At 51.8% G+C, this 115,343-nt stretch carries 109 protein-coding genes, 1 tRNA gene, 1 other RNA gene and 3 pseudogenes (2 of these 114 running past the window's edge); 46 read left to right on the top strand and 68 right to left on the bottom strand.

What is annotated here, in order from left to right:
• The 5 genes from WCT94_RS03370 to WCT94_RS03350 all read right to left on the bottom strand — a co-directional run.
• Positions 1 to 925 carry the 5' portion of a substrate-binding domain-containing protein gene (locus WCT94_RS03370; protein ID WP_336867960.1) on the bottom strand. It extends 95 nt beyond the left edge of the window, so the window shows 925 of its 1,020 coding nt (coding positions 1–925); the start codon lies at positions 923 to 925; its stop codon lies beyond the left edge, outside the window.
• 30 nt (positions 926 to 955) lie between these two features.
• Positions 956 to 2,365 carry a glycoside hydrolase family 32 protein gene (locus WCT94_RS03365; RefSeq protein WP_336867958.1) on the bottom strand — a complete coding sequence of 470 codons (1,410 nt, stop codon included), beginning with the start codon at positions 2,363 to 2,365 and terminating at the stop codon, positions 956 to 958.
• Positions 2,365 to 3,735, bottom strand: coding sequence for a sucrose-specific PTS transporter subunit IIBC (locus WCT94_RS03360; protein WP_336867956.1), 1,371 nt, complete (start codon positions 3,733 to 3,735; stop codon positions 2,365 to 2,367). Before WCT94_RS03360 ends, WCT94_RS03365 begins: the two co-directional genes overlap by 1 nt.
• Positions 3,736 to 3,814: 79 nt before the next feature.
• Positions 3,815 to 5,350, bottom strand: a complete 1,536-nt coding sequence (locus tag WCT94_RS03355) for a carbohydrate porin (protein WP_336867954.1) — start codon at positions 5,348 to 5,350, stop codon at positions 3,815 to 3,817.
• Between the two features lie 198 nt (positions 5,351 to 5,548).
• Positions 5,549 to 6,472: an aminoimidazole riboside kinase gene (locus tag WCT94_RS03350; RefSeq protein ID WP_336867952.1), complete on the bottom strand. Its 924-nt coding sequence runs from the start codon at positions 6,470 to 6,472 to the stop codon at positions 5,549 to 5,551.
• A 470-nt stretch (positions 6,473 to 6,942) separates the two neighbouring features.
• On the opposite strand from WCT94_RS03350, the gene WCT94_RS03345 reads away from it, so the two are divergent.
• Complete coding sequence (locus WCT94_RS03345; RefSeq protein WP_336867950.1) at positions 6,943 to 7,494, top strand: bactofilin family protein; 552 nt, start codon at positions 6,943 to 6,945, stop codon at positions 7,492 to 7,494.
• Between the two features lie 181 nt (positions 7,495 to 7,675).
• Positions 7,676 to 8,134, top strand: a complete 459-nt coding sequence (locus WCT94_RS03340; RefSeq protein ID WP_012773069.1) for a hypothetical protein — start codon at positions 7,676 to 7,678, stop codon at positions 8,132 to 8,134.
• 82 nt (positions 8,135 to 8,216) lie between these two features.
• Here the strand turns inward: WCT94_RS03340 and WCT94_RS03335 are convergent, their stop codons facing one another.
• On the bottom strand, positions 8,217 to 9,569 hold the full coding sequence (locus WCT94_RS03335; RefSeq protein ID WP_336867949.1) for a pyridoxal phosphate-dependent decarboxylase family protein: 1,353 nt from the start codon (positions 9,567 to 9,569) through the stop codon (positions 8,217 to 8,219).
• Positions 9,570 to 9,860: 291 nt separating this feature from the next.
• Here WCT94_RS03335 and WCT94_RS03330 point away from each other — a divergent pair, with 291 nt between their 5' ends.
• The 3 genes from WCT94_RS03330 (at position 9,861) to WCT94_RS03320 (ending at position 11,542) form a co-directional block, all read left to right on the top strand.
• Complete coding sequence (locus tag WCT94_RS03330; RefSeq protein ID WP_336867947.1) at positions 9,861 to 10,307, top strand: winged helix-turn-helix transcriptional regulator; 447 nt, start codon at positions 9,861 to 9,863, stop codon at positions 10,305 to 10,307.
• 9 nt (positions 10,308 to 10,316) lie between these two features.
• Positions 10,317 to 10,784, top strand: a complete 468-nt coding sequence (locus tag WCT94_RS03325; protein ID WP_336867945.1) for a YhbP family protein — start codon at positions 10,317 to 10,319, stop codon at positions 10,782 to 10,784.
• A 104-nt stretch (positions 10,785 to 10,888) separates the two neighbouring features.
• On the top strand, positions 10,889 to 11,542 hold the full coding sequence (locus tag WCT94_RS03320; protein ID WP_336868084.1) for a hypothetical protein: 654 nt from the start codon (positions 10,889 to 10,891) through the stop codon (positions 11,540 to 11,542).
• A gap of 10 nt (positions 11,543 to 11,552) precedes the next feature.
• On the opposite strand, the gene nrdG is transcribed toward WCT94_RS03320, so the two are convergent.
• The 5 genes from nrdG to pyrB form a co-directional block, all read right to left on the bottom strand.
• Positions 11,553 to 12,017, bottom strand: coding sequence for an anaerobic ribonucleoside-triphosphate reductase-activating protein (gene nrdG, locus WCT94_RS03315; RefSeq protein ID WP_336867944.1), 465 nt, complete (start codon positions 12,015 to 12,017; stop codon positions 11,553 to 11,555).
• Positions 12,018 to 12,098: 81 nt separating this feature from the next.
• A complete protein-coding gene (gene nrdD, locus WCT94_RS03310; protein WP_336867943.1) occupies positions 12,099 to 14,237 on the bottom strand; it encodes an anaerobic ribonucleoside-triphosphate reductase in 2,139 nt (712 codons plus the stop codon).
• Positions 14,238 to 14,637: 400 nt separating this feature from the next.
• Entirely contained in the window at positions 14,638 to 15,024 is a 387-nt protein-coding gene (gene ridA, locus WCT94_RS03305) for a 2-iminobutanoate/2-iminopropanoate deaminase (protein ID WP_012773081.1), read from the bottom strand.
• A gap of 98 nt (positions 15,025 to 15,122) precedes the next feature.
• Positions 15,123 to 15,587, bottom strand: coding sequence for an aspartate carbamoyltransferase regulatory subunit (pyrI, locus tag WCT94_RS03300; protein ID WP_180743160.1), 465 nt, complete (start codon positions 15,585 to 15,587; stop codon positions 15,123 to 15,125).
• Between the two features lie 15 nt (positions 15,588 to 15,602).
• A complete protein-coding gene (pyrB, locus tag WCT94_RS03295) occupies positions 15,603 to 16,538 on the bottom strand; it encodes an aspartate carbamoyltransferase (RefSeq protein WP_336868083.1) in 936 nt (311 codons plus the stop codon).
• Between the two features lie 521 nt (positions 16,539 to 17,059).
• Between pyrB and WCT94_RS03290 the strand changes: the two genes are divergently transcribed.
• From WCT94_RS03290 to WCT94_RS03280, 3 genes are all read left to right on the top strand, one after another.
• Complete coding sequence (locus tag WCT94_RS03290; protein ID WP_012773086.1) at positions 17,060 to 17,524, top strand: YhcH/YjgK/YiaL family protein; 465 nt, start codon at positions 17,060 to 17,062, stop codon at positions 17,522 to 17,524.
• A gap of 367 nt (positions 17,525 to 17,891) precedes the next feature.
• Complete coding sequence (locus tag WCT94_RS03285) at positions 17,892 to 18,575, top strand: helix-turn-helix transcriptional regulator (protein WP_336867940.1); 684 nt, start codon at positions 17,892 to 17,894, stop codon at positions 18,573 to 18,575.
• 4 nt (positions 18,576 to 18,579) lie between these two features.
• Positions 18,580 to 19,245 (top strand): helix-turn-helix transcriptional regulator, encoded by a 666-nt coding sequence (locus WCT94_RS03280; protein WP_336867938.1) that lies wholly within the window; start codon positions 18,580 to 18,582, stop codon positions 19,243 to 19,245.
• 198 nt (positions 19,246 to 19,443) lie between these two features.
• Here WCT94_RS03280 and argF read toward each other — a convergent pair whose 3' ends face one another.
• Positions 19,444 to 20,451 (bottom strand): ornithine carbamoyltransferase, encoded by a 1,008-nt coding sequence (argF, locus tag WCT94_RS03275; protein WP_336867937.1) that lies wholly within the window; start codon positions 20,449 to 20,451, stop codon positions 19,444 to 19,446.
• 161 nt (positions 20,452 to 20,612) lie between these two features.
• Here argF and rraB point away from each other — a divergent pair, with 161 nt between their 5' ends.
• Complete coding sequence (rraB, locus tag WCT94_RS03270; RefSeq protein ID WP_012773090.1) at positions 20,613 to 21,038, top strand: ribonuclease E inhibitor RraB; 426 nt, start codon at positions 20,613 to 20,615, stop codon at positions 21,036 to 21,038.
• 108 nt (positions 21,039 to 21,146) lie between these two features.
• On the opposite strand, the gene WCT94_RS03265 is transcribed toward rraB, so the two are convergent.
• Complete coding sequence (locus WCT94_RS03265; protein WP_336867935.1) at positions 21,147 to 21,650, bottom strand: GNAT family N-acetyltransferase; 504 nt, start codon at positions 21,648 to 21,650, stop codon at positions 21,147 to 21,149.
• Positions 21,651 to 22,069: 419 nt separating this feature from the next.
• Between WCT94_RS03265 and WCT94_RS03260 the strand changes: the two genes are divergently transcribed.
• From WCT94_RS03260 to WCT94_RS03245, 4 genes are all read left to right on the top strand, one after another.
• Positions 22,070 to 23,251 (top strand): YjgN family protein, encoded by a 1,182-nt coding sequence (locus tag WCT94_RS03260; protein ID WP_336867933.1) that lies wholly within the window; start codon positions 22,070 to 22,072, stop codon positions 23,249 to 23,251.
• A 244-nt stretch (positions 23,252 to 23,495) separates the two neighbouring features.
• Entirely contained in the window at positions 23,496 to 24,533 is a 1,038-nt protein-coding gene (locus WCT94_RS03255) for a M48 family metallopeptidase (protein WP_336867932.1), read from the top strand.
• A gap of 351 nt (positions 24,534 to 24,884) precedes the next feature.
• Positions 24,885 to 25,964 (top strand): alpha/beta fold hydrolase, encoded by a 1,080-nt coding sequence (locus WCT94_RS03250; protein ID WP_336867930.1) that lies wholly within the window; start codon positions 24,885 to 24,887, stop codon positions 25,962 to 25,964.
• Between the two features lie 207 nt (positions 25,965 to 26,171).
• Complete coding sequence (locus WCT94_RS03245; RefSeq protein WP_336867928.1) at positions 26,172 to 27,791, top strand: methyl-accepting chemotaxis protein; 1,620 nt, start codon at positions 26,172 to 26,174, stop codon at positions 27,789 to 27,791.
• A gap of 77 nt (positions 27,792 to 27,868) precedes the next feature.
• Here WCT94_RS03245 and WCT94_RS03240 read toward each other — a convergent pair whose 3' ends face one another.
• The 4 genes from WCT94_RS03240 to pepA form a co-directional block, all read right to left on the bottom strand.
• Positions 27,869 to 28,429 (bottom strand): RNA 2'-phosphotransferase, encoded by a 561-nt coding sequence (locus WCT94_RS03240; RefSeq protein ID WP_336867926.1) that lies wholly within the window; start codon positions 28,427 to 28,429, stop codon positions 27,869 to 27,871.
• A gap of 137 nt (positions 28,430 to 28,566) precedes the next feature.
• Complete coding sequence (locus WCT94_RS03235) at positions 28,567 to 31,422, bottom strand: valine--tRNA ligase (RefSeq protein WP_336867924.1); 2,856 nt, start codon at positions 31,420 to 31,422, stop codon at positions 28,567 to 28,569.
• A 12-nt stretch (positions 31,423 to 31,434) separates the two neighbouring features.
• Positions 31,435 to 31,884, bottom strand: coding sequence for a DNA polymerase III subunit chi (locus WCT94_RS03230; protein ID WP_336867923.1), 450 nt, complete (start codon positions 31,882 to 31,884; stop codon positions 31,435 to 31,437).
• 104 nt (positions 31,885 to 31,988) lie between these two features.
• Complete coding sequence (gene pepA / locus WCT94_RS03225) at positions 31,989 to 33,500, bottom strand: leucyl aminopeptidase (RefSeq protein ID WP_010284628.1); 1,512 nt, start codon at positions 33,498 to 33,500, stop codon at positions 31,989 to 31,991.
• Between the two features lie 284 nt (positions 33,501 to 33,784).
• On the opposite strand from pepA, the gene lptF reads away from it, so the two are divergent.
• The 4 genes and pseudogenes from lptF (at position 33,785) to WCT94_RS03205 (ending at position 37,663) form a co-directional block, all read left to right on the top strand.
• Positions 33,785 to 34,900, top strand: coding sequence for an LPS export ABC transporter permease LptF (gene lptF / locus WCT94_RS03220; protein ID WP_336867921.1), 1,116 nt, complete (start codon positions 33,785 to 33,787; stop codon positions 34,898 to 34,900).
• Positions 34,900 to 35,976, top strand: coding sequence for an LPS export ABC transporter permease LptG (gene lptG, locus WCT94_RS03215; protein WP_336867920.1), 1,077 nt, complete (start codon positions 34,900 to 34,902; stop codon positions 35,974 to 35,976). Before lptF ends, lptG begins: the two co-directional genes overlap by 1 nt.
• A gap of 231 nt (positions 35,977 to 36,207) precedes the next feature.
• Positions 36,208 to 36,292 (top strand) — tRNA-Leu (locus WCT94_RS03210).
• 122 nt (positions 36,293 to 36,414) lie between these two features.
• Positions 36,415 to 37,663 (top strand): annotated as a pseudogene (locus WCT94_RS03205) (tyrosine-type recombinase/integrase).
• A 99-nt stretch (positions 37,664 to 37,762) separates the two neighbouring features.
• Here WCT94_RS03205 and WCT94_RS03200 read toward each other — a convergent pair.
• From WCT94_RS03200 to WCT94_RS03180, 5 genes and pseudogenes are all read right to left on the bottom strand, one after another.
• Entirely contained in the window at positions 37,763 to 38,875 is a 1,113-nt protein-coding gene (locus tag WCT94_RS03200; protein WP_336867918.1) for a hypothetical protein, read from the bottom strand.
• A 2-nt stretch (positions 38,876 to 38,877) separates the two neighbouring features.
• Positions 38,878 to 40,434, bottom strand: coding sequence for a DUF3696 domain-containing protein (locus tag WCT94_RS03195; protein ID WP_336867916.1), 1,557 nt, complete (start codon positions 40,432 to 40,434; stop codon positions 38,878 to 38,880).
• 81 nt (positions 40,435 to 40,515) lie between these two features.
• Positions 40,516 to 40,749: a hypothetical protein gene (locus tag WCT94_RS03190; RefSeq protein ID WP_336867914.1), complete on the bottom strand. Its 234-nt coding sequence runs from the start codon at positions 40,747 to 40,749 to the stop codon at positions 40,516 to 40,518.
• Positions 40,750 to 40,988: 239 nt separating this feature from the next.
• Positions 40,989 to 41,114: pseudogene (locus WCT94_RS03185) on the bottom strand (ogr/Delta-like zinc finger family protein); the annotation flags it as partial.
• Complete coding sequence (locus WCT94_RS03180; protein WP_336867912.1) at positions 41,111 to 41,671, bottom strand: hypothetical protein; 561 nt, start codon at positions 41,669 to 41,671, stop codon at positions 41,111 to 41,113. The pseudogene WCT94_RS03185 and the gene WCT94_RS03180, both read right to left, overlap by 4 nt.
• A gap of 137 nt (positions 41,672 to 41,808) precedes the next feature.
• Here WCT94_RS03180 and WCT94_RS03175 point away from each other — a divergent pair, with 137 nt between their 5' ends.
• The 6 genes from WCT94_RS03175 (at position 41,809) to WCT94_RS03150 (ending at position 46,476) form a co-directional block, all read left to right on the top strand.
• Complete coding sequence (locus WCT94_RS03175; RefSeq protein WP_043877996.1) at positions 41,809 to 42,057, top strand: CopG family ribbon-helix-helix protein; 249 nt, start codon at positions 41,809 to 41,811, stop codon at positions 42,055 to 42,057.
• 3 nt (positions 42,058 to 42,060) lie between these two features.
• On the top strand, positions 42,061 to 42,336 hold the full coding sequence (locus tag WCT94_RS03170; RefSeq protein ID WP_208228710.1) for a type II toxin-antitoxin system RelE/ParE family toxin: 276 nt from the start codon (positions 42,061 to 42,063) through the stop codon (positions 42,334 to 42,336).
• Between the two features lie 47 nt (positions 42,337 to 42,383).
• Entirely contained in the window at positions 42,384 to 42,896 is a 513-nt protein-coding gene (locus WCT94_RS03165) for an AAA family ATPase (protein WP_336867909.1), read from the top strand.
• 606 nt (positions 42,897 to 43,502) lie between these two features.
• Positions 43,503 to 43,931, top strand: coding sequence for a GNAT family N-acetyltransferase (locus WCT94_RS03160; protein WP_336867907.1), 429 nt, complete (start codon positions 43,503 to 43,505; stop codon positions 43,929 to 43,931).
• 90 nt (positions 43,932 to 44,021) lie between these two features.
• Positions 44,022 to 45,143 carry a ribosomal protein uL16 3-hydroxylase gene (locus tag WCT94_RS03155; RefSeq protein ID WP_336867906.1) on the top strand — a complete coding sequence of 374 codons (1,122 nt, stop codon included), beginning with the start codon at positions 44,022 to 44,024 and terminating at the stop codon, positions 45,141 to 45,143.
• Positions 45,144 to 45,315: 172 nt separating this feature from the next.
• Positions 45,316 to 46,476 (top strand): lipase family protein, encoded by a 1,161-nt coding sequence (locus tag WCT94_RS03150; protein ID WP_336867904.1) that lies wholly within the window; start codon positions 45,316 to 45,318, stop codon positions 46,474 to 46,476.
• 77 nt (positions 46,477 to 46,553) lie between these two features.
• Here the strand turns inward: WCT94_RS03150 and WCT94_RS03145 are convergent, their stop codons facing one another.
• From WCT94_RS03145 to WCT94_RS03115, 7 genes are all read right to left on the bottom strand, one after another.
• Complete coding sequence (locus tag WCT94_RS03145; RefSeq protein WP_336867902.1) at positions 46,554 to 47,747, bottom strand: ABC transporter permease; 1,194 nt, start codon at positions 47,745 to 47,747, stop codon at positions 46,554 to 46,556.
• Entirely contained in the window at positions 47,741 to 48,856 is a 1,116-nt protein-coding gene (locus WCT94_RS03140; RefSeq protein WP_336868081.1) for an ABC transporter permease, read from the bottom strand. The genes WCT94_RS03145 and WCT94_RS03140 overlap by 7 nt, the downstream gene beginning before the upstream one ends.
• A complete protein-coding gene (locus WCT94_RS03135; RefSeq protein ID WP_336867900.1) occupies positions 48,856 to 49,857 on the bottom strand; it encodes an HlyD family secretion protein in 1,002 nt (333 codons plus the stop codon). Before WCT94_RS03135 ends, WCT94_RS03140 begins: the two co-directional genes overlap by 1 nt.
• Positions 49,854 to 51,275 (bottom strand): TolC family protein, encoded by a 1,422-nt coding sequence (locus WCT94_RS03130; RefSeq protein WP_336867899.1) that lies wholly within the window; start codon positions 51,273 to 51,275, stop codon positions 49,854 to 49,856. The genes WCT94_RS03135 and WCT94_RS03130 overlap by 4 nt, the downstream gene beginning before the upstream one ends.
• A 365-nt stretch (positions 51,276 to 51,640) precedes the next feature.
• Complete coding sequence (gene aspA / locus WCT94_RS03125; protein WP_012773111.1) at positions 51,641 to 53,080, bottom strand: aspartate ammonia-lyase; 1,440 nt, start codon at positions 53,078 to 53,080, stop codon at positions 51,641 to 51,643.
• Positions 53,081 to 53,315: 235 nt separating this feature from the next.
• Positions 53,316 to 54,311: a LysR family transcriptional regulator gene (locus WCT94_RS03120; protein ID WP_012773112.1), complete on the bottom strand. Its 996-nt coding sequence runs from the start codon at positions 54,309 to 54,311 to the stop codon at positions 53,316 to 53,318.
• Positions 54,312 to 54,964: 653 nt separating this feature from the next.
• Positions 54,965 to 55,300 (bottom strand): hypothetical protein, encoded by a 336-nt coding sequence (locus tag WCT94_RS03115; RefSeq protein ID WP_039524381.1) that lies wholly within the window; start codon positions 55,298 to 55,300, stop codon positions 54,965 to 54,967.
• Between the two features lie 419 nt (positions 55,301 to 55,719).
• Between WCT94_RS03115 and WCT94_RS03110 the strand changes: the two genes are divergently transcribed.
• Complete coding sequence (locus tag WCT94_RS03110) at positions 55,720 to 56,073, top strand: type II toxin-antitoxin system RelE/ParE family toxin (RefSeq protein ID WP_336867898.1); 354 nt, start codon at positions 55,720 to 55,722, stop codon at positions 56,071 to 56,073.
• On the opposite strand, the gene WCT94_RS03105 is transcribed toward WCT94_RS03110, so the two are convergent.
• From WCT94_RS03105 to rtcR, 4 genes are all read right to left on the bottom strand, one after another.
• Complete coding sequence (locus WCT94_RS03105) at positions 56,070 to 56,387, bottom strand: helix-turn-helix domain-containing protein (RefSeq protein ID WP_336867897.1); 318 nt, start codon at positions 56,385 to 56,387, stop codon at positions 56,070 to 56,072. The two genes, WCT94_RS03110 and WCT94_RS03105, sit on opposite strands and share 4 nt — an antisense overlap.
• A gap of 101 nt (positions 56,388 to 56,488) precedes the next feature.
• Positions 56,489 to 56,833: a type II toxin-antitoxin system RelE/ParE family toxin gene (locus WCT94_RS03100; protein ID WP_336867896.1), complete on the bottom strand. Its 345-nt coding sequence runs from the start codon at positions 56,831 to 56,833 to the stop codon at positions 56,489 to 56,491.
• A gap of 13 nt (positions 56,834 to 56,846) precedes the next feature.
• Positions 56,847 to 57,116 (bottom strand): hypothetical protein, encoded by a 270-nt coding sequence (locus tag WCT94_RS03095; RefSeq protein ID WP_181829915.1) that lies wholly within the window; start codon positions 57,114 to 57,116, stop codon positions 56,847 to 56,849.
• A 160-nt stretch (positions 57,117 to 57,276) separates the two neighbouring features.
• Positions 57,277 to 58,866, bottom strand: coding sequence for an RNA repair transcriptional activator RtcR (gene rtcR, locus WCT94_RS03090; protein ID WP_336867894.1), 1,590 nt, complete (start codon positions 58,864 to 58,866; stop codon positions 57,277 to 57,279).
• 191 nt (positions 58,867 to 59,057) lie between these two features.
• Between rtcR and WCT94_RS03085 the strand changes: the two genes are divergently transcribed.
• The 5 genes from WCT94_RS03085 (at position 59,058) to WCT94_RS03065 (ending at position 63,139) form a co-directional block, all read left to right on the top strand.
• Positions 59,058 to 60,293 (top strand): RtcB family protein, encoded by a 1,236-nt coding sequence (locus tag WCT94_RS03085; RefSeq protein ID WP_161502920.1) that lies wholly within the window; start codon positions 59,058 to 59,060, stop codon positions 60,291 to 60,293.
• Positions 60,294 to 60,297: 4 nt separating this feature from the next.
• Positions 60,298 to 61,089: a nucleotidyltransferase domain-containing protein gene (locus WCT94_RS03080; protein ID WP_012773117.1), complete on the top strand. Its 792-nt coding sequence runs from the start codon at positions 60,298 to 60,300 to the stop codon at positions 61,087 to 61,089.
• A 40-nt stretch (positions 61,090 to 61,129) separates the two neighbouring features.
• Entirely contained in the window at positions 61,130 to 62,473 is a 1,344-nt protein-coding gene (locus WCT94_RS03075; RefSeq protein WP_336867892.1) for a HEAT repeat domain-containing protein, read from the top strand.
• Between the two features lie 79 nt (positions 62,474 to 62,552).
• Positions 62,553 to 62,837, top strand: coding sequence for a damage-inducible protein J (locus WCT94_RS03070; protein WP_336867891.1), 285 nt, complete (start codon positions 62,553 to 62,555; stop codon positions 62,835 to 62,837).
• Positions 62,834 to 63,139 carry a type II toxin-antitoxin system RelE/ParE family toxin gene (locus WCT94_RS03065; protein ID WP_336867889.1) on the top strand — a complete coding sequence of 102 codons (306 nt, stop codon included), beginning with the start codon at positions 62,834 to 62,836 and terminating at the stop codon, positions 63,137 to 63,139. Before WCT94_RS03070 ends, WCT94_RS03065 begins: the two co-directional genes overlap by 4 nt.
• A 13-nt stretch (positions 63,140 to 63,152) precedes the next feature.
• Here WCT94_RS03065 and WCT94_RS03060 read toward each other — a convergent pair.
• The 3 genes and pseudogenes from WCT94_RS03060 to WCT94_RS03050 form a co-directional block, all read right to left on the bottom strand.
• A pseudogene (locus WCT94_RS03060) lies at positions 63,153 to 63,239 on the bottom strand (HNH endonuclease); the annotation flags it as partial.
• Between the two features lie 34 nt (positions 63,240 to 63,273).
• On the bottom strand, positions 63,274 to 64,311 hold the full coding sequence (locus WCT94_RS03055; protein ID WP_336867888.1) for a S66 family peptidase: 1,038 nt from the start codon (positions 64,309 to 64,311) through the stop codon (positions 63,274 to 63,276).
• A gap of 88 nt (positions 64,312 to 64,399) precedes the next feature.
• Positions 64,400 to 65,185 (bottom strand): HNH endonuclease, encoded by a 786-nt coding sequence (locus WCT94_RS03050; RefSeq protein WP_336867887.1) that lies wholly within the window; start codon positions 65,183 to 65,185, stop codon positions 64,400 to 64,402.
• Between the two features lie 153 nt (positions 65,186 to 65,338).
• On the opposite strand from WCT94_RS03050, the gene WCT94_RS03045 reads away from it, so the two are divergent.
• From WCT94_RS03045 to WCT94_RS03030, 4 genes are all read left to right on the top strand, one after another.
• Positions 65,339 to 66,436, top strand: a complete 1,098-nt coding sequence (locus tag WCT94_RS03045) for a DUF1615 domain-containing protein (protein WP_336867886.1) — start codon at positions 65,339 to 65,341, stop codon at positions 66,434 to 66,436.
• A gap of 102 nt (positions 66,437 to 66,538) precedes the next feature.
• Positions 66,539 to 66,787, top strand: a complete 249-nt coding sequence (locus WCT94_RS03040) for a helix-turn-helix domain-containing protein (RefSeq protein ID WP_336867885.1) — start codon at positions 66,539 to 66,541, stop codon at positions 66,785 to 66,787.
• Positions 66,788 to 66,790: 3 nt separating this feature from the next.
• Positions 66,791 to 68,089, top strand: a complete 1,299-nt coding sequence (locus WCT94_RS03035) for a type II toxin-antitoxin system HipA family toxin (RefSeq protein ID WP_336867883.1) — start codon at positions 66,791 to 66,793, stop codon at positions 68,087 to 68,089.
• A gap of 112 nt (positions 68,090 to 68,201) precedes the next feature.
• Positions 68,202 to 68,324, top strand: coding sequence for a hypothetical protein (locus tag WCT94_RS03030; protein WP_336867881.1), 123 nt, complete (start codon positions 68,202 to 68,204; stop codon positions 68,322 to 68,324).
• A gap of 236 nt (positions 68,325 to 68,560) precedes the next feature.
• On the opposite strand, the gene WCT94_RS03025 is transcribed toward WCT94_RS03030, so the two are convergent.
• From WCT94_RS03025 to rhaB, 8 genes are all read right to left on the bottom strand, one after another.
• On the bottom strand, positions 68,561 to 70,522 hold the full coding sequence (locus tag WCT94_RS03025) for a methyl-accepting chemotaxis protein (RefSeq protein WP_336867880.1): 1,962 nt from the start codon (positions 70,520 to 70,522) through the stop codon (positions 68,561 to 68,563).
• A 383-nt stretch (positions 70,523 to 70,905) separates the two neighbouring features.
• Positions 70,906 to 73,560, bottom strand: a complete 2,655-nt coding sequence (locus WCT94_RS03020; RefSeq protein WP_336867879.1) for a fibronectin type III domain-containing protein — start codon at positions 73,558 to 73,560, stop codon at positions 70,906 to 70,908.
• Between the two features lie 203 nt (positions 73,561 to 73,763).
• Positions 73,764 to 76,475 carry a magnesium-translocating P-type ATPase gene (gene mgtA / locus WCT94_RS03015; protein WP_336867878.1) on the bottom strand — a complete coding sequence of 904 codons (2,712 nt, stop codon included), beginning with the start codon at positions 76,473 to 76,475 and terminating at the stop codon, positions 73,764 to 73,766.
• Between the two features lie 517 nt (positions 76,476 to 76,992).
• The gene (locus tag WCT94_RS03010) at positions 76,993 to 78,570 is read right to left on the bottom strand and encodes a methyl-accepting chemotaxis protein (protein ID WP_336867877.1); all 1,578 of its coding nucleotides are present in this window, start codon (positions 78,568 to 78,570) and stop codon (positions 76,993 to 76,995) included.
• Between the two features lie 437 nt (positions 78,571 to 79,007).
• Positions 79,008 to 79,322, bottom strand: a complete 315-nt coding sequence (gene rhaM / locus WCT94_RS03005) for an L-rhamnose mutarotase (protein WP_336867876.1) — start codon at positions 79,320 to 79,322, stop codon at positions 79,008 to 79,010.
• A gap of 104 nt (positions 79,323 to 79,426) precedes the next feature.
• On the bottom strand, positions 79,427 to 80,251 hold the full coding sequence (gene rhaD / locus WCT94_RS03000; RefSeq protein ID WP_336867875.1) for a rhamnulose-1-phosphate aldolase: 825 nt from the start codon (positions 80,249 to 80,251) through the stop codon (positions 79,427 to 79,429).
• A gap of 4 nt (positions 80,252 to 80,255) precedes the next feature.
• Positions 80,256 to 81,518 (bottom strand): L-rhamnose isomerase, encoded by a 1,263-nt coding sequence (locus WCT94_RS02995; protein ID WP_181845053.1) that lies wholly within the window; start codon positions 81,516 to 81,518, stop codon positions 80,256 to 80,258.
• Positions 81,515 to 83,005 carry a rhamnulokinase gene (gene rhaB, locus WCT94_RS02990; RefSeq protein ID WP_336867874.1) on the bottom strand — a complete coding sequence of 497 codons (1,491 nt, stop codon included), beginning with the start codon at positions 83,003 to 83,005 and terminating at the stop codon, positions 81,515 to 81,517. The genes WCT94_RS02995 and rhaB overlap by 4 nt, the downstream gene beginning before the upstream one ends.
• A 335-nt stretch (positions 83,006 to 83,340) precedes the next feature.
• On the opposite strand from rhaB, the gene rhaS reads away from it, so the two are divergent.
• Together rhaS and WCT94_RS02980 are read left to right on the top strand one after the other, a co-directional pair.
• Positions 83,341 to 84,180, top strand: coding sequence for an HTH-type transcriptional activator RhaS (gene rhaS / locus WCT94_RS02985; protein WP_336867872.1), 840 nt, complete (start codon positions 83,341 to 83,343; stop codon positions 84,178 to 84,180).
• A 24-nt stretch (positions 84,181 to 84,204) separates the two neighbouring features.
• Entirely contained in the window at positions 84,205 to 85,059 is an 855-nt protein-coding gene (locus WCT94_RS02980; RefSeq protein ID WP_336867870.1) for a helix-turn-helix domain-containing protein, read from the top strand.
• A gap of 38 nt (positions 85,060 to 85,097) precedes the next feature.
• On the opposite strand, the gene WCT94_RS02975 is transcribed toward WCT94_RS02980, so the two are convergent.
• From WCT94_RS02975 to WCT94_RS02950, 6 genes are all read right to left on the bottom strand, one after another.
• A complete protein-coding gene (locus WCT94_RS02975) occupies positions 85,098 to 85,352 on the bottom strand; it encodes a Txe/YoeB family addiction module toxin (protein ID WP_039282578.1) in 255 nt (84 codons plus the stop codon).
• Positions 85,349 to 85,600: a YoeB-YefM toxin-antitoxin system antitoxin YefM gene (yefM, locus tag WCT94_RS02970; protein WP_039324900.1), complete on the bottom strand. Its 252-nt coding sequence runs from the start codon at positions 85,598 to 85,600 to the stop codon at positions 85,349 to 85,351. The genes WCT94_RS02975 and yefM overlap by 4 nt, the downstream gene beginning before the upstream one ends.
• Before the next feature lie 75 nt (positions 85,601 to 85,675).
• Entirely contained in the window at positions 85,676 to 87,385 is a 1,710-nt protein-coding gene (locus WCT94_RS02965) for a dipeptide ABC transporter ATP-binding protein (protein ID WP_336867869.1), read from the bottom strand.
• On the bottom strand, positions 87,382 to 88,248 hold the full coding sequence (locus WCT94_RS02960) for an ABC transporter permease (protein WP_010285293.1): 867 nt from the start codon (positions 88,246 to 88,248) through the stop codon (positions 87,382 to 87,384). The genes WCT94_RS02965 and WCT94_RS02960 overlap by 4 nt, the downstream gene beginning before the upstream one ends.
• Entirely contained in the window at positions 88,241 to 89,200 is a 960-nt protein-coding gene (locus tag WCT94_RS02955) for an ABC transporter permease (RefSeq protein ID WP_336867868.1), read from the bottom strand. Before WCT94_RS02955 ends, WCT94_RS02960 begins: the two co-directional genes overlap by 8 nt.
• Positions 89,178 to 90,791: an ABC transporter substrate-binding protein gene (locus WCT94_RS02950; protein WP_336867867.1), complete on the bottom strand. Its 1,614-nt coding sequence runs from the start codon at positions 90,789 to 90,791 to the stop codon at positions 89,178 to 89,180. The genes WCT94_RS02955 and WCT94_RS02950 overlap by 23 nt, the downstream gene beginning before the upstream one ends.
• A gap of 430 nt (positions 90,792 to 91,221) precedes the next feature.
• Here WCT94_RS02950 and WCT94_RS20795 point away from each other — a divergent pair, with 430 nt between their 5' ends.
• Positions 91,222 to 91,356, top strand: coding sequence for a hypothetical protein (locus tag WCT94_RS20795; RefSeq protein ID WP_432652487.1), 135 nt, complete (start codon positions 91,222 to 91,224; stop codon positions 91,354 to 91,356).
• 364 nt (positions 91,357 to 91,720) lie between these two features.
• On the top strand, positions 91,721 to 92,335 hold the full coding sequence (locus WCT94_RS02945) for a YagU family protein (protein WP_336867865.1): 615 nt from the start codon (positions 91,721 to 91,723) through the stop codon (positions 92,333 to 92,335).
• Between the two features lie 185 nt (positions 92,336 to 92,520).
• Here the strand turns inward: WCT94_RS02945 and WCT94_RS02940 are convergent, their stop codons facing one another.
• The 5 genes from WCT94_RS02940 to rhaT all read right to left on the bottom strand — a co-directional run bounded on the left by WCT94_RS02940 (position 92,521) and on the right by rhaT (position 95,965).
• Positions 92,521 to 92,868 carry an immunity protein Imm33 domain-containing protein gene (locus WCT94_RS02940; RefSeq protein WP_336867863.1) on the bottom strand — a complete coding sequence of 116 codons (348 nt, stop codon included), beginning with the start codon at positions 92,866 to 92,868 and terminating at the stop codon, positions 92,521 to 92,523.
• A gap of 66 nt (positions 92,869 to 92,934) precedes the next feature.
• Positions 92,935 to 93,396 carry a DUF4265 domain-containing protein gene (locus WCT94_RS02935; protein WP_336867862.1) on the bottom strand — a complete coding sequence of 154 codons (462 nt, stop codon included), beginning with the start codon at positions 93,394 to 93,396 and terminating at the stop codon, positions 92,935 to 92,937.
• Between the two features lie 466 nt (positions 93,397 to 93,862).
• Positions 93,863 to 94,189, bottom strand: a complete 327-nt coding sequence (locus tag WCT94_RS02930; protein WP_336867861.1) for a hypothetical protein — start codon at positions 94,187 to 94,189, stop codon at positions 93,863 to 93,865.
• 89 nt (positions 94,190 to 94,278) lie between these two features.
• Entirely contained in the window at positions 94,279 to 94,818 is a 540-nt protein-coding gene (locus WCT94_RS02925; RefSeq protein WP_336867860.1) for a hypothetical protein, read from the bottom strand.
• Between the two features lie 112 nt (positions 94,819 to 94,930).
• Positions 94,931 to 95,965: an L-rhamnose/proton symporter RhaT gene (rhaT, locus tag WCT94_RS02920; RefSeq protein WP_336867858.1), complete on the bottom strand. Its 1,035-nt coding sequence runs from the start codon at positions 95,963 to 95,965 to the stop codon at positions 94,931 to 94,933.
• 324 nt (positions 95,966 to 96,289) lie between these two features.
• Between rhaT and WCT94_RS02915 the strand changes: the two genes are divergently transcribed.
• The gene (locus tag WCT94_RS02915; RefSeq protein WP_010285299.1) at positions 96,290 to 96,796 is read left to right on the top strand and encodes a TIGR00645 family protein; all 507 of its coding nucleotides are present in this window, start codon (positions 96,290 to 96,292) and stop codon (positions 96,794 to 96,796) included.
• Positions 96,797 to 96,890: 94 nt separating this feature from the next.
• Positions 96,891 to 97,928 carry an NADP-dependent oxidoreductase gene (locus tag WCT94_RS02910; RefSeq protein WP_336867857.1) on the top strand — a complete coding sequence of 346 codons (1,038 nt, stop codon included), beginning with the start codon at positions 96,891 to 96,893 and terminating at the stop codon, positions 97,926 to 97,928.
• Positions 97,929 to 97,978: 50 nt separating this feature from the next.
• On the opposite strand, the gene WCT94_RS02905 is transcribed toward WCT94_RS02910, so the two are convergent.
• The 9 genes from WCT94_RS02905 to WCT94_RS02865 all read right to left on the bottom strand — a co-directional run bounded on the left by WCT94_RS02905 (position 97,979) and on the right by WCT94_RS02865 (position 105,048).
• Positions 97,979 to 98,281, bottom strand: a complete 303-nt coding sequence (locus WCT94_RS02905) for a DUF2645 family protein (protein WP_336865781.1) — start codon at positions 98,279 to 98,281, stop codon at positions 97,979 to 97,981.
• Between the two features lie 12 nt (positions 98,282 to 98,293).
• Entirely contained in the window at positions 98,294 to 98,602 is a 309-nt protein-coding gene (locus WCT94_RS02900) for a DUF2645 family protein (protein WP_336867856.1), read from the bottom strand.
• 86 nt (positions 98,603 to 98,688) lie between these two features.
• Positions 98,689 to 98,967, bottom strand: a complete 279-nt coding sequence (locus tag WCT94_RS02895; RefSeq protein ID WP_336868080.1) for a DUF2645 family protein — start codon at positions 98,965 to 98,967, stop codon at positions 98,689 to 98,691.
• Between the two features lie 36 nt (positions 98,968 to 99,003).
• Positions 99,004 to 99,762, bottom strand: coding sequence for a hypothetical protein (locus WCT94_RS02890; protein ID WP_336867854.1), 759 nt, complete (start codon positions 99,760 to 99,762; stop codon positions 99,004 to 99,006).
• Between the two features lie 6 nt (positions 99,763 to 99,768).
• Positions 99,769 to 100,248, bottom strand: coding sequence for an Hcp family type VI secretion system effector (locus WCT94_RS02885; RefSeq protein WP_336867852.1), 480 nt, complete (start codon positions 100,246 to 100,248; stop codon positions 99,769 to 99,771).
• Positions 100,249 to 100,583: 335 nt separating this feature from the next.
• On the bottom strand, positions 100,584 to 101,795 hold the full coding sequence (gene ubiI / locus WCT94_RS02880; RefSeq protein WP_336867851.1) for an FAD-dependent 2-octaprenylphenol hydroxylase: 1,212 nt from the start codon (positions 101,793 to 101,795) through the stop codon (positions 100,584 to 100,586).
• Positions 101,796 to 101,823: 28 nt separating this feature from the next.
• The gene (gene ubiH / locus WCT94_RS02875) at positions 101,824 to 103,002 is read right to left on the bottom strand and encodes a 2-octaprenyl-6-methoxyphenyl hydroxylase (protein ID WP_336867849.1); all 1,179 of its coding nucleotides are present in this window, start codon (positions 103,000 to 103,002) and stop codon (positions 101,824 to 101,826) included.
• A 45-nt stretch (positions 103,003 to 103,047) separates the two neighbouring features.
• Positions 103,048 to 104,373: a Xaa-Pro aminopeptidase gene (pepP, locus tag WCT94_RS02870; RefSeq protein ID WP_336867848.1), complete on the bottom strand. Its 1,326-nt coding sequence runs from the start codon at positions 104,371 to 104,373 to the stop codon at positions 103,048 to 103,050.
• Positions 104,374 to 104,460: 87 nt separating this feature from the next.
• Complete coding sequence (locus WCT94_RS02865) at positions 104,461 to 105,048, bottom strand: YecA/YgfB family protein (protein WP_012773156.1); 588 nt, start codon at positions 105,046 to 105,048, stop codon at positions 104,461 to 104,463.
• A gap of 192 nt (positions 105,049 to 105,240) precedes the next feature.
• Between WCT94_RS02865 and zapA the strand changes: the two genes are divergently transcribed.
• The 3 genes from zapA to WCT94_RS02850 all read left to right on the top strand — a co-directional run bounded on the left by zapA (position 105,241) and on the right by WCT94_RS02850 (position 106,509).
• On the top strand, positions 105,241 to 105,570 hold the full coding sequence (gene zapA / locus WCT94_RS02860) for a cell division protein ZapA (protein WP_012773157.1): 330 nt from the start codon (positions 105,241 to 105,243) through the stop codon (positions 105,568 to 105,570).
• Between the two features lie 74 nt (positions 105,571 to 105,644).
• Positions 105,645 to 105,828: non-coding RNA, 6S RNA (gene ssrS, locus WCT94_RS02855), on the top strand.
• Between the two features lie 39 nt (positions 105,829 to 105,867).
• Complete coding sequence (locus WCT94_RS02850) at positions 105,868 to 106,509, top strand: 5-formyltetrahydrofolate cyclo-ligase (RefSeq protein ID WP_336867846.1); 642 nt, start codon at positions 105,868 to 105,870, stop codon at positions 106,507 to 106,509.
• Here the strand turns inward: WCT94_RS02850 and nadR are convergent.
• From nadR to serB, 3 genes are all read right to left on the bottom strand, one after another.
• The gene (gene nadR, locus WCT94_RS02845; RefSeq protein WP_336867845.1) at positions 106,506 to 107,759 is read right to left on the bottom strand and encodes a multifunctional transcriptional regulator/nicotinamide-nucleotide adenylyltransferase/ribosylnicotinamide kinase NadR; all 1,254 of its coding nucleotides are present in this window, start codon (positions 107,757 to 107,759) and stop codon (positions 106,506 to 106,508) included. The genes WCT94_RS02850 and nadR overlap by 4 nt on opposite strands.
• A gap of 129 nt (positions 107,760 to 107,888) precedes the next feature.
• Complete coding sequence (radA, locus tag WCT94_RS02840; protein ID WP_336867844.1) at positions 107,889 to 109,271, bottom strand: DNA repair protein RadA; 1,383 nt, start codon at positions 109,269 to 109,271, stop codon at positions 107,889 to 107,891.
• A gap of 17 nt (positions 109,272 to 109,288) precedes the next feature.
• Entirely contained in the window at positions 109,289 to 110,266 is a 978-nt protein-coding gene (serB, locus tag WCT94_RS02835; protein ID WP_336867843.1) for a phosphoserine phosphatase, read from the bottom strand.
• Positions 110,267 to 110,422: 156 nt separating this feature from the next.
• Here serB and WCT94_RS02830 point away from each other — a divergent pair, with 156 nt between their 5' ends.
• The gene (locus WCT94_RS02830; RefSeq protein WP_336867841.1) at positions 110,423 to 111,121 is read left to right on the top strand and encodes a YtjB family periplasmic protein; all 699 of its coding nucleotides are present in this window, start codon (positions 110,423 to 110,425) and stop codon (positions 111,119 to 111,121) included.
• A 54-nt stretch (positions 111,122 to 111,175) separates the two neighbouring features.
• Here WCT94_RS02830 and WCT94_RS02825 read toward each other — a convergent pair whose 3' ends face one another.
• Positions 111,176 to 112,111, bottom strand: a complete 936-nt coding sequence (locus WCT94_RS02825) for a hypothetical protein (protein ID WP_336867839.1) — start codon at positions 112,109 to 112,111, stop codon at positions 111,176 to 111,178.
• 300 nt (positions 112,112 to 112,411) lie between these two features.
• Between WCT94_RS02825 and prfC the strand changes: the two genes are divergently transcribed.
• The 3 genes from prfC to WCT94_RS02810 form a co-directional block, all read left to right on the top strand.
• Positions 112,412 to 114,001 carry a peptide chain release factor 3 gene (prfC, locus tag WCT94_RS02820; RefSeq protein WP_336867837.1) on the top strand — a complete coding sequence of 530 codons (1,590 nt, stop codon included), beginning with the start codon at positions 112,412 to 112,414 and terminating at the stop codon, positions 113,999 to 114,001.
• 549 nt (positions 114,002 to 114,550) lie between these two features.
• Complete coding sequence (osmY, locus tag WCT94_RS02815) at positions 114,551 to 115,159, top strand: molecular chaperone OsmY (protein WP_336867835.1); 609 nt, start codon at positions 114,551 to 114,553, stop codon at positions 115,157 to 115,159.
• A 151-nt stretch (positions 115,160 to 115,310) separates the two neighbouring features.
• Positions 115,311 to 115,343: the 5' end (the start) of a DUF1328 domain-containing protein gene (locus tag WCT94_RS02810; protein WP_012773166.1), read on the top strand. The gene runs 129 nt beyond the window's last position; only the first 33 of its 162 coding nucleotides appear in the window; it begins with the start codon at positions 115,311 to 115,313; its stop codon lies beyond the right edge, outside the window.

Here is a 115,343-nt window from a genome sequence, read left to right as displayed (position 1 = left end):
TCTCAAAGCTGCTGCGCGCCAGGTTTTCACAATCCTGCGCCACGGTGTCGATCTTCAGCGGTAAACAATCAAACAGATAGTGATCGTCAAAGCAGCACAGTCGGATGCCGCTTTCCATCAGGTTATGCTGGTTCATATAACGCAGCACGCCTTCCATTAGGCCACAGGCGGCGACAAACAGCGCTTTTGGCGGACGACCCAGCGTTGCACACAGTTGGGCAAACATTTCATAACCCGCGCTGGGGTGATAGCTGCCATGAATAATCCATTCCGGCTTGCAGTCGATGCCTGCGCGTGTCAGCCCGAGCTGGAAGCCCTCCAGACGGTGGCGAGTCGGAGAAATGCGCGGCTGGCCGCCAAGGAAATAGAACTCATCATGATGTTGGCGGGCGATACGTTCGACCATTTCCGCCGTGGATTCTACCGCTTCGGAAATCACCATCGGTAGTGTGGAATCGCCAATCACCCGGTCAAATTGTATGACGGGCAACTGCTGATTAATTTTCTGATACTCGGTATCGCTCAACAAGCTGGAGGCGACAATCAGACCATCGACCTGACGCTGCACCAGACTATTGACTGCCATCATCTCCTGACTGGCGTTTTCGTCGGTGCAGGCAATCAGCAACTGTAGCCCTGCTTCACGACACAGCATTTCCAGCTCGCGGGAAATGACGGCAAACCCGTAGTTGGTCATTTCCGGCACCACCAACCCCAGCGTGTTGCTGCGTGAGGAACGCAGCGAACGGGCGTGAATACTGGGCTGATAACGCTGCTCATGCGCGACGGCTAAAATGCGATCGCGGGTTTCATCAGAAACGCGAAACTCTTTGCTGCGTCCGTTAAGTACCAGACTGGCGGTGGATTTTGATACACCGGCCAGCGCGGCGATGTCACTGATTGTTATGCGTTTAGTCGGTTTCACCGCGAGGTCTGCTATCAGAAAAAAGGGAAGTTATTCTATCACGCATGGCGCTAACAGCCAGTGCTGTAGCGTTAATCGTCCGGAGCCGCTGAACGTCATGATCGCGTCACTTTCCGGGAAATAGCGTGCAGACATCACAGCCTCGCCGTCGTTGATAAAAATTTCAACGCTGGAGCGATCGCACAGTATCTGCAATTGGCTCAGCTCACCGCGCCAGTAGCGATGTTCGGGTTCGCCAGTGCGGCGGTTGCGTCGGCTCAGCGTGACGCGTTCCCCATCCCAACAGAGAACCAACTGGGAGGCGAGGCTGAACTGGAATTCCCCCTGAACGGTGACGAGGATTTCCGCGCTGCTGGCATGAAGCGGAGAGGCGTAGTCTGCGGCACCATGCCAGGTGTAATGCTGCCTGCGCAGCTGTTGCAGTTCACGTGCAGGGCGTTGATAAACGCGATCGCCATGCAGCGTGAGTTCGCGCGGGCAGGTCATGGTATGGATCCAGCCGTACTCGATCGTCGGTTCAAAGAATTCATTCTCATCGGGAATCGACATCCAGCCGAACAGCAGGCGTCGTCCGTCTTCACTCAGCGTGGTTTGCGGAGCGTAAAACTCAAAGCCGAGATCCAGTTCGTGGAACTCCTGATGCGGGTAATCACCATTGTCGTAATTGAGTGAGCCGATGAAATAGCCCGCCTGAAAGGTATTCAGGTAGCGTTCTTCTTCGGCGGGAACGCCTTGCGGACAGCAAATCAGTACGTCTTTTCCATCCAACGGAAACAGGTCCGGGCATTCCCACATGTAGCCAAAATCCCCGAGCCCGCCCAGACGGGAACCGGCGATCTCGCCGATCTTTTCCCATGCCAGCAGATCGTCAGAACGGTAGAGCAGCACTTTCCCCTGTAAGTCGAGATCCTGTGCGCCGAGCACCATGTACCAATGGTCGTCATGAGGCCACACTTTGGGATCGCGAACGTGTCCGGTGTAGCCGTCAGGGAGCGTCAGAACCGCTCCCAGCTTGTCATATTCACCGTTAGGATTCTCACGGGCGAGGCACTGAAACGCGGTACGCGAGCCGTCGTCGTATTTCACGTTACCCGTATACATCAGCATGATTGCTCCCTGATCCACCACGGCAGAACCGGAGTAGCAGCCGTGGCTTTCATAGCTTTCGCTCGGCACCAGTGCGACAGGTTCATGTGTCCAGTTCACCAGATCGATAGAGCTCCAGTGCCCCCAGAATTTCGCTCCGTGGGCGCAAGACAAAGGATTCCACTGATAAAACAGATGGTAACGCCCCTTGTGATGAATAAATCCGTTCGGATCGTTGAGCAGACCTACGCACGGGGACAGATGCCATTCCGGGCGATATGGGTCTTCCTGTTTCCGTGAGTGGCCTGACATCAGGGCGTGCGCCATGCGCTTTAGTAAGTGGACTTCCTTCATTATTCGCTATCCGTTTTATATTTCAGCAATAAGGACAGGGTAAAGGCGGCACCGAACGCAATGAGCATCCCAATCAGGTAGTTAAGCATCGATCCTCCTTGCACAATGGCCAGACCTGGAAAACCGGTCAGCCCAACGGCCGTCATATTGACGTGATTGAAGACGACCCACGCGCCACCGAGCGCACCGCCAGCCAGTGCGGCCAGGAACGGTTTAATGAAGCGCAGGTTGATACCAAATATCGCGGCTTCAGTGATGCCCAGCAGGCAAGACAGCCCTGCGGGAACGGCAATCGCTCGGGTTTTGGCATCACGCGTTTTGAAGTAGACCGCCAGACACGCGCCGCCCTGTGCCACGTTTGCCATCGCCCAAATTGGCAACAAGAAGTTGACGCCGATATTAGGGTTGCCCAGCAGTCCGGCTTCAATGGCATGGAAGCTGTGATGAACGCCGGTGATGACGATGGCGGAATAGAGGCCGCCGAACAGCAATCCGGCCAGCCAGCCCGCGTGAGTAATCAACGTGCTGAGTAAGAAAGAAATACCGTCGCCCAGTGCGCGCCCAGCCGGACCGATGATCAACATGGCGACGAAGCCGGAAATGATGACCGTCAGGAAAGGCGTGACGATGATATCCAGCGCATCAGGCACGATTTTACGCAGGCGCTTTTCCACGATGCTCATGAACCAGACGGCCAGCAGGACCGGAAACACGGTGCCCTGATAGCCGATCATGGCGATGTCCATGCCGAAAAAATGCATGGTTTGGAAGCCGCCCGCGACGCCCCAGGCGTTGGTCAGCGCCGGGTGAGTCAGAATGCCGCCCAGCGTTGCGCCCAAATAGGGGTTACCGCCGAATTCCCGTGCGGCAGTAAAACCGATCAGGATAGGCAAAATGATAAATGCAGCGGAGCTGAACATATCCAGCATCACGAAGATTGCGCTGCTGGAATCGACCCAGCCGTAGGTCTTGATCATGCCGAGCAGCCCCATCAATAGACCGGACGCGATAATCGCCGGCATGATAGGGACGAAGATGTTTGATAGCAGGCGCGCCAGACGTTGCAGCGGGTTCAGCTTTTTCGCGGCGATGGAGGCCGCTTCGGATTTGCTCGATTCACTGATGTCTGCCGCTTTGATGAACTCTGCATACACCTTGTTAACCAGTCCCGTACCGAAAATAATCTGCATTTGTCCGGCGTTCTGGAAGCAGCCTTTCACGCCGTCAACGTTTTCGATGGCTTTCTTGTCTGCCAAATTGTCGTCATTCAGTACCAGACGCAGACGAGTCGCGCAGTGAGCCGCGCTGGCGATATTCTCTTTTCCGCCGAGAAGGGGGATAAGCGCGGCGGCGGTTTTGTTGATATCCATGTTATTCCTCTTTTTCAATCGGATATGCAGTGTCTTTGGCGTCGATTAGCACGTAATCGACGCCAAGGCCGGGCAAGGGTTAGAACCAGGTTTCCATCTGGATACCGAAGTTCCATTCGCCGCCTGCTTTAAAGCCGGTGGAGCCAAACGTATCTTGACTGGAGTAATTATCCAGTCGTTTATCCCAGTCCATGTAGCTGGCAAACACGCGCAGTTCAGGGCGGCTAAAGAAGTTACCGATATCGCCAACCTTGAACGTCGGTGCGAAGGTCAATTTGTAGAAGCCGCCGCTCACCTGATTCAGGCTGCGATAGCCGCGTGGATCGAGGTCCATGTATTGATAGCTGCCTTCATAGGCCAGTGCAAAGTTTTCGGTGATTTCCTGAATCAGGCGCGCATTAAACGTCACCCATTCGTAGCTATCGCCGTTGACGTAACGGTCTTTACTGGTTTGCGCCAGAATGGATGGAGCAAAACTCCAGGTCTTGTTCAGCGCGGTGGTACCGTAAGTCGCAAATCGCCAGGTGTTGGCGTCGTTGGTCAGGTTGCCGTCGGCACCGATGTTCTTCACTTCGCCGCCCAGTCCGTGACCGTAGAGGATCGCGGTTTTCGATGTCCCGTCGCGTAAGCCGTAGAAGCTGTCGCCGTGGTAAGCCACCATGGCGTGATAGCCTTTGTCGCCCGCATTGGTATTGGTGACGACGGTGTTATCACGGCTTGTACCGGGGTTTGCTTTTACATCGTTGTTCTTGGCGGTTAATCCGCTCAGCATGAACTGGAATGGCCCAACGTAGTTGTTGGCGGTAAAGACGTAGTTTTTGATGTCGTTATCCAGCGAGGTAATTTCGCCGAGGCTGCGGCCATACAGTGAGAAGTTACTTTTGGCGCTATCCGCCCATTTCACGTCATAGATCCCGCCGCCGGTGCCCGCGAGGAAGACGACGTCGCTGTCCAGCCAGTGGATGTCAAAGTTATCGCGATCGAAGCGTTTACCCGCCCACAGCGTGGTGTCCTTAAAGGCGCCAGTGAAGGTTGGCAGTGAACCCAGCTCGACGAAGGCTTCACGGATGTTCAGGTCGCTGGTGGCCGCCGTCCAGTCGTTATAGCTGCGCTGGCCATCCGCCATCATCACCTTGAAGCGAGTGGTCGCGCCGTTATCCAGCTTCTGTTTGTGCTCCAGTTTAATTTCGACGTAGGTGTCGTCTTCATTGCCTAAACGACCAATATGTCCGCCAGTCTGGCCGGCAGGGGACATGCCCGGCCCGATATCGGTTTTGGAACTGGTGGCGGAATCATTGATCGACAGGCCGGAACGCGCGTAGCCGTGGAATTCAAATCCATCGGCGAATGATTTTTGCTTAGCCAGCGCCGTCGTGCGCTGCTCCACCTGCTGGGTTTTCTGTTCGGTTTGCGTCGTGCGAGTGGCGAGCTGTTGGGTTTGCTTTTCCGCGGCGTCGGCTCTGGCCTCGGCTGCCTGAGCACGGGCTTCCGCCTGTTGCAGGCGTTGCTCCATGGCGTTCAGGCGAGCTTCAATACTATCGGTGTTGGCAGCAGAAACATAAAGCGGGGAGGAGAGTAATAATCCTATCGTCACAGCAAGGTGGCTTGGTTTCATTTTTTCGTTCTCGTCGTGAAGGAGATTTATTGTTTTTGGATTTCTCTTGTTTAGCTAAATTGCTAAACCGGTTTTTCATGGGAAAAATAAAAGCCAGCAGGAGGGTTAGCAAGAAATTTCACTCGCCCGATTCTGTAACTGTGATCCTGACTACAAAACCGGGCGGTAACCGTATTAAACGGAGGGATTAGGGCTGGGCTAAGGGAGTGCGCGCAATTGCTGAGCGTAGGGGAGTGCGGTCATTGCGCCTTTTGCTGTGGTGGCAAGCGCGCCACACCGCTGCGCCTGCGCGATAATCGGGTCCCAGCTACGCGGCTGTGGCAGGTCGTCATACTGCGCCAGGCCATGCAGTAAACCGGCGACGAAGGCATCCCCCGCACCCGTAGTATCGACGGGGGTCACCGACGGCGCGGCAAAGTGCTGTAGCTGATGGCGATCGTGCAGCCAGACGCCTTCGCTGCCTAGCGTCACTAGCAAGAGTTGTGTGGGGTAGCGCTGCATGAACTGCAGAATCCCTGTTTCAACGTCCGGTGTTGAACACAGAAATGCCAGTTCTTCACGCGATAGCTTCACCACGTCGGCCAGCATCAGCGCCTGTGTCAGGCAGTCGCGCAGTTCCTGCTCGCTTTGCCAGAGATCGTCACGGATGTTCGGGTCGAAGCTGACCCGACCCAGCGCGGCTTTCACCTGCCGCATCGCCTCAAAGGCGGTGCGGCGCGAAGGTTCCTGTGAGAGGGCGATAGAGCAGAGGTGCAGCCATTCTCCCCGGTTGAACATCGGTAGGTCTTCCGGCTGTAAAAACAGGTCGGCACTCGGGCGTACCATAAATGTGAAGGCACGTTCCCCTGTTTCATCAAGGCTCACGACCACGGTTGAGGTTCGGTGGAACCTGTCGTGCGCCATGTGATGGGTATCGACGTTTTCCTGTTCCAACACTGTTTTGAGAAAATGGCCAAAGACATCGTCACCGACGCGACCAATAAACGCGCTGTTTCCGCCCAGTCTGGCAATGCCAACGGCGACATTCGCCGGTGCTCCACCGGGGCATTTCAGATAGCGTTCCGCATCTTCCGGGATGAGATCGACAACCGCGTCGCCCATGACCCAAATTCTATTTGCCATAACGTTACTCTTATCAACGAGAATTAGACTGTTTGCTAAAATAGAAGAATCGGTTTAGCTAAGCAATACCCTTCATTGTAGAGACGCACCCACATCAATAAAACGCACTTTTCCCCATCGCGTTGGTGAAAATTTATGCGATAGTCATCACGTTGCCACGGTCGTCGGACTAAATAAAAGGGGCTGTCATCCGATAGTTATGGAGCGTGGCTGAATTAATCTGGGATTCAAGCTGCAAAAAGGACGAATGGAGAAGGATATGCATTACCCCACCTCTTTCCGGGGCTACCCCGGTGCGTAATTACAACCTGCTTTGGGGAATATGGGCGCTATGGGCTTTGTTGGTCGCCGCCTGGCTTATTGATATTTATAGCGAATTCCCCCTTCGATATTACGGTCAGGGAGTGGCTGCCGTACTAGCCGCGAGTGTTGCAATCGCATTTTTCTATACTGTTAAAAGGAATAACACGATGTTTTCATTTGATAAAAACAAAAAAGACGCAAAAGAACCGCAAGAGCGCAGTGAAATAAACAGCTCCCCCGCTATCAGCCCATCGAACGAGTTGATTAATTCAGTGAACCCTGTGCGCGTGAAAAAAGACACCTTCATTTCTCAGGGCGCACGCATGACGGGCTCTCTGACCGTGGATGGCAACATCACCGTGGAAGGCCGGGTAGAAGGTGACGTGCAGTGCGATAACACGATTAAAGTGGAGCACACCGGTCAGGTAAACGGTGAAATGAAATCGCAGCAGATCATCATCAACGGCCGCGTTGAAGGACGCATCGCCGCGAGCGTCATCGCCATTCTGGCGCAGGGAAAAGTATTCGGCGATATTTTCACTGATGAACTCTCCATCGAAAAAGGCGGCATCTTCACTGGCCAGTCCCACCCGCTGACCCCGCCAGCGCAGAGCCAGGAAAAACTGAACTACGTGGAAAAGAAAAAAGAGAAACCCGCTAAAGCCCCCGCAGAGCAAGAGAACGTCGTCGCGCTAGCGAGTAATGCGCCAACGGCGTGAGGCTCGTTCTTAATATCTGAATGCCTGAGTACTCCCCGCGCCAGCGGGGTAAATCCGGCTTCTGGCTGGCGTGATGGGGGATTGCGTGTCAGTATTAAAGCACGCCATTTTGCACTCACCGTGACGGTGAGCTACTACGCCAATGATTTTTGTCTTCCATACGTTACCGTAAGGAGGTGCTATGAAAGTTGAAGCCGCAGAGTCGTCCGTTTTTGCCAGCCAGCAGGTGATGGCGAAGCGCTCGACAGAGCATGCAGAGAAAGCGGCGCTGTCCGAACAGCTTCAGTCTTATCAGGCGGGCAGCGGTGCTGTTCCTGTTGGTCAGACGACGCGGTATGATTTCACCCGCATTAGCCCCGCCGAGCTGTATGAAACGGTAGAAGGCCTTGTCAGCAGTGGGCGGTTGGGGCGTGAAGAGGGTTCCGCGCTACTGGGTTTTATCTCGTCGCCGCGCGAAAATGTCGGCAGTGTGCCGCCTTCCAACGTGTTCCAGCCGATTAATGTCTTCGACACCATTCAGCAAGGTGTCGCGGGGGCATCCTCCCGCAGCGAAGTGCAAAATACCGAAAGCCTGCAACGTGCGGCCGAGGCGCTGAACCGCTTTCAGGGACAGGTCTCCAGCATCAGCGTTTATGTCTAGCACAGGTTGGTGCGCCGTAGCGTGAGCATGTTTCTCTCTATCCCCGCGCTTGCGGGGATAGTCGTTTTGCACCTTGCTTAGCTCAGCGTGGGGTTTGAGCTTTGATTTCCGTCAGCAGTACGATCAGTGCCTGCACGTTGTCGTCCTGCGTGCGCCACGACGACACGCTAATGCGCAATGCAGGACGCCCTTGCCAGACGGTGCCGCCAAACCATGCTTTGCCCGAGGCCTGCAATGCTTCCCGTATTGCTATCGTTTGGCTGTCGGTTTCCCCCCGCAGCAGAACCTGATTGAGCACAACCCGATTCAGTATCTCAAATCCTGCATGGCGCAGGCCGTCGGCGATGAGTCTCGCTTGTCGGCAGTGCCGTTCGACCATCTCTGCCACGCCGTCGCGCCCCAGCGTGCGCAGTGCCGCCCACACCGGAATACCGCGCGGACGACGGGAAAACTCGAGCGTCAGGTTTTTCTGGGCATCTCGCGCCGCACTGGAGTAAACCGCATCTGCGTTCATCGCTTCGGCCAGCGCGTCCGCATCGCGGCAAATCGCCATCGCACAGTCGTAGGGGGTGTTCAGCCATTTGTGTGCGTCCGTCGTCCAGCTGTCGGCCAGTTCGATACCTCCCGTGAGCGCCGCGTGGGACGAGGCTCTGGCCCACAGCCCGAAGGCACCGTCAACGTGAACCCAGGCCCCTGCCGCTCTGGCGATGGGAATGAGCTGCGCAAAATCATCGAACTCGCCCGTGTTGACCTCGCCTGCCTGCAAACAAAGAATCGTGCGGTCGTCCAGCGGAGGAAGTTGCGAGGCATCGATCTGCCCAAACGTATTTACAGGCGCGATAAGTAAATGACGTAGCCCAAAGCCGAGTACGCGTAGCGCTTTCTTCACGGTGATGTGCGTGAGTTCCGAAATCACGACCTTAATTTCAGGCGCGCCAATCAGCCCATCATTGTCAAAGTCCCAGCCCTGTCTTGCCAGCAGAGCGCGGCGCGCAGCGGCCAGACAGGAAAGCGTGCAGGCGGTGGCGCTGGTGCCGAAACCCACGGCGCTGTTTTTGGGTAAGCTCAAGGCATCGAGCACCCAACGGCTGGCGAGGCGTTCCAACGTGGCGGAGACCGGCGAATTATCAAAGGTGGAGGCGCACTGATCCCAGGCGATCATCAATCGCTCAGAGGCGGCGGCAACCGGTAATGAAGCCCCGATAACAAAGCCGAAATAGTTTGGGCCATTGGAAGCAGTGGTCGCGGGTGAACCGACCTCATCCAGCAGCGCCAGCGTGCTTTCGGGTGAGTAACCTTGTTGCGGCAGCACCTCATCAAAACGTGTCAGCGCCGCGAGGGCCTCTGCATCGGGGAAAACCCGACGCTGTGCAGTCTCAGCCAGATAACGTCGGCCGCGCTCATCGGCATCCGCCAGTAAAGTCAGTTCGCTCATGCTGTTTCCTTATCAATAATCGTTGTTTTGCTATCACGATAGCGTGAATGCTGACTGCACAGATGACGCGGTGCCGTAAAGCGTGCGGTAAAGATCGCATTCAGTGACGGATGACGTGGTATGAATAGGGCTGCTTTTCATAATATTAGCTTTCACTACTCATTATTGGTTTCAAAATAAAACCAGTTGAAGCATAAATACTCTGGTTTTATTCTGCAACCAAAAACGCACGATCAGCTTTTCAGCCTGTAGATAAGGCAAGCTGAACAGGAAAAAGGGGAAGAAATCGTCATGGTGAAGCGCAGAAGTCTGAAAGAGGATGTGTGTCCCGTCGCCCGCGCGCTGGATGTGGTTGGCGATCGCTGGGCGCTGCTGATTATCCGCGATGCTTTCGATAATCGCCGCCGTTTCAGCGATTTTCAGCGCAGTTTGGGCGTCGCTAAAAATATTCTTACCGACCGTCTGCGCACGTTAGTTGATGAAGGAATTTTGTCCGTTCAGCCTGTTTCCGACAGCTCAGCCTATCAGGAGTATGTCCTGACGCCAAAAGGTGAACAGCTATTCCCGCTCGTCGTGGCGCTACGCCAGTGGGGGGAACAGCAACTTTTCGCGGAGGGAGAAGCCCACTCCCTGCTATTGGATAAACACACTGGCCAGCCTCTGCAAGCCATGCTGCCGTATTCTGCGCAAGGCCAGCGAGTCGTCGGGCAGGATACATTCGTTCAGAAAGTGGATTGAGGTGCCATCATGCAGAAAAAACTGAGAGAAACAGGCAGCGATCTTGAAGCAATCTCCCGCTATCTGAAGAAGCTGCACGTACTGACGTTATGCGTGGGTGAAAATTCGGAATTATGGTGTGCGAGTTGCTTCTATACTTATGACGATCAACAGATAGCCTTCTATCTGATGACGGAGCGGCAGACGCGCCATGGTGAAATGATGGTGAGGTTACCGCAGGTGGCGGGTACGGTCAGCGGCCAGCCGAAGAGCGTTATGCTGATTAAGGGCGTGCAGTTTCGGGGGCAGGCGGTGCTGTTAGAGGGGGATGAAGCCCAGCAGGCCAGAGCGCGGTATAACACGCGTTTTCCGATTGCCCGGGCATCGCAAGCGCCGATCTGGCGGCTCGATCTGACAGAAATCAAGATGACGGACAATGCGCTGGGCTTTGGTAAGAAACGCTACTGGCAGCGAGATGAACAGGTTCAGCAGAGATAACGTCTGTCATAAATAACATTTGCCATACATAACATTTTCCATACATAACAACAGAAACGTCAAAAGATGGGAAAGTGAAAGACGCAGATCAAGGGGGAAAACCGATGAGCCGGGTATTGCTATTAGGTGCAACGGGGTTAGTGGGGCACGAGTTGTTACAGTTGTTGAAAGCCAACAATCGGGTAGAGACGATCTATGCGCCGACCCGTAAGCCGCTGGCGCCTTCGGAGAAAGTGGTCAATCCGCACGATCCCGATCTGTCTGCCGCGCTGGCGCAATTGACTGACCCTGTCGACATTGCATTTTGCTGTCTGGGATCGACACTTAAGACGGCAGGCAGTAAGCAGGCGTTCCGCTATGTGGATTACACGCTGGTGGTGGAAGGATCAAAAGTGGCGCTGGCACTGGGCGCGACGCACCTGTTGGTGGTTAGCGCGCTGAGCGCCAATGCGACATCGCCTTTCTTCTACTCGCGGGTGAAGGGAGAAGCGGAAAGATCGCTGCGGCAGCAGGGCTGGCAACATCTGACATTGGCGCAGCCGTCGATGCTGCTGGGGGAAAGGGAAGACAGTCGTCCGCTAGAAAGCCTGGCCGCGCCGTTGTTCCGCCTGTTCCCGGCAAAGTGGCGGGCCATTGAGGGAAAAACGGTTGCACAGGCATTGCTGAATCAGGCGTTCTCGCCGGAACCAAAAGCGCGCGTTACCGTGCTGGAATCCGACCAATTACTGTCATTAGGCAAGCAGCAACCGCTTCAGTAGCCGCTCTCAATCAGCGCAGGCGGTGGACAACCTGATTACTGCTGCCGCGCCAAATCAGTGCGGGATCTTTCAGATCTTGCACAAATTTTCCATCGACTAAGACGTTGATGAGATCGACCACCCGCAGTTGCTCCGGCGTCAGTTCTGCCAGCACGTAGCCTGTCCACACCCAGATATCTTTGCCTGGGCACTCCGTGCGTATTCGTTCGACCAGCTTCAGGATGTCAGGCACATTCTGTGGATGAAGCGGATCGCCGCCAGACAACGAAATTCCCTGTCGTGGGATCACCGTATCCTGAAGATCGGCGATGATCCGATCTTCCTGTTCCTGCGTAAACGGCTGGCCGGAATTCAGTCGCCAGGTGCTTTTGTTGTAGCACCCCACGCATTCATGCACGCAGCCAGCGACAAACAGCGTGCAGCGGGTGCCGGGGCCGTTGACGACATCAACGGGATAATACTGGTGGTAATTCATACTGTAGAGCCCATGTTATGAAGCGGGCGCGTGTTGACGGTGCCGCGAAAGGTGGGCCGCATCGCGGCGGCCCGAAAGGGATTACCCCAGTTGACCGTTGCCCAGATGTTTAATCCGGCGCTTAACTTCTTCCTGTTTACCGGCGTTGAATGGACGTGCATCCGGACTGCCGAGATAGCCGCACACGCGGCGCGTGACGGAAACGCGTGCCGAATCATGGTTGCCGCATTTCGGGCAGGTGAAACCTTTGCTGGTGCACTCGAATTCACCGGTGAAGCCACACTCATAACATTCATCGATCGGTGTGTTGGTGCCGTAGTAAGGCACTCGGCTATAGCTGTAATCCCACACGTCTTCCAGCGCTTTGAGGTTGTGTTGCAGGTTCGGGTATTCGCCGTAGCAAATGAACCCCCCGTTAGCCAGCGGCGGATAGGGCAGCTCGAAGTCGATTTTCTGGTAAGGGTTTACCTTCTTCTCCACATCGAGGTGGAAGCTGTTGGTGTAATACCCTTTGTCCGTCACCCCTTGCACAACGCCAAACTCGGCGGTATCCAGACGGCAGAAGCGGTCACACAGGTTTTCACTCGGCGTGCTGTACAGGCTGAAACCATAACCCGTTTCGTCTTTCCACTGTTCGGTCGCCTCTTTCAGACGAGCGATGATGGCCACGGCTTTGGCACGTAGCGCCTCGTCATCAAACACGTGCGTTTGGCCACCGAAGAGGGCATTAATCGTTTCATGCAGGCCGATATAGCCCAGCGAAATGGAGGCGCGTCCGTTCTTGAAGATGTCCGCGATGCTGTCGTCCGCTTTTAAGCGTACGCCGCAAGCGCCTTCCATATACAGGATGGGTGCAACGCGGGCTTTCACGTTTTCCAGCCGCGCAATACGCGTCATCAGTGCTTTCTTCGCCAGCGCCAGACGCTGGTCGAGCAGTGTCCAGAAGCGGCCTTCATTGCCTTCGGCCTCCAGCGCGATGCGCGGCAGGTTCAGGCTGATGACGCCTAAGTTGTTGCGGCCGTCGTGAATCTGTTGGCCGTTTTCTTCATAAACGCCGAGGAAGCTGCGGCAGCCCATTGGCGTTTTGAACGAACCAGTGACGTTCACGACCTGATCGTAGTTCAGGATATCCGGGTACATGCGCTTGCTGGCGCACTCCAGCGCAAGCTGTTTGACATCGTAATTCGGATCGCCCGCTTTGTGGTTCAGACCATCGCGAATCGCAAAGACCAGTTTCGGGAAAACCGCCGTTTTGTGGTTTTTACCCAGCCCGGCAATGCGGTTGCGTAGGATAGATTCCTGAATCAGACGCGATTCCCAACTGACACCGAGCCCGAAACCAAAGGTGACGAACGGCGTCTGGCCGTTAGCGGTGTGCAGCGTGTTAACTTCGTATTCCAGTGACTGAAAGGCGTCGTAGCACTCTTTTTCTGTGCGGGTCAGGGCGTAGTTTTCCGCATCTGGAATCTGCCACTCTTCCGCTACGGCTTTATGTTTCGCATGGCTGGCGGTGACAAACGGCGCCAGAATTTCATCGATGCGGTTGATCGTGGTGCCGCCATAAATGTGGCTGGCGACCTGCGCGATAATCTGCGCGGTGACGGCGGTCGCGGTTGAGATCGACTTCGGTGGCTCAATCTCCGCATTACCCATTTTGAAGCCGTTGGTCAGCATGCCATTCAGGTCGATCAGCATGCAGTTAAACATCGGGAAGAAGGGCGAATAGTCGAGGTCGTGATAGTGAATCTCGCCGCGCTCGTGCGCCAGCACCACATCACGCGGCAGAATGTACTGCTTGGCGTAATGCTTGGCGACGATACCCGCCAGCAGATCGCGCTGGGTGGGAATGACTTTACTGTCTTTGTTGGCGTTCTCGTTCAGCAGCGCCATGTTGCTCTGCTCGACCAGACCGCGAATTTCCTGATTCAGCCGACCGTGGCGTTCACGCGCGATGTCTCTGTCGTGGCGGTATTCGATGTAGGTACGTGCCAGCTGCTTGTAATTGCCGGACATCAGCAGGTTTTCGACCGCGTTCTGAATATCGCGGATATCCACGCGCGATTTATCCTGCATTTGTTGAGCGACCGCACAGGCCACAGTTGCGCAGTAGTCTGCATCATTGACACCGGCTGCATGTGCCGCGCGTTCGACCGCCTCTTTGATACGCACTTCATCAAAAGGCACCTGGCAACCGTCCCGTTTAATCACTACTGGTTTCACGTTTTTTTCCTCTATCAATGTTATCCACAGGCGAAAACCGTAACTGACAAGGGTTACAGAGGGCTGTGGATGATATTGTGGATAAGCACTACATATGGGTCGTGTTTATAGGATAGGCACTATATATTGAAATTGCGTAGGGGTGTTTACGCTTTTATCGCCCCAAAATTGATATAGAGCAAAGAAATCTTCATGTCGGAGGGAATTTGAACCTGTGCAAAAAACAGTCAAAAAAGGCGGTGGGAGCGGGAAGGCTTGCTACATGCGGGCTGGCAGATTTTTGCCTGTTTTTTGACCTTAAAAGGGGTTGGGAATAGCGACAATGTTGTGGTGGTGAAAGAAAGAACAGAAAAAAGCGCACGGGTTATCGTGCGCTTTTGGGGGAGAGTCATGCCGACAATTAGCGACGAACGGCGATCGCTTCGATTTCGATCTTCACGTCTTTTGGCAGGCGGGCAACTTCAACGCAAGAGCGAGCCGGGAACGGGGCATCGTGCTCGTTGAAGAAGGCTTCATACGCGGTATTCACCAGGGTGAAGTCGTGCAGGTCTTTCACAAATACCGTCGTTTTCACGATATCGGAAACTTTCAGGCCAGCAGCTTCCACAATTGCCTGTACGTTTTCCAGCGACTGACGCGTTTGAGCAGTAATGTTATCTGCCACCAGACCGCTTTTCGGGTTCACTGGAATTTGGCCGGACGTGATGATCATGCTGCCGAGGTCGACGCCCTGAACATAAGGGCCGATGGCGGCAGGGGCGTGCTCAGTGCTGATAGTACGTGACATGGTATCTCCTTGATAGGGGCGTAAAAGGAACGCGGACGCAGCCATTATTCAAAAAAGCCCCGCCGCAGGCAATGTTCATCGCGGGGCAAAGCAGAAAACTAGCGATCTTGCAGCACGGCCTGACGCTCAAACTCTTTCTCGCAGTACTTACACTTCAGGTGAACGTCGCCATCGCGCTGTTTAACGCTGAATGACGATGAGACGGGTTCGCTGCGGCTGATGCAGTTGCTGTTAGGGCAAGTGAGCACGCCGGTAATGTGATCTGGCAGCGTTGGCACCAGTTTGCGCACCACGTCATAGTCATCAATCTGATTAACGGTTGCCTGCGGTGCGTAGATCGCCAGCTGATTCGCTTGCTCTTCAGTCAGGAAGATATTTTCGATCTTGATCAGATCTTTGCGCCCAAGGTGGTTGGACGGCAAATTCAGGCCGATGGTGATGCGCTGGTCTGTCGCAGTCAGTTTAAACAGCGTCAGCAGTTTAAAACCCACCTGTGCGGGAATGTGGTCGATCACCGTGCCACGTTTGATCGCTTCAACCTGTAATTTATTATCGTGTGTCATGATGGTTTCTTCCTCTTACAGAACCAGTTCGCGATTCAGGACCAGCGCCAGCAGCGCCTGACGGGCGTAAATGCCGTTGCCCGCCTGTTGGAAATAATAAGCGTAGGGCGTGGCATCCACATCAATGGTGATCTCATCGACGCGCGGCAGCGGGTGCAGCACTTTCAAATTCGGGCGGGCGCTGTGCAGGTCAGCCGCGCGCAGGACAAACTGGGATTTGATGTTGATGTACTCGGACGGATCCAGACGCTCTTTCTGCACGCGCGTCATGTACAGAATATCCAGCTCACCGACGACGTCGTCGATGCTGTTGTGCAGGCTGTAAGCAATATTCTTCTCTTTCAGCATGCTCAGAATGTAGTCCGGCATCGCCAGCGCGTCTGGAGCGATGAAATAGAAGCGGTTGCCTTCAAACTTCGCCAGCGCCTGCGTGAGTGAATGCACGGTGCGGCCATATTTCAGATCACCGACCATCGCGATGTTGATGTTGTTCAGGCGCCCCTGCGTTTCCTGAATGGTGAATAAATCGAGCAGCGTTTGTGTCGGATGCTGGTTCGCACCGTCGCCGGCGTTCAGTACCGGAATGCCGCCGGAAAACTCGGTCGCAAGGCGGGACGCGCCTTCCTGCGGGTGACGCATTACGATGGCATCAACATATTGGCTGATGACGGAAATGGTGTCGGCCAGCGTTTCGCCCTTTTTCCCCAGCGAGGTGTTGTTGCTGTCGGCGAAGCCGACGACGGAGGCACCGAGACGATGCATCGCGGTTTCAAAGGATAAACGCGTCCGGGTTGAGGCCTCGAAGAAACAGCTGGCAATCACTTTATGTTTTAACAGCTCAGGCTGAGGCTTGGCTTTCAGACTGGCGGCGACGCGCAGCGTCAGTTCCAAATCTTCCCGACTGAGGTCGTTAATCGAAATAATATGCTTTTGATAGAGCGGATTGACCATGGTGTCTTTCTCCTCACGAGTAAACAGGAAATGTCGTATCTGGCTGCCCGAGCTGTCGGCAAAAATGCCTGATGCGCTTTTTGATGCCACAACGTGACGACCTGCAAAGGCTGCCGTCGTGGACGATAGGGCACAAAAAAAAGCCCCTCATTGAGGGGCTTTCTTAATGGAATAATTGAGCAACGGAAAGGAAAACGCTGGCTGGCTGCCGGATGGCAGTTGTGGTTGAGAACCAACATAAGCAGCGGATTTTTTGGTGTAACGGTGCATGACCCCTCCCAGCAAACTGTCGGGAATTATACGCGCCGACTAGGCTATTTCAAGCAGAAAACGTGGTTTTTTACGCATCGCAATCGGTTGCGGATAGGGTGCGGTATGCATAATGCCCGCAGGTGGAAGAGGGGGGATTGAGAAGAGTGATGGGCAGTTCACTTTTTCGTATTAACGCGCTGGCGGGTGTCACATTTGGAGAGTATAAGGATTATAAAACAGAGTTTCATTTTTCTATCAACGAGGTTTTTATGATTACTGGCAATGTCCACCACCTTGAACTGGTTCCTTATCTGCCTGCCAAACTGCGTGAAGCAATTGAATACGTGAAGAAAAATATTACGGCGGATACCCCGCTGGGCAAGCATGATATCGAGGGCAACAGCGTGTTTGTGCTGATCTCCAACGACAGCACCGATCTGCTGGAAAAACGCCGCGCCGAGTATCACGCCAAATATCTGGACATTCAGATTGTGCTGTCCGGCGTGGAAGGGATGACGTTCAGTAACCTGCCTGCGGGCAAGCCCGATACCGATTGGCTGGCGGATAAAGATATTGCCTTCCTGCCATCGGGTGAACAGGAAAAACAGTTTGTGATGCAGGAAGGGGATTTTGTCGTCTTCTTCCCAGGTGAAGTACACAAACCGCTGTGTGCCGTTGGTGAACCGGCGCACGTACGCAAAGCGGTAGTGAAAATCGACGCGTCGCTGGTGTAGGGTTTTTGTGAACAAGGAACGTTTAGCCATAAAATGGAAGAAAATAATGGCAATAATTCCTCAGATGTCTTCCGGTGGTCTTCCCCTGCGGTAGAGCAGTAAAGGAAAAACCACGTAAATACGGCAAGGCCTGGAAAAAATAGCCAGTCAGTTGCTTAACTGACTGGCATTATTCAGAAAATCATTTTCTTGCTAGAAAACTTCACGATATTTTGATTATAGGTATGTTATTAATTTAAATTATGTAGGATATTTTCCCTGGTGTTGGCCTGTCACAGACTTTTTATTCTATTTTAGTTTTGATAAACAGGTGCATATCAGGTACGGCATATTTTATGTAGGGTAATTTTTATGTAGGGACATACTGATGAAACAAATTACATTACCTGACAGATTAATCGCCATGTTCGAAGGCGATCCTCTCGTCGGCTGGGCAATAAAAGACACAAACTCTCGTTTTATTTATGTCAATAATACCTTTAAAACCTGGCAAACCATATCAACTCGTTATGATTATGAAGGTTTGAACATTAGAGATGTTCCTGTTCCTGTCGCTGAATTTGCAGACATTTTTAACCAGCAGGAACGAGAGATAGAGCGCACAGGTAAGGCGGTGAGAGCCATTACCACGCATATTCAAGGCACGGAAAAAATAATGCAGCCTGCCTACAATATTCAGGAGCCAATCTATGATGAACATCGCAACTGTGTAGGCACAGTGATTAGCGTCAGACATGTTCGGATCATTACGCCGACCTCGTTGCTAAATGGAACAATAATGCAGCACTCCACCTTCGAGCCCCCTTCTGAAATATTTACTGAGAAGGAATGGGAGGTTATTTACCTGCTGGTCTGTGGGATGATGCTTAAAGATATAAGCAGCATCCTCTCAATCACCGTTGATGCCGTTAACAGCAGACTCCGGAGCTGCTACAGAAAAACAGGTTTGAATTCACTATCAGGCCTAAAGGAATACTGTAGATATAACAAGTTTGATAACTACATCCCGCTGTTCTTTCTGAAAAAAGGACATATCATTATCAGAGGCTAACCTGATGGATCCAGATTTGACTCCTGTTGAGTATTACTTTGATAACTCTTTGTTTGGCTGGGCAATAAAGGACTGCAACTCCCGGTATATTTATGGCAATAAAAGGGTATGTCAGTATTTCGGCGTAACAGAGAATAAACTTTTAGGCTGTCTCGACACTGACTTAACGCCTGATGTCAGCGAGCACTATGACCGTATACTGTATGACGACCAAAAAATATTGACCACAAATGAAATGAGTATCGTCCTCAAAACATTTGATTACGGAAGACGAAATAGACTCAGGTCTTTTCTGGTGGAGAAGCGTCCTTGGCGGCTCAACGATGGCAATGACGGTATTATTTGCACTTACATAGAAATCACCAATGTTTATTTTTCAACCTTTCTTATGCCATGCGAAAGGAAGCCCGTTGTGTTCACCCGACCGGCAAATATTTTTACAGACAAAGAGTGGGAAGTCGTTCTGTTGCTGCAGAGCGGGGTGAAGCAAAACCGCATCCCGGGCATACTCGGTATAAGTTCTTCAACGCTTCGTAACAGGATAACGCGTTGCTGTGACAAAGCAGGTGCGGCAAACAGCACAGCCCTGATCCAACACTGCAACCAAAAAGGGTGGGATAACTACATTCCTCCTTTTTTTCTGATAAAAGGGCATGTATCGGTTACCTGAGGAGCTGTGGTTCAGTTGAACGATCACACTGCTGTGTAAGAATCCAGGAACTCGCCTGGTTTTCGGATTTTTTATGTACCTTTCTCAGGCTCTCATACCTGGAATCCGGCGAGAGAACACCGACACGGAATGATCCCACTGAGAAAGGGTTTCCCACCTCTGATCTGTGTTTAAAACACATCAAAGGCGGGCTAAATCTTAATCCTGTACCAGCGTAGCGACCATCACCGCTTTGATGGTGTGCATACGGTTTTCCGCCTGATCGAACACGATGCTGTGCGCGGATTCAAAGACCTCATCCGTGACTTCCATTCCACCGTGCAGACCATACTGTTCCGCCATTTGTTGGCCCATTGTCGTCTGATCGTCGTGGAACGCAGGCAGACAGTGCAGGAATTTCACCTGCGGATTACCCGTTGCGGCGATCATCGCCATGTTTACCTGATACGGCTTCAGCAGCGCGATACGCTCCTGCCAGGTCTCTTTCGGTTCTCCCATGGAAACCCAGACGTCGGTATAAATGAAATCTGCGCCCGCAACGCCAGCGGCGATATCTTCCGTCAGCGTAATGCTACCGCCGGTTTGTGCCGCCGCCGCCTGACACTCTGCGACCAGACCGGCATCCGGCCAGCAGGCTTTTGGTGCGACAAGGCGTAAGTCCAGCCCGGTCAGCGCCGCCGCTTCCAACATGGTGTTGCCCATGTTGTTGCGCGCATCACCCACGTAAACGAGCGTCATGTCTGACAGCGGTTTACCCGGTAAATGCTCCTGCATCGTCAGCAGATCTGCCAGCAGTTGCGTAGGGTGGAATTCGTTCGTCAGCCCGTTCCAGACCGGAACGCCCGCGTATTGCGCCAGCGTTTCAACAATTTGCTGGCCATAGCCGCGATATTGAATGCCGTCGTACATTCTTCCCAGTACGCGAGCGGTATCTTTGATGGACTCTTTATGGCCGATTTGGCTGCCGCTTGGGCCGAGATAGGTCACTTGCGCGCCCTGATCGTATGCAGCAACTTCGAAAGAGCAGCGAGTACGAGTCGAATCTTTTTCGAAGATGAGTGCGATGTTTTTACCTTGCAGGCGGCGGACTTCTGTCCCGTTTTTTTTATCGGCTTTCAGTTTCGTTGACAGGGCTAAAAGATTGGCAATTTCTGCGGGTGTAAAATCCATTAACCTTAAAAAATGACGCTTGTAGAACGGTTGCATGATGTACATCTCCATGTGGCTCAACATCATCGGTTGAATTAAAATTCACTTTATATGTGTAATTATTCAAATTCAAGTGGTGATATCAAACTTTGTGGTGGAGCAAGCCGCAGGGCTGTGGGACAATAAGCAATATTACGTCGATTAATGAGGACTGAGGCATGGCAAACCGCGAATTACTGGAAGAACAACGGGAAGAGACACGCCTGATCATTGAAGAACTGCTCGATGATGGCAGCGATCCTGACGCGCTCTATACCATTGAACACCATTTCTCTGCTGAGAAGTTTGAAGTGTTGGAAAAAGTCGCTGTAGAAGCCTTCAAGCTGGGCTATGAAGTGACGGATGCGGAAGAGCTGGAAGTGGAAGATGGCGTGTTGCTGATGTGCTGTGATGCCATCAGTGAAGTTGCGCTCAATGCGGAACTGATCGACGCACAGGTAGAACAGCTGCTGGCGCTGGCAGAACGCCACGGTGTGAATTACGACGGGTGGGGCACCTACTTCGAAGATCCAGATGGTGAAGGCGAAGAGGACGGGGATGATGAAGATTTTTATGATGAAGATGATGATGGCAAGCGCCATTAATTATTGAATCGTTCATCTCGAAGCTCTCGCCTCACTAAATGCCGCAGGAATATCCTGCGGCGTTTTTTATTCGGCATGACAACGCCTTATTTCCGTACTTTCAGCCTATTACAGCATTTTCAGCATCGTCACTTCACAATCGGTGTGGCCCGTGTTGCCCATTGAGTGCGGAATCAGCTCGAAGCCCAGCGATTCATACAGTCGGATTGCACTGGTCAGGTGGCCGGTTGTTTCCAGATAGCAGCGGCGAAAGCCGTGCTGACGTGCAAAATCAAGCGCCTGTATCGCTAACTGACGCGCCAGTCCTTTGCCTCGCGCGACGGGCAGGAAATACATTTTCTGCAATTCACACACATCGTCTTCACCCGCGACCAGTGGCGCAATACCGCCGCCGCCAACCACGCGGCCTTCGAATTCAATCACCCAGTAGGCGCTTTGCGGCTGGCTATAGAGGGCAAACAGCGCGTCCAGATTGGGATCGGAAACGGTGTAGCCTTTATCGGCCGTCAAACCAAATTCGGCGGAAACCTGACGAATGACCTGAGCGATAGCAGCATCGTCTCGCGCGGTGATTGGGCGTACCTGAAGATTGGCGAAGGTCGCGGTTGTCATAATACGTACTCTTGCTCTTACGGTTTACGAGGGGAATGATTCTGGTCGATTGTAATACCATTTCAGGCCACATCGATGCAACGCCTATCCCCGTTCTTCCTGCTGTGTTTTGAATAGTCTCTGTAGTGACTTTTATTCCATACCCACACTAACGCGTCAGCATTTTCTACTGTTAATGCCATAACACGACACCCTGAAGCTAGAATTATCTAAGATATAAGTAAAATTTCCTGCAATATCTCAAGATATAAATATTAAGGTGCACTATTCCTTACGATTTATAAGACTATGCAGTTGTTTAATTACTGTTAACTTTTATTGTTGTCGTTAACAAGACGTGCTTAAATAAGCCGCTTTTTGTATGCCAGTAACGCTTTTAAGCGCTTTATTAGGCTTATTTCTTTTAGGACGAAAGGTTTATGACAATCAATACTTCAGAAAATAGCACGCAGCATCGCGTGCAGTTTCATGGTAAGGCTGGGGAATATTTTGCAATTTGGCTGGTGAATGCGTTATTAACGGTCATCACTCTGGGAATTTATTCTGCCTGGGCTACCGTACGTCGCCGCCGTTATTTTTATGGCAACACGGAAATTAACGGTGACCGTTTTGATTACCATGCAGATCCCATTCAGATTCTCAAAGGGCGTTTGCTGGTTATCGCTGGAATCATTCTGTTTTATATCATATTGGCGATATCACCCACGCTCGGTACTATTATCGCACTGGCATTTGCGGCACTGATTCCAGTTATCGTGATCCGTAACTGGCGTTATAACGCCATTATGTCCAGCTACCGTGGTGTCCGTTTTAACTATCACTGCCAGACGGGCCGCGCATATTGGGTACTACTGCTTTGCCCGATTCTGCTGATGCTGGCTTTTTATATCGCTCTGGTTGTTGTGTTCATGATTGGTATGCAGAGCAATAGCCCTATCCTTATTGGGTTGATTGCACTGGCGATTGCTATTCCGGGGTTTGCTGCGGTAAACGGCATCATGAAAATGATGCAGCTTGATTTCTATGTGAATAACCTGTTCTTCGGCAAAACAGCGTTTAAAGCGGAATTGACGAAAGCGGCATTTATTAAATTCGCCTTGGTTAGCCTGCTGATTTTTGTACCTTTCCTGCTCGCAGCGCTGTCGTTCATGAGCTCCTTCATTTTCACGCTGTTCCAAACCATTATGATGGGCGGCGGCAATGAAGATCTCATACTGACGATGCTACTGAGCAATGCCTTTAATTTTATTATGATGTTCATTGTGGCGCTGCTGGGCGTGCTGGTTTCCAGCAGCTATCTGGTAGTCGCACAGCGTAATTATCTGTTTAACCAGACGTCGCTGAATGGCGATGTGAAATTGCACTCTTCCATGCAAACGCTGTCTTACATGGGGCTGCTGATAACCAATAGCCTGATCACTATTTTCTCTTTGGGTTGGGCAGCGCCTGTGGCAGAAATTCGTCATGCGCGCTATATCGCGAATGCAACAGCGGTTGAAGGCGATCTGGCACTGCTGCACGTTCAGGCACATCAGGACGCGGCAAACAGCGCACTGGCCGAAGAAGCTGTGCAGGCGCTCGATTTAGGCGTCGGTCTGTAAGTTATATACTCTAAATAATTCGAGTTTCAGGAAGGCCAACGGCTGGCCTTCGGTGAGAGACAGGATGTCTCTCATTTCATCCCGATGAGCTTACTCAGGTAAGTGATTCGGGTGACAAATCTGCCGGGAGCAGATTTGAACGCTGCGTGCAGCGGCCCTTCAGGGCGAGGCCCACGACGGGCCGAGTATTTGAGCGTAGCCAACGCACATGCAACTTGAAGTATGACGAGTATAAGGCAGGAATATGAATATTGAGGGGCATTATCAATACCCCGGATTGGCGGCCCGCGTGGCCGCTTCTCTTCATTTAGCGGACAACGGTTCGATGATGGTGCTGAACACCGGGTCATCGAACACGACATTTGCGCTGGAGCAGGTTACGGTTTCCGATGCGCTGGGTTCCATCCCTCTGACACTCACGTTTCCCGACGGTGGCCGCTTTGTGCCTGCCGACGATCCCACTTTTCGTACGTGGTATTCCGCACGCCGCCGTCCGGGGCTTGTCCATCGTCTGGAACGCCATAAGCGCGGTGTTATTCTCACGCTGTTCGCCACGATCCTGATAGTCATAAACTACGTGTACGTGGTGCTACCGTGGGCGAGTTCCGCGCTGGCGCTACGCATGCCTACCGTTATCGAGCAGCAACTGGGACAAAATACGCTGACGCTGTTGCGGCACAGTGATTTTAAGCCCTCCAAACTGTCTGTTGAGCGCCAGCAGGCGATGCAAACACTGTTTCAGCAGGTTATGCCGCCTGATATGCGGGAAGATAAAACGCCGTTGCGCCTAGAGATCATGTCTGCGCCTATCGGGCCGAATGCCTTTATGTTGGCGGATGGCACGCTGATTATCAGCGACGATCTGGTGACATTGGCAAAAAATGACAACGAGCTGGCCGCGGTGATGTTGCATGAAATGGGGCATCACGCTTACCGTCACCCAATGCGTATGGTCGTGCGCTCATCGCTGGTATCGCTGACATTCATGTGGATGACGGGAGATGTTAGTGGCATAGGGGATACCTTGTTGCAGTCTGCTGCTTTCATCAACGAGATGCAGTTCTCCCGAGATATGGAACGAGAAGCCGATGCATGGGCAATAGCAGAAATGCAGCAGCAAGGGCGTTCGCTACAGTCGATGCAGGCGATGTATCGGGCTTTGGTCACTAACGACCGCAGCCATGATGAAGTGGAATCGCTGGATTTGCCTGACTGGCTGAGTACGCACCCGGATATGGATGAGCGGCTGAAAGCGATTGAAAGAGAGATGAATAAGCACTAATTCTCCGTTTCCGATTCTCAACCCCGATTTAACCCCTGTCTTATGTTGATCGTGTGCGGTGTCACCGCGCACGATCCTTTCCTTGCTATAAATTCGAGCAAAAAATGCGCGATGCGCTATTTTTATGCGCATTTATTTCAGGTCGAAGGTATGGAAAACGTGGCAAAGCGCTTAGGCAGGAATGCGTTAAATATCATACTATTAAAAACTTCATGTAGAATCTTTCGTGATAAATAAAAAATTCAGAGAATAATCTCTTTTTATTATTAGTCCGCTTATGTTTATTGGGATTTTTCCTAATAGACATTAAAATCGCGGCTTCACGACTTCATGATTACCGAAGAGTTATTTATGATTAATCGAATATTATCAGGGGTGCTGGGCGCATTTCTGTTAATGCTGTCACCATTAACGCATGCACAGGCCAATTTCCCAGAGCCCAACGAAGGCGACTGGATTGCGCCAGAATTTACCTTCAACAGTGGCGAAAAATTAAAAGATCTGCGTATTCACTATTACACGATCGGTGATAAAACCAAGCCTGCCGTCTTATTGCTACATGGAACGAACCAGCCGATTAAAGCGCTGCTCGCAAATGGCTTTGGCGGAGAGCTGTTCGGGCCGGGTCAGGCGCTGGATAGCAGCAAATACTTTATTATCATGCCGGAGAGCATTGGTTCTGGAAAATCTTCCAAACCGTCAGACGGCCTGCGGATGAAATTCCCGCAGTACGACTATAACGATATGGTGCAGGCACAGTATCGCTTAGTCAAAGAAGGTCTGGGTGTTAACCACCTGCGGCTGGTGATGGGATATTCCATGGGTGGCATGCAAACCTGGCTCTGGGGTGAAAAATACCCGGACATGATGGATGCGCTGGTGCCAATGGCGTCGCTGCCAAATGAACTGTCTGGTCGTAACTGGATGATGCGTCGCATCCTGATTGAATCCATCAAGAACGATCCGGTCTGGAATAATGGCGAGTACACGCAGCAGCCGCCAACGCTGAAAACGGCCAGCATTATGTTCAGTATCGCCACTACTGGCGGCACGCTGGCATACCAGAACAAAGCGCCAACGCGTGCACAGGCGGATAAACTGGTCGAAGAGCGCCTTGCGGCCCCTTCGAACAGCGATGCGAATGACTTTATTTATATCTGGGGTTCATCCGCAAATTATAACGCGGCACCGGAACTGAATAAGATTAAGGCCCCTGTTCTGATAATTAACTCTGCGGATGATGAGCGTAATCCTGTTGAAACAGGCATCCTGGAGAATGAGCTTAAGAAAATTAAGCAGGCGACGCTGTTCCTTATTCCTGCCAGCAAAGAAACCAGCGGGCATGGCACGATGATGTCGGCGAAGTTTTATAAAGATGAGCTGCAACGTTTCTTAGAAAAAAGTCCGTCTCAGAAAAATAATAAAAAATAAATCTTAATGACCGACAGAGAGTCTATTTTCTGTCGGTCATCGTCTTCTTTATACGTTTCTTTATTTTATTACGGTTTTATAACGAATTTATTTCGGTTCGTGGGTTTAACACGTCTGGAAAAATAACGACCATTACGTAAATAACTGAACGGCTCCGCTGTAGAGCTGGCGCTCACCCTCTCTTATTTCAGACCACAGGGACAATTTATGTTTCGTAAGATAAAGATCCGTACTGCACTCAGCATGATGGTGTTTTCGTTAGCGGCGTTACTGCTTTTTGTCGGCATTCTAGGGTTGGTTGCGGTTCAGTCAGGAAACAAATCATTTGCCCGTGTTGATATGGAAGTACTGCCAGGGCTGGTCGCGCTGAATGACAGCTCTGAACTGCTGTTGCGTGGTCGGTTGGATTTGCGTTTGTACGAATCATTAATGGGGAAAGGGGATGTCGAGGCGGCTAAAGTTGCGCTGGGACGCGCCAGAACCAAAGTTGATGGGGCCAGCGAAAAATGGCAGGAGTACCTGAAATATCCGCAGTCCGAAGAAGAAAAAGTGATTTCTGCGGATATGGCCGAGAAGCGCAATACGCTGATGCAGGACTTTATCGATCCGGCATTTGCAGCGCTTAACGCAGGAAATCTGGATGAATATCGCCAGCGTGCCGGGAAATCGACGGTGCTGTATGCCGCGTTTGATAAATCCTCTAAAGCGCTGGTGGCCTTTAAGCTGAAGAGCATTGATGAAGCCTACGCGGATTCGAATGGGCGTGTGAAGCTGATGGAAGCCATTCTGTATGCGGCGATCGCTTGCGCATTGCTACTGGCGATGCTGGCTTGGTCTGTCATGACCAATATGATCGTGAAGCCGCTGAATCAGGCTATTTCCGTCTTTGACCGCATTGCTGAAGGCGACCTGCGTGCGCAGATTGATAGCAGCGGAAAAAACGAAATCGCACACCTGTTTGCTGCGGTTCAACGCATGCGTGATGGGCTGGAAAACATGGTGCGAGTGGTACGTAACGGGACCGATGCGATCAGTGTAGGGGTTGAGGAAATTGCCTCCGGCAACATCGATCTCTCCAGCCGTACCGAGCAGCAGGCGGCCTCGTTGGATGAAACGGCTTCAAGTATGGAGCAGATCATGTCGACGGTGAAAAACAACGAAGACAATACGCGTAAAGCCAACGATCTGGCGCTGAAAGCCTCTAATTCCGCGTCTCGCGGCGGGAATGTCGTCTCCGAAGTGGTGGATACCATGCGTTCCATCAAGCAGAGCTCTGCCAAGATCTCCGACATTGTTGGCGTGATCGACGGCATCGCCTTCCAGACTAACCTGCTGGCGCTGAACGCCGCAGTGGAATCGGCGCGTGCGGGTCAATACGGCAAAGGCTTTGCGGTGGTTGCGTCCGAAGTGCGGATGCTGGCTGCACGTAGTGCGACGGCAGCGAAAGAGATCGGCACCATGATCGATGATTCTCTCAGCCGTATTGAAAAGGGTGCGGGTCTGGTTGAAGTCGCCGGCAACACCATGGACGAAGTGCTGATGGATGTGAAAAAAGTGGTCGATATCATGGATGAGATCACGCTGGCTTCCAGCGAACAGAGCCGCGGCATTTCGCAGATCAATATCGCCATCAATCAGATGGATGGTGTGACTCAGCAGAACGCATCATTGGTATCAGAAGTGGCAACCTCGGCGAATGCGCTTCAGGAGCAGGTTGTTAACCTGCAACAGTCCGTTTCCCGTTTCCAGATCGCAAGAGAAAACATGGAGATGGATAATGTGTTGCCCGGCTTGCGTCAGAACATTGCACTGGCCGATGCCCGCTAATCGTTAACCGATCGCCATCGCCTGTTTTCGCTCATGCTGGTTGGGCAGCGAAGACAGGCGATTCATGTACGTACTCATCAATCCATAAATGGTGTGGAATCGATAAACGGTACGGGAACCGTTAACGTTAGCCAGACGCCGTTATCCGCCTGATAAAAAATGAACCCCTGCTGATGCATTTCCAGCGTCTTTATTTTCAGCACTGTGGGCTTGCCATGCCGTTGGCCGACGGTTATCGCTGTCGCCTCATCGGCAGACAAATGCACATACTGACGTGAACCGGGACGCAAACCCTGCTGATTGATTGAATCGATAAATCGGGTTGCGGTGCCGTGGTAAAGAAATTCGGGTGGGACTTTAGGCTCGTAACGCATATCGACCTGTGCTGACGAGTGTCCCTGTGCTGCGCGGATTGATAACCCATTTGCTGAAATAGAAAAACGCTTTTTGTCACTGTTATCGACGACGGATTGAATCACTTCTCTGGTTAGAAGACGTCCGTCTTTTGCCGCACAGCTAATCAGCTCGGCAATATTTGCCCATCCTTCGCTGTTCAACGTTAATCCAATGGCTTCGGGCTTGTGCCGTAAAACGTAGCTCAGAAATTTGCTGACATCATCATGCTTCGTGTTGCTCATTGTGTTACTCCATTCCTGCATCGTGCGAAGTGAATAGATTGTAATTGAAAGCCTTTTTATTCGAGCAAAAATAAAAAGCCCCGTTTTGCAACGAGGCTTTTGTACTGACCATACTACCGTCTGGAAACCGGTTAGCGTTACAGCGCAGCGATCACTGCTTGCTGCTCCAACAGTTTGGCTTTCGCTACGGCATAGCCGTCCATCTTCTCACGCTCTTTGGCGACGACCGCTTCCGGTGCTCGCGCCACAAAGCCTTCATTGGACAGCTTGCTTTCGATGCGGCCAATCTCGGCTTCGATTTTCGCCACTTCTTTTGCCAGACGATCCAGCTCTGCCGCTTTGTCAATCAGGCCAGCCATCGGAATTAGCAGCTCGGCGCCGTCGATGAGTTTAGTGACGGAAACCGGACCTTTGTCGCCCGCAGGCAGCAGCGTAATGCTTTCCAGACGCGCCAGCGTTTGGATGAAGCTGCGGTTTTCTTCCACGCGACGCTGTGCTTCAGCCGTGGCGTCACGCAGTAACACTTCCAGCGGTTTGCCCGGCGCGATGTTCATTTCCGCACGAATGTTACGCACGGCGATAATCGCCTGCTTAATCCACTCCAGATCGTTCAGCGCCAGCGTATCTTCCTGCGCAGCGTCGAACTCAGGGAACGGCTGCAACATGATCGTGTCGGCGCTAATGCCTTTCAGCGCTTTAACGCGTAGCCAGATGGTTTCGGTAATGAACGGAATAATCGGGTGCGCCAGACGCAGCAGCGCTTCCAGTACGGTAACCAGCGTATGGCGCGTACCGCGCAGCTCCGCTTCTGAACCGCCATTCATCACAGGCTTCGTCAGCTCCAGATACCAGTCGCAGAACTGGTTCCAGGTGAATTCGTACAGAATACCGGCCGCAATATCAAAGCGATAGCCGTCCAGCGCTTCACGATAGGCTTTCACCGTACGGTTGAATTCTGCCAGAATCCAGCGGTCAGCCAGCGACAGCACTTTCTCGCCTGCGCCAAAGCCACAGTCCTGATCTTCGGTGTTCATCAACACAAAACGGCTGGCATTCCACAGCTTGTTACAGAAGTTGCGGTAACCTTCCAGACGCTTCATATCCCAGTTGATGTCGCGGCCAGTTGAAGCAAGCGCCGCCAGCGTAAAGCGCAGGGCGTCTGTACCGTGAGGCTCGATGCCGTTCGGGAACTGTTTCTCGGTACGCTTGCGGATTTTTTCCGCCAGCTGCGGCTGCATCATGTTGCCGGTACGTTTTTCCAGCAGCGCTTCCAGCGAAATGCCGTCCACCATATCCAGTGGGTCGATGACGTTCCCTTTGGATTTGGACATCTTCTGGCCTTCCTCATCACGGATCAGGCCAGTCATGTAGACGGTGTGGAATGGCACCTGCGGTTTGCCGTCTTCGTCTTTGATGAAGTGCATGGTCAGCATGATCATGCGGGCAATCCAGAAGAAGATGATGTCGAAGCCGCTCACCATCACGCTGCTTGGGTGGAATGCTTTCAGATCTGGCGTTTGCTCCGGCCAGCCCAGCGTAGAGAACGTCCACAGGCCGGATGAGAACCAGGTATCCAGTACGTCTTCGTCCTGATTCAGAACGACATCATCAGCGAGGTTGTTTTCACTGCGTACTTCCGCTTCGGTACGTCCCACATAGACGTTGCCGTTCGCGTCGTACCAGGCCGGAATGCGGTGACCCCACCACAGCTGACGGGAAATACACCAGTCCTGAATGTCACGCATCCAGCTGAAGTACATGTTTTCGTACTGTTTTGGTACGAACTGAATGCGACCATCTTCAACGGCTTCTACCGCCGGCTTAGCCAGCACGGCAGCGCGTACGTACCACTGGTCGGTCAGCATCGGTTCAATCACCACGCCGCCACGGTCGCCGTAAGGCACGGTCAGATCGTGCGCCTTGATCTCTTCCAGCAGGCCGAGTTCATCGAATGCGGCGACGAGTGCTTTACGTGCGGCAAAACGTTCCAGACCCTGGAAGGCTTCTGGAATGTCGTTGCTGTAAACGGTGCTGGCTTCACCATTGGTATCAAACACTTCAGCGCTCTGACGGATATCACCGTCGAACGTCAGGATGTTCACCATCGGCAACTGGTGGCGCTTACCGACTTCGTAGTCGTTGAAGTCGTGTGCTGGTGTGATCTTCACGCAGCCAGTGCCTTTTTCCATATCGGCATGTTCATCGCCAACAATCGGAATACGGCGGCCAATCAGCGGCAGGATCACTTCTTTGCCGATCAGATCTTTATAGCGCGGATCTTCCGGGTTAACGGCGATACCGGTATCACCCAGCATGGTTTCCGGGCGGGTGGTAGCGACAACCAGATAGTCTTTCCCTTCGGCGGTTTTCACGCCATTGGCCAGCGGATAGCGAAGGTGCCACATCGACCCTTTCACTTCGCGGTTTTCGACTTCCAGATCGGAAATCGCAGTGCGCAGTTTTGGATCCCAGTTCACCAGACGCTTGCCGCGGTAAATCAGGTCTTCTTTATACAGGCGGACGAAAACTTCTTTCACCGCGTTGGACAGGCCTTCATCCATGGTGAAGCGCTCGCGCTCCCAGTCAACGGAGTTGCCCAGACGGCGCATTTGGCGGGTAATGTTGCCGCCGGATTCGCCTTTCCACTGCCAGATTTTGTCGATGAACGCCTCGCGGCCGTAATCGTGGCGAGTTTTGCCTTCTTCTGCGGCGATCTTGCGCTCAACGACCATCTGCGTGGCGATACCGGCGTGGTCGGTACCTGCCTGCCACAGGGTGTTTTTGCCCTGCATACGCTGATAACGAATCAGCGTATCCATAATGGTTTGCTGGAAAGCGTGACCCATATGCAAGCTGCCGGTGACGTTGGGCGGCGGGATCATGATACTGAAGCTTTCTTTACTCGTGTCGCCGTGCGGCTTGAAGTAGCCTTGTTTTTCCCAGTGTTCGTAGAGCGGCTGCTCGATATCTTGCGGGTTATATTTCGTTTCCATTATGCTCAAAATTCAGTGAGTTGGCGGCGTAGCCGTGGTCAATTGGAAGCCGACGCTGCGATAAGTTTTATAGCGGTCGCGCGCCAACTGTTTCAAGGATTCTTCGTAAGGGACAAAGTCTATCACTTCATGGAAAGCGGTGGCAAAATCTGCGAACTGTGGCAACAGGCTAATCAGCAGATCCCGTGGCGCATTGCCACGCCGCTGCGGCCAGGACAGTTCGACCGGCGCACCGTGACGCGGCCCTTCGCCTGCCAGATTATGCGGCACGAACGCATTAGGATCGCGTTGCCACAGCGCCTCGTCGAGCCTGATGGCCTGCTGCTCGTCTTCGCAGGCAATCAGCACGCGCTTTCCTGCTCGCCAACGTTCTGCCGCCAGATCGCATGCCAGTGCCTCATGGGCGCTGAGCTCACCGCTTTTGCTGTCGTGTTCGAGAAGATAGAACGTTGCGTTTTTCATTGTTTACACTATTGATTGCTAAGAGCCAGAAAGTGATAAGGGCCGGAAATCCGGCCCATAAGACGACAATGACATGATAAGGCCATTGCCCTGACGCGAAAGCCTTATTCTACGTCGTTCTGTCCAGCGCGGTTAAGCAAGAACTGTGATAACAGCGCGACCGGACGACCCGTAGCCCCTTTGGCTTTACCGGAGCGCCAAGCGGTGCCTGCGATATCCAGATGCGCCCAGCTGTATTTACGCGTAAAGCGCGACAGGAAGCAGCCTGCGGTAATCGCGCCGCCCGGACGGCCGCCAATGTTTGCCATATCGGCAAAATTGGATTCCAGCTGTTCCTGGAATTCGTCGGTCAGCGGCAGACGCCACGCGCGGTCGCCAGACTGTTCGGACGCGCTCAACAGCTCGTGTGCCAGTGGATTGTGGTTCGCCATCAGCCCAGTGATGTGGTGCCCCAGCGCAATCACGCACGCGCCGGTCAGCGTCGCGACGTCAATGACGACATCCGGCTCATAGCGCTCAACGTAGGTCAGCGTATCACACAGGACCAGACGGCCTTCTGCGTCGGTGTTCAGCACTTCTACCGTTTGGCCGGACATCGTGGTCAGCACGTCACCCGGACGGTAGGCACGTCCATCGACCATGTTTTCACAGCCAGCCAGCACGCCGATGATGTTCAGCGGCAGCGCCAGTTCGGCCGCCATACGCATCACGCCGTAGACCGTGGCCGCGCCGCACATGTCGTACTTCATTTCGTCCATGCTGTCGGCAGGCTTGATGGAGATGCCGCCTGAATCGAACGTCAGCCCTTTACCTACCAGCACAATCGGGCGGGTTTCCGGGTTTGGATCGCCTTTATATTCGATCACGGACATCAGCGATTCATTCTGCGAGCCCTGACCCACGGCCAGATAGGCATTCATGCCCAGCTCTTTCATCTGCTGTTCGCCAATCACGCGCGTGATGATGTTCTGGCTGTAGGTATCGGCCAACTGACGCGCCTGCGAAGCCAGATAGGCGGCATTACAGATATTTGGCGGCATGTTGCCGAGATCTTTCGCGGCTTTGATGCCTGCAGCAATTGCCAGACCGTGCTGAATGGCGCGCTCGCCGCTGGTCAGCTCACGGCGCGTTGGCACATTGAAGACCATTTTGCGCAGCGGACGGCGCAGTTCGACCTTGTTGCTCTTAAGCTGATCGAAGGTATACAGCGTTTCTTTGGCGGTTTCGACCGCCTGACGCACTTTCCAGTAGGTGTTACGGCCTTTCACGTGCAGTTCGGTCAGGAAGCAGACCGCTTCCATCGAGCCGGTTTCGTTCAGGGCGTTGATCGTTTTCTGAATCACCTGTTTGTACTGGCGTTCATCAAGCTCGCGTTCTTTTCCGCAGCCAATCAGCAGGATGCGTTCGGAAAGAATGTTAGGTACATGGTGCAAGAGCAGTGATTGCCCCACTTTGCCTTCTAATTCACCACGGCGAAGCAACGCGCTGATATAGCCGTCGCTGATTTTATCGAGTTGTTCGGCAATAGGGGACAGACGACGCGGTTCAAACACGCCGACGACAATGCAGGCACTGCGTTGTTTTTCCGGGCTACCGCTTTTTACGCTGAACTCCATGTACTCTCCTGAATCTTAAAGACAAAGGCGGGGGCAACGGCTAGAATGTGACACTCCGTAATACTTTCCCGCCGTTGCGTTAACATAACCTGTGTTAATCTTAACGACGTAGCGAACCTGTTTTAGTGACTAATAAGCAGGTTCTGATACAACTGCTCAAACGCAATGTGTTGTAATACCGTTTTAGCTAAGAGGGCTGCCAAAAAATGAGTATAAATGGCGCGTTAGCGAAGAAACTATCGATTTTCCTGCAAAAAGACAAGTTTTCACAGGCGTAATTAAGCGTGATCATCATTCGATATCTGGTACGGGAAACCTTCAAGAGCCAACTGGCCATCCTTTTCATTCTGTTACTGATTTTCTTTTGTCAGAAATTAGTGCGGATACTGGGCGCCGCGGTTGATGGTGAAATCCCGACAAATTTGGTTATCTCCCTGTTGGGATTGGGCGTGCCAGAGATGGTGCAGCTTATCCTGCCATTGAGCCTGTTTCTTGGCGTATTGATGACGTTTGGCCGCCTCTATGCGGAAAGCGAGATCACTGTTATGCACGCCTGTGGGCTGGGCAAGCGTGTGTTGCTGAAAGCCGCGCTGGCTCTGGCGGTATTCACTGCCATTATCGCCACCATTAACGTTATGTGGCTTAGCCCGTGGTCGTCCCGGCATCAGGAAGAAGTGCTGGCGGAAGCGAAGGCGAACCCCGGCATGGCGACGCTGGTCGAAGGGCAATTCCAGTCTGCGCAGGGCGGTAACGCGGTGCTGTTTGTTGGCAATGTGAAAGGCTCGGAGTTTCAGCATGTCTTTCTGGCGCAGTTGCGCCCCAGCGGTAACGCGCGGCCTTCTGTCGTGGTTGCCGATCGCGGTCATATCAAACAAAACGAAGACGGTGCGCAGGTCGTGACGCTGGATAACGGTTCGCGTTACGAAGGCACGGCGTTGCTGCGTGATTTTCGTATCACCGATTTCACCAACTATCAGGCCGTGATTGGCCACCAGAGCGTGACGCTAAATAATAGCGACGTGCAGCAAATGGATATGCAAACCCTGTGGCATTCGGACGCACACGATGCGCGCGCAGAGTTCCACTGGCGCCTGACGTTGATTCTTTCGGTGCTGATCATGGCGCTGATGGTGGTGCCGCTGAGTGTGGTGAACCCACGTCAGGGCAGGGTGCTAAGCATGCTGCCTGCGATGCTGCTGTACCTGATCTTCTTCCTGCTGCAAAGCTCGCTGCGTTCTAACGCCAGTAAAGGAAAAATCGATCCAATGGTATGGGTCTGGCTGACCAACCTGATGTACTTCGGCATCGCGCTGATGCTTAACCTGTGGGATACCGTGCCGATGCGCAAAGTGCGTGCCCGCTTTAAGCCTCGTACTTTTAAAATACAAGGGGCGGCCTGATGTTTGGTGTATTAGACCGCTATATTGGCAAAACGATTTTCACCACCATCATGACGACGCTGTTCATGCTGGTGTCGCTCTCCGGCATCATCAAGTTTGTCGACCAGTTGCGTAAAGTCGGGCAGGGCGAGTATTCGGCGCTGGGCGCCGGGCTGTACACGCTGCTCAGCGTCCCCAAAGATATTGAGATCTTCTTCCCGATGGCGGCGCTGCTCGGCGCATTGCTCGGGCTAGGCCAGCTCGCCACTCGCAGTGAACTGGTGGTGATGCAGGCTTCCGGCTTTACCCGCTTGCAGATTGCGACTGCCGTGATGAAAACCGCAATCCCGCTGGTGCTGTTGACGATGGCGATTGGCGAATGGGTGTCTCCGCAGGGGGAACAGATGGCGCGTAACTACCGTTCTCAGATGATCTCCGGTGGGTCGATGATCTCTACGCAGGGCGGGCTGTGGGCAAAAGATGGCAATGACTTTATCTATATCGAACGGGTTGCGGGCGATAAAGAGCTATCTGGCGTTAACATCTACCACTTCGACGATAACAACAAGTTGCTCTCTGTACGCTATGCGGCCTCCGCTGAGTTTGAAGATGACAGGAATGTCTGGAGGCTGTCACAGGTTGATGAATCGGATTTGAGCGATGGGAAACAGATTGGCGGTAGCCAGACGCTTAGTGGTGAATGGAAAACCAACCTGACGCCGGACAAACTGGGCGTGGTAGCGCTGGAGCCTGATGCGCTGTCGATCCGCGGGCTGCATGATTACGCTAAGTACCTGAAACAAAGCGGGCAAGAGTCGAGCCGTTACCAACTGAACATGTGGAGCAAGATCTTTGCGCCGGTCTCCGTGGCGGTGATGATGCTCATGGCGGTCTCTTTCATCTTCGGCCCGCTGCGCAGCGTCTCGGCGGGTTCACGCATCGTGATTGGTATCAGCTTCGGTTTCCTCTTCTACCTGCTAAATGAGATTTTCCGCCCGCTCAGCCTGGTCTATGGCATTCCGCCTATCTTGGGCGCTATCTTGCCGAGCTCGGTGTTTCTGTTTATCAGCGTGGCGTTGCTGCTGAAACGCCGATAGCACCAGCTAAACCAGAGAAAGCGCCGAGTGGATTCCCCCCTCGGCGTTTTTTATTGTGAGTGACAGATTGCCCTCAGCAATGCTCATTACCACACCATTGTGAAGGTAAAAAAGTCATAACACGTTGCTAAAGATGATTTTTTCAGCACTTAACCGAATGCGGAGTGGATTAACGTTGCGCGTGGGCCGTCAAACGGTATAATGCACCCGTTTTCCGCATACTACTTCTGTGCCGAAGTGGCGAAATCGGTAGACGCAGTTGATTCAAAATCAACCGCCGCAAGGTGTGCCGGTTCGAGTCCGGCCTTCGGCACCATAGTATGAAAATCAAGTCACCTCAGGGTGGCTTTTTTTATGTCCAAAATCATCCGAGCACATCCGTTGCATTCCAGACTCCGCAGGGGGCATCCCCACTTCGATTAGAAATGAGCCCCCAAAATGAAGCTCAACGCCCGCCAAGTCGAGACTGCCAAGCCAAAAGATAAAACCTATAAGATGGCGGCTTGTATCTTGAGATCACCACGCGGGGATCGAAATACTGGCGGATGAAGTACCGTCGCCCAATCGATAAGAAAGAGGACAGGTTAGCTTTTGGCGTCTGGCCGACGGTTCCCCTTGCCGATGCTCGCGCTAAACGTGGTGACGCTAAAAAGTTGCTGGTTCAGGGCATTGATCCTAAAGCCGAGCAAAAAGAAGTACATGCAGAATCCGCGGGGGTATATACCTTTGAAACGGTCGCCCGTCAGTGGCACGCCAGTAACAAGCGCTGGGGGGATTACCATCGATCGCGGGTTATCCGGTATTTGGAAATGTATATTTTCCCCGAAATCGGCTCATCTGATATTCGTAAGCTGAAAACCAGCCACCTTTTGGCACCGATCAAAGCCGTGGATGATCGGGCAAGCATGACGTCACTCAACGGCTGCAACAGCGCATTACGGCGATTATGCGTTACGCTGTCTAGCATGATTACATTGAATCTAACCCTGCTGGCGATATGGCCGGGGCGCTAACTACGACTAAAGCCCGTCACTATCCGGCTTTACCTTCTGTCCGGTTCCCTGAATTTCTTTCACGTCTGGCGTCCTACCGTGGCCGATTACTGACCCGCTGTGCGGTGGAGTTAATGCTGCTGACGTTTGTCCGTTCCAGTGAACTGCGTTTCGCTCGGTGGCGTGAGTTTGATTTTGATAGCGCTGAATGGCGTATTCCCGCACAACGAGAAGAAATTGAAGGTGTGAGATATTCCTATCGTGGCATGAAAATGAAAGAAGAGCATGTTGTGCCTCTGAGCAATCAGGCGCTTGCTGTATTGGAAAAATTACGAGCCTTGAGCGGTGATAATCCCCGGCTTTTCCCCAGCGATCACAATCCTGAAAAGGTGATGAGTGAAAACACGGTCAATAGCGCGCTGCGTACTATGGGTTATGACACCAAGACGGAAGTGTGCGGGCACGGTTTCAGAACGATGGCGCGGGGTGCGCTAGGCGAGTCTGGCTTGTGGAGTGATGACGCGATAGAACGACAGCTAAGCCACTCTGAACGCAATAATGTGCGCGCGGCATACATTCACACGTCTGAGTATCTTGACGAGCGCCGCCTGATGGTGCAACGGTGGGCTGATTATTTGGATGTAAATCGGGAGCGGTATGTGAAGCCGTATGATTTTACTAAGAACGTGTGCTAATTTTAAATATTATGCGCATGTATCCAATTGTATATTAATAAACATATTTGGTGGTTAACTAAATTAAATGATTGGGAGGCATCCCTCCCGTTATCACATTTAACTGACTCTTGATTTTTTATATGGGCCACAACTCCAACTGAAGAGATTTTTTCCTAGTTTGTACCACTTTTGATAAAGTTTTGGTGGTAAATCGGGGGAGTACTTCCTCAAGTTGCCTTTATGGATATATTGTAAAGTGTTATTTAGTAAGTTATCACCAAATCCCTCATAGTCCAAACATGAAGGTTCGCATTCGCATTTCTTTAACTCAATGCATTCGCAACTATATTTATAGTTAATTTTTTTTAGAATTGAAAGCCAGAAATCCCCATGAGTATTATCAAGTTCTAATGCAGTTTTAAGATTGAATCCTTTTTTATGATCAAAATAAAATTTAACTGATTCATCTATAGAGCAAATTTCTTTTAAAAAGGTTAAGGATTTCTCTTTTTTCACCATTAAATTTAAACTTTTCAATACTTCTTCAATAGTTTCTAATGGCAATAGTGATTCAATTTCATGGACATCTAAAATCTCTACAAATCCTGAACGATTAGTCTTTGAACTAAGAAAGTGTGCGCTTGTACCTCCATAGGGTGCTCGAGGATGACTTTTATCATTATCTACAATGCAAAAAGCAATTTCATTATTCTTAATTGTGCGTTCAAAAGTATCTTTAGTGCTGCCCCCACCGCCATTAAGAGCATTAAAATTAATTGAGCAACGTGATAAATTTTCATTTCTGGCATAAAACGCTGCGATGATTTTGAAAAAATCAGAGTCTAATGGATTTTCACAAACTATTTTTGTTTTCTGTAATTGTGATGAATCATTAAAGTATAAAGGGCCACATACAAACTTGTATCTCTCCCCATATTCTACCCATCTGAAAGATGCATCAGGGATTGTAAAATCGACGGAAATGTAAAATGAAACTTGATTTAATATTGCATGATATTCTCTTAATCCTGATAATGCTTCAGAAGCAAAGTTTTTTGAAGATATGCTGTAAATTCCGCTTTGCTCTTTAATAATGCTATTAAAGAAAACTTTAGATGCAATTACTAAATGCTTTTCTTCTGAGAATGAGCGCAAAATATTTTCAATAGCTATCGTGAATTTACTGTCTAATACATTTTCTTTAGTGGCATTTTCAATATTTATAAGCATTGTTATCTACCTGAAAAAAAACCAACAGGCCAATTTTGGAGAAAACCATCTTCGTTAAAATACGATTTTGTGACTATGGTTTGCTGTTTTTCATTTTTTTCAAATACTAATATTGAAACATCGTCTTCTAAAAGCCCTGTATTATCCTCAATACACTCACCAAGAGCTTCTATCATAGTTTGACTATGTGTCTCAAAAATAATTTTCAAGTCTATTTTATTATCTTTAGCTTTAGTTACTACTTTTGAAAATATTCTTGCTAAATTATGTTGATATGATGGATGAAGATGTAATTCTGGTTGCTCAATGATAAATGTAATCGGTTTTCTGGGGAGGTTTGCCCTGCGTTCCGTTTCGAGCCAGATAGCTGTAACTATAGGTAATACCTGTGAGTAACCAAAGCCCATGTCACTTATATTATAATTTTCAACACTCTCACCTGTATTTATCAAAATAGCGAAGTGAGCCCCAGTTTGTTCAACTTTTATAACAAAATCAAAGTTGACTTTAGTCCATTCTTCGAATCTTGATTTATCAATTGGCCTTAATGAATTTAACAGCATTGCTAAATTAGAACCAGTGTGATCTATTTCATTTACTTGTAAATCTTGAAATCGATAGAACCGTTCCGATGTGGCACGAAGTGGTGCTATATATTTCACATTCCTAAATGAGTCAGATAAAGAAATGTTTATCATGTCTATGAGGTTGTTAATATTCCAGCCGATTACAAAAGGATATAATATCTTTACTATATCATCTTGATAAGCATCAAAATTTTTACTGAATGTCTTTTGTTCTTTAAAAAGGAATTTTATTAATTTTTTTGCGTGTTTTTTTGGGAAAAAACTTACTCTTCTAAAAGCATCTGCAACTTGCCCTATATCCGATTTCGTATGAAAGAATGGCTTAATAAACTTAGATGCTGAATCAATAAAAGATGCTTCTAAAGCTCGATCATTTCTAGCACTCCGTAAATAAAATGGGGTGGATGTAATAGGTGCCTCTTCTTTTCCCTTTAGGTGAATGTTCGGTATGAATTGACCAAGGTTTTTTGCAATTATTCCATCCCTCTCTAATAATCTATCCTCAGATTCTATCTGTAGCTTAACATTATTACTCTCATCAAGGATAAGTGTTATAGTTGCATCGTCTAGAATGATTTTTATTTTTTTTGTTTTGGTCTTCTTATCTTTGGAGTAAACGGTTAATTCTGTATCAATATTGGTATTTTGGTTTGTTAAATCATTAAATCGGTAGTAAGAGTGTTTTTGTACTATTTCTGGTGGTACTGAAAGTGAAAAGCTAAATGTGATCTCTCTATTTTCTGAGTTCTTAGAAAGTACATCAGTAAAGTCTCCATAGTCTACATATCTACCGTACCACAATATAGGGCCAGTAGTGTTTTCTTCAACTGATTGGCGAAATAAAGGGAATGTGCGAAGTAATGAACTCTTTCCGCTACTATTCTTACCTACTAAAACCGTTATTGGTTTTAGATCAATAAAAGTTTTACTGACAAAACTTCTGAAATTTTCAAGGCCGATACCTCTAATCATTTTTATTCACCTAAGCTAAATTATATACCGTAAATAATTTTAATCGCAGAAAGGTTGCAAGCGAGGGAACCCTTAATGAAATTACACAAGTAAGTTATTCGGGTGAGCCAGCGCACATGCATCTTGAAGTATGAATGGAATAACATCAACAATAAAGTAAACATCATTACATTTGGCATCCGCGCGCAATGCTATCCCCGCCACGCCTGCCCGCTTTATGTAGCGCTTTTCATTCAGTTGCATGGAGGCGCTCAGGCCGCGCCAGTACTGGCGCTGTAGGGCAGATTCAGGGGTAAGTATTGCATGCAAATCCATGTACTGTATGCATGCACGGTCAAAAAATCGCTAGCCAGAGAAAAAGCTCGCAAAAAGCCCACACAGTGGTGGGCGATGTCCTGATATTAATGATAATGAAATTATCATCTGGCTAATTAATTCCGTTGAGTTGAGGCCGGGTAATCTTTATATTTTTTCTGCATGACCGGTGACAGCTGAATATCCGGCACCGGCAGATCTTTTCGGTGTGATGGCTGAATAATTTCCTCTATCGATTACAGTGTCCGAAAGGTTGCGGAGCATTCAATATTCCGGCACTGGTGATAACGCTGCTTGACGTTCTCCGATAACAGGCGACTGGTACGGGCATGGGCGGCATGGCCGCAGAACGGGCAATGCATCATACTTTTTGGTTCCGTGTTTTTAATGCTTCCTCTTTTTCTTTCAATTCCTGAAAAAATATCGTCCGTCTTGCCAGGCTGGATACCGGTGCAAAATCGGCATGCGGCAATGAGGGCGCGTTCAGCCCCAGCGATGACAGCACTGGCTCGTTGCTCATATCAAAACGGTAGTTATTCGTTTTCGCCTTGAGCTTTTCAGTAACCAAATCCATTACCACTTTTTCGGGATTCTGATAGGCGAGACCCTGAGTAAGTTCAGAGGTGGTGATATCAAGCATATGCCGCTTTAACTTAATCGCCCGGATCACGTTTGCACTGATGGTATTTAACGCCTGATTAAATTCCCATTCTGCGTAGTCTCGCAGGGCACTGGCGTGAGCATTAGAGCAATCTTTTGCGGATGCATGGCACTTCGCTTTCTGTCTCAGTTGCTCAATGTCCAACTGTGCCAGCAAGCCGTCATACTCCTGCGCCAGCTCACGCTGTGCCAGCCGTTGTGTAATCCCTCCGGTTTTAGTACCACTGCCAATGAGGGGCTCCGGCCAGTTTTTGTCGTGCATAGATCACAGGTGGTATATCACCCAGTGAGCGCATGATGTAGCAGGGATGCTGATGTGGTACTTGCCACAGGTAGTGACGCTAACAGGATCATGCTATTTTAATAAGTGTTATTAACTTTTATTAAAAGGTGATGCTCATGGGACAACCTGCGAAACAGACGATCAGTGCTCAGATACCCGCCGAACTTGCGGCTGCGGTTGAAAGCCTGGCTATTGAATTGGATAGATCCAAAAGCTGGGTGATTAAAGAAGCGCTGACCGCAATGATTGAAGAGAGAGAACGGCGGCATCAGCAGGTTTTGAAAGGTCTTGCTGATGTCGATGCGGGAAGAGTAGTAAGCCATGCTGATGTGATCGACTTCGCCAACAAACTGAAAAAGTCATAATCAATGGAAATACGTTGGACGCAAAAGGCACAGGACGACCTGGAACGTATTTATGGGTTTGCCAGCCAGTACAGTCGGCAACATGCTGACGAGGTGTTAGATCGCTTGATCATCGGAACCACGGGGCTTGCTGACCACCCGAGAATCGGCGTATCTCAGGCAAGATATGAACCACGCGAGGTGAGAAAGATTTTGTTTGATGATTATGAAGTTCACTATGAAATTCAGCACGATACGATTTATATCGTCGATCTTTGGCATACACGAGAAGATCGCTGAATTTCGTTGTTATATCCAGGCCTGCTTATAGTCATATAAGGATACTCATGTTAATCATTCTTGGTGGGTTACCGGGAACGGGGAAATCAACCATTGCTCGTTTATTGGCATCCAGACTGAATGCGGTTTGGTTGCGTATCGACTCTATCGAACAATCACTGATTCGGTCAGAAAAAATCACAATGTCTGATATGGGGCCTGCCGGATATCTGGTAGCGTATGCTATCGCTGCGGATAATCTTAAGTTAGGGAACAACGTCATTGCCGATTCGGTAAATCCTCTCGCCATTACCCGGCAGGCTTGGCGAGATGTTGCTTCAGAAAATGCAGCACCTGCGTTAGAAATTGAAATTATCTGTTCCGATAAAGCACAGCATAAGGAGAGGGTTGAACATCGCAGCGCAGATATTGCTGGGCATGTACTGCCCGACTGGCAGAAAGTCGTTACTCGCCAATATGAAGTTTGGTTATCCACTGATATCACCCTAGATACTTCAGTGTTAACGCCAGAACAAGCCGTAGAGGTTATTCTCCAGCATATTGAATCACGCAGATTCTGACTCTCAGGCTATGGTGTACTTTATGCTTAGGTTGGCAAAGTGCTACATCACTGGGACAATGTAGGGCTACTACTGAAGGTAGGTTATCGTAGGGAGCAGTAAATTAAATGCATGATGCTCTGCTGCAATGATATCGTCAGATGCCAATCTTCCCTTCTAAAACATCTGCGCGGCTTCGAGTCCCAAATTTAACAATTTCAAGCGTTGGTATCTGTGTTGGTATAATGTCTTTAGTCTTTATTTTAATTAATATTAAATCATGAGGTTACATGCAATGTGCGAGTCCGGCCTTCGCACCATAGTATGAAAATCAAGTCACCTCAGGGTGGCTTTTTTTATGTCAAAAATTCAGCAGCTAGGCGACTTTTTCTTAGTCTCTTTTCCTTCAATCTCCCCCAAGTCATCAAACCTGCCCTTAACCACACAGATAGCCACAATCGCCATGAAAAAGAATCATATACCGAAAGGTGGATTGTGCTTATGCTGAGACGTAGTGCCTGCACTGGGTTGCGTGCAGAAATACAGGAATCCCTGAAACTGCATTTTCAGCGGCGCGTTATTCATGCAACCTCATGATTTTTAATAAACGGAAGCAAGGAGGATCTAGTGGAATTAATCGTGACGCACGATATTACCGACAGCGATCGGGAAGAACTTTTTGCGGGCCTGAGAAGCTACAATCATCGGTTTATTAATCCTGCCTCTTTTGGGCAAATCGGTATTTTTCACCGCAATAGTGCCGGGACTATGCTTGGCGGGCTGATCGCAACCCGTAAAGGATTGTGGCTGTGTATTGATTATTTGTGGGTTGGTGAGGAATCCAGAGGTCTGAAGCTCGGTAGCGCGTTGGTGAAAGAAGCGGAACAGGAGGCGATGCGTCTTGGGTGCCGTCATGCGCTTGTGGATACCTTTAGTTTTCAGGCACTTCCTTTCTATGAAAAGCAAGGTTATCAACTGCAAATGTCTTTACCCGATTTCCCTGAGGAAGGCATGCTAAGGCACTATCTAATAAAGAAGAATATGCAGGCTGCATGATAGTTATCCGCCCATTGACCAATGACAAAGTAGATAAGGTGTGGCCTTCTTTATAATCAGGCCCGTTTCTCTTCTCATTGGTGTGGACGCATGGCTTACCAACTTAACCTTAACTGGCCAGAATTCTTAGAAAAATACTGGCAAAAACAACCTGTTGTATTGAAGAACGCTTTCCCGAATTTCGTTGACCCGATTACGCCGGACGAGCTGGCGGGTCTGGCGATGGAGGCGGAGGTCGATAGCCGTCTGGTCAGCCATAAAAATGGTCAGTGGCAGGCCAGCAATGGGCCGTTTGAGCATTTTGATAATCTGGGTGAAACCGGCTGGTCGCTGCTGGCTCAGGCGGTGAATCACTGGCATGCGCCGTCTGCTGAACTTGTGCGCCCGTTCCGCGTGTTGCCAGATTGGCGTTTGGACGATCTGATGATCTCCTTTTCCGTTCCGGGCGGCGGCGTCGGCCCGCATATCGATCAGTACGATGTCTTCATCATTCAGGGGATGGGTAGCCGCCGCTGGCGCGTGGGGGATAAGCTGCCGATGCGCCAGTTCTGCCCGCACCCTGCGTTGTTGCATGTCGATCCTTTCCCGCCGATCATTGATGAAGATCTTGAGCCGGGTGACATTCTCTATATTCCGCCAGGTTTCCCACACGATGGCTTTACTCACGAAACCGCGCTCAACTATTCCGTGGGGTTCCGTGGGCCAAACGGCAGAGACCTAATCAGCAGCTTTGCTGACTACGTGCTGGAGAACGATCTCGGCGGTGAGCACTATAGTGACCCGGATTTGACCTGTCGCGAGCACCCAGGGCGGGTTGAAGACTATGAGTTTGACCGCCTGCGCGAGATGATGATCGATGTGATTAATCAGCCGGAAGCGCTTAAACAGTGGTTCGGTCGCTTTGTGACGACGCCGCGCCACGAGCTGGATATCGCTCCGGCAGAACCGCCTTACGAGCAGGACGAGATTGTGGGGGCGCTGATGGACGGTGATGTGCTGACGCGTCTGAGCGGGCTGCGGGTGCTGGAAGTGGGTGGGAGCTATTTCATTAACAGCGAACGACTGGACACGGTCGATCCGAAAGCGGCTGATGCGCTATGTCGTTATACCATTCTCGGTAAAAAAGAGCTGGGCGAGGCGTTGGAGAATCCGGCATTCGTGGCTGAGTTAACTGGGCTGGTTAATCAGGGCTACTGGTTCTTCGACGAATAACAGGCTTCTCACCGGCGGCTTCTGAGAGCACACGGCAGGTGTGGCTCGGGGCCGCATCTTAGCCGACGAATGGTCTGCTATTGCTCGCAATTAGTTATTGATTGAATTAATTGGCAATGGGTAAGTGAGCTATCTTTTAGGGTAATGTGAAATCAACCCTTGGAGAGATGTCATGTTCCATTCACCTCAGATACAGCGAAGCGTATTGACGTTATTTTTTGTGATATCGGCCGGTATGTTGCCTCTGCGTTCTTCTGCAGAGGCGGACACCCCCGGTTCTTTGATAGAAAAAACGACGTTGGATGCGAAAAATGGCTTACAGGAAGCAGCAGAACAGTATCTGATTCGATATCGCTCGTTGAGCGGCGTGGATGGGAAAAGTCCACGGGAAGACACCGGTGCTGTGTTCATCCCGAAAGGCGAAACACCCAAGGGGGGTTGGCCAGTCGTGGTATGGGCACACGGGACGGTCGGCGTGCAGACAACCTGCGCGCCGTCTCTTAACCCGCGTTCAGCGCGTGATGCGCAGTATCTGAATACGTGGCTGTCGCTGGGGTTTGCCATCGTGGCTCCGGACTATGCGGGGCTCGGATCTTCCGGGTTGCATCACTATCTCAATGCACGAGGGGAAGCGTGGAGCGTGCTGGACGGTGTGAAAGCCGCGCTTGGCGCATTCCCGTTACGCAATCAATTGACCATTGTGGGGCAGTCGCAGGGGGCACATGCGGCTTTTGCAAGCGCGGGCTACCAGCCTGACTATGCGCCAGATCTGCATATTGTCTCAACCGTGTTGACCGGCGTCCCTTATTTTGATGATAAGACCTCTGCGGCGGCACTTTTCGCCGGGGGCGGTGGGGTGAAAGAGGGCGGCGATCCCAAAATTCCCTATGCGATGTACATCTATCTGTCAGCCGCTGATACAGAAAAAGGGCTGAATGTTGATGATTACTTCACGCCGAAAGCCGCTGCTGATGTGTCCGCCGCGCGTGAAATGTGTATCGATGCGTTAACGAAAAAAGTGATGGATGATGGCCTGAATGCGGGCAATAGCCTGAAGCCCGCAACACAGGGATTACTGGAAAGCCAAACGGCAACTCTGCGCTATAACACCCTGAAAATCGCCCATCCGGTATTTATTGGTACCGGGACGCAGGATATTGATGTACCGGCCATTATGCAGCGTGCATTCGCGCGTGATGTTGCTAAAGCCGGAACGTCAGTCGACGTGCATGAATATAAGGGGATGAACCACAGTGAAACCGTTAATGTTTCACTGCGTGACTCGGTTCCTTTTGTACTGAAAAATCTGCACGCTGACGCGAAAAAACACTAAGCGACACTTTTACATCAACGTCCCGGTGAGCCTGCCGGGACGTCATGCTTCCTGTTATCGGTTATTTTTTCTGTTTATCAATCATGTGCCAGCCATCGACGTGCGGCCTGATTCTCCCGGCGGTATTGCCGTTGTCGATACCCTAACATGCCCCACGCCAGCAGGCCGTACAGCGCGGCCAGCATCCAGAGATGCCACCAGAATGCGCCGATCTGAGAAAAATCGGCACCCATCTGGTTAAGGCGCACTATTCCCTGAATCGTAAAGACGGCAGGTACCCACTGCGCCAGCCAGTTCAGAGGCGCGGGGATCATTTCCACGGGCCAGATGAAGCCAGAAAGAAAGACAATCGGAATGGAAGAGAGCAGCACCGCCTGACTGGGGAGATCTTTGCGCGTAAAGGTTGCCCCCAGCACCACACCGAGCCATAGCGTTGAGAGCAGAAAGGGCAGCGCAAACAGCAGCAGTTGGCTCATGCTGGCTTCACGCGCGATGCCATAGGCGTCAAGACAAAAGCCGAGCATGTAGAGCAGCGAGAGCAAATAGGCACCGCCCACAACCAGTGTACGTGCCAGCAGCAAACGCCACGGTGTGGCATATTGCCAGTAGCGCACCTCGCCAGATCGTGTGCGCTGATTTTGTCCGGCACCGAGCAGGCCGCATCCCATCAGCAAAATCTGGTGCAGTATCAACATGAAAACGCCGGGAACCACGTAATTGACATAGCCCATGGTGGGGTTAAATACCGGCACGGCATTCAGCGAGGTTGCCTGCCACTGTGAGCTTGCTGCGGGTATGCCTTCCCCCTGAGCCAGCAGCCGGGCGATTTTAACCTGTGCGCCTACGGTGCTGCCGACCGTCGCCAGAGACTGTGCGATCGCGCCGTAGATCAGGAAGTAGCTGGCATCGGCTGAATAACTTACCGTGACGCTTTTTCCCTGCATGATATCGCGGTAGAAATGGCGCGGAATATAGAGAATCCCTTTTGCTTCGCCGTGCAGCAGCAGCGCTTTGGCTTCATCCAGCGTGTTGCGCTGCGCCACCAGCCGTACCTCCGGCGTGGAATCGGCCATAAATGCCAGGCGGCGTGAGAGTTGAGTACCATCTTCATCCACCAGCACCACCGGCAGTTCGCGCGGCGTCTGGGCGAGGTAAGGCTGCGGATAGAGAAAGGAATAGAGCAGGATCCCGCCGAACAGAGTGAGCAAGATTGTCGGATCGCGCAATAAGCTGCGTAGCTCAAACCGGATGAGGGTGGCGAGGCTCAGCATGTCACCTCCTTGCCACGGGGTCGGTAGCGCCAGAGCGTGAGCGGTAGCAGCAGCCAGAATAGGGAGAGCGCTGCCAATGCGGGTGCGATCTGAGTGAGTCCTGCACCGTAGCTGGTGATGGCAATCGCGATATCGCCATAGTGCGCGACGGGCAGCAACTGCCGCCAGAACGTCGCGAATGTTTCCATCGCTGCCGCCGGAAAGGTGATGCCCATAAATGCCAGTCCGGGGGCCATTAGCGCCCCGACAATGGAAACGGCACGTGCCGGGTCGCGAATCAGCGCATAGAAGGCCATACCCAGTGCCACGCAGGCACCAGCAGTCACGCCGATCGAGACAACGAGCAGCAGCGCTGAACCGTTAAGTGGGTAATCGAGCAGGCTATACAGTCCATAGCTCCAGACGCCACCCCACGCCCAGCCTATCAGCCAATGCGTCAGGAACTTAGCACCGATAGCGGCGCGGTTCTCCGGCATCCAGTGTGCTCCGTGCCGATCCTCCCGGGCCAGCGTATTCAGGCCGTATAGCGCGAGCAGAATCGACCAGATCGAGGGGATGATCGCGTTCAGCAAAAACTGGGCGTAGTTGGAGTTTTGGTTAAACAGCGCGGTAATCTGCCCGCCAATGGGTACTGCCAGTCCTTTGGCTTCAGGAACGGCGGCTCCTTGAGCCAGCGCCTGCACCACGGCGATCTGCCCGTTGAATGTTCCTGCGACCAGCGCCAGCGAGCTGTTGATGACTTTGGCAACCAAAACGAATTGCCCGTTATTCCAGGCGGTCACGGTGGGTAAGGTTCCCTGCCGAATATCGCGCTCAAAGTGGCGTGGGATGACCACCAGCGCATAGATCTCGCCGCCGCGTAATGAGGCTGAGCCTTCCGCTACTGCCGGGAACGGGTGGTTCAGGTTGAAAGAGGGGGAAGCATGCAGCGCTCTGGCAAACTGGCGCGACATCGTGCTGTTGTCCAGATCAACCAGGCCGATGGGGAGTTCGCGGACAATGGCACCGGATAGCGTCCACCAGGTCATTAGCATCGTGACAAGCGGTAGCCAGAGCGCTAAAGCCATCCCCCAGCGGTCGCGCCATAGTGCGCTCCATTCGCGCATTATCACATTTCTACCAGTGCGCTCATGCCGACGCGCAGCCCGTTAATCGGTTGAATTGGACGCGCCTCCACTTCGAACGTTCGCATGTCGAATCCTTGTCGGGTATCCGTTGCGCGCCACGTGGCGAAATCCCCCATGACGGAAACGTAAGATACCTTAAACCGGAATGTCTGGTTGTTCAGCGCCGGGATACGCGCTTCAAACTCGGTGCCCATCGCAAAGCGCTCAAGAAGGTCTTCGCGTACCGCCAGTTGGATCCAGATGTCGCTCATGTCCAGTAACGTGACCACAGGGAAGCCCTGTGGCGCAATTTCGCCGCTGCGCAGCAGCACATTGCTGACTTCGCCGGTGTGCGGGCTAACGATGCGCGCCTCTGCCAGATAGGCTTCTACCTCGGCGACGGAACCGGCGGCCATGCGGACTTTTTCCTCTGCCGCTGCCTGGGTTTCTTTTCGCGTGCCTTCCAGCGCCATTTGATATTCCTGCCACGCCATCCCTTCGGTATAGCGTGCGGCATCCCAGGAGGCTTTGGCTTCATCCCGCTTTTGCAGCGGCAACACGCCTTCCTGATAGAGATTCTGCACGCGCAGGTAGGTCTTATGGCTTAACTCGGAACCGGCTTTGGCCTTCTGCCATTGATCTTTGGCGGCGGCGATCTGCTGCTCACGCGCGCCTTTTTTGGTTTCCAGCGCCACCGCGTCTGCTGCGGCTTCACCGGCTTTTGCCTGCTCCAGCTTCGCGTCCAACTCCGGCGTCAGGAGCGTAAAGACGAGATCGCCCACATCAAGCTGCTGGCCTTTTTGCACCGGCACTTCTGCAATACGGCCAGCCACTTTTGATGACACCGAATACTGCTGTGCTTCGATTTGCCCCTGTAAGCGAATCGGTTCGGGCTGATAGGCGAGCCAGAAGCGATACGCTATCCAGACAACCACAATCAGCAGGACGGCCTGAAGAAGCCACTTGCGTGTTGAGCGTGAAGAGGGCTGGTGGGGCTGGGTCATGGCGTCACCTGTATGGCGTATTGGGTCTGGTAGTCAGAGAAACGGGTTATCTGGCCGGAAATGGCCATTAATCTGGCGATGGAAACCACGTAACGATAGGCGGCGGAGGCACGCTGTGTTTTGGCGCCGGCTAACTGGTTTAGCGCATCCACGACGTCTAGTGAGGTGGACATGCCCTGCGTAAACGCCTTGTTGCGTAACCGGACGTTCTCTTCGGCCAGTTTTTCTGTCGAAGACAGAGAGTTGAACTCTTCCAGCGCCTGTCGGGCTTCTCGCCACGTGCTTTCGACCACTATTTCAAGGTTTTGCCGCATATCGGCTTCCAGATAGTTAACCTGCATTTCTGCGCTTTTCGCGGCGGCGATATTGTCGGAACGGCCTTCGCGGCTGATGAGCGGGACGGAAACGCCGACGCCCACCATCCAGTCCGGTGTGGTTCTGGCGGCCAGCGTGTCCTGTTCATAGAGTTGATAGTTGCCGAACAGAAACACGCCGGGAGCGTATTTGGCACGTTCGATACGGATGAGATCCTTGGCCTGATCGCGCTTGGCGGAGAGTACCTTTAAGCCGGGATGGGTATTGAGCGTTTGTTTCACCAGCGCGGGCAGTTCGGGAAGCGCTTTGTTGACGAACAGCGGAGAGGAAGGCGATGCGCCTTCGGTTTTGATGAGCTTGGCGAAGACCATTTCGGTGGTCTCCATATTTCGCTGCGCCTTTTGTGTTTCTATACGCGCCATGTCATAAGCAGATTGGGCGGACAGCACCTCGACTCGGGCGATCTGCCCCTGCACTTCCAGCTTGCGGGCGTGGTCATAGTGTTGCGCCATGCCTTTCTCGATATCCTGACGCGTTTTCATCACCTGATGCGCCATTACCACGCCGTAGTAAGTCTGTGCCAGCGCTTCAAACTGCGCCAACGTGCGGACGATCAGCATCTGCTCTGCTTCATTGACCTGCGCGGCACGAATCGACTGAGCTGCATCAATCCGGCCTCCGGTGAATAACGGCCAGACGACCTGAACGGAGCTGGTAACCACATTTTGCTCTGTAAAACGGGTGACAAAAGGATTGCCGCTGGCATTAATCAGCTGATTGAGCGCGGCGAAGATGTCCCGGTGATTCGACAACGGGTTTAAGTCGCGCGCATCCAGCTCGACGGGTTTATCAAGGCGGGTATAGCTTGCGCCCACATTGACCTGCGGCCAATAGAGACTTTTAGCGGATTCTTTCAGGGACTGTGCGCGATCGACCCCGGCGTGTTCGGCGGCAATGCTGTCATCGCTTTGCAGCAGACGGGCCCAGGCCTGATTAAACGAAATGGTTTGCCCCCATGTCGTGGGTGACCAGCACTGCAATAGCAGCAGTGCGATGGGGAAATAAGTCAGAGGCCGGATTTTTTTGTGTGTTATTCGAGGCATGCCAGGTGAAATCATCCTTTTACCCAAATAGCGCCAAATTGATAAACATAAGCCTGCTGAAAAAGCACAAGGCTTGTCCGTGTGCAGATGGTGATAATGGCTGTAAAAACGCGTCTGGCGGCAGGTAAACAAACCGCGTATGGCGTCTGATATGTTCCGTATTATTTTTCGGGGATGATTTAGTGTTGGTCTAAATTCCCAATTATTCAAATATTAGAAGGGGTTAAATTGGAGAATTTATTGAAGTGGAAATAAAACCTGTGGAACCACGTATATTACGCAGATAACAATGATTATTTATTGGTAAATAATTAGCCAGAAAAGGCCCGGAGTGTTCTCCGGGCCCGCGTGACGGAAAACGAAAATTAAACGGCTTCGTTTTCGTCGGTGTAGCGTTTGGCTTTGTAGGCCGGGTGCATCAGGTTTTGGATGGAGAAAATGTCGTCCAGCTGTTCTTCGGTTAGCAGGCCGCGTTCCAGCACCACTTCACGCACGCTCTTACCGGTTTCGGCACAGATTTTCCCGACGATATCGCCGTTGTGGTGACCGATGAACGGGTTCAGGTAGGTCACGATACCGATAGAGTTGAAAACGTAGGCTTCACACACGTCTTTGTTCGCAGTGATGCCGTCGACACATTTTTCCAGCAGGTTGTAGCAGGCGCTGGACAGGATCTGGATGGATTCGAACATCGCTTGGCCGATAACCGGTTCCATCACGTTCAACTGCAACTGACCCGCTTCTGCCGCCATGGTGACGCAGGTATCGTTGCCGATGACTTTGAAGCAGACCTGATTGACCACTTCTGGTACCACTGGGTTAACTTTGGCTGGCATGATGGACGAGCCGGCCTGCAGTTCCGGCAGGTTGATTTCGTTCAGGCCAGTGCGCGGGCCGGAAGACAGCAGACGCAGGTCGTTACAGATCTTCGACAGTTTTACCGCCACACGTTTCAGGGCGCTGTGCATCATCACATAAGCGCCGCAGTCGGACGTTGCTTCGATCAGGTCTTCAGCGGGTACGCAGGGCAGGCCGCTGACTTTTGCCAGATGTTGAACGGCCAGCTTCTGGTACTCATCCGGCGTGTTCAGACGTGTACCGATGGCGGTAGCGCCCAGGTTCACTTCCAGCAGCAGCTCGGCGGTGCGCAGCAGGTTACGGTTTTCTTCTTTCAGCAGTACGTTGAACGCGTGGAATTCCTGACCGAGAGTCATTGGCACTGCATCCTGCAACTGGGTACGGCCCATTTTCAGGATGTTTTCGAACTCTTTTGCTTTGCGCTCAAAGCCATCGCTCAACTGGGTAATCGCTTCGACCAGTTTCAGAATAGAGGTGTACACCGCGATACGGAATCCGGTTGGGTAAGCATCGTTGGTGGACTGGCATTTGTTCAGGTGGTCGTTCGGGTTCAGGTATTGGTATTCGCCTTTCTGGTGACCCATCAGTTCCAGACCGATATTCGCCAGCACTTCGTTGGTGTTCATGTTGACTGACGTACCCGCGCCGCCCTGATAGACATCGACAGGGAACTGATCCAGACATTTACCGTTATTCAGCACTTCATCACAGGCTTGTAGAATAGTGTCGGCAATTTTACGTGGGATGGTCTGCAGTTCTTTATTCGCCAGCGCGGCGGCTTTTTTTACCATCACCATAGCGCGGACAAATTCTGGAATATCGCTGATGGTACTATTGCTGATATAAAAGTTCTCAATTGCACGCAGCGTATGGATACCATAATAGGCATCAGCAGGGACTTCACGGGTACCTAACAGGTCTTCTTCAATACGGATATTCGTTGACATGGATCTTCTTCCTTTTTCTTGTTCGATGTACATAGCATCGTTTTCAATATTAAGACTCTGATTTTTTAGGGTTTGTCTTTCCTGTTTTTTGGTTTTCAGGTAACACGAACCCATCACGATTTGTATAAAATCATGATTAAAAAGCGTTCTCGGGGAGACGAACATGGAATTAGCATCGTTAAATGGCTAGTGGTGGATATATTCCTCCATTTTCTGTCTCCCAATCATAAATAGGTTATTCGGTATTATCCGGGTTGATCTCAACCAGCTTTTCTATTCCGCGGTTCAGCGTTTTCAATTTCGGAATAAATACGGTTTTAATAATGTCATGTGTGACATCACATGCTTCTTCAAAGAACGCGCTGTATTCATCTCGGTGCCCGACAATATACAGTGAGCGTTTGATATTCAGCTGTTCCGGCATATGCGTCAGCACTTCTCTGGAGTGCGCGACGGATTGCAGGAAACTGAGCGGGGTCGTTACCGCCCAACCGATACCTGCCGCCACCATCGACGTTAAGGTATCCGCGTTATCAAATTCGAGCATGTTTGGTACGCGGACATCGATGCGGCGCAGATAACGCTCAATCTGCATCCCAATCTGCGAGTTCCGATTAAAGCGCACCAGCGGCAGTGCGGCGGAAAGCTCACGGATATCCTCAACCGTTTTGATGCGTTTGCGGTAATCCGGCGGCGTGATAATGAAATAGCCTTCGGAAAACAGCTGATGACGCACCACACTATCGCTGTCGATCAACGGGTCGCTGGTGACGATCAAATCCAGCTCGCGTCGCATTAACGCTTCACCCTGCTGCGGGCTGAGCCCGGTACGAATCAGCAACTGCGATGAACTCTTCATCAAACTCTTGGTAAACACCGAACCGCAGGTGATGGCAAACGAATCCACCAGGCCGATACGCAAGTCGGGTTTAATCCCTTTTCCTGCTTCCAGCACCTGCGCCTTCAGGTTCGCAATCTCCTCCGTCAGGATTTCTCCCCGGTTTTTCAACGCAATGCCGTAAGGCGTCAGGACAAAGGGGCGACGAGCCCGGTTTACCAATTTGACGCCGAAATCTTCTTCCAATAACCGGATCGTTTGCGAAATAGCAGAGGGCGTCAGGCCTAGCCGCGCGGCGGCGGCCGTCATGCTTCCTGCTTCCGCCATCGTCACAAAAACATAGACGGCGTACATATCGATCGATTTATTGGCGGACACTGTGCGTTTAACCATGTGAGTTTGCCTACGCTGCAAGGTGAATGTCGTCGAAATATGAAGCGTTAGTCTATCTCATCTCGCTGACTACGACCTCGCTAACTGTTGTCAGAATAGTCGGCTAACTTCAGAAAAAATACAGGTTGCATCACTGATTAATTTTTTCTTATTTCTAGCTTTAGCGGATCTGAAGATGAAGCATGAAGAGGCCTGGAGGCTGCCGATATCGATGGTATTCACGTTGCGGATTCGTGGCTCTCACATTGTCTGTCGGCTTCTTAGTTATATTTTTATGCAGTCTGAGAGACGGTTTCGTGCGCTATAACATCGATATTTTTATGCTATCACGTAGCACGCGCCCGACTCGGGACGGCTCAAACGCCGCTCGCCCCGAGACCCCAGGCTTTTGGCGGAAATTATGCCGCTGGCGCGGTGCCTTCGTCGATATCAGGCTTAACGGACCGCTTGCGACACGCTCCCTGCGTGGCGCAAGCTTTCGCCGCGTCCTTGCGGCTCATCCTAAGTCTGCTATCTCCTCAGCATAATTTTTTACGCCGGATAACGGCAAAAATTAGCGACGAATCCCTTTACTGGTGTACAAGAAACAGTGTGTAGGGGAGGGATAGAATTGGGTAAAAATCATCCCCCTATTTTTTCGTAACATATTGTTTTTACTGTGTAGTAAGAGGTGCGCTACTCACTGTCGTTACTGTTCGTACATGACGTTCCGCCTGTTCACACATTTCCAGCAGTGCTGGAATCAGGTGTGCGGTGGCGTTGAGGCACGCGCCGAGCTGGCTGAGGCTTTCCTGTGGCAGTTCCACGTCGTTTTGTAGCGTGTCGCCGAGGTAATGCAGGCCGTGGCATAAGCCTTCGACCGATTCGGCGGCAATTGCGCCGAGGTCGCAGAGCTGAACGTCATCTAACTGCGCGAAAGGCAGGCTGGCGATCAGGTCGCGGAAAATAGTAATGGTGCTGTCAGCGGGTGTGGCGTGAGTGTCCGTCATGGTCATTTTTTCCTTGAGATAATTAAGTCCGCCACCACACAAGGTTCCAAACTTGGGGGGTGACACAGACAGGATTGGAACCCCGGCTCTCAAGAAGACCGGTCAACCTTGCGGTTGCCCTGCCTGCGTCACCATAAAGAGTGTGCACGCAGCCCCTGAAAAAACAAAGCGTTTTTCAGTCTTGAGAGTTCGGGGTTCCAAGCCCGGTTGCGGATGTTGCCGCAGCACAGAGACTGTATTCCAACGGCGGAAAACGTGGAATAGGGTGGATGGATTTACAGTGGAATTACAGCGGGTTTTGGAATGGTGCTCGCAGAAATAGCTTTGGCTTTGGAAATGAGCAGGATTGTTCTTTTATTTTAATTGGCTGTAGTAAAGGATATTTCGGTGTTTGCGGGAAATAGTGACAGGGGATTGTCTTGAAAAAGTTCGCATTTGTTAACGATGCTGCTGAAAGGGAATATCGAGCGCTTCCTGCTGATATACAGGATGAATTTGGAAAAGACTTGCGCCTCATTCAGTATGGGCAAGAGCCTAAATTGCCAATTGATTTCCTCGATGGGGTTGGTATCGGCGTTATCGAACTAAAAATAAACGGTAGTCCTGCATATCGATGTGTCTATGTTGCCAAATATCTTGATACCGTAGTGGTTTTGCATTCCTTTAAGAAAACGACCAACGGCGTTGATCGTAAAGCTAAGGAGGTGGCCGAACAACGGCTAAAAGCACTTATGGCTGATGTCAGGGAGGCTGAACGCTGTAAAAAACGTTAGCTTGCTGATTCGATTTCAGCTATAGCGATGGATGCCTGATGCAGGCTTGGCATCGACATCTTCGCGCGGAAACCGAGTGCATCCAGCATGTCGAACATGGCGTCAATAGTGAAAAGCTCGATCTTGGCATTTTTCAGTTCTGAAACGCGCGACTGGCTGATACCCAGTTTTTCCGCTGCCTCTTTTTGTGTCCAGCCTTTCTCTTTGATTAAATTAGTGATCATGATCGATAAATCCATTTTCATTGCCATCTTGCTGGCAATCTCAGCGCCATGCGTTACATGAAACGGACTTTCGTAGAATTTTAGCGCCATAATGCTTACCTCCTTATCTCAGTAAATAAAATATCTAATATTTTAGATATTTCGTCAAGTTTACTGGATAGAAAGTGTTCTGTTTACTGATTCGGAATTAGTCAGCTCAACACATGATAGCGATAAAGCATTTTTTCAAGGTCCTGTTTCATGCTGACAAAAAGCAGGATCTCTATGACGCCATGCTCTTCATCAACATCATATAAACAGCGAAAGTCATCTTCTACTGAGAGACGCTCGCGGAGCGCGATTCCCTTATCGGATAATATTGCATTATGCCTGTAGCGGGCAGGATCTTGAGAAATGGCCTGTATGGATGATAAGAATAGGGATTCAGACCATGTAGCGGCTGGTTTAATACCAATATAGTGAGATTTATAAGACTCAGCATCCTGCAAAGACCAGACAGCCGCAGGGGCGACTTTAATGGTGTACGAACTGGCCAAATTGGCTCCTTATTTACGTTCGCGCTTCACGTAATTTTTGTAGGGCTTCCTCGGCGGACATTCCCTGACCGTTTTTAATTTCTTTTTTGGCAGTCATCACCAGTTTCAAGAGTGCGTTAGATTGCCTTTCTCTTTCTCTCTCAAGCAGTTCTGCTTCCCGTTCTGCTGCCGTTTGCACGAAGAGCTCTGCGGAGCCGTTCTTCGTTATATAAACACCTCCCTGAAACAGTTCAGGGTTGCCAAGGCCTTCACGGGCCGACTTCTGAGACATTGTGGTTTTCATATCATCTGCCTTAATTAAAACAATCGCTTATAGAAAATATGGCTATAAGCGGTAGGCTCTTGCCATGTGGTGATAACAAAGACTTTCATCTTGCTGTTGCCTGAGGGAAACAGAATAATTATATCGTAGCCTACACGTAAGGTATAAATTTATGATGAATTTATACCCGCTTCAACCCCTCCCAGCTCAGCCCAAAACGTGCCAGATATTTACGCAGTCGGTCAGCGTCGTTGGGCTTCTGTTTTTGCTGGCGTGAGACGGCGAACAGCTGGCGGCCGGCTTCGGAGAGCGAATTGGCGGTACGACAGACGTCGAGCACGGTTTCAAGCTGGCGCTGTTCAAACAGATCGATGTTGGCGAGTTCTGGCGGTAGTTTGGGTGAAAGTGCGGTTGCTGGCGCATCACTTCGCCAGCTTGCTTGCAGGCGAGCAATTTCCTCCTCTACCAGTGCAACCGTGATACGTCCTTGTTCTGCCAGCGTCGCCATGCGGGCGATGGAGGAGCCGAGTTCGCGGAAGTTACCACGCCATGCGGCCTGCGATGAGCAGGCAAAGGCGAGGTAACGTTGCCGTGCGTCTTTATCGAAGCGAATCTGCGTTTGGTGATCGCGTGTGAAGCGCTGGAGTTCGTAGTCAATATTCGGTTCGATGTCTTCCCGCCGTTCCGCCAAGCCCGGCAGGGGAAAGGTCCACATATTGATACGGGCGTAGAGATCTTCACGAAATTTACCCTGTGCAATCCACTCGTGCAGGTTGCGGTGCGTGCCGGCAATCAACTGAAAATCGCTGCTGACTTCTTTATCCGAACCAAACGGTAAAAAGCGTTTTTCTTCAATGGCTTTGAGTAGCATCGCCTGCTCATCCAGCCCGAGTTCGGCGATTTCATCCAAAAACAGCATCCCGCCGTCCGCTTCACGTAAGAGTCCCATTCTTGCTTGTAATGCGCCGGTAAATGCGCCTTTCACATGACCAAATAATGTCGACATCGCATTGTCGCCGCGCAGCGTGGCACAGTTAACCGCAACAAACCGACCACTGACCAGATGGCGAGATTGGCGCAACTGATAGATGCGTTGGGCCAGAAAGGATTTTCCCGCCCCCGTTGGACCGGTCAGGAGCATCGGCGCGGTAGAGCGCAGCGCGACACGTTCAATCTGGTCGATCAGCGCGTTGAACGTGCTGTTGCGCGTTTCTATACCCGATTTTAGGAACGAGACAGAGCGCTCTTGCTCATGCTGGAAGCGGCTGGTGAGGGTTGAGTAGCGGCTAAGATCCAGATCGATAACGGCATAGATGCCCTGCGGTGCGGGACGATCCGCTTTCTCCCCTGGTGCGGTTTGCAGCAGCTTGGCGGGCAGGTAGCGGGCTTCGGTCAGCAGGAACCAGCAAATCTGCACGACGTGAGTACCCGTGGTGATATGAACGAAATACTCTTCGTTCTCAGTATCGAACGGGTAGCGGCTCGCAAAGTCCAGAAAAGCGCTGTAGACCTCTTCCAGATTCCACGGATCGCGTAACTCAACGGTCTGAAGCGTGACCTGCGTAGCGGGTGACACCACGGCGATATCCTCTGCCACCTGCTGTGCCATCCCCTCGTTGCGTGACTGATGCAGCAGCTCCAGTCGATCGACCGGAAAATCCGGCTGCTGGCATAGGCCGACGGTAGGCCGCCATTTTGTCCAGCGATTCTCCCGTTTACCTCGTTTGTCCAACGTGGTGCCCAGCACACCAATGACGACGCGACGCTTCATGCTATACCTTGTTATAAATTATTATCCTATGAGATAAATTTACCTGTTCTTTTGTTTCGTTGCCAGTTTGCGTGTTTTGTTTTTTACCTATTAATTATCAATTGGTTATGTTTTTATTTTGTATTTTTCAGAAAACTGGCACGCCTTTGGCAGTATCTATAGCGAATAATGACAAACAAAGAGAATGAAAAATGGAAGAAATGAAAACGCAGGATTACGACATGATGTCGCCCGTGAATAGCGCACCAGTAAAAATGTGGACGCAGGGCGTGCCTGTGGAGCCAGAAGCCCGCGATCAACTGCTGAACACAGCCAAAATGCCGTTCATTTTTAAACATCTGGCGGTGATGCCGGATGTGCATCTGGGAAAAGGATCGACGATTGGTAGCGTAATCCCCACGCGTGGCGCGATTATCCCGGCGGCGGTCGGTGTGGATATCGGTTGCGGGATGATTGCGGTGCGTACGTCACTGGTTGCCAGCGACCTGCCGGATAACCTGATGGGGCTGCGTAGCGCGATTGAACAGGCGGTGCCGCACGGACGTAGCGTAACGCGTTCCAAACGCGATGTCGGTTCCTGGCAGAACCCGCCGCAGACGGTGGATGCGCACTGGTCACTGCTGGAACCGCGTTTTAAACGTTTAACGGATAAATACCCACAGTTGCTGAAAACCAACAACTATCAGCATCTGGGAACGTTAGGGACGGGTAACCACTTTATCGAAATCTGTCTGGATGAAGTGGATCGCGTGTGGGTGATGTTGCATAGCGGGTCACGTGGTGTGGGGAACGCGATTGGGTCGTTGTTCATCAAGCTGGCACAGGAAGATATGCAGCAGCACATTGCGAATCTGCCGGACCGTAATCTGGCATATTTCGAGGAAGGAAGCCTGCACTTTGACGATTACATCGAAGCGGTTGAATGGGCGCAGGATTTTGCTCGTCATAACCGTGAAGTGATGATGTCGCATACGCTGGCGGCGCTGTCCCGTATTGTGACGAAGCCGTTTACCACTCAGCAGGAAGGCGTGAACTGCCACCATAACTACGTGCAGCGCGAAACGCACTTTGGTGAATCGGTGCTGATCACCCGTAAAGGAGCGGTGTCGGCGCAGAAAGGTCAGATGGGGATCATTCCGGGGTCGATGGGGGCGAAGAGCTTTATTGTACGTGGGTTGGGGAACGAAGAGAGCTTCTGTTCCTGTAGCCACGGCGCGGGGAGAACTATGAGCCGTACTGCCGCGAAAAAACGTTTCACCGTGGAAGACCAGATTCGTGCGACCGCACACGTCGAGTGCAGAAAAGACAGCGACGTTATCGATGAAATCCCGATGGCGTACAAAGATATCGATAAGGTGATGGCGGCACAGTCATCGCTGGTGGAAATTGTGCACACGCTGCGTCAGGTGGTGTGTGTGAAAGGATAAAATCATGATGGAAAAGGATTATCGCGTCGATGCTGCCATGCGGACGCGGATAAAATTAGTCTTACAGGATGTGGAAGAACGTTATCAGGTGAAGGTGCTGTATGCCTGTGAATCGGGGAGCCGTGGCTGGGGATTTGCCTCCCCAGATAGCGACTACGACGTGCGCTTTCTCTACGTGCATCGGCCGGAGTGGTATCTACGTGTCGAAGCACAACGTGACGTAATAGAGCTGCCTATCGACGATGAGCTGGACGTCTGTGGTTGGGAGTGGCGCAAAGCACTCGGCCTGCTTAAGCGGGCCAACCCGACGCTGATCGAATGGCTGGATTCACCCGTTGTCTATCAAGAAGATCGGGATGCTACATCCGCACTGCGGGCGACGGTGCCGACGTGGTTCTCGCCATCCAAGGCTCGCTGGCACTATCTGTCGATGGCGCGTAAAAATTTTCGTGGTTATCTACAAGACGAGACGGTACGCCTTAAAAAATATTTCTATGTGCTACGCCCGCTGCTGGCTGTGCGTTGGATAGAAGCAGGTAAAGGCATGCCGCCGATGCGCTTTTCGCAGTTGCTTGCAGGGACGGTAGACGATCCGCGCCTATTGGCTGAAATCCATCAATTGCTGGAAATAAAGCAACGGTCGGGTGAGGCGGAATACGGCCCACGTCGCGAGGTTATCCACGCGTTCATCACGCAGATGCTGAGTGATGCCGATAGCCTCGCGGAATTACCAGACAGTAAGTCCGATGACGACACGATGCTGGATGCGCTGTTGTACCGGACGGTGATGGCGTAAGGCGTCCGTGGATAAACGGAAAGAGAAGAGGACAGGGAATATGGCATCGTACGATTTACTACTGCAACAGCTGGAAAAGTTAGTGGCCTTACCAGATAACTATTATCGGCCCGCGCAGGCCGAGCCACTGGGGTCTGCGTCACACCTGATAGCACTTACGCGCCACTATAATGGCCATATTCGGCAGCGTGCGGTGCTGTGTCTGGGCTTCATGGACGAGGTCTCGGCATTGCCAGCGCTGATTGAACGAGTAAATGATTGGGCTGAACCGGTGCGCCGCGCGGCTAAGCAGAGCGTGCGGCTACTGTTAACGCCGGATAACACCGCGCATTTCGTCGCCAATTTTCCTGCCATTTTCTGGCTGTTGCAGTGCCAGCGAGAAGATCATCAGCCGCTGGTAGATGAAATCGTGAGCTTTCTGGCCGAGGAGGCGCACGTGCCGTCGCTACTGGCGGGGCTGTCTTCGGAAGACAAAACCGTTGCCAGACTGTCGCTGGATATTGTGGTTGAGCGTGGGCTGTTTCCGTTGAAGCAGATCTTTGGGCAGGTGATGTGGCATCGCGACCCGTTAGTGAGAGCGAACGCGGCGCGGTATTTTCTGGGCGCGGACAAGGACGTCGATCACGACGTGTTGACCATTCTGTTGAAAGACTCGTTCGCTCCCATCAAGCAGGTAGCGTTGCAGTATGTGATAGACAATGCGTTCCCCGTGTCGGCGCCTCTGCTGATTGCCTTACTGTTTGATAAGAATGCATTGGTGCGTCAGCGAGCCTCAGTGCTACTGCGCGAACGAAACGACGATCCGGTTGCGCACTATCTTGCGGCACTGGACCGGGCGAGTACCGTTACCGTGCGAAAAATCACGCTCTGGGGGCTGGATGAGCATCGCTATGACGGTATTGTGGCGCTGGCGGAGCGCAACCTGGATGAGCGCTATCCCAGCCTTTATCACAGCGCTTTGCGTATTCTTATTCTGCGTACGGGTGACGATGCGCGTGAGCAGCTTTTGGCTGCTTTGCGTCACCCCTCGCTGGCTATTGCGAAGGTTGCGCGGAAGCTGTTTTACCAGCAGAAAATTTATCTGTCGCTGTCTGAGCTTCAATGTTGTCTGGACAGCGCGTCTTCCAGAGAACACGTCGAGGTGTACTACTTTCTAGCGCACAAGCTGAATAAATGGGATTGGCTGGTGTTCCTGCTGGATAATGCTAAGTCAGAGAATATTGCACTAACGCAGGCTGGCGTGGCGTACTGGGTACAGCGGTTCAACCGTTCGGGTATGTTACCAAATACACAACAGCAGGCACGTTTACGGACGCTGCTTGATGAAAATCCGCACGTCATTTCGCGTGAAAGCCCCTATATTGCCTTGTTTTTGTACGGCTGATTTTCGTATGAAAAAAGTACAGGAAAAAGTGGAGAGGATCGCGTAAATTGACAACACAATTGACACCACGGGGGCGGAAATGAGTACCATCCATTTCAGAATCGATGAAGAAACCAAGCAACTGGCGATGCAGGCTGCTGATCGTCATCAAGTGAGCCTGACGGAGTTGATGCGACAGCGTGCAGAGGAATTGGCAGAAGAAGAGCGTCAGTATCAGCGCAACGCAGGTGATGAATGGCTTGAAGCGCAGATTCAGGAGGCGTTTTCTCGTTATGATGCGGGTGAAGGTGAGCTCGTCAGTAATGAGGACGCCAGCCAGAGAATGGAGGCATTGAAAGCGCGAGCGGCGCGGGGTGATCTGTGATAGTTAAGGTCCGATGGGAGAAGCAGGCACTGGCAGATCGCGAAGGAATATACCGCTATCTGTATAAAGAGGCGGGGTTGGATGTTGCGAATGCGACGGATGAAAAATTTATCTCATCGGTATCGTTGCTCGAAGCCACGCCAGAAGCCGGTCTTGATATCGGAAAATCGGGGGAACGGCGGAAATTGGTCCTGACGCGATTCCCCTTCATCATTATTTATGCACTCAAGCGAGAGATAAACGAAGTACATATCCTGCGTATATTACATACCTCCCGCAAGCTATCGGCGTCTTACCGATAACCTCTTTACCCCAAAAAATACGCTCGTGATGATACGCCATCTGTGACAGATTGGGCGGGTAGGCATCTGGCAGATGGATTTGTTTACCTTCGTACAGGGCAACGTCGTTGCTATGACGATGCCCATCTTTTCACTTACAATAACTGAGTGAGGGAGCCGCTATTTTCAGTGAATACTACGTCCGCTTTTGCACCGTTGACGAGTGACATTTGAGGGGGAATATGGCCAATGTCCACATCATACAGCACAGGAATAGTGAGATCCCCGAGAGCAGAACGTAAAGCGTCTAAATAATGTTGTTGTGTGGGGTCACTTACGTCGGGTGCTGCACTTCTGCCTATCAGAACACCTTTCAAGTCATTGAACCAACCCTGTAAGCGTAAACTAAATAATGCTCGCGTTAGCTCACAGGGGTTCATTTCCACGTTTTCAAAATACAGAATGACCCCTTCGTCGTGATGCTGTGCCCTAAACAAAGATAGGTTACCGAATGGGGTACCCGCTAACCTTGATATGATGTCTAGGCATCCACCAATCAGGCGTCCCTGAAAATGGGCAGAAGAAGTGGTGCCATCAAGGTGCTTCCACCTTGTCTTTTGCGTCAGATTAAAACCCGCATCGGCTGTGGTACCCCATTGATTTTCATCAATTTGAAACGCAGTTGATGCGTATTGTTTAACTACTGTTCCCCGGTCGCTCTCCAAAATATCCCATATGGCTTGTGTGGTGGGATCTAACTCTTTGGCACCAAGATCCATGAGATTAGGTCCATGTACCGTTGACCAACCAGAAAGTGTAGTCAATGGGAAATGAAATGTACTGAGATCTGAAAAGCCAACAAACCATTTAGGCTCTGTTTTCGCTAACAGATTGAAATCTAAGAGCTCAAGCAATTCGATGGCCAGATCACCTCCCCATGGCGGCATAACAGCCTTGACTTCTGGGTCGGTTAGATAACACATCAGCTCCTTCGCCCGTGATGTTTTACTGGCACTTTTATTTTTATGCTGGGTGCGTAAGCACTCCCCTTCACGGACTCTAAATCCTTTTTCCTTCAGGTTTTTTATGGCAAGTTCCAGTCGAGGATGCAAATGCTGAGGGACCCCAGATGATGGCGCAGTTATAGCAATCAGATCTCCTGGAACCAGTTTGGGTGGGAAGCGGATACGCATGTATTTAAATCCTTATTTTCAAAGCAATTCATAGTCCATAAATTAAACTTAACTACCCGATTTCGTTAGTAATATAGCGTATTGACCCCTACCTCAAAAAAATATGCTCACGATGGTATGCCATCTGCGCCAGGTCGGGTGGGTAGGCGTCTGGCAAATGGATTTGTTTGCCTTCGTATTGGGCGAAGTTGACGTCGCTGATGGTGCTTTTCAGCTTTTTGATACGCGGAGAGAGCAGCATTTCCAGCGAGTCGTTGAAGCTGATGAGCCCCATATCAAAGGCTTTGTCATGCAGGTTGGACAGGCAAAGGCCGTTGCTGGGGTTGAGGCGGTGTTCCGCAGCCGTTTTCCACGGGCGAATGTGGCTGGCGACCAGCAGCGCAGGCTCTTCCAATCCGGTCACGCAGCAGCGTTCGCCGTAGTTGCTGAGCACGCGTTTGCGGAAGAGCTGTTGCCCAATACGTGTTTTCACCTGAGCGAGGCGTTCTCCGCCGTGATAATCAGGGATTTCGCTATCGTTGGTTTGGAACGGAGAGGGGGCTGCTGTCGCTTCCGCTGCTCCGGCCTCGAGCGATACCATCGCCCGTTGGCACTGCTGTTCAAATAACTCGGGATTGCTGTCCATCTCTTGCCACAGCGCCCGGTCGGCGTTGGACGCGCCGCGCAAACCGGTGCGACCGGAATCAATAATAAACGGATCGAGACTGGCGAGATTGACCAGCTTCATCGCCAGTGCGGAAGGCGTACGGTTGAGCAACTTAGCGTAGCGAATGATGTCGGGATTACGCGAATGCAGTCTGCCAAACGGTAGCTGGCTGTACAGGGTGAAGGCGATCAGTAACTGATCTCGCGTCCAATGGTTGGTGGCAGCCATGCGTGTTTCGTCCGTTCGTTAGCGCATTCGGTTAGTGATTGCGCTAACTATGCCAGGTCAGCCGGTAAAATGCATGTGCTTGACTCCGGCTGGATAATTGGTGCCGGCTGCGCTAACGTTCTGACAGTTTCCCTATCATGATGCCGAGAGACTATGTCCCGTTCTTCTATTCCCTTATTTCGTCCCCTGTGCGCGCTGGCTCTGCTGGTGCTGGCGGGCTGTGCCAGCCAGACCGCGACGACGCCGGAATCGCGGCCTGCTGATGTGCGTGCTCAGGTACTCAAGCTGCTGCCGGACAACGTGAAAGATCGTCAGGGTTGGGCGACCGATATCGCCACGGCATTTACGGTACAAGGGCTCGAATCCAGTAATGAAAATTTGTGTTCAGTACTGGCCGTAACTGAGCAGGAATCGACGTTTAGCGCCGATCCACAGGTGCCGAATTTGTCGAAAATCGCCTGGCAGGAGATTGACCGCCGTGCGGAGAAAGTTCATGTTCCCGCATTTCTGGTGCGTACCGCGCTGCTCATCAAATCCCCTAGCGGAAAAAGCTACAGTGAGCGGCTCGATAAAGTACGCACGGAAAAGGAACTCAGCGCGATCTTTGATGATTTCATCGACATGGTGCCGATGGGGCAGACGCTGTTTGGTCGGCTAAATCCGGTACATACCGGCGGGCCAATGCAGGTGAGCATCGCCTTTGCTGAGGCTAACGCAAAGGGCTATCCGTATACCGTGGATGGATCGCTTCGTCGCGAAGTATTCAGCCGCCGTGGCGGGATGTATTTTGGCATCAAACACCTGCTGGACTATCCAGCAAATTATCCGCAGTCCATTTATCGGTTCGCGGATTTTAACGCAGGACGGTACGCCAGCCGAAATGCGGCATTCCAGCATGCCGTGAGTCGTCTGACAGGGGTTAAGCTGGCGCTGGACGGGGATGTAATCAACTACAGTTCGGATAAAGCCAGCGCTACGGAGCTAGCAGTGCGTGCATTAGGGAAACGTCTGGACATGAGCGACAGTGTAATTCGTCGTGCGCTGGAGAAGGGCAATAGCCTCGATTTTGAAGACACCAGCCTGTATGAGCGCGTCTTTGCGCTGGCGGATAAATTGGGCACGAAAGCGCCGCGCGCCATCCTGCCGGGAATCACGCTGGAAAGTCCGAAGATCACGCGCAAACTTACCACCGCATGGTTTGCCCAACGGGTTGATGAGCGACGCCAGCGGTGTTTAGCGAGAGCACGCTAGATTGTGTCCTTGTGAGGCGCACTTTATCCCTTAAAGCGGATAACTATTGATTTATCCCCCATAAGGGATATTGTTATGTTTATCCCTTATGGAGGATAAAAAATGAAGATCACTTCTGCTGGCATGTTGGCCCACGCTATGCGTGATGAACGGAAAAAGCGAAAACTGAATCAAAGCCATGTTGCCGAGAGTATGGGAATAAAGCAGTCCACCGTATCTGATTTTGAGAATCACCCAGAAGGGACACGGCTTGAAACATTGTTTAAGCTGCTGGCGGCTCTGGATCTGGAACTTCACCTTTCCAAACGAGGGGAGCAGCAATCGGGCCAGACATGGAGTGAGGAGTGGTAAACGATGAATATTCTCACGGTGGCGCTTAATGGTATTCCTGTCGGGGCGCTAGCGAAAGGCGTAGGGAGTGACATGACGTTCACTTACTATCCTGATTGGCTGAGCCGTCCCGGTGCGCGTGCCATTTCCCTTTCGTTGCCCTTACAGCGAGCGACCTATCGTGGCGATGTGGTTTACAACTTCTTTGATAATTTATTACCAGACAACGACAGTATTCGCAGCAGGATCCAGGCTCGCTTTCGTATCGCGACGAAGCAGCCTTTTGATTTACTGACTAGCATCGGTGGTGACTGCGTTGGCGCGATTCAGATCTATCCGGTCGATACACCTGTTGCATCGGTCACCGATGTACATGCAGAAGCACTCGAGGATGATGAGATTGAAGCGCTGCTGCAAGGTTACCGAGAAGCGCCATTAGGGATGGCGACGGATCGGGAGGATTTTCGTATCTCTCTCGCCGGTGCACAGGAAAAGACGGCGCTACTTTGGTATAAAAATCAGTGGCATCGCCCGCAGGGAAGTACGCCGACCAGCCATATCTTCAAATTACCGATTGGTTATATCGCCAACAACCGCATTGACCTCAGTGACAGTGTTGAAAATGAGTGGTTATGTCTGAAAATCGCCGAAAAGTATGGTTTCACGGTTGCCCAAGCGGAAATTGCCCGGTTTAACTCACAAAAAGTATTAATCGTTGAACGCTTTGATCGACGTTGGTCATATCGTGATAAACCTTGGCTGATGCGTTTGCCGCAGGAGGATTTTTGTCAGGCATTGGGTATTGCTCCAGCGTTAAAATATGAGTCTGATGGTGGCCCCGGCATTGAGAAATCAATGGCGCTCCTGCTCGGTTCACAACAGGCGATGAAGGATAGAGATACCTTTTTCAAGAGTCAGATACTGTTCTGGATGCTGGCTGCGATTGACGGCCATGCGAAAAACTTCAGCGTATTTATCGAACCAGGCAGTGCATACCGCATGACGCCTTTATATGATGTTATATCCGCTTTTCCCCTAATGGGAGCGGCGGGAATACCGGTTCAGAAGGCGAAAATGGCGATGGCGGTTCTTGGTCGTAATCGTCACTTCCATTGGTATAAGATTTTGCCACGGCACTACTTTTCTAGCGCCAGACAAGTGGGCTACCCGCAGGAACGCGTTGCCGCAATGATGTCAGAGATGAAGGTGAACACGGAGCGGGTTATTGCGGAAGTGGAAACGCTTCTTCCTGATGATTTTCCCGAACGTATCAGTCATGCTATTTTTGCGGGCCTGCGATCGCAGGCCGCTCGACTTCCTTAACGTTTATCGTCACACGTATAAAAAGCCATTGTTATAGCCACTTAGATCATTTATCGCATAGAGATTAGCAACGCCCTCCGCCGAGGGCGTTACCGTTATTACGGTGGGACGTGTGTCAAACCGGCCACTGGTTGAGTTTGATGCCGCGTTCTTGCGTATTCTCGCGAAAATCTTCCAGCATCCCAAACACGATGATCCCGATGACGGTCGCGACGAAAGGCACGAACTGCTGTAACCCCTAACGCCACAGCAGCAGGAACTGTTGCTAAATAGAGGGAATATAGGGGAAATGATGAAGAGATACGGAATATATATACCCTAAATAATTCGAGTTTCAGGACAAAACGTTAGCGTTTTGAACAACGCACATCCAGCTTGAAGTATGACGGGGATAGTCTCAATAATGTGGTGGAGCCGGGCGGTACCGCCCGGCTAAGAGAGCAGAAGACGCTTGTTGCGCTTCTTTATGATCTACCTTGGTAACCGTGCTTGCGGTAAAGACTGTTGTAGCGTCTGCTGTGGTGCGCTGTCGTCAACCTTGAAGCGGCTAACCAGTGATTCCATTTCAATCGCCTGCTCATCCAGCAACTGGCTGGCAACGGAAGCCTGAGAAACCAGCGTCGCATTCTGCTGTGTGACCATCTCCAGTTGGCTGAGCGCTTCGTTAATTTGCGCGATACCCAGTGACTGTTCATCGGCGGCGACCGCGATTTCATTCACCAGATCGCGAACTTTACGCGTGCCAGAGACGATATCGCTAATCCCACGGTTCGATTGGTTCACCAGCTTCGTGCCTTCGCTGACGCTGGCAATACTGTCGGCGATGAGCGCGCGTATTTTGCCCGCTTCATCAGCACTACGTTGTGATAACTGACGAACTTCCGCCGCAACAACCGAGAACCCACGGCCATGCTGGCCCGCGCGCGCGGCTTCAACCGCTGCGTTCAGCGCCAGCAGGTTAGTCTGAAAAGCAATGGCATCAATGGCTGTCACCACCGCGTTTACGCGCTGGCTGGCGTCCTGAATTTTTTCCATCGCGCTGCTGGCAGATTCGGTAATAGTGCCGACGCGCTGCGCCTGATCGTCCACTTCTGTCGTCAACTGGCGCGCTTGTCCTGCAAAGTCAGCGGTTTGTTTTACCGTGACGGTAATCTCTTCCATGCTGCTGGCGGTTTGCACCAGCGAAGCGGACTGTTCTTCGGTACGCTGCGCCAGATCCTGATTGCCGTTAGCGATCTCGCTGCTGGCGCGCCCGATGGTCTGTGAGCTGTGCTTAATACTCACCACCATATCGGCGATGTTTTCCAGCGAGGCGTTATATGCCTGATTCAGCTGCGAAAGTTCGTCGGTGCCCGGCACGTGCAGGCGGCGTGTAAGATCCCCGCCCATTTCGCGAATGGTTGTCAGGGTTTGCTGCAGTTGTTCGTTGATGCTGCGCATAACCATGGAAGCAAGACCGAGCGCCATGAGCAGAGAAATGAGTGCGCCAGCCAGATAGCTAATCCAGGACTGACGGGCCTCGGCGGCTAAGGTATTCACCTGTGTTGCCAGATCGTTGGCGGCGAGCTGTTCAACTTTTTTCAACTCATCGATTTTCGCCGTTTGCTGGTTAAACCACTGGCTGGCATCAATACCAAAGTTACCGCCAGGAGAAGCGATGGCCTTATTGCGCATCTGAAGCGCGTTTTGTGCGGATGGATTGCTGAGGGCCTGTTCAAAAGCCTTGCGCAGGTCGGCATTGGCGAACATGTTATAGGCCGTGGTATACGCTTCTCCTTTGCCAACCATTTGGTTCAGGCGTTCAAACATACCGGGAGCATAACTATTGGCGGAGAAGGTATTAGAGAGCACGGCACGTTCGAGTCCGGCCTGCTCTTTAACGTTCAGCAGGTTGTAATAGGCCGCCAGACGCTGGGCAATACCGCCGTCACTGACCAGATGAGTCATATCCCCGACAATATTCAGCAGATAGCTGACGGAATCGGAATAGTAGCCGAGCGCCTGAGTGACAGATATCGATATGCTATCGACATTGCGACGATGTTCGCCAATCTGTTGCACTTTCTGCGCAATTTTGCCGAGTTCTTCGCTGACTGCCGCCCCTAATTCATCCTGACTCAGGTTAGCGGTGGTTTGCTCTAGCACCTGCTGTGCCCGATCGGTGGCCTGTCGCTGAGTAGCAAGCTCTGGACCAAAATTTTTCCCCTGACTGCCAAAATACCCCGCGCTCAAACCGCGCTCACGCTGTAGCTGGTGGGCGAACTCGCCCGCATCGCGCGCCAGCGTAATGAGTTTCGCCATCCGGATCATTTCATTTTCGGTGCTACGGCGCTCCATTACACCGGAAAAACTGAACCACAACAGAGCAAGGATGGGAGGGATAAGGGCAAGAATGAACTTACTACGGATTGAGATGTGATGAAGGGATTTCATAGGTGCGCTCCATAGTCTGCAAGTAGTCCGTTCCTGACATGTGCAGTGTGCAAAAGTAGACAGGGGTTTATTTTAGTTTCGGCGATACGAAGCAATGATTTAGCATTGATGATACTTCATCCATAAAAAAAGTGCGTCTACTCTGGTTGGACTTCTTTCACAAGAAGATTTCACTATTAGGGTATGGTACTACCTCGTTATCTCACTTTTTAATAACTAAATATGGGTATTTGCTTTACGAGTTCAGGATGCGATAAGCCGCTTCCCGGTGTTGGCCGGGAGCTTCTGGGCGAGTCTTAATGCGAGTGAAAAAACAGGCATCCAAAAGGGTAATAAAGCGTAGCCCAAAGAATAGGGCTACGCGAATGCAGAGAGCGAGACTATCAGGGGTGACTTGTCATTGAAGGGTAGCTTTCTCCGTTACCGTTAGTGGCCACGATCCGATAGTAGTAACGACCAGATGCCGTGCCAGTAGGATCGCTGTAGCTATTTTCCGTTACGGTTGCGATAGCCTGATAAGTACCATTTTCGCTGGTGGAGCGCATAACCTTATAGCGTTCGCTACCGGATGATGGCGTCCAGAATAGCGTATTTATCCCGTTGCTATTTTGTGCCCCCAGATGCAATGGTGCGTTAGGCACCGCTTTGGCGTCACGGGTGTCATTCAGGTAGAGCACAACGGTGGAACGTGGCTCAACGAGGACGTTACCGGATAGGGTTCGCTGTGATACCAGATTTTCCGCGCTCTTAAAGCCCACAGGCGTTTTCAGGCTGTAACGATTGTCGGAATTGGCATTGATGCCGATCAGATAGTGGCCGAAACGCGCGGCATAGAAATCGGCTTTGCCCCGGAAAGGTTCATCGTTGGAAGCATCCTCAGGCTTAATACCTAGCGGCAGTAATTCACCCGCATAGGCGTTAGTGGGGGGATTCGGTGGCGTATACGGTGTTTTCTCCGGCATGTCGATGCGATTAGGCCGCGTATAGCTTGTCGTTGAACGGAAGGTCGGGGTTGTTTCGAGTACACCGTACTGATCGTGGCTTGGTGTACTGAAATGGAAACGTGCCAGACCGTTGATGCCAGTTCCCGCTTTGGCCTGCCAGTAGGTGCTTAGCCACAGGCGTTCATCTCCTTTCTTGACCGCCACGATTGCGTTTTCTTCATCCGCCCAGGCAAAATCCGGCTGGCCTGCGCTCATCGGCAGCCGTGTACCGCTGTCGCGGGCCGTTTTGATCGTCTGGTAATCGGCAAAAATATCCAGCGCTTCAAATGCAGACTCTGCGCCGTCGAGGTTGGCAAAGAACTGATTATCCTCCAGCATTTGTTTAGCATAGCCAATCAGCGTAGCGTCGTTACTGGCAGCGGCAACGCGCAGTCCTTTGGCGCGTTCATTGGTATTTACCGCATCGACGTAAGCGAGGTAGCCTGCGAAATTACCATCGCTTTCGTGCGCGCCACGCCAGGCTAACAGGCCAATGGCTTCCATCGCACGGTAGTTGGCGCCATTGCTTATGTCGATCGCCGGACGACGAAACGGCGCACGAGCGTTGGCCATTTTTATCATCTGCTTGCGAAAATCTTCATTGCCCGTCACGCGATAATATTCGGCGAGGTAGGACTGGACTTCACCGTAGCCTGCTCCGAGATAACCCCATTCTCGGGTCTGACCTTTATCGGTAACCTGATAATAATGGCTTCCGTATGGTTTCTGGCCGCCATCGGTTGGTCCATTAAGGTCATTCCCCATCCAGGGCAGCATGCCTGCCGCTTCTTTGATATAACGCTGTGCAATGTTATCTGCAAAGGCGCGTGAATCGCCTAATGTCAGCATCCCTTTGTTAGCGAAATAAATATTGGTGCTGGCGATGAGTGACTGATTCGTTAACGTCCGGCGATCCTTCTGGCGGCCAAATTCTCGGCTGGCAAACAGCATATCAGCCCAGGCCACGCGGCGTTTTTTAACTCCCGTGTTGCCATAGTTTACTGACTCGTCAAGGCGTGAGGCCGTCAAGGCATTCCGAAGGTAATAGATAGCCTGACCCTGAGAGCCAAAATTACCACCCCAGTTCTTTGTCGCAATAGGGGTATCGGCGTAGTACTGCGCTGCGTAAGCATCGAGCGTGGCGACAACTTTCTCCACCAGAGCCGGGTTTTGATACCCTGCCAATTCGGGAACGGACCAGGCGCGTGCCAGATAGCGTAAATCCCCGCCAGACAGCGCATCGGTTGTCGAGGGCTTGCTGATAAGCGTTTGGATACGATTATTCACCGCAGTGCGAAACCGACCATTTGTGCCGATGATGTCATCACTCGGTGAAGGGCGGGTCGTTGCGGCGGGCTCGCTACCCTGTTTTTCCCCTGCTACGTTGAGGAAGGGATCGACATGCGTGTAGGCGCGATAAATGCTCCGGCTTGGCTGGTTCATCGCATACTGATAAGGGTTGGCTGATTCAGGCCCCCCTGAGCCGAATGGATAGAGTCGTCCCGTTGAAACGATTTTCAGGGTAACGAACGTGCTGCCTTTGGTCATAGCATAAGGTAGCAGTGTGGTGGAGTAGAAAAAGCGTCCCGGTAGCGGCTTATTCCAGTGAGCGACGCTGAGTGGGGCGTAATCGCCTTCGTGGCGATAACCTATTTGGTATTCGACGCCGTCTTTGATCATATAAAGGTAGAGACGGCCAGTATTCAGATTGCCATCGTCTTCCCCCCACAGTTTGACGGAAACATAATTGCGACGTAGCGGATCGATCTGCATCGTAAATGTCAGGCTACCACCATAGACACCGGTTTGTTGGAACGGCAGTAATTTACGAGCGGGTTCCCCCAGCGCACCCGAGACGGTCTGGCTGTTTTCGCCATTGAGGTCGTGGCCGCTTTCCGACGTTTTATCGCCAAAGGTAATGCTATCAACGAGGCCTGTCGCCTCTACATTTGCTGCTGAGGCTGAGTTTGCTATGGCGCTTACTGCGTTGAGGGGGGGCGCTGAGACCAAAGCCAGAGCGACCAGTAAGGCTTTCCTGAGTCGTGCAGATATCATCGTGTAACTCCTTTTCCCGATTTCCATCGTCCCTATGTGAAGTATCAAATTCTCGTGACAGATTAAATACTCGCCTATCGTGCCGTGATTGTTTGCTGAATTAAACGATGACTTTTGTGTGTAATGCGCGCTTTCTCATCGGCATTTTTGTGATTCTATTCGGCGGGTGACTGCGCACCCGCCGTGAAGAGGTAAAGAAGGGATCAGAACCATTGGCCGAAGCGGCGGATATAGGCGCGTTTGACCAGTTGCGCGACGGTGCAGTAGCCAATCAGCGTGGCGGCCAACCAAGGGAAATATTCCCACGGCAGCGGCTGCAACCCGACCAGCGGCCCTAGCGGAGAGAACGGCAGGTAGATGCCCATCGCCATCACCAGCCCGGTCATCAGCATCACCGGCAGCGCTGCTGTACTCTGAATGAACGGGATTTTTTGAGTACGCAACATATGTACGACCAGCGTTTGTGACAGCAACCCCTCAACGAACCAGCCTGACTGGAATAACGCCTGATGCTCCACGCTGTTAGCGGCAAATACGAACCACATCAGCGCGTAGGTAGTGATGTCAAAAATTGATGACGTCGGCCCGATACACAGCATGAAGCGACCGATATTTTTGGCATCCCATTTGCGCGGTTTACGCAGGAATTCCTTATCCATTTTGTCCCACGGCAGTGACAGCTGGGAGATGTCATACATCAGGTTCTGAATCAGCAGATGTATCGCTAGCATCGGCAGGAACGGAATAAAGGCGCTGGCGACCAGCACTGAAAACACGTTGCCGAAGTTGGAACTGGCGGTCATGTTCAGGTATTTGATGATATTCCCGAACGTCTCGCGCCCTTTGATGACCCCTTCCTCCAGCACCATCAGGTTCTTTTCCAGCAGAATGATATCAGCCGACTCTTTGGCGATATCCGTGCCGGTATCGACAGAAATCCCGATATCGGCATCGCGCAGGGCGGGGGCATCGTTGATACCGTCGCCTAAAAAGCCGACCGTATGATCATTGCCTTGCAGGGCTTTCAGCACGCGAGATTTTTGTAGCGGTGTCAGCCGGGCAAAAATGGTGCGCTGTTCTACCAGTACGCCGAGCTGTTCATCGCTGAGTGCATCAATAGCATTCCCTTCCAGTACCTCACCCGGTTCCAGCCCGACATCACGACAGATCTTGCTGGTAATAATCGCGTTGTCGCCCGTCAGGACTTTAACCGTCACGCCGTTTTCATGCAGGGCGCGAATGGCGGCAGAGGCGCTTTCTTTCGGCGGATCGAGGAACGTCAGCAGGCCGCAGATTGTCAGGTCGCGTTCATCCTCAGCGCTGAGCGGCAGCGTGCTGCCTACCGGACTCAGCTCACGGGTGCCGATCATCAACACGCGAAACCCTTGCTGATTGTAGCTTTCTGCCAGCATTTTCAGCGTGTTGCGGCGTTCATCATCCAGTTCATAGCGCTGCCCGTTTTCATTTACGTGTGTGGCGACAGACAGCATTTCTTCTACCGCGCCTTTGCAAATCAGGCGTTGCTGATCGTGTTCATCCGCAACGATGATGGACAGGCGGCGGCGAATAAAGTCAAACGGCAGCTCATCGATTTTGCGATAGCGGCCCAGCGCGGCAATGGCGGGGTTATGGCGACCAAACTGCATGATGGCCTGATCCATCAGGTTTTTCATGCCGCTCTGGTGTGCGCTGTTGAGCCAGGCGAGTTGCAGCACGCTCTCATCGACCTGACCCTGTGTATTCAGGTGATGCTCAAGGATGATGCGATCCTGCGTTAACGTGCCGGTTTTATCGGTGCACAGCACATCCATCGCGCCAAAGTTCTGAATCGCGTTCAGGCGTTTGACCACCACTTTACGCCGCGCCATGGCAATCGCGCCTTTTGCCAGATTGGAAGAGACAATCATCGGCAGCATTTCCGGCGTCAGGCCGACCGCGATCGCCAGCGCAAACAGGCTGGCCTCCATCCAGTCGCCTTTGGTGAAGCCGTTAATCAGCAGCACGACGGGCACCATCACGATCATAAAGCGGATCAACAGCCAGCTTACGCTGTTCACGCCGCGATCGAAGGCGGTTTGGGAACGGGTGCCGACGATGGATTTTGCCAGCGAGCCAAAGTAAGTATGGCTGCCGGTCGCCACGACGATGGCCGTTGCTGTACCGCTGGAAATGTTGGTTCCCATCAGGCAGATGTTGGATAACGCCAGCAGATCGCTTTCGCCGACACAGCCCGTGGGCTGGCAGCCTTTGGCGCTGATATCGCTGAACACGTCGTATTTTTCGATCGGCAGTGATTCGCCGGTCAGTACCGCCTGACTGACGAACAGATCGCGCGATTCCACCAGCCGAACATCCGCTGGTACCATATCGCCGGCGGAAAGGGTCAGAATATCGCCGGGCACCAACTGCTGAAGCGGGATTTCCTGCATGACGGCGGTGGCGCTGGCATGAGGGCGACGCAGTACGGTGGCCGTGGTCCGCACCATGGATTTCAGCGCTTCTGCGGCTTTATTGGTGCGAAATTCCTGCCAGAAGCGTAGCAGGCCGCTCAGGCTCACCATCACCAGAATGATGAGCACGCCAGTGAGCGACGTCTCTTCGTTATGGCGCAACGGTAACCAGTAATCGGTGAAAAAGCTGATTGCAGCCAGCGCTGTCAGCACGTAAATAAACGGGTTATTAAACGCGGCGGCTAACTGTACCAGCGCGTGCGGCGCTTTCTCGTGGGCGACGCGGTTTTCGCCATAGGTTTGCTGACGTTCAATGACGTTATCATGGCTTAAACCATGCAGATGGGTATTCAGGTTAGCCAGCGTTTGATCGAGGCTGTTTTGTGCCTCGCGGGCAATCGCAAAGGTGGTCTTGGGGGTTTTACGGGCGCGGCGATACCCCGTTTGTGTGATCATATCGGTCATGATGCTGCTCTCTTAATGTTGCCTGTCCGCCACGCACGGGCGCGCATCCCGGATAAAGGGACGTAAAGCGGAGAAAAATAAAGGTATTAAGGGAGGTAAACGGCGCAGGCAGAGAGAACAGAGGGGTCGGGGAAGAAGACGGTCCTTATTCTAACGGATGCGGTTTACCGGGCCATCGAGGGTGCTCGTCCATGTTGTCTCCTTATCGCCGTATGGCGAGATGTAAAATAAACAGCGTCGTCGGCTGATGAAACACATAACAGAGTACGTAGAAATTGAGTACGCAGAAACACTGTACGTAGTTTAGTGGTGCAACAATAACCCCGTTTGCCTAAACCGCACGTCAACGTTTGTTCATGAGTCAGATCGAATGGGCTTGTCGCCTGTCAGCAGGCGCTGTTACGGTGCCGTGGGTGAGACGTTCGGAAGGGATGGTATCAGAAGCTGCCGTTATCAAAAGCCGTAGCGATCGAAAGAATGTATTGCCCCGCTGGGTAGCCAACGGGGCAGATGAGAGTTAATGAATTCTCAGTAAATGGTCCTGATTGACTTTGAAGAAACGCACCGCATCGCGCAGTTGCTCCCCCTGTTCCGTCATCGCATGGGCTGCCGTGGCGGATTCTTCAACCAGCGCGGCGTTCTGCTGGGTAACCCGATCCATTTGTTCTACTGCCACGCTAATCTCTTTGATGCCGATGTGCTGCTCGTTGGAAGCTTGAGAAATTTCCGCCACGATATCGGTGACCTTTTTCACCGACTGCACAATCTCCGACATCGCCTGGTTGGCTTTGTCTGCTCGCGCAGAGCCGTCGGTAATCTTCTCGACGGTGCCTTCGATCAGCGTTTTGATCTCTTTGGCGGCGTTGGCGCTCTTCTGTGCCAGCGTCCGTACTTCGCCCGCCACAACGGCAAAGCCTTTCCCTTCGCTGCCCGCTCTGGCGGCTTCTACTGCCGCGTTCAGGGCGAGGATATTGGTCTGGAAAGCGATCCCTTCGATCACGGCGATAATATCGACGATCTTCTGTGAACTGTCGGAGATTTCACGCATCCGCTTGAGCATGTCGTCCACGATAAGCCCGCCCTGAGAAGCCGTTTCCGAGGTTTGCTGTGCCAGTTGGCTGGCTTCCTTGGCGTTATCCGCATTCTGTCGCACGGTATGTGTCAGTTGCTGCATATTGGCCGATGCCTGAATCAGCGAGGCTGCCTGCTCTTCGGTACGCTGCGACAGGTCGCTGTTGCCCTGAGCAATCTCACTGGACGCCAGCGTGATGGACTCGCTGCCGTTCATGATGGTATGTACGATGCTCATCAACTGCTGGTTCATATAGTTGATGGAGGCCAGCAGGCTGCTGTTGTCCCCTTGGCGCAGCCTGATTTCTGTTGTGAGATTACCGGAGGCAATCTCGGTCATGATTTCCTGTGCGTAATGCGGGTCGCCGCCGAGCTGGCGTGAAATATTGCGTGAGATAATGGTGGCGATAACGGTGGTCGTCAGCAGAGCGAGCAGCAGCAATCCCCAAACATAGTACTGCGATGTCCGATAAGTCGAATCGGCGCTGGCGACGATATCTTTTGCCGTCGCCACTTCCATATCCACCAGCTTGGCCAGATCTTTCATTAACTGGCTACGATACTTAGAGGAGCTTGCGCCGCTGATTTTGCTCGCCTCTGCCAGATCGCCCCGGTTCACGGTATCAATCAGCGTGGCATTGACCGAGTTAAAGCCGGAGAAATTATCGCCGATGATTTTAATCAGCGCTTTTTTATCCTCGCTATTGGCAACGGTTTGGTAATTCTTAAACGCAGCAAGGAAAGTATCGGCGTTTTGCAGTAATTCTTTGCGGTGGCCTTCACGCTCTTCGGGCGTTTTGGAGTCGATATACTGTATTTGCTGTAATCGCGTTTCAGACAACGCGCCACGCATTTCCAGACTATATCGCACGCCGGGTAGGCTGCTGCTGCTTAATTCATCAATACGGCCATTATTAACGCTAAGCTGGAGTAGTGAAACCACCCCTAATAGCAACATCATGGCTATCAGGACGGAAAATCCGAGTAATAACTTGGAAAATACTGTGAGTTGAGAAAATTTCATCGCTATTCTTATTGATTATTAGAGAGAAGGTAATAGTGATAACGGCAAATAAAATAAGATCTTTATAATGCGTAATTCGATAAAGAGAGTAGAGGATGTAAACGGGATTTAATAATAAAATAGTACATTTTCGCAATACTAAATTCCATTTATTTTTGTTTTTTTATTGGTTTATTTTTAATGGGAAGAGTGGTTGTTAAACATTGTTTTAATAAATGTTTTTATTTTTAATGTGAAGGTTGGATAATTCACAAATAGGAAAAATAAAATGTGATAGCCATCAATAATCGATAATTATTTGTTGATTAAAAGTAATGATAATAAGTAACAGGATTCATTAGTTAAATGACAAATTATTTCTTTTTATTTCTTCAACCATAATGACACAGCGGTAATGTCATTACCGCTGCACGATGATGCTTTGCGCCAAGCATGCCTTAGTCCAGATAGAACACCGGTTCCAGCGCGTCGCTGACCGGGCTGTTATCGGGATTGGAGGGCATGACGTCGCTCATGTGTTTCCACCAGCGCTGGCAGACTTCCGTTTGTGCAATCGCTTCCCAGCGTGCTTCGGATTCGACTTCCACATAGCCGAACAGCAGATGGCGTTGCTTATCCAGAAAAATGCTGTAGTGGTGCGCGCCGTGGTTTTTCAGCACCTCGGCCAGTTCCGGCCAGATAGGATTGTGACGACGTTGATAGTCGTCGTGGCAGTCAGGAAAAACCGACATCACAAAAGCCTTACGTAACATGGATGAGTCCCCTGTAATCGTTAGCAGAACGCCACGACGCGAGGCCGTGGCGATTTGAGGTTGAAAGCCTTTTATGCTGAAAACAATCTTATGCCGAAAACCTGCTACAGGCGCAGCGCGGCTTCCATGGGGGTAACGCCGAAACGTTTACCCAGTGCGATCAGCTCTTCGGTCGAGATCGTCTGCTTCTTACCGCCCATCGATATCACTTTCACCATCACTTCGGCGGATTTTTCTGCGGTATCGATCAGGCCGAAGGCGTCGTCCAACGTCGGGCCGGTGCCGAAGATACCGTGGAAGGGCCACAGCACCAGCGAATGACGCTGCATTTGTTCGGAGGTGGCATCGCCAATGGCATCGGTGCCTGGCACCATCCACGGTACAATTCCCACGCCGTCCGGGAAGACGACCAGACATTCCGTGCTGCCTTCCCACAGTTCGCGGGTGAATTTAGCGGTATCCAGCTCCAGCACATAGCTCAGGGCGATCAGGTTGGTCGCATGGCAGTGCATGATGACGCGATCGTGCCCGTGGGTCACCCCCATACGCACAATGTGCGACTGGAAATGCGAGGCGAGTTCAGACGTTGGCAGGCCGCCGTTGGTGAGTCCCCAGAAAATACGATAGCCTTTGCCGTCGCTATCGACCTGCAACACGACCAATGAATCGGCCGGATCTAACTGAACGTTGCGGAAAAATTTGCCGGAGCCAGTGACGATAAACCAGCAGTTGGCCAGCGCGGGCATCGGCTGTGATAGCGCTTCATGGCGCGGCTGCGGGTAGAAATCGCTTTCATAAGGCGTCACATCCTCAGCCGTCAGGCGCAGGCTGACGTTACCGCCGTTACGTTCGTCCCAGCCTTTGAGCCACATGTCGCTGGTGGCTTTAATCATTCCCTGTACAAACCAGGAAGAGAGAATTGCTTGCATAGTCTTACCCTTGACGTTGAGTGAGGATGGTTTCTTCATACTGACGCACCTGTTGCAGCCATTCGCTGCCTGGGATGACGTCATGACGCTGGCAGTAGTGCTCCCACACGGCCTGCCACGGTAGCGATTTTTGCTCTTCCAGCAGGGCCAGACGCGCGGTGTAATCGCCGTTTTGTTCCAGCTTGCGCAACGTTTCTGTGGGTTCCAGCAGCGCGCGCAGCAGGGCTTTCTTCATATTGCGCGTGCCAATAACCCAGGCGGCAATGCGGTTGATCGAGGCATCAAAGAAGTCGAGCCCGATATGCACGCGATTAAGCAGCTTATGGCGTACGATTTCGTGTGCGATAGCCTGCGTTTCGTCATCCAGCAGTACCACGTGGTCGCTGTCCCAGCGTACGGGACGGCTGACGTGCAGCAGCAGGCGCGGGACGTAGAGAATGGCACTGGAGATCTTGTCGGAAATAACTTCAGTCGGGTGGAAGTGTCCGGCATCCAGACAGAGCGCAGTGCCGCGGCTGGCCGCGTAGCCGAGGTAGAATTCGTTGGAGCCGACGGTAAAACTTTCCGCGCCGATCCCGAACAGTTTGCTTTCCACCGCGTCAATATGGTGCGCCTGATCGAGCGGCTCGGCGATGATCTCATCCAGCGCGCTGAGCAGCCGCTGGCGGAACGCCAGACGATCGATGGTCAAGTCTTTCATGCCGTCCGGCACCCAGATGTTCATCACGGACGGCGTGCCGAGTTCGCGACCAAAGTAGGCAGAAATCCGGCGACTGGCCTGACAGTGCTCAATCCAGAAGCGGCGTACTTTTTCGTCCGGGTGCGATAGGGTGAAGCCGTCCGCGCTCAGCGGGTGAGAAAAGCAGGTCGGGTTAAAATCCAGCCCGAGCTGGTGGCGTTTGGCCCACTCCACCCAGGTGCGGAAATGCTCGGGGGCAATTTCATTACGGGCGACGGGTTGCGCGGATTCCAGATAGATAGCGTGCAGGTTCAGCCGCTTGGGGCCGGGAATGAGCGCAAAGGCTTGTTCCAGATCGGCACGCAGTTCATCCGGCGTGCTCGCTTTGCCGGGGTAGTTACCGGTGGCCTGAATGCCGCCGGTCAGTGGCCCGCCGGTGTTCTCGAATCCGGCCACATCGTCACCCTGCCAGCAGTGCATTGACACCGGGATCTGATCGAGCTGTTCCAGCGCGGCCTCTACGTCAATGTTCAGGCTGGCGTAACGCGCTTTCGCCAACTGCCAGGCGGTTTCAATTGGTGTGCTCATTGCGTGGTCTCCTTTTTGCCCTTCGGGGCGGTTTCTGGCTGGCTGAGCGCCTGAAAACGACGCCAGTGCCCGGCAAAATCACTCTCCGCACGCGGGGTATAGCGATGCAGAGGGAAGTTATGAGTCAGCATGTTCCGGAATGCGGCAAGGTCGGCGACGGCGCCCAGCGCCATCAGTTGGCAGCCGATATTGCCAAGCGTCGAGGCTTCGACTGGCCCGGCCAGAACCGGAATCTGGCACACATCGGCGCACAGCTGGTTCAGGAAAGCGTTCTGGCTGCCGCCGCCGACAATGTGCAACTGGCGGATCGGTGCGTGGCGCAGTTCGCCCAGTTCCAGAACGACCTGTCGGTAGAGCAGCGCGAGGCTGTCAAAGATGCAGCGTGCCAGCTCGGCATCGCTGTGGGGCACGGGCTGGCCGTGCTCACGGCAATAGTCGCGGATCGCCTGATGCATGGACGGCGGATTGATAAAGCGCTCGTCATTAGGATTAATCAGGCTGACGAAGGCAGGCAGGGCGGCGGCGGACTGAATTAGCGCGCCTAAATCCTTGATGTCACGTTCCTGACAAACCCGCTGTAGCAGCCACAGTCCCATGATGTTTTTCAGCACCCGATAGGTGCCGTCTACGCCGCCTTCGTTGGTGATATTGGCAGCCAGCGCCTGCGGGCTGTTAAATGGCGTGTCGCTCTCAATGCCTATCAGCGACCAGGTGCCGGAGCTGAGATAGGCGCTGTCGCGGCTCTGCAATGGCGCGCCGACCACCGCACTGGCGGTATCGTGCGTGGCGACGGCGGTGACGGGAATTTGCCGTCCGCTTGGTGCTGTCCAGTTTCCCACGGCGTGCCCCGGCTGCACTGGCCCGCTCAACCAGTGACGTGGTACACCCAGATAGTCCAGCAGCGTGCCGTCCCAGGTTTTCTTTTCGAGGTTAAGCAGTTGGGTCGTGCTGGCGTTGGTGTATTCGCAGATCAGATTCCCCGTGAGACGATAGTGAAAATAGTCAGGAATCATCAGCAGGTGTGCCACCTGATTCAGGTTTTCAGACGGCGCATCACACAGCGCTTTAAGCTGGTACAGCGTATTAAACGGCAGGAATTGAATACCGGTGCGCTGATAGATCGCCTCACGCCCCAGCTCGGCGGTGACGGTAGCCATCACGCCGTCGGTGCGGTGGTCGCGATAGGAATACGGCAGGCCGACGCGCTGCCCGTCCTTATCCAGCAGCACATAGTCCACGCCCCAGCTGTCGATCCCGATGCTATCGGGGATGATCCCCATGGCATCGATTTGGTGTAATCCGATGAGGATATCGCGTTCCAGCGCGGCCAGATCCCACTGGTGATGATTGTCCTGAAACACCAGCGTATTGCTGAAACGGTGAATTTCTTTCAGCGTCAGATGCTGCGTTGCGGTGTGCAAGGTTGCCAGCATGACCCGACCACTAGATGCACCTAAATCCACCGCCACGATATTCTTCACCGCCATAGCCGCACTCCTTATTGTTGGATGTGTTGCAGTGTAAAGAGCGGTAACGGCAGCCACCTTCCTATGAGTGCCATCAACAACTGGCGGCTGGCAAAATGACAAAGCTGACCGTGAAAGGGCTCACAATCTGGGAAATTATTCAGGAAATAACCACGAAAAAATCAGGGAAAAAGCGGTGTGATCCTTACCACACTTCAATCAATTGGGCGGTGCGATCTTAAAAAAAGAGCAGCCAGATGGCACGTGGGTGACGGTAATTGAAGGTCGGTTCTGTGGCTTCTGGCTACCCTTTTTCAAAGGCCGCATTTTTGCCAGAGGCCGAATGGAGAACTGAAATGACGTTACTTCTTGGTGATGATTTTTTTACTTCGCGTGCCGTAACGGTGGCGGTAGAACCGCGCACGCCGCAAACGGCGTTTCCTGAGCACTACCATGATTTCTGGGAAATTGTGCTGGTGGAACAGGGCGCTGGCGTCCATGTGTTTAACGATCAGCCCTATGCACTGTGCAGCGGTTCGGTGTTCTTTGTTCGCGATAACGATCGGCATCTGTTTGAAGACGTGGAAGGACTGTGCCTGACCAACATGCTGTACCGCTCGCCGCGCGGGTTCCGCTTCCTTTCCGATATCGCCGCCTTCTTGCCGTATGGCCCGAACGGCGAGTGGCAGGGGCAGTGGCAGGTCAATGCTGTGGGGATGCAGCAGTTGAAGCAGTCACTGAACAGTCTGGCAGAGCTGGCGCAGAGCGATGCGCCGGAAGCGATTGCCGCCAGTGAAAGCCTATTTCTGCACATTCTGGTGCAGTTGCGTCAGCAGTGCTTCCAGACGCAGGCCAACGGCTCCGAACGTCAGGGGGTGCAGGCGCTGCTGGGCTGGCTGCAAAACAACTACAGCGAAGAGGTGAACTGGGGCAGTCTGGCCGATCGGTTCTCGCTGCCGCTGCGCACGCTGCATCGCCAGCTCAAACAACACACCGGTATGACGCCACAACGCTATCTGAATCGGTTAAGATTACTGGAGGCTCGTCGGCGGTTGCAGCAGAGTGATGACTCTATCACTACCATTGCGCACGCCTGTGGATTTAGCGACAGCAATCACTTCTCGACGCAATTCCGCAAGGCATTCTCGCAGGCGCCTAAGTCACTACGCCATCAGGCGTTTTCTCGTGAAGAGTAGGTAACAGCAACCGCGGGTGAGGGAATGGCGACAGCAATACGGGGTTTGAAATTACAGACTGAAGACTATTTCCTCACCGACAAGAATGCCGTGATGGTTGCCGAACGGCACCCGCAGCCAGCGTTTCCGCTGCATCATCATGATTTTGACGAACTGGTGATTGTCTGGCGCGGGAATGGCCTGCACCTCTGGAACGATGTGCCTTACCGCATTACCCGTGGCGATATGTTCTATGTCTCCGCGAACGATCGCCACAGCTATGAGTCCGTCAACGGGCTCGAGCTGGACAACATTCTCTATATCCGCAATCGCCTGACGTTATCTGCCGACTGGCAAATGTTACTGCCGGGCGGGGAACGTCCACAAAGCCAGCGGCACTGGTGTTTAGGCTCCGAAGGCATGGATACCCTTCGTGAGAAGGTGGATGCGCTGAGGCAGGAGTGTATGAAATCCGATGCGCTGTCGCTGCAACTGAGTGAAGCGCTGCTGTTGCAGATTGCGCTGCTGGCGGCGCGCTATCGTCACACGCCGGATAATCCACAACTGGCCGATGCGCACCAGCTGGATATGTTGATGAATGCGCTGCGTGCCAGCATTGCGACACCGTTTCGCTTTGAAGCCTTCTGCGAGCACCACCACTTCAGCGCCCGCAGTTTACGTTCGCGCTTTAAAGAACAAACGGGCATGAGCGTGCCGCATTACCTGCGCCAGCTGCGGCTATGCAAAGCGATGGAACTGCTGCGTTATGACCTGCAAACCATCGGCGACGTCGCCGCGCTGTGCGGTTTTGAAGACAGCAACTACTTCTCTGTGGTGTTCCATCAGGCGTTCGGCGTCTCGCCCAGCGCCTACCGCCAGCGCTTCCTGAATGTGGAGTGACAGCGCTTAGCTATTGGGTGCGATGAATCAATGGCGGGTTAATAGTGGTAGCGGCAGGCAGCGATCATCATGGCGTCATCGGTGATGGCATAAACCAGACGATGTTCTTCGGTGATACGGCGCGACCAGAAACCAGCAAGATTATGTTTAAGTGGCTCTGGTTTTCCTTTTCCCTCAAAAGGTGTTCTGCGCGTTTCTTTTATTAATTCATTGATTTTTTTGACCATCCGCTTATCGATGTCCTGCCAGTACAGGTAGTCTTCCCATGCTTCTTCTGACCAGATTAGCTTCACTCAATGATATCTCTTTCTTCGCCATTGCCAGCCTTAAGGCTCTCGATTGAGTTCATCAGTCTTTTTGCATTTGCTGGTGAACGCAGTAAATACGCGGTCTCCTCTAGAGAGTTATATTCTTCCAAAGACATGAGCACGCAGGCTTCACCATTCTGTCGAGTGATAAGAATGGGAGCACGGTCTTCGACCGTTTTCATCATGGTCGCCGATAGATTTTGTCGGGCTTCACTGTAGCTAATTGTACGCATTTGTACCTCCTGATATGTACTTATCATTGTACAATGACGTTGCGTTTTTAACCACTCAATCCTTCGTCAACAGCGCTACTCCGCCACCGTTGAAAGCAGCAGGCGCGTGTAAGGGTGTTGCGGCTGATTGAAGATCTGCTCGACCGGCCCCGTTTCTACGATATCCCCGTCTTTCATGACCGCGATGCGGTGGCTCATGTGCTGCACTACGCCCAGATCGTGGGAGATGAACAGCATCGTCAGCCCCAACTGGCGTTGCAACGCGACCAGCAAATCCAGCACCTGCGCCTGTGTGGTGACATCCAGCGCCGAGACCGGTTCGTCGCAGATCAGAATCTCGGGTTCCGAAGCCAGCGCCTGTGCGATCGAGACGCGCTGGCGTTGCCCGCCAGACAGCGCTCTGGGACGACGGCTCAGCAGGTCGGGCGTCAAACCGACATACTCCAGCAGCGTCAGAATGCGCCGCTGTTTCTCATCGTCGCTGAGATCGCGGCGCAAACGCAGCGGCTGGTTCAGAATCTGTGCGACGGTAAATTGCGGGTCGAACGAACTGAGTGGATCTTGTGTGATCGTCTGAATGCGTGCGCGCAGCGGTCGACGTTCACGCTCTGTTAATGTGCTCCAGGCATTGTCCACGAGTCGGACTTCGCCGCTGTCCGGCTTTTGCAGCGCCAGAATGACTTTGCCCAGCGTGGTTTTGCCTGAACCGGATTCGCCGACGATGCCCAGCGTTTCACCGCGCTTGATCTGGAGAGAAACCTGATTGACGGCCTGCATCCGGCTGCCGTCCGGGCGTTTGAACGACACCGCGATCCGATCCGCTGACAGAACAATAGCGTCATCGGTGCTGGCGTGATCCGCTGCCAGTGAAGCCGGTGACGGGGCAATACCGTTCTGTAGTGGGTCGGTACCCGCCAGCCATTTTCCCCGTGTAGAAGCGGTGGGTATCGCCGCCAGTAATTTTCGGGTGTAGGGATGTGTTGGCGCTGACAGGAGTTGCCGCGCCTCACCGCCTTCGACTAGCGATCCTTGTTGCATGACGATGACACGATCCGCCACTTCTGCGACAACGGCAAGATCGTGAGTGATCAGTAAAACGCCGTGTCCTGCCTGCGCTAAGGCGGTGAACACCTTCAGCACCTGTTTTTGCACCGTGGCATCCAGCGCGGTAGTCGGTTCATCGGCAATCAGCAGTTGCGGGCCTGCTGCTAATGCAGAAGCAATAAGCGCACGCTGGCGCAGTCCGCCAGACAGTTCGTGCGGATACTGCGCCGCGCGATGCTCTGGATCGGGAATACCTGCTTTCGTCAGGAGTTCGGCTACGCGTGCAGGAACCTGCTGGCGAGGCAACAGGCGGTGGGTCAGAATCGGTTCGGCGACTTCCTGCCCGATCTTGCGCAGCGGGTCGAGAGACACCAGCGCATCCTGCAAAACAAAGCCGACTTCACGGCCGCGAATCGCTCGCCAGTCGCGATCGGTTAGATAACGTAAATCACACAGGCTGCCGTCATGGCGAGTGAGTTCAATGGCGTTGGCCTGTACATCAACGTTTTCACCGGCCAGACCCACCAGCGTGCGAGCGGTGACAGATTTTCCTGAACCCGACTCGCCGACCAGCGCCAAAATTTCGCCGGCATTTACCTGAAAAGAGAGGTTCTTAACCGAACGAATGGGGCCGAAAGGGCTGGGAAACGTGACGCTCAGGCCGTCTACGCGCAGCAGCGGGGTTTTCGCGGATGCGTCTGAAGCGGTATGAGAGGGGTGAGAATGTGTGTTCAGGCTCATCGTGCCTCTCCTTTTGCCAAAATGGCCTGTAAACGACGTCCCAGCAACGTAATAGAAATCACCGACAGTGCAACGACGCTGGCGGGCAGCAGGCTAACCCAGGGGGCGATATCAAGGAAGTTACGTCCGTCAGCCAGTAGCGCTCCCCACTCGGCGGTCGGTGGAACGACGCCCAGCCCCAAAAAGCTCAGCGCCGAGGCGGATAGTACCGCGTGACCAACGCCGATGGTGGCGACAATCAGCAACGGGCGCAGCGTATTGGGAATGATATGGCGGAAAACGATATACAGCGGGTGTTCGCCCAGTGCAATCGCATGCTCAACATAGCCGGATAGCCTGACTTGCAGCACCTGAGAGCGGATCAAACGGGCATAGCCGGCAATCCCCGCCAGCCCAACGGCCAGCATGGTGTTTTCCGGACCGCGTCCCAGTACAGCGATCACCAGCAGCGCCAACAGCAGATCGGGAAACGCCAGCATGATGTCCAGCAGACGCACCAAAACCTGACGGATGCGCAGCGGCGCGAGGACTGACAAGGTGCCAAACAGCACGCCGCCGAAGCAGGCGATCAGCATCGCGCCGACGCCGATACCCAGCGACAGCGAGGTGCCGTGAACGATACGGGAAAAAATATCGCGCCCCAGTTGATCGGTGCCGAACCAGTAGGTGCTATTTGGCGACTGGAATACCGCCCCCATATCCATTTCATCGGCAGTGCGGCTGGTAAACAGCGAAGGGAAAAAGACCGCCAGTGCCAGCAGGAAAACGATCGCGGCAGGCAGTAGCGTCGCGGTGCTCAGCCACGGGCTGCGATAGGTTTTTCTGGATGGCGTCTGCGTAAAGGGCATCGGTTCACTACTCATGGGCGCTCGCCTTCTTGCGTAAGCGGGGATCGATGATGAGATACAGCGCATCCACCAGCAGGTTGATGACGACGAACAGGAACGCGGACAGCATGACGACGCCCAGCACCAGCGGCATGTCGCGGTTTTCAATCGCGCTCAGCGTGACCTGTCCAATACCGGCACGGCCAAAGACGGTTTCAGTCAGCACGGAGCCGCCGAGTACGCTTGCCAGTAGCGTACCGGTCAGCGTTGAAGCCGCCAGCGCCGCGTGGCGTAAACCGTGGCGAAAACGCAGTCGGATTTCGCTGACGCCGCGCGTGCGCACGGTGAGCGAGAACGGCTGGGAGAGCGCCTCTTCCAGACCGTCGCGCAGTACCTGACTCAGAATCGCGGCAATCGGCAGGCTTAGCGTGATAACCGGCAACACCAGCGACATCACCCCGTCGTTGCCAGTAACCGGAAACCATTGCAGGCGAAAGCTGAACAGGCTCAGCAGCACGATCCCAATCCAGTAAACCGGCGTGCTAAGCAGTGTCAGTTCCAGCCACGACACGGCGGTACGCAGCGCACCATAACGGCCTGCGGTCAGCAGCGCGCTGGTAATCGCGAGGAATAGCGCCAGAATCAGGCCGCCGAGCGCCAGCGGCAGGGTTTCATGCATCGCATCGCTAATCACGCTACCAACTGGCAGACGGTAGAGATAGCTGACGCCAAAATCGCCCTGTAGCGCCTGCCCGCAGTAGCGTAGATATTGCACCCACAGCGGCTGGTCGAGACCGAATTGTTTGATGAGTACGGCGCGATAGGCTTCATCCACCACGTTATCGCCGCCGCTAAGAATAGCGACCGGATCGCCGGGGATCAGTTTGACGGCAATAAACGTCAATGTGGCTGCGCCCCAGAGCACAGCCAGAATGGTGAAGAGACGTTTACCTAACGCGTACAGATTAACGTTTAATCCAGACATCATAGAAGTTCGGTTTTGCGTTGGTAGCCCAGCTTATGCCCTGTACCTGTTTGGACAGGCCGAGTTGGTAGGCGGGAATGTACAGTGGAACCACATACGCCTGATCGATGACCTCACGCTGTATTTCGCTATAGAGCTGTTTACGTTCCGCTTCGCCCGCGCCAATCGCTTTTCTCAGCTTGTCATTCAGCACGCTGATGCGCGTAAAGTTGTTGCCGTTCGGTGGCGCATAGGCTGAATCAAAGACGGTACGCAGAATATCCGGCTCTGCACGCACGAAGAAGTTGGAGGCGATATCGTACTCATTGGCATTGGTGCGCGTGGTGAACTCACCCGCATCAACTGGCGTCAGTTGAACATCGAAGCCTGCCTGTTTCACCTGATATTGCACCGCCTGGAACAGCGCGACATCTGCGGCTTCAACGTTGGTTGAGGCGTAAACGAATTTGACGCTCAGACGATTGCCATCTTTGGTTCGGAAGCCTTCGCCGTCTTTCTGTTTCCAGCCTGCGTTATCCAGCAGTTCGTTGGCTTTTTTCACATCAAAGCCCCAGCGGGATGCAACGCTCGGATCGTAATACAGCGTGGCCGGGCCGAGAACGTTATCGGCGGCTTTCAGCGTACCGAAGAAAGCGACTTTCACCGCTGCGTTGGTATCTACTGCGCTCTGGAATGCCTTACGCACTGCGACATCCTGGAAAGGACCTTTGGTGGTATTGAGATAGAGCACGCGGTTAACGCCCGGGTTCTCATAGGTAATCACTTCCAGCTTCGGATTGCGCTTCACCGTTGGGAAATTGGCTGGCGGTACGGCGTCAATTGCCTGAATTTGGCCGCTGCTCAGTGCGCCAAGGCGAACCGACGCTTCCGGCAGATATTTGAACACCAGACCGTCCAGATAGGCTGGGCCAGTATGCTTGGCATAACCCGGTCCCCAATTGTAATCAGGGCGTTTCGTCAGCTTACTGCCGCTGCCTTTTACAAAAGAGTCGAGAATAAACGGCCCGGAACCCACCACGGTGTTACTGGTATTTGGTGTGTTCTTCAGGTACGTCGGGGATTGAATGCCCAGATAGGGCAGGCTCAGCCCCTGTAGCAGCGCCGCAAACGGTGAGCTGTAGTGGAGCACAATCGTATAGTCATCCGGCGTTGAGATCTTGTCGATTGGGCCTAACAGTGATTTTGCGTAGCTGGAGGTGGTTTTCGGATCGAGAATACGCTCGATGTTGTATTTCACCGCTTCCGCGTCCAGCTTGGTGCCGTCGCTGAACGTCACGTCCTTACGCAGATGGAAGGTGTATTCGGTGTTGTTGTCGTTAATTTTCCAGCTTTCCGCCAGCCAGGGCGTAAAGCGATTGTCTTCCGCCTGTCCTACCAGTGAATCCACCACGTTACGCGCAATCAGCGCCGTTACGCCGTAGGCCGTAATGTGCGGGTCGATGATCGGCGTATCGCTGCCCAGACCAACATTCAGAATACCGCCAGCCACCGGTTTTTCATTGCTTTGTGCAGCATAAGCGCCGGGATTGAGTGCGAAAAGTAACGAGAGTAACCCTGCGGCGAGAGTCGTAACTTGCGGATGATTTTTTTCCATTCCCTGTGTCCTTTACCAATGACATGAGGCCATACACGGCGGTCTTTTTGCTACTCTAGAGGGCTGCCTTATGCATGTAAAAGAATAAAAGTGGATTTTCAATTCCATAAAAATATATATGCGGGAGGCGCTTACGTTCGCTATTGCATCAGGTTTTTCCTTAAAACTCAGTGGTGGTGTCGGTTTTTATCACTACCATTGATTGAAGTACCGGTTGATGCACATCAACGGTTGGAGAGTAATCCACGTATACGGAATCTTTAAGGAGGGGCTATGTCACTCACGCTGCTTGAGAAGATTGATCCGTGCTATCTGGCCTGCACGGTGCTTTATTGCCTTCTCCTGCTGGTTTGGTCGACCGCTATCGATGGCTGCATGAACAGGCGCCGTATAGCGTGTTGGCACAAGGAACAGGGGACGTCCTCACTTTATTTATGCTAATCGCTTTGCGCTCGACTGCTTCGGGTATCGCGAATCAGAGATGCTGGCGCTGCCTTCTCGACTGAGTGCGGAGGCCTCATTCCGTCGAACGGTAGCAATTGAATATCATTTTTCGCTGACATGAGTGGAAATTCGGATCGGATTTATGTGTGATGTAGTGTGAAAGAATAGGTTATTAAACTGTTATGCTTTCACAAAAAAATAACCAGGCTATTTCTTATTGATAATATTACTGGTGAATTATTATTCGTTTTCCTCGTAGGGAATATAAATTTCGGATGCGTTAGAGAATCTGGTTTTCAATTTTTGAATAAAAGTTTCACAAAAAAACAACGCGTGATTTCTTATTTTAATTTTTATAAAAATTAAAACCGTGTTCCTAATAACAAAATAACCTAGAGAGATTATCCGATAGACCAATTAACCTCTTTATAAGTGCGTAATACCTATGTAAGAATATAACCTTTAATGGTTAGATTGGTAAAAAAATGAACTTTTTTGAACAAACATCTCCATCCCGGAGACGCTATGGATTGGCTGCTTTTATTGGTTTGATTGCAGGTATTGTTTCATCTTTCGTCAAGTGGGGTGCTGAAAATCCGCTTCCTCCACGTAGCCCTACGGATATGTTTAGTAGTGCTTGTGCTCCTGAATCACTGATTAGAGCTGCCGAGCACATTGATTGCTCTCGTAATTTTCTTAACCCTCCCTACATTTTTTTACGCGATTGGCTTGGCGTTGTTGACCCTAATGCGGCTGTTTATACCTTTGCTGGCCACGTATTCAATTGGGTTGGTGTAACGCATATTATTTTCTCTATTGTTTTTGCCGTAGGTTACTGCGTTGTTGCAGAAGTATTTCCTAAAATAAAATTATGGCAAGGTCTGTTGGCGGGTGCGCTGGCGCAATTATTCGTCCATATGATTTCATTCCCATTGATGGGGCTTACGCCATCTCTGTTTGTTCTTCCTTGGTATGAACATGTATCAGAAATCGTGGGTCACCTGATTTGGTTCTGGTCTATTGAGATTATTCGTCGCGACTTGCGTAATCGTATGACTCATGAACCGGATCCAGAGATTCCGCTGAATGCTTCACGCTAGGCTGTGATTTTATTTTAGATAATGTGAAAGAGTGCGATGCTTATTATTTAAGTATCGCACTATTAATAAATCAACCTCTTCGATCTTATCCACAAACAATGCCTTTTTCGCCATGTATAACGATGAGAAAAGCGTTCGATGGGGAAATGATGGATTCAGGCATAGGCAGAAACAGAAAGTGTCATCTATTCTGTTTCATCGGTCCAAACGTCTTCATATCCTGCTCGATCGATGATGAATTTCGTCCCTTCGGGTAAAAAGAGATACGGTACGACTTCAGGCAGCGTGTCCTCTAAGTGGCTGGTGTGAAGGGCCTGATAAAAACCACTCTCGGATGAGTGCTCGCCACAGTGGATAAACCAGCTTATCGTGCCGTTTTCTGGCAATGCGATCCGGGTTCCGTAAATGGGCGAGCGTTGTAAGGTCTCTAGTGCAATCGCAACCATTTCTTCTGGAGGCTGCTGCGGTAATTGGTACTTATCGCAGGTCTGTTTCTGTCGCGCATTGGGTAGGGTTCGATCTGCTTTTTGCATGATTAGGTCCGCTGTCGCTTTTCGTACATGTCGGGATGTTCGAGATACGTTATTTCACCTGAGTGGCTAGCTATCCAGCCACCAATTTAAAAGCGTGTCGTCTTCATCGTCGTCAATATTCTTATAAATGTTCGCGAAGTACCATTGAACGCCTGTTTTTTCGCGAAAAGCGTCAAAAACGTCGGCGATCTTATCCATTCCATTCCTTGCTGGAACGGCTAATGTCAGATTTCCCTGAAATACGCCATCTAGCGTCCCATTCAGTTGACGGGCTACATCATTTTCTAAACTGGCGATATCTTCAGAGGGCAGCTCATCGGCATAAATATGAATGCAAAAATTACCGCCTCTTTTCAAGATTTCCGGGTGTGCATGTTTGTCTTTAATTCGGAAGATATCTCCACGAGCCAGGTTTAACGCAAGACCGGGGGAAGACAGCAATTCGTAAGTGTCCTTCTCGATTTCTCGGACAGGTAACACTTCAAACACGGGCTCATCGTCATGTGCTACATAGATATTAACTAACATGGGTTCAGTGATTACCACGACTTGAGTCAGTGAAGTAAAACGGTGTCACGATGTTAGCCGAAAAATACGCTTTCGTATCTTGTTTCACTTGGGGGGCAGTTTTTCATTACCGCAAGCTTCGTGCGATTGAGGGCAAGTCTGAGGCCATTGTTGTGGGTTATATTCGATCTGAATATGAGCGTAACGAAGCCTTTTGCTGAGTGTGGTACGCGAGATTATTACTGTTTTGATTACGTTGTATTAGGGAAAGCAGGGAGCCGATTATTGTTTTATGGTCACATGAAACGGGAGAAACAACCCAGCATGCAGATAATTTTGGCGCGTTTCTGATGATGTCAGAACGGATTGAGTAATGTGTTGAGGTGAAATTTTTTTATCGTTAGGTCCTCGCCTTTTTTACATTCAGGGTGTGAATCAACAGTGATGTCTCGGAGTGGAGAGAAAACCGTATAAAATAGTAAACAGGTTAACGGTGCTTTAAACGAAAAGCCTCGTTCAGTTCTACTTCGTCTTCGGTATCCCCATCTTCAAAGCATTTGAAAGATTTCTCGCTGAGTGTTTTCCGCATGAGTGCGTACAGATCGACAGATTTAACATTAACCTGTAGCCACAGCGCGCCATCGTTCTCGTCGATCAGGCGGACGTCGTACTCAGCGCTATTGGCTAGGGCTTTGTCTTTCAAATAAACATCACCGTTTTCGGCACGAATGCAGGTCTCACTGCGTTTAATCGTACTTATTACATCTTGAGCAGTCGAGGCATCATCAAAGATTAGTTTGTACTCATAGCTCATGTTCTGGGTGTCCGCTGTTAGGTCTCACTATCTTCATCAGAGCCCTGCCTCAGTATTCTTGCCATTCTGGATTTGCTATTTATTTTTACCTAAATCTCAGGCAGGTCGATATTATTTTGGGAAAGAATCATGGCTATTTTTCTTATAAACTCAACCGGAAGCGTTGTTGGTGTTCCATACATATCGACTATTCCGACCTCAACGACACTATCAACAAGAGAAGAAAATTCTTCAATATCTTGAGATGCAATTGATTGGGCAAGATCTCGCGGCATATCATCACCCCGGCCATTGAGCGGCAGTAGCGCCCCTGTTCTTTCCCATTCAAGCAGACTGCCACTCTCAGGATAACGACTAAGGTGAGCTAGCAACGCATCTATCGAAGGGTGTTGAATCAATTTTGCGTGGCAATAAGCCTGTAAACAGGCGGATGCATAGCGCTGTAAATCCCGTGGGGAAAGCCCTGTCATGTTACTCAACGTCGTTGAAGCCTTCATTTCTTTTTGTTTCCACAAAATTAAAATTCTCGAACGTCGGATATTCATCCAAAAATTCATCGCTGCGAATGAAGCTATCGAGTGGCTTATGCTTTTTGGTCGCGAAAATGATGGCATTGATTTTTTCATCATTTTCCGAATTCACAATTCGCCCGATTAATATCAACGGCCAGCGTAGTTTTCCGAGCTGTTGTCATCACGTTCGGTAATCGCTCTGTTAGCACCGAACGTGATGATAAGGCACTTACGCGGCCATGCCTAACCCGACAATATTCGCCGCCAGAATAATGACCATACCGCCGAGAACCAACATGCGTACCGGTTTCTGACCCGCGGCTTTCCATTCCTTAAACAGTAAGCCGACGATACCGCCGCACAGGACATAGAAACTCATGTGCAGCATCCAACTGATATAGGTGTAATCGGCCGGAATGTTGGCATGTCCCCAGGCATAGAAGAAAAACTGCAAATACCACATGATGCCGCCCAGAATGGCGAAGAGCGCATTGGCAATCAGTAACGGTTTGGCCTGTGCCAGATCGGCTTTTAATGAAATGCTTTTGCAGGTAGCCAAACGGATGAAACAGAAGCCCAGATTCACGACGGCACCGCCGCCCATAATCACCACGTAGCTGGGAAGGGCGACATACAGCGCATTGATCCCCAACGTCTGTGCGGCGGTGTGCATGGGTTTTGCGGCGTCCATTGCAAAGGACATACCTGCGGAGAAGATGCCGCACATCACGGCCAGAATCAGCCCTCTTTTCAGGTTGAATTCCTCGGCGCGAATGCCGAGTACACGCTCTTTCAGTAAACCCGCGTAGCTAACAATCGCAACGCCTATGACTGCGACCAGCACGCCCAGTAGCGTCATGCGGCCGCCTGCCGAGCCAAACAGAACCGAGAACTTTCCTTGCAGGACGGGCGTCATCAGCGTGCCGATAATCAGCGTTACGCCGATGGCGATCCCGATGCCCATCGACATGCCAAGGTAACGCATCGTCAGGCCATAGTTGATATTGCCGATGCCCCACATGGCGCCGAAGAGAAAGATGGGGAGTAGGGTCGCCATATCGAACGAACCGTAATAACGCCAAAAATCGGGAAGTAGCCACCAACTGATGCTCCAGGGCAGGATAATCCACGAGAAAAACCCGCCCAGCGACCACATGGTTTCCCACGACCAGTTTTTGACCTGCTTAAACGGTGCATAGAAACAGGCCGCGCTGGCCGCACCGATGAAGTGCCAGAAAATACCAAGGAAAATAGGATCGCTCATGCGTAACCCCTTGTTTTATTTTGTGGTAAGCCTGTATCCGGCTCTGAAGGTAGAGTGCAGTGTATGATTGTTGCCAGACCTGCTGGCGCCAGACAGTGTAGGAAGGTGAAACAGGGCGAACCTTCAGATGCGTGCCATGAGGATTGGGAGAACGGCATCGGTTTGAAGGTAGGAGCAGGCAGGATCACAAAACGCGGAATTTATCTCTGGGGCACGGTGGGGAAGTGCATTCTGTAAAGGGAACATTTTGCTCAAGAATTGATTAACACCACAGCAGGACTTTTCGCTATGATTTCCCTCTTTTCCACCTGCATATAGTGAGTTATGGAACGTTTTATTGAGAATCTGATGTATTCATCGCGCTGGCTGCTTGCCCCTGTTTATCTCGGGCTGTCGCTGGGATTGCTGGCTCTGGCGATCAAGTTTTTCCAGGAGGTGTTCCACGTCCTGCCTAACATCCTGGATATTGCTGAAGCGGATTTGGTGCTGGTGTTGCTGTCACTGATCGATATGACGCTGGTTGGCGGGTTGTTGGTGATGGTGATGTTGTCCGGTTACGAGAACTTTGTCTCGGCGTTGGATATCTCCAAAGGCAGAGAAAAGCTGAACTGGCTCGGTAAGATGGACTCCGGCTCGCTGAAAAATAAAGTGGCTGCCTCTATTGTCGCTATCTCGTCTATCCACCTGCTGCGTGTGTTCATGGATGCCCGCAATATCCCGGATAACAAACTGATGTGGTATGTGATTATCCATTTGACGTTTGTGCTGTCTGCGCTCGTCATGGGGTATCTGGATCGCATGTCGCGTTACGAAAAAAGTAAAACAGCATAATCAACGCCGCACGGTTTGCGTAGCCAGAAGAAAGAAGCGATCCTATTGTTAACGAAGTGATTTTATCAACGCGCTTTGTCTAATGGAGGATATTATGCCGCAAACCGATCGCATTAACCGCCGTGTGGTTTTGGCTCAACGCCCGCACGGCGCGCCGACACAAGAGAATTTTCGTCTGGAACAGCAGGCAGTTCCATCCGTAGATGCGGGGCAAGTGCTGCTGCGCTCCGTGTTTCTTTCCCTCGATCCTTATATGCGTGGCCGCATGAGCGACGCCCCCTCTTATGCTAAACCCGTCGAACTGAATGACGTGATGGTCGGTGGAACCATCAGCCGCGTGGTAGAGTCAAAACACCCGGATTATCAGACGGGTGACTGGGTGCTGTCCTTCAGCGGCTGGCAGGATTATGCAGTTTCTGACGGCAAAGGATTAACCAATCTGGGGCAGTCGCCGACCAATCCTTCCTACGCGCTGGGCGTGCTGGGGATGCCGGGCTTCACCGCGTATATGGGGCTGACGGATATCGGCCAGCCGAAAGCGGGTGAAACTTTGGTGGTAGCCGCCGCGACTGGTCCGGTCGGCGCGACGGTTGGTCAGATCGGGAAATTGAAAGGCTGCCGCGTTGTTGGCGTAGCTGGCGGGGCGGAGAAATGTCGCTACGCAGTTGAGGTTCTGGGGTTTGATGTTTGCCTCGATCACCGGGCGGATGATTTTGCCGAACAGCTGAAACAAGCCTGCCCGCAGGGCATCGATATTTACTTTGAAAACGTCGGCGGGAAAGTCTTTGATGCTGTGCTGCCGTTGTTGAATACCTCGGCACGTATTCCGGTGTGCGGATTAGTCTCTGGCTACAATGCAACAGGCCTGCCGGACGGGCCGGATCGTTTACCGCTGCTGATGGGGACGATCCTGAAGAAACGCATTCGGATGCAGGGATTCATCATTTTTGATGATTATGGTCATCGCTTTGATGAGTTCTGGAAGGATGTGTCGCCGTGGGTGGCAGAAGGTAAGATCAAATATCGGGAAGAGATCGTCGACGGCTTGGAAAACGCTCCCGACGCCTTTATCGGCCTGCTGCACGGCCGCAACTTCGGCAAATTAGTGGTCAGAGTCGGACCGGATGCCTGATACACCAGACTCGCCGCTGCGGCGGCGAGTTTTGCACTCGACAGAGTATGTTACCAGTACGGGCAGATAGTCACACGTGTATAGAAACTTCCTGAGTAATACATGAGAATAACAAGGTAAGTAATTATTCTTGGTGGTGTTCGTTTGACCAAAAGAAAAGGGATAGACAAAGGGATGATAATGAAATTTGAAAAACTATCAGCATAACTTCTCGGGTTTTCACAAAAATTTTTAAGCGAGCTGTCACCAAATAGCCACCCAGGCTCGATTGATGAAAAAGCATTAATTAAGAAAAAGCACAAGATCGAGTAAGCGTAGAAATAAACGTTGTAGGTATAGTTTTTTTTCAGCATTTTTAGGTTTTTTTAGTTGGCTATTGAACAAACACTAATGCGTGTATAGAAACGGTATGAGTGATACATCAGGATAGTAAGGTAGGTGAAGATTCTAAGTGGAGTTCTTTTAACCAGAAGAAAAGGGATAGATAAAGGAACGATAATAATACTTAAGAAACCATCAGCATCGGCTCTCGGCACTTCACAGAAATCTGCAACTGAGTTGCTATCTATCATCCATTCATATTCGATGGTAGAAAAAGCGTTAATTAGAAAAAAGCATAAGGCAGAGTAGGTATAAAAATAGACGTTGTAGATATAGCCGGTTTTCCTTAACATTTATCAATCACCCAGCCGTTTTTAGCCGCATATTAATGATGTTTTTTTATAACCCCAGGCTACTATGCGAAAGGGGCATGGTTTTTTTAGCAAAAATTAAATCTAATATAAAAACTCCAAAAATAATAAAACAATAAAATAATATAAGTAATTACCCTGGGTAAACTTTTCTTTACAATGAAGAAAGGGATAGATAGCGGGATGATAATAAACGAAAAGAAACCATCGGAATCGCCTTCAGGTATCTCACAGAGATTTCTTATTTCTACCCCATCAACCATCCCTTCATAATCTCTTATTGAGGTGATCAATATAATCAAGGCACAGAGAATCGAATAAAAATAAAATAGAATATTGTAAGTCATGTTGCTATAGTTTGGCATGTAAGAGTTCTCGGAATTTTAATTACTGTCACTATTCTGGGGCGGAGTCGTAACCTCATAAAGCAGTTTTGTTATTTTTTCTCGATGGTTTAGCATCGATCTACCGTATGACGACCAGTTCCTTTCTTCATAAGAGATTTTTTCTACATCATTTATCGATCGAATAAAATCACTGTGGCTGCGTTCAATACCTCTGTTATAGCGTGAACCTGCAAGGATGAACTGCTCGTCGGTTAGGTTCAACGTGTCAGCACCAGGGTAGTCGTAATTGATTAACTCGTAAAGATGGCGTGCGACCATTGTCAGGTTAAAATTATCCTTATTTAAGCAGATGGAGATGTATGTTGCTTCAGCATTCCTTAGTGCACTGGGATTCTTGCCGAAAATTTCGGCAACCACCCTAATTTGCATGGCGATAATACCTATTGATGTTTTCTCTGGGGACGGTATGATTTTTTCCTTTCCTGGCCAACCACTGTAAGAATGCACCACCTGCCTGCCAAATAATGTTGGATATTTGAAATAGTCAACCATTCCTCCGGCTTCTGCATGGGCAACCGATGCGAGAAGAATAGAAGGTATTTTATATTGTCGGGCTATTTCTTTTATTTTTTCTCGATGGAAAACGATATAGCCATCTTTGTATTTGTTTAAATAATCATCACCACCAAATGTTTTCCACCAAGCAGCATCAAGCGAAGACCAGCGCGGATAGTTCTTTCCCCAATCGGAAAAACTAAGGTCGCATTCGTTGATAATATCATTGAATTTATTCATGGCTTATCAGTACATATTTTCAGTTAATATGCTGTACCCTGATGTACCTGCGATATTGTGCTGGCAGGTAATACTCTCATAACGCAGGCTTAGAGTTTCAAACGGCTGCATATCGTTATGGGTCAATGAGTTGGGGTTTTGGTTAGAGAGGTTGACAATAGAGGCATCTCTCAATGTGATTGTCATGTAGTTCTCTTGGGTCCCGCTGGCGGAGGTACGGTAATACCTCAATTCAACTTCCGTTAGCTCATTGTTGGCGATGCTGGTGAGCAAGAGCGGTGTGGATTTATCAACGACTTTGGTCACAGAAAAGGGGTGATGATTGACGTGTCGATCTCTTGATAGATCGTAATTTGTGGCATAAACAAAAATTTCATCTTCGTGACCAGATATATGTTTATTTCCTACCGAATCGATACTTAAACACCCTTCAGAGATCAGTCCCTGAATTTTTCCGGTGATCTTCATGAAAATAGAATTAGCCATTCGTGCAACTCCCTGTTAAAAAATCCTTGTTGGGAAAGTTATAACGTAAATTTTGATTGAACAAAAGAAGAACTCGACTATTTAATAGGAAATATGATTCCTATCAGAAAGATCTCTTTTCCAAAATTCTATAATTGATTGTTTTTAATGGTAATTAGCTGAAATGGATAGGGGTTTATTACTCTGCTAATTATGTTTTGATGATGGATTTATTATATCAATAATGGTCAATTAAATAAAAAATGGGCTAAAGAAATTAGTGATTTAATTAAGGTGAAGGCGTTATTGATAACTCGCCGCTTAAGCGGCGAGATGTATTATTTATTCCGGTTTTATTATTTTCCGGCGCTAAGCCAGTCTGGGAGATCGTGCAATCCCATTGCCTGACGTACCAGAGTGGGTTTAATGCCGGGCAATTTATCCGCCAGCACCAGACCGACATCACGTAGTAGTTTTTTCGCCGGATTGTCGCCGTCAAACAGCTCACGGAATCCCTGCATGCTGGCGAGCATCACCGCTGCGCTGTGTTTGCGGCGGCGCTCATAGCGTCGTAGGTAAAGATGTTGTCCGATGTCTTTGCCCTGTGTCTGTAAACGCTTCAGTTCCGCAATCAGCTCGGCGACATCCATGAAGCCCAGATTGACGCCTTGTCCTGCCAGCGGATGAATGGTGTGCGCCGCATCGCCGACCAGCACCAGTCGGTGTGCTGCGAAACTGCGAGCGTAGCGTCCGGTCAGCGGGAAAGTCTGACGCTCGCTTTCCAGCTCACACAGCCCCAGACGCATATCAAACGCCATGGCGACCTGACGATTGAATTCTTCTACAGACAGGTTCTGCATCGCCTGAGCCTGTTCCGGTGAAAGCGACCAGACAATCGAACAGAGGTGCGGATCGTCCAGTGGCAGAAACGCCAGAATACCGTCGCCGTGAAACGCTTGACGTGCGACGGATTGATGGGGCTGTTCGGTACGAATGTTGGCGACCAGTGCGTGATGGCCGTAATCCCAAAAGGTCAGCGGAATATCCGCATGCTGACGCAGCCACGAATGCGCGCCGTCCGCAGCGACCACTAGCCGAGCGGTCAGCATGCTGTCGTCCTGCAAGGTAATAAAGGCTTCATTCTCGCCCCAGGCGACCTGTTTTAGCGATGCGGGAGAGAGCAGGGTGATGTCGCTTAATTGGGCGGCGCGCTGCCACAGTACCTGCTGAATCACTGGATTTTCAATGATATGGCCAAGGTGGGAAAAGCCGAACTCTTCGCCGCTAAAACTGATTTTGCCGAAGCTGTCTTTGTCCCATACCTGCATGTCATTGTAAGGGCTGACGCGTTGCGCCACGAGGTTTTCCCAGATGCCGATATGGCGCAGGAGACATTCACTGGCGGCATTGATGGCGGAGACGCGCAGCGCATGATCTTTCCCGAGCGGCTGAGGTTCGGCCGCCTGTTTCTCCAGCACGGCAATACGCAGGCCGCTACCCTGTAAGCCGCAGGCCAGCGCCAGACCGACCATACCGCCACCGGCAATAACCACGTCGAATGATTGCATTTCCGTATTTTCCTGTTGGCGAGCTTAATTAACGTTCTACCCAGCCCAGTGTGCGACGGGCAAAGGCGTCGCGCATCAGCGGCAGGTTATTCATGGCGATGAGGCCCAGATTGCGGCTAACGGCCAGCGTGGCATAGCGGTTGGCGAATAGCCTGACCAGCCCATCGGTGATCGCCACTGTGGCGTGTTGATCGGGCACGCGCCGCTGCTGATAGCGGTTGAGGACCGTGTACTGACCGATATCCTGCTGATTTTTTGCTGCCTCGACGAGGGTTTCCGCCAGCGACATCACATCGCGAATCCCCAGATTAAAGCCTTGTCCGGCAATCGGGTGCAGCGTCTGTGCCGCGTTACCCACCAGTGCTAGTCGATGGCTAATATGCTGGCTGGCCGTGAGTAAGCGCAGCGGGTAGCTGTGGCGTTCGCCGATGTGGGTGAACCGCCCCAGGCGCCAGCCAAAAGCCTGCTGTAGCTGCTGGCAAAATTCAGCCTCGCTCCATCCATCGACCTCATGTTGACGGTGTTTATCATGGCACCAGACGAGTGAGCAGCGACCGTTACTCATCGGCAAGAGCGCCAGCGGGCCGTGCGGGGTAAACCGCTCGAACGCGCGGCCGCGATGAGGTTCGGCTGTCGTCACATTGGCGATCGTCGCGATCTGATCATAATCATGCTGCTGCCATTGAATGCCGCAAGACCGCGACAGCATGGAGCGCGAACCGTCGGCGGCGACCAGCAGTTGGCCTGCTAGCTCGGTACCGTCGTCCAACGTGAGCGTCGCATTATCCTGCGTCCGCGTAACGGCAACCACTTTGGCTGGGCAGTGCAGGCGTACGCCCGGCGCTTGTTGTAGCAGGGAGAACAGACGCTGTCCAACGTCGTGCAGTTCAACCACATGGCCTAAGGCCTGAACGTGATAGTCCGAGGCTTTCAGGTTCACCACGCTGGCGTGCCCGCGTTCGCTGACGTGAATATCGGTTATCGCCGTGGCATTGCCCGACAGCGCTTGCCAGATGCCCAGTGTTGCTAGCTGCTGGCGTGTGCCGTCAGACAGCGCGAGGGCGCGTGCGTCAAAACCCGGGTGTTCCTTGTCGAGCGGCGAATACGCCTCGATAAGATCGACCGGGATTGTGCCCTGTGAAAGCCGCGATATCGCCAGTGCCAGCGTCGCGCCAGCCATTCCGCCACCAACAATCATGACCGCCATGCTGTTGTCCTTTGCAATAATCTCGTTGCCCTTTGAAAATGCGGCTTAGTGTTGCTTGTCATGCCATTGCGCCATCAGCGCTTCAATGTCATCGGCGTCTTTAACTACGCCAGCCGTCAGGTTTTCGTTGCCGTTTTCGGTGATCACGATGTTATCTTCGATACGCACGCCGATTCCCCGGTACTGCTGCGGCACTTTGGCATCGGGTGCGATGTAAAGACCGGGCTCAATGGTCAGTACCATACCCGGCTCAAGCGGACGGCCCCGGTCGGTTGTGCCGTAATCCCCCACGTCATGCACGTCCAGACCCAGCCAGTGGCTGAGGCCATGCATGAAGAACTGGCGATGTGCCTGTTCGGCAATCAATTCTTCCACGTCACCTTTCATCACGCCGAGTTTGATGAGCCCGCTGACCATCATGCGCACCACTTCTTCGTTTACTTCGCGGATGCTGCGGCCTGGGGCAAACAGCTCCAGTGCGCGCAACTGCGAACGCAGCACGATGTCGTAAATGGCGCGCTGAGGCGCAGTAAACTTGCCGTTGACGGGGAAGGTACGGGTAATATCGCCAGCATAGCTTTTGTATTCACAACCTGCGTCAATCAGCACCAGATCGCCGTCACGCATTTGCGTTTCGTTCTCGGTGTAATGCAGGATACAGGCGTTCTCACCGCTGCCGACGATGGTGTTGTAAGAAGGGTAGCGTGCGCCGTGGCGGGTAAATTCGTGGTGAATTTCGCCTTCAAGCTGATATTCATACATGCCGGGACGGCATTTTTGCATGGCGCGCGTGTGGGCCAGTGCCGTAATTTCACAGGCGCGGCGCATGACGCTGATTTCCGCAGGCGATTTGAACAGGCGCATCTCATGCACCCACGGACGCCAGTCGGTCAGCGTGGCGGGGGCTGCAAACCCCTGACGGGTGCCGTTGCGCAAAGTGTCCAGCGCGGCGAAGACCAGCTTGTCGGCATAATCGTATTGCCCTTGCGCGTGATACACCACGTCCAGACCGTTCAATAGTAGGTGCAGTTGTGTGCTGATTTCGCCAAACGGCAGGGCGCGATCAACGCCGAGTTTGGCGGGTGCCGCTTCCTGACCGAGACGGCGACCAAACCAGATTTCGGCCGTCAGATCGCGTACGCGGTTGAAGATCACGCTGTGATGATGTTTGGCATCGCTTTTTACCAGCAGCAGGACGGCTTCTGGTTCATTGAATCCGGTGAAATACCAGAAATCACTATTTTGACGATAAGGATAGTCACTGTCGGCATTGCGCTGCGCTTCCGGCGCAGAAAAAATAATCGCCGCGCTGCCCGGTGTCATTTTTTCCAACAGACCCTGACGACGACGAAGAAATTCTTGTGGATTCATCACCTGCTCCTGAAAGTAGTCCGTGCGGTTACCTTTCCCTTCCGCTCCGAATAAGGCATGCCTGACATACGACGGCTTGCATAAAAATCAATGCAGCGTCGGTTTTTGCTGTTCGGGCGCAGTCGCAACGCGTTGGCTGGTAAATTCGTTATGGCACAAAATGGCAGAAACGCGAACGTACTCAATGACTTCTTCCAGCGATTGCTCCAGCTCTTCCTGATCTTCATCTTCGTCGTAGCCAAGCTGTGCGATGTTGCGCAAATCTTCAATGGCTTCTTTCAGTTCGCCTTTGGCTTTGTTCAACTGCGGCTGAACCACGCCCAGCCCAAGCAGGAAGTGGTTGACCCAGCCTGCCAGCGCGTCGGCGCGATCGAAGACGCTCACTTCATCTTGTGAGTCGTCAGGCAGGAAAAGCTGGAACAGAAAGCCATCATCTTCCAGTGCTTCACGTGTGGCCTGATACAGGTCCTGAAGCGGTTGCGACAGCGTTTGGGTAAACGCCATGCCTTCATTCGTCAGTTCAAAAACCAGCGTTCTCCAACTGTCGTCATGGTTTCCACCACACAGCATCCCACTGATCAAACCGTGCATTTCTGCTGCGGTCAGCGCGACTTGCTGTTGGTGAAGCAGTTGGTCAAGGCCTTCATAGGCGGGAAACGTATTCTCTATAGACATGCGGATTCGTCATCGTTGGCTGGATTGGTTCGTGCTATGCTACCACCAAGCTCCCTTTCGATACCAGAAAGGGCTTGTATCTTAGATCTCGGCTATATATAGTGGCGCCCGCTTTAACGAACCCGATGTAACGGGTAATGCTCATGCTATGCGGCACGCGGGCGCAAGAACGACAAAAGGCAGGAAGGTGGTATGTCTGCACAACCAGTAGATATTCAAATTTTTGGCCGTTCGTTAAGAGTGAATTGTCCGCCAGAACAACAGGATGCGTTGAATCAGGCTGCGGAAGATCTTAACCAGCGGTTGCAAGATCTTAAAGTTCGCACTAGAGTCACAAACACAGAGCAACTGGTGTTTATTGCCGCGCTGAATGTGTGCCATGAACTGGCGCAGGAGCGGGGTAAAACCCGTGATTATGCGTCGAATATGGAACAGCGTATTCGTATGTTACAGCAGACCATCGAACAGGCGTTGCTGGAACAAGGGCGGATCACGGAACGCCAGGGTGCGCAATTTGAATAACGTCGTATTTTGACAAAAGTACGGTGTTTTTACGCGATAAGACGTGCTAAGGTTTATCGCGAGTAACGAATAAAATTTCTCTGAGATGTTTGTCAGCGGGCCAGTCCCCTGAGCCGATATTTCATACCAACAGAATGTAATGCTCTGCGGTTGGTGAGCACGCTCGGTTCGTCCGAGAAGCCTTAAGACTGCGACGTTATGTTCACCTTGAACCAAGGGTTCAAGGGTTACAGCCTGCGGCGGCATCTCGGAGATTCCCTTTCTTTTATCATTCTTGACCCGTGGCGAATGCAGCCCATGTCATCTTCTGATTCATCGACATCTCCCGATACATCACTTTCTTCTACGACAGCATCACGTCAGCAGATTCGTCAGGCTGTGCGACAACATCGGCGTTTACTAACGCCAGAGCAGCAGGCGTTATTTGCACAACAGGCGTGTGAGCGCGTCATGGCACACCCGAAAATCATACGGGCTGATAGCGTGGCGGTATTTTTGTCTTTTGATGGCGAACTGGGTACTTCCCCGTTGATTCAACAGCTGTGGCAGCAGGGAAAGCGTGTTTATTTGCCGGTTCTACATCCGTTTCGCGCCGGGCATCTGCTGTTCCTGCGCTATGCGTCGGACACCGAATTGGTACGCAATCGTCTAAAGATTATGGAGCCGCGTCTGGACGTGCGTCAGGTACTGCCGTTACCGCAACTGGACATCCTGCTGACGCCGCTGGTGGCGTTTGATCATCAAGGGCAGCGGCTTGGTATGGGCGGCGGTTTTTACGACCGTACGTTGCAGTACCGCAACCAGATGTCTCGCGGGCCTTACCCGATTGGCCTGGCTCACGATTGTCAGCAGGTTGACGCACTGCCAGTGGAAAGCTGGGATATTCCGCTGCCGGAAATTATTACTCCCTCTCGCCATTGGCAGTGGAACACGCGCTAGCTTTTGATCGATTCGGGCGAACGATCGTGGCCCAACATCTGCTGTACCAACTCCACACAGTGCAGGAAGCGTGAGTCGTAGTCCGACTCTTTGATGTAAACGTACGGGATATTATTGTCAGCCAGCATTGTTTTCAGCAGGTTCTGGAACTCCGAGCGGGCGGTGGTGCTGCCTAGACTGCGCAGTCCGTCGGCCACCCACGGCGTGTTGTTTTCCAGCAAAATCACCAGATCGAAGCGGTATTCGTCGATCAGCGCCTGAACGAACGGGTGTTCACGACCTTCATATTTCTTGCAGAATGCCTGCGTGGTGACGAAATCGGTGTCGATAAAGGCCACTTTATTGGCGTATTTGACTGCAAAGTCAATGTACTGTGCCTGACCCAGCGCGATCTTGTCGTAGTCGGAATATTGCAGTGCCATTTCGTCGCCGCCCAGATGAGAGAACACGTAATCGCGACCGTATTCCCAGGCGCTGGTGGTGTTGAAGATATTGGCCAGTTTGTTCACCAGCGTGGATTTACCGCTGGATTCGCCGCCAAGAATAGCCACGGTACGCACAAAGAACGGTTTCACCTCGGTCGGGATATAGTCCCAATAGCGGAAGGGATCGTGACGAATCTGCGAACCGCTGATGTTCATAAAGGAGCGCTGCGGGTCGATCAGGACGGCCTCAATGCCCAGATGCTCACGGTATTGCGGGGCATCCTGTTCTTCGCTGGTGTAGACGAAATTGGGCGTGATGCTTTTTTCCTGCATGAACGCCTGAATCCCTTTACTCCACACATCCCAGCCGTGCGGGTAAGGCTCCATCCCTTGCTCATTAAAGGCATGAATATGAATGTTTTTCTGATACTTAAAGGTCTGTAAGAGCCAGCGCAGGCGGTCACTGACGGTAGGCTGCTGCGACATCGAGCTGTTTTCAAACAGCAGTCGGTCGCGTGGTTCGTCATAACCTAAAATCACATGCAGTTCATCGACCTGGCTGCAGGCGCGCTGAATCAGATAAATGTGGCCGGTGTGTAGCGGATAGAACTTGCCGAAGACGACGCCAATACTCTTTTCGTAGCGCGGGAATTCCAGTTCAAGAAAGCGATGCAGCGCTTCCAGCTTCTGCGCGCTAGGGCTTTTTATTTTGGCATTAAGTAATTGACTGAGATAGCCTTTGGTCATATCGGTCGCATCGGCAACCTGCTGTAGGGTGCAACCCTTCTGCCGGATGGCGGATTTCAGGTAATCAAATGATGACATGGTGCAGGACTCTTGTTTAGCTTACTAAACAAAGTACCACAAAACACGGCAACCTCCGCTACTCTTTCACACCGCAGTTAGCTCAGGGCGAACAGGGGAAAAGGCAGCAGAGGGCTGTCTGGGGTCTGTTTAGAGATCGTCTAAGATCGCCAGCGCGTCGGCCAGCTTTTTCACGCCGAATACCTGCATACTGGCAGGCGTTTTCTTCGGCATATTGGCATGAGGAACGATGGCGCGTTTGAAGCCGTGTTTGGCGGCTTCGGTAATCCGCTCTTGTCCGCTGGGAACCGGGCGGATTTCGCCCGCCAGACCGACTTCACCGAATATGACGAGATCCTGTGGCAGCGGGCGGTCGCGGAAGCTGGAGACCAGTGACAACAGCAGCGCCAGATCGGCGCTGGTTTCGGTGACTTTGACGCCGCCGACGACATTCACGAACACATCCTGATCCGACATCTGCAAGCCGCCGTGGCGATGCAGTACCGCTAGCAGTATGGCTAACCGATTTTGCTCCAGCCCGACCGCTACGCGGCGCGGGTTGGACATCATCGATTGATCCACCAGCGCCTGAATCTCAACCAGCAGCGGGCGCGTGCCTTCCCACACCACCATAACGGAACTGCCGGACGTCACTTCATCCCCGCGGCTGAGGAAAATCGCCGACGGATTGCTGACCTCGCGTAGTCCTTGCTCCGTCATCGCGAATACGCCCAGCTCGTTAACGGCACCGAAACGGTTTTTATGGCTGCGCAGGGTGCGGAAGCGGGAATCAGCATCGCCATCCAGCAGCACGGAACAGTCGATGCAGTGTTCTAATACTTTCGGCCCGGCGAGCGATCCGTCTTTGGTGACGTGGCCGACCATCACGATGGCGACGCCGCGCGTTTTGGCGAAGCGCGTCAGGTAGGCTGCGGTTTCACGCACCTGCGCTACGCTGCCGGGAGACGATTGAATATCGGCGAGGTGCATGACCTGAATGGAGTCGATCACCATCAGCTTCGGCTGTTCCTGCTCGGCAATCAGGCAAATCTGTTCAATGCTGGTTTCCGACAGCATATTGAGATTCTGGGTCGGCAGATTAAGGCGGTGTGCCCGCATCGCCACCTGCTGCAAGGATTCTTCCCCGGTGACGTACAGGGTTTTCATATTTTCTGACAGCTTGCAGAGCGTTTGCAGCAGCAGGGTACTTTTACCCGCGCCGGGGTTACCGCCGATCAGAATCGCGCTGCCGGGGACGACGCCGCCGCCCAACACGCGGTCAAATTCCTGAAAACCGGTAGAAAAACGGGGCAGGGCTTCAAGGCTGATTTCCGAAAGCTTTTGTACCCGGCTGACGCCGGCACTTTCGCCTGCATAGCCGGAGAGACGGTCGGAACGTGATACGGACGCCGATGCCAGACGCACTTCGGTAATGGTGTTCCAGGCATGGCAGGCGCTGCACTGCCCTTGCCAGCGCGGGTAATCAGCCCCGCATTCATTACATACAAACGCCCGTTTGACGGCTTTTGCCACGTATCACCTCCTACTGATTAACGCTTTTCGTGTCTCATACTGCCGCTGAGAATGCACAGCACGCCTGTCAGGTCGGCATGGCGAATGGTGACTGCTGACTGTTCATTGACTTTCGGCTTGGCGTGGTAGGCAATGCCTAAGCTGGCGGCCTTGATCATCGGCAGATCGTTCGCGCCGTCGCCGATGGCAACGGTCTGATGCATTGGGATTTCCAGCTTTTCCGCCAGCTGTTGCAGCGTGGTCGCTTTATATTTTGCATCGACAATCTGACCTATCACTTCGCCGGTCAGCTTGCCGTCTTGCATGCCTAATTCGTTGGCAACGGCGGCAACCAAACCGAGTTCGTCACGCAAATAATCGGCAAAGTAGGTAAACCCGCCCGATGCAATGGCTACGTGCCAGCCTGCTTCCTGAAGCTGGCTGACCATATTACGCAGGCCCGGCATCAGCGGCAGCGTTTTACGTACTGTTTTTAAAATATTTGCGTCGGCACCTTTTAATGTTCCCACGCGCTGACGCAGGCTGGCCGCAAAATCCAGCTCGCCGCGCATCGCGCGTTCGGTGACTTCAGCGACCAGTTCGCCTGTGCCCGCCAGCTTGGCGATCTCATCAATACATTCGATCTGAATCGCGGTGGAATCCATGTCCATTACCAGTAATCCCGGTGAACGCAGCGTCGGCGCGTTACGCATGGCCGCAACATCGATCCCCAGTTCATGAGCCAGCTTGGTGGCCCGTGGCGTCAGCGTGCCGGCTAAACGCACGACCTGATAATCGCCCACGTTCCAGGCGCTTACGATCACCATCGCGCTGCCCAGTTTACGCTGGTAGCGAGAAATCAGGTTCTTATCGAGGACGTCGCTATAAATAAGCCAGCCAGTATCGCCAGCGCGGTAGTCAAGCGGCATCACTTCGTCACCGCTCAGTGATAATGGCAGTCCCGGCCAACAGTTGATCTCATCAGGAAGATCACGATAGGTCAGACTATTCGACATGGAGAACATCCTCTGCTGGCAGTAGTGCGATAAAGTCGTGCGATAAAGAGGGATGTGGCGTCGACCAAACATATCCCTCCAAAAACTGGGCAACAAGCTATCCTATCGTCGGCGCTTCTGGCAACATGAAAGTATCCAAATCGTGTAAGGATTATCATGGTTCGCGCCCGGGTGAAATTTCGTCTACACCGCACGGCAATTGTGCTGATTTGCCTCGCCCTGCTGGTGGTATTAATGCAAGGGGCGTCCTATTTCAGTTTGAGCCACCAGATGGCGCGATCTGAACAGGTTGAAGATCTGGCGCGCACGCTGTCCAGACAGGTGGCTTACAGCCTTTCTCCGCTGATGGGCAGCGTGGATGATAATAGCCAAAAGATTAATACCATTCTCAAACAACTTACCGATCATAGCCGTATTCTGGATGCTGGTGTGTATCAGCAGGACGGCTCGCTGGTGGCGCATGTTGGTGAACAGGTACAACTGCGAGATCGGCTGGCGTTGGACGGCAATCGGGTCGGCAGCTACTTTAACCATCAGCTGGTGCAGCCGATTGAAGGGAAAGAAGGGCCTATCGGCTTCCTGCGTATCACCTTAGATACCCATGTGCTGGCGACCGAAGCCAGACAGGTAGACAACACCACCAATATTCTGCGCCTGATGATTTTGCTGTCGTTGGCTATCGGCATCATTCTGACCCGAACGCTGTTGCAGAATCGTCGTACTCGTTGGCAACAGTCGCCTTATCTTCTCACGGCGAGTACACCCGTGAAAGAAGAAGAGGACGAGGCAGAGAGCGATACGCGGCCGAACGATGGGACGGTAGTGAAAAAGGACGAGGAAGAGAAAGGCCTCTGATGTGCCCGACGGCCACCCCGTACAAACGCCGTGTTTGTACGGAGGGCGGTGTGGCTATTTCAACTGCTGCTGAAACTGGAACCAGTGAGACTGAAATTTGCTGATGACGGAGAGATGATCGTTTTGGGTATAGCGGTCAGACGCCGTTGCAGAGATATAGTTACGAAAGCTGTCAAACAGCGAATTAGCAGGCGTTGAGGCTGCAAGAGAAAAGATTTGCTGCCGTTGAACCTGCGTGGCCGATGTGCCTTCCGCATTTTTCTGTAGTTCCAGGAACGTCGTGTTTGTCTTCTCGGTGTCTCCCGCGTCGACGCTGCGCTGATACTCATCTTGCAGAATGTTTTTTTCCAGGTTACTCAGCGCATCAGACTGGTATTTGATGAAATCCTGAATATCTTTATCGGCTTTCTGGTGGGCGCTGCTATCCACATAGCGGTTTTTCAGTTCTTCCAACTTTGCGGCTTTTAGCGTGATTTCGATGCTATCAGTGGTATAGCTCCACGTTGTTACATCAGATGGTTTCGACAGTGCTTGATGAACCAGACCGACAAAATCCTCTTTACTGATGCCGCTGTCTTCTTTGAGGTTATTTGACCAGAGCTCAAGTGCCATTTCGTTTGTGCCGATGGGGTCAACCGATAACTTGATGTCTGGGTTAGTATTGGTCGTGTTGCTTTGCTGAATGAGATTCCGTGTTTTAAGAATATCCTCTAGCGCTTTACTTTTCTCCTCCTCAGTCAAGGAGGAAGAGGGGGGGGTACCTGCATTTTCTTTCAATCGTGCCAGCGCTTCCGCAGAAATTTTTATACTGTTGGGGAAGGTGACGGTTTTTCCGGTAATCGGATCGACGACTTTTATGCTGTCACGGTTGGTTGTAATGGACTTTGCCGTTGTCGATTTTTCTGTCGTTGACTGTGCTGTAGCCGATGGTGTCGCGGTGCTTTGGGCCTGAGAATTGCTATAACCCGTATTATTTACAGACAAGCTCATACTCTCTCCTTAAGTGCGATCAAGTGGTTAAATGTTAACCTGAGTGTTATCGGCAAATGTAACCCAACTCTTTAAAAATGTTTCCATGTGTGATTATTGCGGTTCGGTACTGAATAACGGAGAAGGAATACGGGCAATCGTGCTCTGCCTGCGGTTTATGCCATCACCGATTGTGTCTGCACGTTAAATCAGGGAAAATGCTCGGCTACAGTTTATTTCCGCTTTGCCTGACGATCTGCCATCGGTGTGTTGTTGACTTGATGCTGACGCCGGGTGGCTAACAAAAGAAACCTGAAAATCATGTCTCCAAGTGAATACGCCCGCGAAGTCTCTAAAAGAAGAACGTTCGCTATCATTTCTCACCCCGATGCCGGTAAAACCACGATTACCGAAAAGGTCCTGCTGTTCGGACAGGCGATCCAGACTGCCGGTACGGTAAAAGGGCGTGGTTCGAACCAGCATGCAAAATCCGACTGGATGGAGATGGAAAAGCAGCGTGGTATCTCAATCACCACGTCCGTAATGCAATTTCCCTACCGTGATTGTCTGGTTAACCTGCTCGATACCCCAGGGCACGAAGACTTCTCCGAAGATACCTATCGTACGCTGACGGCGGTGGACTGCTGCCTGATGGTGATCGACGCCGCAAAAGGGGTCGAGGATCGTACACGTAAGCTGATGGAAGTCACGCGCCTGCGCGACACCCCGATTCTGACGTTCATGAACAAACTTGACCGTGACATCCGCGATCCAATGGAAGTGCTGGATGAAGTCGAGAGCGAGCTTAAGATTGCCTGCGCGCCGATTACCTGGCCGATTGGCTGCGGCAAGCTGTTCAAGGGTGTGTACCACCTTTATAAAGATGAAACCTATCTGTATCAGACGGGTAAAGGCCATACGATTCAGGAAGTGCGCATCGTTAAAGGGCTGGATAACCCGGAACTGGATACTGCGGTTGGCGAAGAACTGGCTGTACAGCTGCGTGAAGAGCTGGAGCTGGTGAAAGGTGCATCGCACGAATTTGAGCTGGATGCGTTTCTGGCAGGCGAACTGACGCCGGTCTTCTTTGGTACGGCGCTGGGTAACTTTGGCGTTGACCACATGCTGGATGGCCTGGTTGCCTGGGCACCCGCGCCGATGCCGCGTAAAACGGATACCCGTGAAGTCACGGCGGCGGAAGAGAAATTCACCGGCTTTGTGTTCAAGATTCAGGCCAACATGGACCCGAAACACCGTGACCGCGTGGCGTTTATGCGCGTGGTGTCCGGGAGATATGAAAAGAGCATGAAGCTGCGTCAGGTGCGTACGGGTAAAGACGTGGTGATTTCAGATGCGTTGACCTTCATGGCGGGTGACCGTTCCCACATTGAAGAAGCCTATCCGGGCGATATCATCGGGTTACACAACCACGGCACCATTCAGATTGGCGATACGTTTACGCAGGGTGAAGACATGAAATTCACCGGCATCCCTAACTTTGCGCCGGAACTGTTCCGTCGTATCCGCCTGCGCGATCCACTCAAGCAGAAACAGCTGCTGAAAGGGCTGGTACAGCTGTCTGAGGAAGGCGCGGTGCAGGTCTTCCGTCCATTGACCAATAATGATCTTATCGTGGGTGCGGTCGGTGTGTTGCAGTTTGATGTGGTCGTTGCCCGTCTGAAAACGGAATACAACGTTGAGGCGATTTACGAGTCGGTGAACGTTTCTACTGCGCGCTGGGTTGAGTGCAGCGATGTGAAGAAATTCGAAGAGTTTAAGCGTAAGAACGAACTGCATCTGGCGCTGGATGGCGGGGATAACCTGGCCTATGTGGCTCCGACGATGGTTAACCTGAACCTGACGAGGGAGCGCTACCCAGAAGTGACGTTCCACCAAACGCGCGAGCATTAATCTTTATAATGCACTCATTTTTATAACAGCATCGGCTCACAAAGACATGGATTGATGCGCCACGGTTTCACGAAAAGATCGGTGGCTGTGGCGTTTAAATCGTGACCATATTGTTAAAATAATCATCACCCGGTTATGTTTGGTTTGAGGCCAATTATGCCGGGTGTTTTTATTTTTAAATTAGTTAAAAATCAATGCGTTAGTTTTTTATTTTTTCCTGCGTTATGTCGTCCCTCGGTGCAACAGACAAATCTGAATTGCGATACATATTCTCTCGAACCCCTGTGATTTTCCATTCTGTGGGCTATAGTTAACAACGTGTTAACTGATTTAGCTTGTTCAACTGTTAACGTAATTTAAGTTGGTTCATTATTTTGATTTGTTTCGTATTTGCAACTCAATGCTCTGATTTTTTTCATGCAAGAAGAGGGAATCATCGGAGCGTGGGTAACGTCATTATCACCTTGATTTGCTAATGACTGTGCAGGCGCTAACGTGACCCAAATAGCTTATTTCGGGTTTATAGAGAGCATAAGAAGGAAGACATCGATGAAAAAGACCACATTGACACAATCGCTGATCGTAGTTGCTCTGGGTTCGATTCTGGCTGGCGGCGCCATGGCGGAAGAGACGTTGGGGCAGAAAGTAGAACGTATCGCGGATACAACTGGTGCAAAAATCGATAGCTCCGCCAATAAAGCCTCTGGCTACATGAGTGACAGCGCTATCACAGCAAAAGTGAAGAGTGCGTTGCTGGAAGACAAATCGATTACCAGCAGCGACATTTCGGTTGAAACGTCAAACGGCGTCGTTACGCTCACGGGCTTTGTCGGCAGTCAGGCATTGGGTACCCGAGCGGTGGAAATCACTACGCAGGTTGAGGGCGTCCAGTCTGTCAGCGATAAATTGCAGGTGAAAGATGCTCAGTCTCAATCGGTTGGCGCTTACGCCGATGATGCTGTGATTACCAGCACGATTAAAGCCAAACTGCTGGCGGATGATATTGTTCCGTCCCGTAAAGTGAAAGTGGAAACACAGGCAGGCGTGGTGCAACTGAGCGGCGGGGTGGATAACAAAGCGCAGTCTGAGCGCGCAGAAAGTATTGCGAAGGCCGTTGACGGTGTGAAAAGCGTCAAGAACGACCTGACGGTTAAATAATCATCGCCATTTCACACGGGGTTATCCGGCATAGCGGATAACCCTACCTAATCCGCATAATAAAACACCATCTGTGGATACGCAGTCAGGACGCAAGAATCGCGTCAGGATGACCACCATGATTTTTCATTTTGTCTGGTAAGGAGAGCGTATGTTTCGTTGGGGCATTATATTTTTAGTTATC

The organism is Pectobacterium sp. 1950-15 (assembly GCF_037136835.1).
In the GTDB taxonomy this organism is placed as follows: domain Bacteria; phylum Pseudomonadota; class Gammaproteobacteria; order Enterobacterales; family Enterobacteriaceae; genus Pectobacterium.
The sequence above is the reverse complement of the archived record's forward strand: the minus strand, read 5'-3'. Positions and strand labels throughout refer to the sequence as shown.

Coding starts and splice junctions, on each gene's coding strand:
- WCT94_RS03135 (WP_336867900.1), bottom strand. CDS start 49,857: ATGACCCAGCCCCACCAGCCCTCTTCACGCTCAACACGCAAGTGGCTT.
- WCT94_RS03230 (WP_336867923.1), bottom strand. CDS start 31,884: ATGAAAAACGCAACGTTCTATCTTCTCGAACACGACAGCAAAAGCGGT.
- WCT94_RS03050 (WP_336867887.1), bottom strand. CDS start 65,185: ATGGCTGCCACCAACCATTGGACGCGAGATCAGTTACTGATCGCCTTC.
- WCT94_RS02915 (WP_010285299.1), top strand. CDS start 96,290: ATGGAACGTTTTATTGAGAATCTGATGTATTCATCGCGCTGGCTGCTT.
- WCT94_RS03150 (WP_336867904.1), top strand. CDS start 45,316: ATGTTCCATTCACCTCAGATACAGCGAAGCGTATTGACGTTATTTTTT.
- WCT94_RS03085 (WP_161502920.1), top strand. CDS start 59,058: ATGGAAGAAATGAAAACGCAGGATTACGACATGATGTCGCCCGTGAAT.
- WCT94_RS02865 (WP_012773156.1), bottom strand. CDS start 105,048: ATGTCTATAGAGAATACGTTTCCCGCCTATGAAGGCCTTGACCAACTG.
- WCT94_RS03180 (WP_336867912.1), bottom strand. CDS start 41,671: ATGCACGACAAAAACTGGCCGGAGCCCCTCATTGGCAGTGGTACTAAA.
- zapA (WP_012773157.1), top strand. CDS start 105,241: ATGTCTGCACAACCAGTAGATATTCAAATTTTTGGCCGTTCGTTAAGA.
- WCT94_RS03265 (WP_336867935.1), bottom strand. CDS start 21,650: ATGACAACCGCGACCTTCGCCAATCTTCAGGTACGCCCAATCACCGCG.
- serB (WP_336867843.1), bottom strand. CDS start 110,266: ATGTCGAATAGTCTGACCTATCGTGATCTTCCTGATGAGATCAACTGT.
- WCT94_RS03240 (WP_336867926.1), bottom strand. CDS start 28,429: ATGAGCAACACGAAGCATGATGATGTCAGCAAATTTCTGAGCTACGTT.
- WCT94_RS03175 (WP_043877996.1), top strand. CDS start 41,809: ATGGGACAACCTGCGAAACAGACGATCAGTGCTCAGATACCCGCCGAA.
- WCT94_RS02940 (WP_336867863.1), bottom strand. CDS start 92,868: ATGCAAAAAGCAGATCGAACCCTACCCAATGCGCGACAGAAACAGACC.
- WCT94_RS03255 (WP_336867932.1), top strand. CDS start 23,496: ATGAATATTGAGGGGCATTATCAATACCCCGGATTGGCGGCCCGCGTG.
- WCT94_RS03120 (WP_012773112.1), bottom strand. CDS start 54,311: ATGGTTAAACGCACAGTGTCCGCCAATAAATCGATCGATATGTACGCC.
- WCT94_RS02825 (WP_336867839.1), bottom strand. CDS start 112,111: ATGAGCTTGTCTGTAAATAATACGGGTTATAGCAATTCTCAGGCCCAA.
- WCT94_RS03165 (WP_336867909.1), top strand. CDS start 42,384: ATGTTAATCATTCTTGGTGGGTTACCGGGAACGGGGAAATCAACCATT.
- WCT94_RS03045 (WP_336867886.1), top strand. CDS start 65,339: ATGTCCCGTTCTTCTATTCCCTTATTTCGTCCCCTGTGCGCGCTGGCT.
- pepA (WP_010284628.1), bottom strand. CDS start 33,500: ATGGAGTTCAGCGTAAAAAGCGGTAGCCCGGAAAAACAACGCAGTGCC.
- WCT94_RS03365 (WP_336867958.1), bottom strand. CDS start 2,365: ATGAAGGAAGTCCACTTACTAAAGCGCATGGCGCACGCCCTGATGTCA.
- rtcR (WP_336867894.1), bottom strand. CDS start 58,866: ATGAAGCGTCGCGTCGTCATTGGTGTGCTGGGCACCACGTTGGACAAA.
- WCT94_RS03345 (WP_336867950.1), top strand. CDS start 6,943: ATGTTTTCATTTGATAAAAACAAAAAAGACGCAAAAGAACCGCAAGAG.
- WCT94_RS02925 (WP_336867860.1), bottom strand. CDS start 94,818: ATGATGAAAAAATCAATGCCATCATTTTCGCGACCAAAAAGCATAAGC.
- WCT94_RS02850 (WP_336867846.1), top strand. CDS start 105,868: ATGTCATCTTCTGATTCATCGACATCTCCCGATACATCACTTTCTTCT.
- pepP (WP_336867848.1), bottom strand. CDS start 104,373: ATGAATCCACAAGAATTTCTTCGTCGTCGTCAGGGTCTGTTGGAAAAA.
- WCT94_RS03145 (WP_336867902.1), bottom strand. CDS start 47,747: ATGCTGAGCCTCGCCACCCTCATCCGGTTTGAGCTACGCAGCTTATTG.
- WCT94_RS03200 (WP_336867918.1), bottom strand. CDS start 38,875: ATGCTTATAAATATTGAAAATGCCACTAAAGAAAATGTATTAGACAGT.
- WCT94_RS03070 (WP_336867891.1), top strand. CDS start 62,553: ATGAGTACCATCCATTTCAGAATCGATGAAGAAACCAAGCAACTGGCG.
- yefM (WP_039324900.1), bottom strand. CDS start 85,600: ATGCGTACAATTAGCTACAGTGAAGCCCGACAAAATCTATCGGCGACC.
- WCT94_RS02945 (WP_336867865.1), top strand. CDS start 91,721: ATGAACTTTTTTGAACAAACATCTCCATCCCGGAGACGCTATGGATTG.
- aspA (WP_012773111.1), bottom strand. CDS start 53,080: ATGTCAACGAATATCCGTATTGAAGAAGACCTGTTAGGTACCCGTGAA.
- pyrI (WP_180743160.1), bottom strand. CDS start 15,587: ATGACACACGATAATAAATTACAGGTTGAAGCGATCAAACGTGGCACG.
- WCT94_RS03040 (WP_336867885.1), top strand. CDS start 66,539: ATGAAGATCACTTCTGCTGGCATGTTGGCCCACGCTATGCGTGATGAA.
- ubiI (WP_336867851.1), bottom strand. CDS start 101,795: ATGCAATCATTCGACGTGGTTATTGCCGGTGGCGGTATGGTCGGTCTG.
- WCT94_RS03080 (WP_012773117.1), top strand. CDS start 60,298: ATGATGGAAAAGGATTATCGCGTCGATGCTGCCATGCGGACGCGGATA.
- WCT94_RS03115 (WP_039524381.1), bottom strand. CDS start 55,300: ATGACGGACACTCACGCCACACCCGCTGACAGCACCATTACTATTTTC.
- nadR (WP_336867845.1), bottom strand. CDS start 107,759: ATGTCATCATTTGATTACCTGAAATCCGCCATCCGGCAGAAGGGTTGC.
- WCT94_RS02905 (WP_336865781.1), bottom strand. CDS start 98,281: ATGCTGAAAAAAAACTATACCTACAACGTTTATTTCTACGCTTACTCG.
- WCT94_RS02955 (WP_336867868.1), bottom strand. CDS start 89,200: ATGATGTCTGGATTAAACGTTAATCTGTACGCGTTAGGTAAACGTCTC.
- WCT94_RS03025 (WP_336867880.1), bottom strand. CDS start 70,522: ATGAAATCCCTTCATCACATCTCAATCCGTAGTAAGTTCATTCTTGCC.
- WCT94_RS03020 (WP_336867879.1), bottom strand. CDS start 73,560: ATGATATCTGCACGACTCAGGAAAGCCTTACTGGTCGCTCTGGCTTTG.
- rhaS (WP_336867872.1), top strand. CDS start 83,341: ATGACGTTACTTCTTGGTGATGATTTTTTTACTTCGCGTGCCGTAACG.
- WCT94_RS02935 (WP_336867862.1), bottom strand. CDS start 93,396: ATGTTAGTTAATATCTATGTAGCACATGACGATGAGCCCGTGTTTGAA.
- rhaT (WP_336867858.1), bottom strand. CDS start 95,965: ATGAGCGATCCTATTTTCCTTGGTATTTTCTGGCACTTCATCGGTGCG.
- WCT94_RS03320 (WP_336868084.1), top strand. CDS start 10,889: ATGAGCCGGGTATTGCTATTAGGTGCAACGGGGTTAGTGGGGCACGAG.
- mgtA (WP_336867878.1), bottom strand. CDS start 76,475: ATGACCGATATGATCACACAAACGGGGTATCGCCGCGCCCGTAAAACC.
- WCT94_RS03260 (WP_336867933.1), top strand. CDS start 22,070: ATGACAATCAATACTTCAGAAAATAGCACGCAGCATCGCGTGCAGTTT.
- WCT94_RS03290 (WP_012773086.1), top strand. CDS start 17,060: ATGATTACTGGCAATGTCCACCACCTTGAACTGGTTCCTTATCTGCCT.
- WCT94_RS03105 (WP_336867897.1), bottom strand. CDS start 56,387: ATGGCGCTAAAATTCTACGAAAGTCCGTTTCATGTAACGCATGGCGCT.
- WCT94_RS03280 (WP_336867938.1), top strand. CDS start 18,580: ATGGATCCAGATTTGACTCCTGTTGAGTATTACTTTGATAACTCTTTG.
- WCT94_RS03355 (WP_336867954.1), bottom strand. CDS start 5,350: ATGAAACCAAGCCACCTTGCTGTGACGATAGGATTATTACTCTCCTCC.
- WCT94_RS02995 (WP_181845053.1), bottom strand. CDS start 81,518: ATGAGCACACCAATTGAAACCGCCTGGCAGTTGGCGAAAGCGCGTTAC.
- osmY (WP_336867835.1), top strand. CDS start 114,551: ATGAAAAAGACCACATTGACACAATCGCTGATCGTAGTTGCTCTGGGT.
- WCT94_RS03340 (WP_012773069.1), top strand. CDS start 7,676: ATGAAAGTTGAAGCCGCAGAGTCGTCCGTTTTTGCCAGCCAGCAGGTG.
- WCT94_RS03155 (WP_336867906.1), top strand. CDS start 44,022: ATGGCTTACCAACTTAACCTTAACTGGCCAGAATTCTTAGAAAAATAC.
- WCT94_RS03010 (WP_336867877.1), bottom strand. CDS start 78,570: ATGAAATTTTCTCAACTCACAGTATTTTCCAAGTTATTACTCGGATTT.
- WCT94_RS02900 (WP_336867856.1), bottom strand. CDS start 98,602: ATGTTAAGGAAAACCGGCTATATCTACAACGTCTATTTTTATACCTAC.
- WCT94_RS03190 (WP_336867914.1), bottom strand. CDS start 40,749: ATGGATTTGCATGCAATACTTACCCCTGAATCTGCCCTACAGCGCCAG.
- WCT94_RS02895 (WP_336868080.1), bottom strand. CDS start 98,967: ATGACTTACAATATTCTATTTTATTTTTATTCGATTCTCTGTGCCTTG.
- WCT94_RS03325 (WP_336867945.1), top strand. CDS start 10,317: ATGCAGAAAAAACTGAGAGAAACAGGCAGCGATCTTGAAGCAATCTCC.
- WCT94_RS03035 (WP_336867883.1), top strand. CDS start 66,791: ATGAATATTCTCACGGTGGCGCTTAATGGTATTCCTGTCGGGGCGCTA.
- WCT94_RS03195 (WP_336867916.1), bottom strand. CDS start 40,434: ATGATTAGAGGTATCGGCCTTGAAAATTTCAGAAGTTTTGTCAGTAAA.
- WCT94_RS03055 (WP_336867888.1), bottom strand. CDS start 64,311: ATGCGTATCCGCTTCCCACCCAAACTGGTTCCAGGAGATCTGATTGCT.
- WCT94_RS03285 (WP_336867940.1), top strand. CDS start 17,892: ATGAAACAAATTACATTACCTGACAGATTAATCGCCATGTTCGAAGGC.
- WCT94_RS03235 (WP_336867924.1), bottom strand. CDS start 31,422: ATGGAAACGAAATATAACCCGCAAGATATCGAGCAGCCGCTCTACGAA.
- rraB (WP_012773090.1), top strand. CDS start 20,613: ATGGCAAACCGCGAATTACTGGAAGAACAACGGGAAGAGACACGCCTG.
- WCT94_RS03330 (WP_336867947.1), top strand. CDS start 9,861: ATGGTGAAGCGCAGAAGTCTGAAAGAGGATGTGTGTCCCGTCGCCCGC.
- nrdG (WP_336867944.1), bottom strand. CDS start 12,017: ATGAATTACCACCAGTATTATCCCGTTGATGTCGTCAACGGCCCCGGC.
- rhaD (WP_336867875.1), bottom strand. CDS start 80,251: ATGCAAGCAATTCTCTCTTCCTGGTTTGTACAGGGAATGATTAAAGCC.
- ubiH (WP_336867849.1), bottom strand. CDS start 103,002: ATGGCGGTCATGATTGTTGGTGGCGGAATGGCTGGCGCGACGCTGGCA.
- WCT94_RS03075 (WP_336867892.1), top strand. CDS start 61,130: ATGGCATCGTACGATTTACTACTGCAACAGCTGGAAAAGTTAGTGGCC.
- WCT94_RS02830 (WP_336867841.1), top strand. CDS start 110,423: ATGGTTCGCGCCCGGGTGAAATTTCGTCTACACCGCACGGCAATTGTG.
- WCT94_RS02950 (WP_336867867.1), bottom strand. CDS start 90,791: ATGGAAAAAAATCATCCGCAAGTTACGACTCTCGCCGCAGGGTTACTC.
- WCT94_RS03360 (WP_336867956.1), bottom strand. CDS start 3,735: ATGGATATCAACAAAACCGCCGCCGCGCTTATCCCCCTTCTCGGCGGA.
- WCT94_RS03350 (WP_336867952.1), bottom strand. CDS start 6,472: ATGGCAAATAGAATTTGGGTCATGGGCGACGCGGTTGTCGATCTCATC.
- pyrB (WP_336868083.1), bottom strand. CDS start 16,538: ATGGTCAATCCGCTCTATCAAAAGCATATTATTTCGATTAACGACCTC.
- WCT94_RS02965 (WP_336867869.1), bottom strand. CDS start 87,385: ATGAGCCTGAACACACATTCTCACCCCTCTCATACCGCTTCAGACGCA.
- WCT94_RS03095 (WP_181829915.1), bottom strand. CDS start 57,116: ATGAAAACCACAATGTCTCAGAAGTCGGCCCGTGAAGGCCTTGGCAAC.
- argF (WP_336867937.1), bottom strand. CDS start 20,451: ATGCAACCGTTCTACAAGCGTCATTTTTTAAGGTTAATGGATTTTACA.
- WCT94_RS02910 (WP_336867857.1), top strand. CDS start 96,891: ATGCCGCAAACCGATCGCATTAACCGCCGTGTGGTTTTGGCTCAACGC.
- WCT94_RS02890 (WP_336867854.1), bottom strand. CDS start 99,762: ATGAATAAATTCAATGATATTATCAACGAATGCGACCTTAGTTTTTCC.
- ridA (WP_012773081.1), bottom strand. CDS start 15,024: ATGTCACGTACTATCAGCACTGAGCACGCCCCTGCCGCCATCGGCCCT.
- WCT94_RS03335 (WP_336867949.1), bottom strand. CDS start 9,569: ATGAGCGAACTGACTTTACTGGCGGATGCCGATGAGCGCGGCCGACGT.
- WCT94_RS02960 (WP_010285293.1), bottom strand. CDS start 88,248: ATGAGTAGTGAACCGATGCCCTTTACGCAGACGCCATCCAGAAAAACC.
- lptG (WP_336867920.1), top strand. CDS start 34,900: ATGTTTGGTGTATTAGACCGCTATATTGGCAAAACGATTTTCACCACC.
- rhaB (WP_336867874.1), bottom strand. CDS start 83,005: ATGGCGGTGAAGAATATCGTGGCGGTGGATTTAGGTGCATCTAGTGGT.
- WCT94_RS03250 (WP_336867930.1), top strand. CDS start 24,885: ATGATTAATCGAATATTATCAGGGGTGCTGGGCGCATTTCTGTTAATG.
- WCT94_RS03170 (WP_208228710.1), top strand. CDS start 42,061: ATGGAAATACGTTGGACGCAAAAGGCACAGGACGACCTGGAACGTATT.
- rhaM (WP_336867876.1), bottom strand. CDS start 79,322: ATGTTACGTAAGGCTTTTGTGATGTCGGTTTTTCCTGACTGCCACGAC.
- WCT94_RS03130 (WP_336867899.1), bottom strand. CDS start 51,275: ATGCCTCGAATAACACACAAAAAAATCCGGCCTCTGACTTATTTCCCC.
- WCT94_RS03245 (WP_336867928.1), top strand. CDS start 26,172: ATGTTTCGTAAGATAAAGATCCGTACTGCACTCAGCATGATGGTGTTT.
- prfC (WP_336867837.1), top strand. CDS start 112,412: ATGTCTCCAAGTGAATACGCCCGCGAAGTCTCTAAAAGAAGAACGTTC.
- WCT94_RS02980 (WP_336867870.1), top strand. CDS start 84,205: ATGGCGACAGCAATACGGGGTTTGAAATTACAGACTGAAGACTATTTC.
- WCT94_RS02930 (WP_336867861.1), bottom strand. CDS start 94,189: ATGAGCTATGAGTACAAACTAATCTTTGATGATGCCTCGACTGCTCAA.
- WCT94_RS02885 (WP_336867852.1), bottom strand. CDS start 100,248: ATGGCTAATTCTATTTTCATGAAGATCACCGGAAAAATTCAGGGACTG.